This is a genomic window from Shewanella sp. NIFS-20-20 (assembly GCF_019209865.1).
Classification (GTDB): domain Bacteria; phylum Pseudomonadota; class Gammaproteobacteria; order Enterobacterales; family Shewanellaceae; genus Shewanella.
Genome location: NZ_JAHUTT010000010.1, coordinates 1 through 91197, shown reverse-complemented (window position 1 = coordinate 91197; position 91197 = coordinate 1). Strand labels below are relative to the sequence as shown.

Genomic DNA, 91197 nt, shown 5'->3' with positions numbered 1-91197 from the left:
GCTTGGTTATATTGCTTCCAGTTGCTGATTTTGTACTTTGCCTTACCCATCATCGTCACCCATCTCAAAGTTCTAATGATCTGATCGTGGTTCTGATGATTAGTTCAATGATTTAGGAAACAACGCCCTTATAAAGATGATGTATTGGCGAAAATTAAAGTGTCTGGGAAATTGGCAGCAATAGGGGCGAGTTATCAAAACGGTTTTGCTATTCGTTTGCCCAATGTTGATTTGACAGCGATAAATGGCGAGCTCACTTACTTGACTATCAATGGCCAGCGTCAAGCTCATAGCGGCCTAGAATTGGATATGACTGAAGCGAGTTTTGTTATTAGTGAAAATTTGAATGCCGATGCGGGATATAATTGCCAATACTTTAGGACCCAAGCGACTTGTCGCGAAGACATTAACCTTGAGTTTGAGCTTAATATAGGGATTGCTGCGGGGGCAGACACTCTTGGGTTGCCGCCCATGCCGTATGATCCCTTCATTTTTGCTACCCCTGGGACCTATCATGGCGATGACTTACCCAATCATCCCGGACGTAGTCTTGAAATCCATCTCGCAGATCAATCGCCTACAGAAAAATTTGACACGGTTAACATCATGGGTAAAAGCGTGGATGATTCTGATCCCGCCAGTGGTAAATACTTCAAAACGGCCAATAATTTGCCATGGGCCTTGATGCTTCCAGAAACGTGGGCTTGGCCCTTAGAGCGGGTCGATTTACTCAAAGCTTATCCAAATTTTGAAGAATATACGGTCAGTGGCGGTAATTCCCAAATTTTGTGGTTTAAAGGTGAAAATGCTGTCGCAGCCCAATGCTATTAACGAACGAGGGACATTGAGATGAATAAATTAACTTACTTAGTGTGTATCTTGCTGTTAGTTGGCTGTGGTGGCGGCAGTGAGAGTGAGACTGTGGTGATCCCGGATGCTGCGCCGGTGCCTGAAAGTACCGGCGATTTGGTGGCGCCAGTGGGCTTTGATTTCCAACCAGTGAAGGAGCAGAGTTTAGACGTCGATATCAGTAGTTATTCAACCCAGCGAGCGTTTTTATCTTCGTATAGCCAATATCATCAACTGGAAAATTGCGAGCTGTTACCCGTCTATGATAGTCGCATTATCGCCATGTCCTTAGTTAATGGCACCGCGTCCAGTGTGTTTCCCTTCGTTAATGATGAGGGCCCAGTGCTCGCAGAAATTTGGTTTTATGATGTCACCCCGCCAATAGTTCAAACGTTCGATCGCGCTGCAGATACGTGGTTTTGGTAATCGCCCAATTCACTGCAATCAAGACACAGCCCTAGGCGAGTAAATCCACTGCATAGGGCTGTTGTTTATCCTTTCACCGCCATCATCATCTTCTGTCGGTTAGCATAGGTGTCGTGTAGCTCAGGTGTCGTTAGCTCGTGGGGCTCAGTGGCCAACCTGCAAACGGTCCTTTGCATTATTAATTGAATGTGGCATGTTAACCATTGCAACATGTCATCCCTATCACGATGGCGGTAATCATTGAGGAGTCGTTGAACGCAAGGCGGATAAATATGGACTGTATTGCTTATAAAGCAGGATACAAATATCAGTTAAATCAAACTTATATTGTCAATATTTGTATTAAACCATCTGAGTGTATCACCACGGACTTCATTGTGCTGCAAGCCAATGGTGAGCTCACCATCCAGCGAGGGTATGCATGGGATGGACCTTCAGGCCCCACTATCGATACCTTAGATTTTATGCGTGGCTCTCTGGTGCATGACGCCCTATATCAATTGATGCGCCATGAGCTGATAGATGCCAATCACTATAAAGATAAAGCTGACCGTTTATTGCAGACCCTGTGCAAGCAAGATGGAATGAACGCTCTTCGGGCTTGGTGGGTGTATCAAGGGGTGCGTTATTTTGGTAAGCCAGCCACAGATAAAGCCAATAAAAAACCATTATTGATTGCCCCTCGCCAAAGCTAACAAAGCGCAGTCGCAGATCGGCGCCCTTGAGTGGCCTAGCTGTAGAACGGCATGGCAATAAGTCCTCGTTAATGTGTGAGGTGATCGACTCGCCCGCGGGCGTATGGAGTACGTGGGTTAGAATTAACCAAAAAGGAATGATAGTTATGTCGAACGTTACAGCGACATGTCTTTGTGGTGCAGTAAAGATCACGGCAGAGCAGGTAGACCCAAAGTTTACGGTTTGTCATTGTCACACTTGCCGTACTTGGGGCGGCGGGCCATTGTTTGCCATGCGCTGTGGTGTGAACATAGTGTTTGAACACGAACACAAGATTAGCCAATATGCCTCATCGTCGTGGGCCAGTCGTGGTTTCTGTTCTGAATGCGGTACCCATTTGTTTTATCGGCTTAATCAAACCGGAGAATATAATGTACCCGTGGGCTTGTTTGCCCACTTAACCGAGTTGGAATTTGAGATGGCGATACAATATTTCAGTGACGCTCGACCTAGTTATTATTGTTTCTCTAATCAAACCAAAGAGATGACGACAGAACAAATCATGGCCTACTTTGCAAGCCAGCGAGATAGGTAAAGGATACGGACGATGGATTATAGTGCGTTAAACAAAGCCGCTTGGGATAAGCGGACCCTCATTCATGTGCACTCTCGATTTTACGATGTTGATGGCTTTATCCAAGGCCGCTCATCGCTAAACCCGATAGAGTTAGGCTTAATGGGGGAGGTAATAGATAAAAATCTACTGCATTTGCAGTGTCATTTTGGTTTGGATAGTTTGTCATGGGCAAGACTAGGAGCACGAGTGACTGGGGTTGATTTCTCCACTGAGGCTATTCATCAAGCAAGGCAATTAGCACAACAATTATCACTGACAGCCGATTTTACCGAAGCCGATGTTTATCGTTTTGGCGATACAGTCAAACCCGAGTTTGATCTGGTGTTTACGTCCTATGGCGTTTTATGTTGGTTGGCTTGTTTAGATAGCTGGGCACAAACGATTGCTAAGGCGTTAGTCCCAGGGGGCCGATTAGTGCTGGTGGAGTTTCATCCCGCCCATGAGTTGTTATCTGGCTATGATTATTTTCCTAAGGCTCATGCCGACCTCGAAGAAGAGGGGACATATACTGACAATGCACTTGATGACACTATGCCCATTGCCACTTGGAGTCATAGTTTAGCCGAGGTGATTGGCGCCCTGATTAACGCTGGGTTAGTGATCGACCATGTCGGAGAACATCCTTATAGCCCTTATCCGTGCTCCGATGATTTAGAAGCCATTGAACAGGGGGGATATCAGGCGCTTTACCAAGGAAAAAATATCCCATTGTTGTATTCGATTAGTGCGACCAAGGCTCAATAAAAAAAGCCGGGTAATGCCCAGCTTAGCTCATCAAGTGTGACTTAGTGTTTACGATAACGACGCCAATAGATTAATGGCAATAGTTTGTTTTATGATACCTTGGTCATCAGATAGTCGATTTTACCGATGATTTTAGGCTGAATTGCAGGGTTATTACCTCCTTGGTGATGATGCAAATTGTCGCAAAACTCTTCCTTTGTATTGACGTCACTCGGTTGAGGTGGGGAGGCGCGTTGGGTCATTAAATGGTGATATTTTGATGCAGCCACGGTGCTAAATGGGGTGAATAATAAGCTTGTGGCAAGGGGTGCGCTGTCAAAAAGCTAATTTTGGCTGCAAACTGTTCAATTAGTTCATTATTTTAAAAAAAGGATTTACAGCCCCCACTGACCTAGGTAATATGCGCACCAACGGAGGGGTGGCAGAGTGGTTGAATGCACCGGTCTTGAAAACCGGCATAGGTTTATAGCCTATCCAGGGTTCAAATCCCTGCTCCTCCGCCAAATTCGTCGAGAAAGGCCGCTGATATCAGCGGCCTTTTTTGCATCTGGCCACCAGAGATCACCGTGATAGTTATTCTTACCATGAACGCCAGTTTGAGCCGGAACTAATTAGGCCAACGCTACTATCTTTTGCAGCAGCGAAAATATTGAACATGTCCACATGAATCATTCTGTTTGCATAGATGTCTGTAAATGGCAGACTATGTTGCTCGTTAATTGTGTGACCGACAGTTTTTGGTTGATCCTAAAAAGAAGGGCGTGACGGCCAAATTGTCTCCCTCACATGATTGACTCATTTCCTTTCTCAGCAATCCCATCCGTTGTTACCAGCTTAAATTCAGAGTATTCAATTCACGTTGTCAGCTGGTATATCTAATTTATTATGTCAACCTATCCATTTATTATTGTATGGTGATTGGCTGCCAACTTACACTGGGCATGTTGTTTAATAATTTAATTCAAAGGGATAGTCGCATTTTGCAAGGAGTTACACTATGGTTGCAACCCTAAAATTGACACATTCACGTTTTGTGCATTCGGCTTTATCCGTGACGCTGCTGAGTTGTTTATTGACTAGCTCCGTCGTGGCAGGCGGTCAGCAGTCAGATAAGATTGAGGATAACTTATTACAAACGCTCGTAGGGTTAACGGGCAACAAACAACCAGTTGATCCGGATAAAGACAGCTATGGCATGCAAGACGATGGCAGTTTTATTCATCCCTCATCGACATATCATACCTATGAGAATAAACCTTTCGAAGGCATGTTGAACGAATGGGACGATAAGCAATACATTAAAAATATGAAGGTAGAGGCTTATTATCCCATTACGGTAGAGCCATTTCATACATGGCAAAATATAGTCGATTTCGATGGGCGCCGTTACCTCTACCAATATGTGAGACGTGAACTAAAAATTTTCGATATTACCGAAGTTAATGATGTCAAAGTGATATATACCAGGGGTAAACAATGGGGACCCAATGGCCCTGAAGGCGAAGAGGTTAACCCTTATGCCGAGGATGATATGTTTGGTGCGGCATCTATTCAGTGGAGTGATGCAAAACAAAAATATGTCATGGTTCAAGCGTTTGAAATTAGACGCTTTGGATTACTCAAAGATAAATTTACTCAACCCGATAAAGTTAATAAAATACGTAATGCAAATCATTTGAAAGGATTTAAAGTTTACGAAATGAATGGTCCTTTGCCTAGTGATTGGACCTTAATTGCTGAACGTACCACTGATATCAAACGACCTGATGCTAAAATTGGCCAGCAGCAAGGTTCAGGGGTCCGCGATATTCCAGCGTGGTTTGGTGGCAATACCATGTTTGTCGCCGCAGCTCCCGATGCAAGTTATGCACTGACTGAATATGGCAATGATTTGTATTCAGCGGGATATCAATCATGGGATATGTCAGATCCCGCAAATCCTAAATTTTTAGATCAGTTGACTGTGCCAGGCCAAATCATTTCGGATAAATCCCACCAACAAGCCTATTTAGCTAATCCTAGAGCGGGTAATCGAACCTCTTGGATGGGGGCGCGAATGTCGTTATTTATACCGACACCGGTTGAGCAGGGTGGCAAATATGGTTATGCGGCGATGGGGGGATTGGGATTTTACGTGGTGGATATATCGGATCCCTTGGAGATGAAAATTGTTAGCCATTTAAATTTTGAGCCTAGTGTGGCTGGGACTGAAGGTGATTTTATCGATGTGTCTCAAGTGGAACAAACAGGCATAGTCTATTTTAGTGGGTATCCATTAAATGAGGATTGCTTCGAGCCTTATAAAGATGTTCACATGATTGATGTCAGTTCACCCACTCAGCCTAAGAAAATCGGAGTATTGCCGCGCCCAGCACCTCCTAAAGAGGCAACATTCGCAGACTTTTGTCAGCGTAAGGGTAGTTTTGGCCCTAAACGCACGGGCTATTACACGCAACCAGGGGGATCTCGACAAGGATTACTGCCGTTTAATTTCTATAATGCAGGTTTGCAAGTGTTTGACGTCAGCGATCCCTCAAAACCAGAGATTTCAGCGTATTTTGTGCCACCATTTAAAAAAGATAAGGTACCTGATTTTGCGATGGGTAATTTATCTCATGGGGTATACGTAGAATATGACCGTAATATTTTTTGGTTATTTACTAATCATGGTATGTATGCGCTTTCAAGCCCTGTGCTAGGGGAGCCGAGGTTAACGGCACCGACGCGACCTTGGCCAAAAAGACCCGCGGATAAAGTTATTTCAGCAAATGAAAACGGCAGTAATAAGCTGTAATGCTTTGTTGTCAATTAACATAAACCGTTGTGCTTAGGCCAACGGTTTTTTTTGGGCGGTAGCTTGCCTCAACTTCATATAATAAATTTGTTATAGCATTTGACATTAATGTTATTTTTAAGTTAAAACTTGACTGGTTAATATCCAATAATAATCATAAAAATAAAGATGTTACCTAACATCTTATATTGGAGTGCAGTCAATATGAATAACCTTAGCCGCCAAGATTGCCAACGACTTGATCTTGATGACCCCCTCGCAGTATTCCGTGATGAATTCCAACTCCCAATTGACAGTATTTACCTCTGCGGTAACTCGCTGGGTGCAATGCCTAAAAAAGCCCTAACGGTAGCAGCTGAGGTCGTGACTGCTCAATGGGGAATTGATCTAGTCAAAAGCTGGAATGCCCACGGTTGGTTTCAAATGGCCACCGATATTGGCGATATGCTGGCACCAACTATTGGCGCTGAACCTGGCGAAGTCGTCATGACAGATTCCACCAGTATTAATCTATTTAAAGTGGTTTCAGCGGCTTTAATGCTGCAGCCTAAGCGTTATAAAATTCTAATGGAAGGCAGTAATTTTCCGACCGATAACTATACCATTCAAGGCTTGATAAAGTTATTAGGCGAGTCGTATGAGATTATTTTCGCCGAGGGAGAGGACATTGTTTCTGCCATTGATGACACCATTGCCGTGGTGTGTTTGACCCAAGTACATTATAAAACTGGGCGGGTACTGGAAATGATGGATATTACCAGTAAAGCTCATGAAGTTGGTTCTGTGACCGTCTGGGATCTCTGCCATAGTGCGGGAGCGATGGACGTTGATTTAAATGCATGTCAGGCAGATTTTGCCATTGGTTGTACGTACAAATATTACAATGGCGGCCCAGGAAGTCCGGCGTTTATTTTTGCCGCTAAACGTCACCATGGTGCGGCATTACAACCGTTAACTGGTTGGTGGGGGCATCAAGCGCCATTTAATTTTGAGCGTGATTACCGTCCGGCTACAGGTATTCATCAAATGTTAACTGGCACCCAACCTATCATTACGATGGCGGTCTCGAAGGTGGGGATTGAAATCGCGACTCGCGCCAATATCAAACAAGTTCGACAAAAATCCTTAGCCTTAGGTAATCTTTTTATTGAACTCCTCGAACATCATTGTGGTGATTACGGCTTCGAACTGGTCTCTCCCCGAGATCATACTCGTGGTAGCCAAGTGGCACTTCGTCACGACCAAGGTTACGCCATTATGCAAGCCTTAATTGATGCGGGTGTTGTCGGTGACTTTCGTGCGCCGGATATCTTACGTTTTGGTTTAACGCCTTTGTACTTAAGGTATGTAGATGTGTGGGACGCAGTGATGAAGCTCAAATCTATTATGACAGAGCAAACATGGCAGTTAGCAAAATACCATCAACGGCAAACAGTCACTTAAGTCAGATCCTTTAAGAATCTTAACTATTTGGTGATAAAAAGGATTTTATATGTCAGTAACCAGCACATCCAGCTCTAATCAAACCTCGGTAACTAGCCATAGTGGTGGTCATGAACAATGGTCATCAAAAGCTGGTTTTATTATGGCCGCTGTCGGTTCAGCCGTTGGCTTAGCAAACATTTGGCGTTTTCCTTATGCTGCAGGTGAAAACGGTGGCGGAGCATTTGTATTTATCTATATCTTGGCGGTAGTGCTGGTAGTGCTTCCGATCTTGATGGCCGAATTATTGGTGGGGCGGCGTGGGCAGTTAAGTCCTCCAAATGCCATTTTGGCGGTCGCAACAGAAGCTAAAGCGTCACGGCACTGGCGCTGGATGGGATTATTTGGCGTGATTGCCGCGATTATTATTTTCGGATTTTATTCAGTCGTCGGTGGTTGGACTTTAGCTTATGTATTTCAATCTGGTTCTGGAAGGATGGCGGGGCTTGATCAAATGGCTATCCAACAAACATTTGATGGAATAAATGCCAGTGCATCTCAGTTATTAATGTGGGCGACTAGTTTTTTGGTGATCACAGTGATGGTCTCTGCAAAAGGGATAAAAGCGGGGGTTGAGAAAGCGGTTAAACTCTTAATGCCAGCATTATTTATGCTTTTGATTGTGATGGTAATTTATGCTGGGGTAACGGGTGAATTTAGTCAAAGTTTACGCTTTTTATTTGTGCCTGATTTCTCAAAAATTAGCAGTGATGTCGTCATTGAAGCTGTCGGCCAAGCATTTTTCTCTATCGGTGTTGGGATCACAAATTTGATGGCTTATGGCGCGTACCTTAATAAATCAACCTCTATTCCTAAAGCATCGATGGTGATCATCAGTGCTGACACCTTAGTGGCGTTATTAGCAGGGATGGCGATTTTTCCTATAGTGTTCGCAATTGGCTTACCTCCCAGTGGCGGGCCTGGACTGGTGTTTATGGCATTGCCGTATGCTTTTGGTCAGATGCCAGGAGGGGAAATTATTGGGCCAGTGTTTTTTATGTTGCTGTTTTTTGCTGCGCTGACATCTGCAATATCTATGATGGAGTGTGCGGTCGCTTGGCTAAGAGAGCGAAGTGAATTGAGTCGAGCGACCGCTGCCATGGTTGTCGGTGCGGTCAGCTGGTTATTGGGGTTGTTGTCAGTGTTATCTTTTAATGTATTCGCAAATGTGTACCCCTTGTCCTTCATTGATACTTTTAATAACAAAACATTTTTTGACCTATTCGATTATTTTATCACTACCTTAATGATGCCGTTGTGCAGTATTTTTGTGGCCATTTTTGTTGGCTGGATTTTACCTAAAGCAATTACTGCCTCCGAACTGGATGGTGCTCAATATCCATCAGCCTATCGCTTGTGGTCCGTGTTAATCCGATTTGTCGCCCCCATTGGGTTAGTCATTGTCTTCGTCTCTTTAGTGACAAGCTAAGTAAGTCGATCAATTCAGGTGATAGCCATGACACTGTTTACAGTGTCATGGCTATTTAAGTTAATTATGCATATTTGATATAGTTTTTTTCATATAACAATTGGTCAAAGAAATATTTCTAACCAGCGCGTCACTCCCTTAGGTTTAGATTAGGGGTGAGTGATTAATAGGTAGTTTTCTCATCTGGATACATAACAACAACACCCAAGGTTGGGGGAGCAAACAGATGACCCATTCGGCACAATATCAGCAAGCCAAGCAACTACACCATCGAACTTTTTCAAGGATGCCACAAGGGCTTACGCCTTTGGCCTTAGCTATTTCATTAGCTATCTCAAGTAGTGCCTTGGCAAAAGATGAGCAAACACAGGAAAAAGCCATCAAGACCAAGGGAATTGAAGTGATTGAAGTGCAAGCGCGCCATAAGGTCGAAAGCTTGCAATCAACGCCAATAGCGATAAGCGCCTTTAGTGCAGAGCAAATTAAAGAGTCTCGCGTGGAAGGTTTAAACGATATTGCTGAACGCACCCCTGGATTTCAGATGAATGCCTATAGTGCGAGTGAACCTGAATTGTTCATGCGCGGAATTGGTAGCGATATAGAGAGTGCTGGAGCCGCTGCGGCAATCGGTATGTATGTTGATGGGGTGTATATTTCTCGTGGCACTGGGGCTGCCATGGACTTATTTGATTTGCAAAGTATTGAAGTATTGCGGGGACCACAAGGCACGTTGTATGGAAAAAATGTGGTGGGCGGCGCCATTAACTTTATCACCAGACGCCCGGAGTTTGGTGATCCAACCGGTAGTGCTGAGTTGTCATTAGGCAATTATGGATTATGGGAAACCAAGGCTTTTGTTACTGGTGGCTTGTCCGATGAAGTTGCTGGGAAAATTGCCGTTAGTGCAACGTCAAGAGACGGGTATGGCCAAAATCTTTATACGGGAGTCGATGCTGATGATTTGACCCGCTATTCAGCTCGCGGTCAGTTACTGTGGGAAGCGAGTGATGACGTTGACGTGTTGTTTACTGCAGGCGCATCGACTGCGGAGGGCACCCCAAGAGTCAAGCATATAGGTTACAGTGAGGGGCGTAACGCGGCATTTATTAGCGATGATCCTCGTCGAGACTATAATAGTATTGATGGTTTTGAAGATGCTGATAGTTATAACTTTAGTGCGCAAGTTGATTGGTTTACATCATTTGGTGCTGTCACTTCGATTACTGCAATGCGCAGTAATGATTATGATTTTTATGAGAATGCTGCCGCAGGACTTGTCGATCGCGGTCAGGTATTCGATCCTTGGGGGGACCCTGCAGATAATACCGTAAGCTCGGATGCTGAGTTGGCGGCGTTACAACCGGATGATGAATGGTTATCACGTAAAAAAGAAGCCTCTAAGCAATATTCTCAAGAAATTCGTTTAGCTGGAGATGTAGAAAAGTGGGACTGGTTGGCAGGTGTATTTTGGATGCGCGAAGATATTTCCCGCTACGAAGATGTCGACTATTGGTTTCATACGCAGTGGGGAACCACCGCAGGCAATGTTGCTAATACCACAGAGTCAATATCTGACAGTTATGCGGTATTTGGGCAATTAGCCTATGAGTTTACTGATGACTTTACAGTGACCGCGGGTTTACGATGGAGCCAAGACGATAAAGACTTTAGCGGTGCAGCTTGGGGACGACGTTTTGATAACTGGGATAACCTGCATGAAGATTTAGAGGGTAATCGCGTTGAACGATATGATTTTTCTACTTCTGCATCATGGGCTGAATGGACTCCAAGCTTAAATCTAGAATATCAGCTTAATCCAGACGTGTTTCTATATTACTCATTAGCCAAAGGCTATAAGGCGGGAGGTTTTAATGGCGAAGGCATGGAAAAAGCCATCGAAGCAATTACTCCATTTAAGCCTGAAATCGCTTGGAACAATGAAGTCGGTTTCAAGACCCAAGGTTTTGAAGACAAGGTGAGAGTTAATGGCGCCATTTTCCATACGGAATACACCGATATACAAAATCAAGTTTGGGTAGAAACTGGCGAAAATACGCCGCCAAATCTACAAGTAATGAACGGTAGTGGTCGAGCACAAGGCTTGGAATTGGAAGCCATTGTATTAATTACCGATCAATTGTCTCTTAATTTAGGTTATGGCTATTTAGATGCCAAATTCACTGAAGATCTATTGGTTGATGATAAGAATCTCAATGGCAATAAGATGCGTCGTACCCCTGAGCATATGTTTAATATTAATGCGACCTATGATTGGGAGTGGCAAAACTTAGGCGACGCCAGTGTTTATATAAATTATCAATATCAAGATGAGTATTTTTTTGATAACTCGAACAATCCTTTAACCAAGGTTGATGCTGAGTTTACTTTAGATTTGGTCTTGATGTTACGAGACTTCAATGATGTTTGGAGCGTGCAAGTATGGGGTAAAAACTTAACTGACGAACTAAACATTGGCTCAACCACCTTATATACCGCATGGGATGATACTGTTTATAACGCTTATAAAGCACCTCGAACGTTTGGAGTGACTCTGACGTATAACTTTTAAAGGTTAATCACCAGTAAAAAGGCGCAAATAAGCGCCTTTTTTGGCTATTAAATAGATTAAAGTGAATCACCTAAGGATTGAGCTTCTTGGCGTAAGGCCTTGAGCAAGCTTTGACATACGGGAGGTAACTCACGGTTTTCCCTAGTGGTGATGCCAATGGCGCCGGCTTCACAGTGAAGATCAATCGGAAGTCTGTTAAGCATACCAATGGCTTCATAACTCTTAATCACTTCATTGGGTAAAATTGAGATCATATCGGTTTCTTGTAATAAAGTTCGGTTAACCAATATAGAAACTGATTCAGTGGCATTAACGGGTACATTTAATCCTTCACGATGAAATACATCTTCGATTTCTTTTCGCAACAGAGTCTCTTTTGGCGGCAAGATCCATTCATAGTCAAGTAAGGCTTTTAAAGTAAGATTCGGCTGCTGCAGAGCGGGATGACCGATGCGAGTTACCAGCGAGAATGGGTCATGGTACAAGGTTTCATTTACTAGTTGCTCTTCATCATTGATATCAGATATTCGGCCGACAACAATATCAATGTCATTGATTTTTAGCGCTGACATCAATTTATCAGGTGTGCCTTCAATAATGACCACTGATATATCAGGACAATCTCGTTTGAGTTTGGCGATGGCTTTCGGTAATAGAATGGCACTGGCTGCTAATAGGGTTCCAACGGTGACTCTTCCTGATAGGCCACCTTGCAACGAAGATAGTTCTTCGCTCGCATGTTTGACTTGCGATAAAATTAACTTGGCATGCTTAATTAGTACATCCCCGTATAGGGTCGGCACCACACCTCGCGATGAGCGGTCAAATAATTTAATTTCCAAGATGTCTTCAATATCCCGAATAATTTTGGTGGCAGCCGGCTGCGCCATATTTAGGATCTGCGCTGCGCGAAAAATGTTCTGTTCTTCACCAACGGTCACTAATAATCTGAGATATTTAAACTTTAGTCGAGAAACTAAGTGCCGTTCTAGTTGAGTGGGATCCATGGTAATTTTTCCGCTGTGCCAATGTTGTCAATACGATATAACATTTTGTGTATAGTGTGAAGTCGAACTGTTATTTTTTATATATGCCTATCATTTGTACTCTCAAACCATATCAGATTTCCTTTCGAGGTAATGAGTGCTGTCAAGATTTAGGTATTACTCAAGGTTTATGTTAACGCTCTATGTTCTTCTCTGTTTACTCATATTGAATCACTCAATGCTGATTGCAAATGATCAGGTAAACACCAAAGAAGACACATTAATGGCTTCCTCTTTGCCTTTCTCAGCCCGCAACGTCATGTATCAATCGCTAAGCGGCTATCCATGGATAAGCTGGGGAGGGGAATGGGTTGTTCAATCGGGGAGTAAACCTAATGGAAACCTCAATATAGAGGCCGACAATATTGAGTATTTAGCGAATGAGCTTACTTTAGGCATAAATATCAGGGCCACGGAGCAGTTTGGCGTATTTGTGGATTTAGAATGGCAACAGGCTTTCGTATCGACCACCTCGAAAAATAATAGTCAACTGTCGATGAAATCAGCCAATTTTATTTGGTTTGAAGATCATGACCTATTCAACTTACGCCTTGGACGACAATACTACGAAGACAATCGGGGTTTTTTATTTCACGATAGTTTAGATGGCTTGCATGGTGAGTGGACATTTCATGTCGAAGCGTGGCAGTGGCAACTTCAGTTTGCTTTGGCTAAACAAGCATGGTTACCAATTAATTTATTGGATGTTGTTTATAACACAGGAGCTGATTATCACTTTGTTCAATTAGTTACCAACCACGGTGACCACCAAGGGGCCGGATATTTACTAAATCGATATCAGCAAAATATAAACGCCGACACAATTTCAGAACAGCTGTTGCTATTGGGGTTTCGAGGTCAAGGTCACTTAGCTTCTTCAATTAGCAATCAAGGCGTTGGATATTGGTATGAGATAGCCTATGCCAGTGGACGTCATCGAGGTGTAGAAGCTTCAAGAGACATCGATGGCATTGGTTTTGATGTGGGCGTATTGCTACCTTTGGATCCCATGTTAAAACCGCTGGCTTTGAGTTGGTTAAACGGAAACGATCATCGATTTATCGTCAGTTATGCTCATGGCAGTGGTGATACCAACAGTCAACATCAAGACCAACGTTTTAGACAAACAGGATTACAACTTAATACAGGGTGGTTAGGTGAGGGCGGTGCCAAGCTCAAATATTATGGTGAAATTGTTAAGCCAGAATTATCCAATATCAATATCGCGACGCTTGGCTTGAGACTGCGGCCTTCATCGGATAGTTCCATTGAACTTCTTTGGCATGAATATCGACAAGATCAACCGGCTACAACCTTCTATGGCTATGGTATCAAGCGGGCTCCTAATGGCTTGGATACTCGTTTGGGCCAAGAAGTCGACTTAATCGTCAGTTATCGGCATATTAATAATTTGGTGCTGGAACTTGATCTTGGTTGGTTTCAGCCTGGCGCGGCGTTTAGTGGCACAAATGCCAACATGTTTATGGCTTACGCTGAAATGAGATACTTCTTTTAGTGAATACACATAGAAGTTCAGTTATATATAATTTGTTATTTCAGAGTCCTCTTTTGTTATTTTCCTATTATGACGCTCAAGCGTAAAGTCATCCTAACAATGTTAATACTTGGTGGGCATTTAGCCCCAAGTTCACTGATGTTAGGATGGATTTATGCAATCAGCAACCTTCTCGCCACTCCCTCATGCTGGGGGCATTTTAAAGAACTACATTAATGGTGAGTTTGTCGATAGTGAGCTGTATTTCGATAATATAAACCCCGTCAATGGCCAGCGAATCAACCAAGTTAGTGAAGCTAATCAAGAACTGGTTGACTCCGCGGTAGCTGCGGCGCGCACGGCGTTGAAAGGCGAATGGCAACAGATGAGTTTAGCCCAACGTTGCGCCTTACTTCACAAAGTTGCTGATGGTATTGAAGCTCGATTCGATGAGTTTGTCGCGGCCGAGATGGCTGATACAGGCAAGTCACTTAATCAAGCTAAAACCATAGATATTCCAAGAGGCGCCGCTAATTTCAGAGTATTTGCTGATCTTGTAAAAGCCCAAGCATCTGAATGTTTTCATACTGCTACCCCCGATGGTTTAGGCGCCTTAAATTATTCGGTCAATAAGCCGTTAGGCGTCGTCGCGGTGATTGCGCCTTGGAATTTACCACTGCTATTACTCACGTGGAAATTAGCTCCGGCATTAGCAACAGGTAACACAGTTGTGGTTAAGCCTTCCGAAGAAACGCCGGCAACAGCAACGTTGTTGGCGGAGGTCATGGATGCCGCGGGGATACCTCCAGGGGTATTCAATTTGCTGCATGGGTTCGGGGAGAATTCAACTGGCGCCATGTTGACTCAGCATACTGGAATTGACGCGGTGACCTTTACAGGTGAATCGAAAACGGGGAGCGCAATTATGCGCGCTGCTGCAGATGGCGTTAAGTCTTTATCCTTTGAGTTAGGCGGTAAAAACGCTGCGCTTATTTTTGCTGACTCTGATTTTGATGCCGCCGTAGAGGGAACTTGTCGCTCAGTGTTTACCAACGGAGGACAAGTATGTTTATGCACCGAACGAGTCTATGTTGAGCGCAGTATTTATCCACAATTTGTCGCGGCCATGAAAGCGAAAGCAGAAGCTTTAAAAATTGGTTGGCCAACGGATCATGACACGGACATGGGCCCACTGATTTCTCATCAACATCGCAATAAAGTGTTGGCATTTTTTCATAGTGCCAAAGCAGATGGGGCCGAAGTGGTGTGTGGTGGTGGCGTGCCTAGTTTTGGTGATGAGCGCGATCAAGGTGCCTTTGTAGAGCCAAGTATTTTTACTGGTTTAAGCGAGTCCAGCCAATTACAACGTCAGGAAGTGTTTGGTCCGATTTGTCACATCAGTCCGTTTGACACTGAACAGCAGGCCATTGAGTTAGCGAATAACTCTGAATACGGTTTAGCTGCCACGGTATGGACTCAAAATTTATCGCGAGCTCATAGAGTAGCGCAACAAATGGATGTGGGTATTACGTGGGTAAATACTTGGTATTTAAGGGATTTAAGAACGCCCTTCGGCGGAGTCAAGCTATCTGGCTTAGGTCGAGAAGGGGGAGTGCATTCTTTGAGCTTTTACTCTGAACCAATGAACATCTGCATTAAATTATAAGGAACCCTCATGACAAGAGAACAACTGCAACAGGTGGCTGCTCGTTTACGTGAGGCTGAAGCCACAGGGATTGCTTGTGATCCCATCCGCGATTTAATTAGTGTTGGTGGCATCGATGCAGCCTATCAAGTACAGCAAATTAATCGACAATTCTGGGGTGATCAAGGGCGGCGTTCGGTTGGTTGTAAAATTGGTTTAACGTCACAATCGGTACAACAGCAGTTAGGGGTCAATCAGCCTGATTTTGGCGGATTATATGCTGATATGGCCATCGCCGATGGCGATGATATTGTGATAAATAAGGTGCTTCAGCCAAAAGTCGAAGCAGAAGTTGCCTTAGTGCTTGAACATGACCTAACCATGGAACAACCGACGATGACGGATCTCATCCGTGCCACAGCATTTGTGTTACCCGCCATCGAAATCGTCGGCAGTCGCATTGCCAACTGGAATATCAATATTCTGGATACGATTGCCGATAATGCGTCATCGGGAATGTATGTTCTTGGAAATCATCCTAAAAAATTAGACCAACTTGATTTACGTTTGTGTGGGATGGTGATGACTCGTAAGGGCGAGCCAGTATCTGTCGGCGCGGGTCAAGCTTGCCTGGGCCATCCACTAAATGCGGCCTTGTGGGTATCTCGCACGTTTGCCTCACGTGGACAAGGTTTAAAAGCGGGAGATACCATCTTGACAGGCGCCTTAGGTCCCATGGTGCCTGCGGTCGCTGGAGACCGATTTGAAGCCCGTATTAACGGTTTAGGCTCAGTTAGAATTGGTTTTGGCAAGGAGGCATAATTCATGGCAAATCATCCACAAAAGGTGAAAGTAGCCATCATAGGCTCAGGTAATATCGGTACCGATCTGATGATCAAAATTCTTACCACATCGCAGCATTTGGACATGGCAGTGATGGTAGGAATAGATCCCGCCTCGGACGGACTTGCTCGCGCTGAGCGAATGGGGGTGGCCATTACCAGCGACGGGATTGATGGCTTGGTCGCTATGGAGCAATTTTCTGAAATTAAGATAGTTTTTGACGCTACCTCAGCTCAAGCGCATATCAAGCATAACCAAGTGCTTCAGCAATACGGTAAGCAAGTTATCGATCTTACACCTGCCGCGATTGGTCCTTATACGGTACCTGTGGTCAATATTGATCAACACTTAGAGGCGACTAATGTCAACATGGTGACATGTGGTGGACAAGCGACTATTCCAATTGTTGCTGCCATTAGCCGTCTATTACCAGTGCATTATGCAGAAATTATTGCGTCAGTCTCGTCTCGTTCTGCAGGTCCTGGTACACGAGCCAATATTGATGAGTTTACTCAAACTACCGCGAAAGCGATTCAGACGGTCGGTGGTGCAACTGAAGGTAAGGCCATCATAGTGCTTAATCCTGCAGAGCCGCCAATGATCATGCGCGATACCGTATTTGCTTTTGCGGCCTTACCAGAAAAGCATCAAACCAGCATTGAGGAAATCGCTGCATCTATCGCAGAAATGGTCAGTGCAGTGCAAGCCTATGTTCCTGGTTATCGGTTAAAGCAACAGGTTCAATTTGAGCGTTACGATTCCCCAGCAGGACTGCACATGCCAGATATTGGCAGGATGCCTGGGATTAAGGTGTCAGTATTCCTTGAAGTTGAAGGTGCGGCTCACTACTTACCCGCCTATGCCGGCAACCTCGATATTATGACCTCTGCTGCACTCGGAACTGCCGAGCAGATTGTTCAACGTAAATTTATTTCCCAGTAGGAGAAAAATAATGGATAGAAAACTATATATCCAAGATGTCACCTTACGGGACGGGATGCATGCCATTCGTCATCAATATTCACTTGATCAAGTACAGCAAATTGCCAAGGCGCTGGATGCTGCAGGTGTTGATGCTATCGAGGTCGCGCACGGTGACGGCTTAGGTGGGTCGAGTATGAATTATGGCTTTGGAGCTCATACTGATAAAGCGTGGATTGAGGCGGCTGCCTCTGTCATTCATACCGCTAAGTTGACCACGCTGATCTTACCGGGAATTGCTATCAAACAAGACTTGAAGTGGGCTTGGGATGCCGGTGTACGTTCTGTGCGTGTGGCAACGCATTGTACCGAAGCCGATATATCTAAACAACATATTGAATATGCAAGAGAACTTGGTATGGATACCACTGGCTTTCTGATGATGTCGCATATGAGTAGCCCTGAGAAGTTAGCGAAACAGGCTAAATTAATGGAATCTTATGGTGCACAAACTGTGTATGTAGTGGATTCGGGCGGTGCGATGAATATGGATGATATCGCGGCACGAGTCACAGCATTTAAAGCGATACTCAACCCCTGTACCGAAATTGGCATCCACGCCCACCATAATTTGTCACTGGGAGTCGCCAACTCGATTGCGGCCGTTCAACATGGTGTGACGCGCGTCGATGCCTCGCTGTCTGGGATGGGAGCGGGTGCTGGCAATGCACCATTAGAAGTGTTCATTGCGGCCATCGATCGCATGGGGTGGCAGCATGGTTGTGATTTATTTGCGTTGATGGACGCCGCGGACGACTTAGTCAGACCGCTGCAAGACAGGCCAGTTCAAGTAGATAAAGAAACCTTATCTTTAGGCTATGCCGGCGTCTATTCAAGCTTTTTACGTCATGCTGAAACCGCCGCCAATTTATATAACCTTGATACTCGCTCAATTTTAGTGGAATTAGGCCGCAGGGCTATGGTTGGTGGGCAAGAAGACATGATTGTTGATGTCGCTTTAGATTTAGTGAATAGAGCAAATAAAAAAGCTGCTACAACAAAGAATTAGAGCTAAAGGAAGGCAAATGAATACAGAATTATGTAACGAATTGGCACAAATGGTTGATACCGCGGCTTATCAAAGGCAGCCGATACAGCAATTATCAAAGCAAGGTTTTAAATTAACTTTGGCGGAAGCGTATCAAGTTCAAGCTGCCTCTGTGGCTATGCGCCTAGAGAGAGGTGAACAAGTCATTGGTATAAAAATGGGGTTTACCAGTCGCGCTAAAATGCTACAGATGGGGGTTGATGACTTGATTTGGGGGCCGTTGACCGATGCCATGATGATCCCTGAAGGCGGTGAGATTGATTTATCCCGGTTTATACATCCGCGTATTGAGCCTGAGATAGCCTTTCGATTGAAAAAATCAATATCGGGTCAGATCAGCTTGCTAGAAGCGCAAGCTGCTGTGGACGCGGTCGCGCCTGCTTTAGAAATCATTGATTCTCGCTATTGTGATTTCTCTTTTTCTCTCGAAGATGTGGTGGCCGATAATTGCTCATCATCAGGGGTGATTTTAGGTTCTTGGCACAGTAATGAACGCTCTCTGTCTAATATTGGTATGGTGATGGAAATCGATGGAAAAGCCGTACAAATTGGTTCGAGTGCCGCCATATTAGGTAATCCTTGGCGATCGCTAGTCGCTGCTGCTCGCCTTGCCGGTGAGTCCGGCCAAACCTTAGCGGCTGGCAGTATTGTATTAGCCGGGGCTGCTACTGCGGCAGAACCGTTGCACCCAGGCCAATACATTCATTTAATCACCGAATCGTTAGGGAGCGTAAGCTTGACAACATCAGCATCCGAAATGGGAGGTGACGATGAAAAATAGTGAAGTGATTGCCACTAAAGCTAAACCGCGAGGAACGTTCCCTCATTACAAACGCGCCGGTGACTTTATCTTTGTCTCAGGCACCAGTAGCCGTCGACTTGATAATAGCTTCGATGGGGTGGATGTCGACGACCTCGGTACTACGCGATTGGATATAGCTGTGCAGACTAGGGCTGTGATCCACAATATTGCCGATATTCTTGAATGTGCTGGATCCAGTCTTGATGATGTGGTTGAAATTTCAACGTTTTTGGTCAACATGGATGATTTTTGTGGCTATAACCAAGTGTATAGTGAATTTTTTGATGAACATGGACCTAGTCGTACCACTGTGGCGGTGCATCAATTACCGCATCCACACTTATTGATAGAAATAAAAGCCATTGCTTATTGTCCAGTCGTCGAGCATACGCCAGTGAACAACAACTAAAAGGAATTAGGAACATGGCCACAGAACTGATTAGTAGTGCAAGTCGATTAATGGGATTCAATTTCCAACAATGGTTAGCCGAACATGAGCATCTACTGAAACCCCCGGTCAATAATGCTTTGATCTGGGAAAATGCTGATTTGATGGTCACTGTGGTTGGAGGCCCCAATGCCCGCTTCGATTATCACGATGATCCAGTTGAAGAATTCTTTTACCAGTTTAAAGGCAACGCCTATTTACGCATCATGACCAGTAACGGTCCTGAAGAGGTACATTTGAAAGAAGGCGATATTTTTCTATTGCCACCTCATGTTCGCCACTCCCCACAGCGGCCAGAACCAGGGAGCTTGTGCCTAGTGATTGAGCCCAAGCGTGCCACTGGCGCTAAGGATGGTTTTGAATGGTATTGCCAAGAATGTCATAGCTTGATCCATCGAACAGAAGTGTTACTGGAAAATATTGCGACTGATTTACCGCCCATATTTGCCATGTTTGCCAATGACCTGTCTCTTAGAACTTGTCCTCAATGTGGGGTAGTACACCCTGCGGGTCAATAACCGTTAAGTTAGAGGATATTTGTTATGACAGTCGTGGATATGCACACACATTTTATTCCAAAGCAATGGCCAGATCTCGCGGCAAAATTTGGTAGCCCGAATTGGCCATGGATGCGACATACTGAAGCAGGTAAAGCAATGATCATGCTAGGTGATACCGAGTTCAGACCTGTGTATCAAGCCTTGTGGGATCCCGCAATTCGTCTTGAAGAAATGGATCGTGATGGGGTCGATATTCAAGTAATGAGTGCGACTCCTGTGTTATTTAGTTATGACAGGCCTGCTTACCAAGCACAAGAGTGTGCGCAGATTTTTAACGATCTCGCGCTGGAGATTTGTCAGCATAATCCGCAGCGATTAAAGGCGTTAGCGCAAGTGCCTCTGCAAGACATTGATGCCTCTTGCCGCGAAGTATCACGGGCGATGGCGAATGGCCACATTGGGGTTCAAATTGGTAATCATGTGGGTAATAAAAATTTAGATGATGAAGGCTTAGTGACTTTTTTACAGCACTGTGCCGGTGAGAATATTCCGGTGTTGGTTCATCCTTGGGATATGCTGGGCACGGAGCGGATGAAAAAATACATGATGCAATGGTTAGTCGCTATGCCGGCAGAGACACATTTATCAATCATGTCGTTGATCTTATCGGGCGCATTCGAGCGGATTTCATCTAATTTACAGATTTGTTTTGCGCATGGTGGGGGCAGTTTTGCCTATTTAATGGGGCGGGTAGATAATGCTTGGCGCCATCGAGATATCGTTCGTGAAGATTGTCCGGAATTACCATCGTCTTACCTTAACCGCTTTTTTGTTGATTCAGCAGTGTTTGATCCCGATGCGTTAGCGTTACTGATTAAAGTGATGGGTGAAGAACGGGTCTTACTTGGTTCTGATTCGCCATTTCCTTTGGGTGAACAAACCGTAGGTAAGTTAGTGCGTGAGCAAGCATTATCAGAACAAGGTCGTGCAAGAATTTTAGGCGGTAATGCAATATCCTTCTTTAACTTGTAAATATTCCATAATGGCCATTTAAACAGCTAGCTCATTAACAACAATGAGCTAGCTGTTTCATTGTGTTTGGTTGTGAACCTGTATTAGCCCATTTCTTTATCCCAGTCATCAACGATGTCATTGGTAAAAAAATTGTCATCGATGTGCTCAGAAAAATCATCCTGGTGCTGCGAATGCTCTAACAGTTCAAAGAAGGCGACCATTTCGGTCATGTCTTGGGATAAGCCCCACATGCTCTCGCTGGCGGTGGTGGCTTCTTCGACTAATTCAGCATTTTGTTGTGTCATATCATCCATTTGTGAAATGGTCAGGTTGACTTGGCCAATACCAATACTTTGCTCTTGGGCGGCATCGCTAATGCCTTCCATTTTTTCGCCGACTTCTTCGACCATGGTGACAATTTCATTGAGGGTGAGTCCGGACTCGCTCACCAAGGCTTCGCCGACGGCCACTTTTTGATTACTGGCTTGGATCAATTGCTTAATTTCTTTCGCGGCACTGGCTGAACGCTGGGCAAGGTTTCTGACTTCGCCAGCGACGACCGCAAATCCCCGCCCTTGGTCGCCTGCCCGGGCGGCTTCTACGGCGGCATTTAGCGCTAATAAATTGGTTTGAAATGCAATTTCATCAATTACTCCGATAATCTCACCTATTTCGTTACTGGCATTGCTAATATCTTTCATGGCTAAAATCGTGCGTGAGATAGCCGCACCGCCTTCCCGTGCTTTGGTGCGAGCACTGACACTTAACGTTTTGGTTGCCAACGCATTTTCGGCACTCTGTTTGACGCTACGCGTCATATCTTCCATGCTGGCCGCGGCGGCCTGTAATGCTTGAGCTTGATCTTCAGTTCGTTTGCTTAAATCCTGGTTTCCTGACACTAACTCTCGGCACGACGTCGAAATAGTTGAGGCGGTTTCACGGATTTTTGAGATAACGTCTGTCAGGGTATCGATGGTGAGATTGGCATCCACTTTAAGTTGCGCTAGTCGGCCACCATAATTTTTTTCCATCCGTTGCTGTAAGTCACCTTGAGCCATGGCGGCGAGCAATCCTTGCATGTCAGAAATGGAATTTTCAATATTGTCACATAAGTTGTTTAAGCCTTTGGCTAAGGTTAAGAAGAAATCTTGTTTGCCTTGCGCGGTAATGCGTTGGCTAAAGTCTCCCCGAGAGGCGGCCGCGATGACGTTATCGATTTCGTGTTCGATGGCCACTTCCGCTGTGCGGTCTTGCCATTCGATCACTGTGCCTATTCGATTTTTGTGCTCGTCATACATGGGCACGGCATTGATGGCCATTACGCGTTTGCCCACCATAAATTCGCTGGTATAAGGCGCGGTAAGGTGATCGATAATGTGTGTTTGGTGCTGGGGATCGCGATGAAAACAATCAATCGATTTACCGACAATATTTTTGGGATCAAAGTCATCAATTTCTTCGGCAAAGTCAGTTTGCGCGTCAAGCAACATTTGCTTGGTGGCGTTATTGATGTAGGTGATCAGATTGTCGACATTGGCAATCATGATATTGTTGGAAACGCTATCTAGGGCTTGTCTGACTTGTGAGTTTTCCGCAGCTACTCGTTTGGCTTCTTGTTCAACTTGGCGTTTTTGCTGTTCAGCAATTTCTACGTTTTCGATGGATTCATTGGTGGCTTGTTTGATTGATAATAGATCACCGCGGTAGTCCCCTTCGATCCGGACACTGAGGTCACCACTGGCTAGGCGGGCCATGACATTATTTAGTTCCCGTAGGCCATTTTGGGTTTCGTTCATTAAGGTATTAAAGGCTTCGGCCGATTGACTAATTTCGTCATGATTTTTGACCTTAAGTCTGACGGAATAGTCGCCGCGCTGAGCAATATCTTCTAGGGTATGGGTCGTTTCTAGTAATGGTCCTGAGACGGAGCGGGTAATGATAAATGCGATAAGTGCCCCTAAGATCAAGCCCACATATCCAGATATTTTTAATAAGGTGATCACTGATGAACTCAGTTGCTTAAGCTGGGATACTTCGTTTTCTAATGCCTGTTTTTGCAGGTTGATAAGTTGGCTAACTAGGGCTAATGAACTGTCTGCCAGCGGGCTGGCTTTCTGGCCCAAAATATATTGCGACATGTTCCATTTATCGGATTCGCGGATAGAAAAGATACTGTCAACCATGGGGATAAACTGTTCACGATTGGTCGCGTATGCGTTAAATAGTGACAGTTGTTCTGGCGTCATCAGATATTGTTGTTGTTGAATTTGGGTGAAATCCATGGCGTTATTTTGCCAATGTTGATTAAAAGACTCTTTAAACATGGGCTTGCCACTGACTAGGTAGGAGCGAAGATCTGACAGTGCCAGTGAGAATGAGGCGCTCGACTGCGCAAACCGACCTAAAATAGCTTTTCTGGCAGGAGTCGCAGGTAACTCGCGCTCAATATTGGTCAATTGCGACATGGCAGAGATAATTTCTTTGGCCTGTGGTAACAATTGATTCTGGAAGATTTTCATTGCCGGTTGCTCATCTAGCGTATGGGCGATGGCTTCGGCTTGATCTTGCGTGGCTCGATATTGTGATAAATTAGCGGCGATAGACACCACGATTTGATCAAATTGGTCGATATCGTTGGTGATGGATATATCTTGTAATATCGCCAGTTGTTCATCAATATTGCGCCAAACTTGTTGTCGCTGTTGAATTAACGTTTCATCACCGAGAACCAAATATCCGCGTAAAACTGCAAACGATTTTGTGATATGACCTTTCAAGGTGATGCCAGCCGTGCTGGTTGGAAATGTGTCACTGATTAAGCGTTCTTGTACTTGTTGTAATTGACTCAATTTTGTATTTGAAAAGGTGATTGCCGCAAACATCAGGATAAGGACTAATCCAAAACCTATGGCTAACTTCTTACCTATGTTTAAGTTCAATCTGCTCATATTCATCATGTAGTTACTCATCATCGGCAGACATGACAGCGAGTAAAAGGGTCAATTTACGATTGACTAACTCTACTAACGCAAACACATCGGAAGGGGTTTTAGATAAACCATCAGTGGGCAAGTTATAAAAAGAGCCAAAGGCATTCATAGGTTCAATCTTGGCAAGATTGAGCACAAAGGCGTCTAAGCATATGCCGGCTTGTAAATACACTTCTGCGGGGATGGCAACGTCTTGTTGGCGCGCTACGCGGCGCATTGGCGCTAGATCATAGCGAATTGAGAATTGATCGAGTTGATCGCTGAGTTCACTGAGGGCCAAAAACACTTGTTCGGGTTGATAACCTGCGACGCTTATCATGTCATCGGGCATAGTCGCGGCAAGTTGCGGATGATGTTGTTCAGCAAAATAACTGACTAAAGCATTTAAATCATATACAACTTCATAGACTTGAGTTGGCGTGAGTTGGCCATAGTAATCAGAATAGCCAAAATCTTCGTTGGCTGCTGCACTGGTGCCTATCATTGATATGACCAGCAAACTTGCCATTAAACAAGCATGCCAAGCATTGACATTGAAGGGACTCGAATTACATAAGACTCCAAGCATAGGCATCCTTGCGCTAACAAATACTATTTTTTGCTTATCTATGACTAAGTCTAGACAGAATTTACTCGAATACTTGTGAGAGCATGCCATTTCAGCCTTTTGTGCTGTCAACGCCATGGCACAGGCATTGATATGAAGTCAGCAAGCGTGTTATCAATGAACAAATGGTTCACTGGGGAGTGGCGATGACGACAAGCAAATCAATGGGTGTTTGGCGGTCATTTAAAGGCAAAGGCAGACACTTTCCGAAAGGGCGTGTGCTGGATGAACAGGCCTATCAGCAGGTGTTAGCCCTCATCGGTCATCTGCCTAAACGAACCGATTTACTGATTGAATATCTGCATCTGTTACAAGACCATTTTCATGGAATATTTGCACGTCATATTAAGGCGTTAGCAGAATATTTAGGTCTTGCTGAAGTCGAGGTTTTTGAAGTTGCAAGCTTTTATGCTCACTTTGATGTACTGCGCGATGATGAGATACCTGCGCCATTGACTATTCGGGTATGTCATAGTCTGAGCTGTTTAATGGCGGGAGCCGATAGCCTCGCAGAGTCATTATCGGCGCAACTCGATTCAGCCGATGCTAAGGTGGTCCGCGCGCCTTGTTTGGGTCTTTGTGATAAAGCCCCGGCCTTGGCCTTAGGTCGCCATCATATGACGGGAAATAATGTAAAGATGGTCATGGATGCCATCGAGCAGCAAGCATTTGTGCCAGTGTTACCTGCCTACCAAACCTTAAGTGAGTATCTTGCCGGTGGAGGATACCAAGTCTTCAAGCGCTTGGAGGCTGGTAGCCTCGATCCCTTAGTGCTCGAAGCTGAATTATTGGCCGCTGGCCTTCGCGGCATGGGCGGGGCGGGATTTCCGGCAAATCGTAAATGGCAAGCAGTGCGTGAGCAACCGGGACCGAGATATGTTGCGGTCAATGGTGATGAGGGCGAGCCTGGCACCTTTAAAGATAGGCACTACCTTGAGACGGCACCTCATGTGATTTTAGAAGGCATGTTGATTGCTGCGTTAGCGGTAAATGCTGAGAAAATATATATCTATATCAGGGATGAGTATCCGGTCGCGTTAGCCTTATTGTCCATTGAAATTGCCGCCTTAATCGAAGCGGGGGTGATTGCGCAAGACTGGGTAGAGATTAGGCGTGGCGCAGGCGCTTACATTTGCGGCGAAGAAAGCGCCATGATTGAATCCATTGAAGGTAAACGTGGGATACCGCGTCATCGCCCCCCTTATGTGGCGCAGCAGGGGATTTTTGGTCAACCGACCTTAGTTCATAATATTGAAACCCTGTATTGGATCACGCGTATTAGCCGCGAAGGGGCGGCCATTATGTCTGCGGTGAAGAAAAATGAACGCAGCGGCCTGCGAACCTATTCGGTCTCGGGGCGGATCCGCACTCCTGGGGTGTATTTACTGCCCGCAGGCTCCTCGATTGACGACATTATTGCCGCAGCGGGTGGCATGAGTCCCGGTCACAGCTTATACGCGTTTCAACCGGGCGGACCATCATCTGGCTTGTTGCCGGCGAGTCTTCATCACATCCCCCTTGATTTTGACACATTACAAGCGTTTGGGTCGTTAATCGGTTCGGGGGCGGTGGTGGTGTTGTCACAGCAAGATAAGGCCCGCGATGCTGCATTAACTATGCTTAAATTTTTTGACCATGAGAACTGTGGCCAATGTACGCCGTGTCGGGTCGGCTGTGAAAAAGCAGTGGCTTTAATGCAGCAAGCGACTTGGGATAAAGCGCTGTTGCTTGAACTCGCTAACGTGATGAGTGATGCCTCTATTTGTGGTTTGGGTCAGGCCGCGGCGAATCCCTTTAAATTGGTGATTAAATATTTTGATGACGAGGTGTAACCATGGCATCAACCACCACAGATCTGATTATATTTACCCTGAATGGTGTGACCACACACGCAAAGGCCGGTGAGACCCTATGGCAAATCGCCAAGCGTCAAGGTGAGCTATTACCGCATTTGTGCTTTAGTGACCGTGCCGATTATCGCGCCGATGGTAATTGCCGTGCTTGTATGGTGGAAATTGAGGGGGAAAGAGTACTGGCAGCGTCTTGTTTACGACAGCCTACTGCAGGGATGGTGGTTCACACTCATAGTCAACGCGCGCGTCATGCCCGAGCCATGGTGATGGAATTATTGCTGAGCGATCAACCGCAGCAAAGCCATGATCGTGGGTCTCATTTCGAGCAGATGGCAAAGCTAAATCAGGTCAACAGCAGCCGTTTTGCCGGCCGCGAGGCGATCAAGACGCCCATGGCCGATAATAGCCATGTGGCCATTAGCGTAAATTTGGATGCGTGTATTCAATGTAACTTATGTGTTCGAGCCTGTCGGGAAGTGCAGGTGAATGGTGTCATTGGTATGGCGAATCGTGGCCATTTCAGTCAAATCGTGTTTGATCAAGGCGATAGGTTAGCCGACTCAAGTTGTGTCGCGTGCGGTGAGTGCGTGCAAGTGTGCCCTACGGGCGCATTGATGCCATCTTCCTTGATGGATAAACAGGGAGGTGGCAGTCGTCACGAGTGTGACACTCAAGTGTCATCGGTGTGCCCATATTGCGGGGTAGGCTGTCAGGTAACACTGCATGTCAACGATAAGCAGTTGGCGTATGTCGAAGGTCAGCAGGGGCCTGCTAATCGTGGCCGTTTATGTGTTAAAGGCCGCTTTGGTGCGGATTATATTCATCATCCCCATCGGCTGCGAGTGCCATTGATCCGGCGCGATGGCGCGCCCAAAGGGCTAAATGTTGATCCGGCAAACCCCATGACTCACTTTCGCGAAGCCAGTTGGGATGAAGCCATTGCTCTGGTGGCTGAACAAATGATCGCGCTAAGGCAAACGCATGGCGGCGCTAGCGTCGCCGGTTTGGGCTCGGCAAAATGTACCAATGAAGAGGCGTATTTATTTCAAAAGTTAATTCGCCAAGGGTTTGGCCATAATAATCTCGATCATTGCACTCGTCTTTGTCATTCATCATCGGTGGCTGCCTTGTTAGAAAATCTAGGCTCCGCTGCGGTGACCGCCAGTTTTAATGAAATAGAACATGCCGACGTAGCGATATTGATTGGTTGTAACCCTAGCGAAAATCATCCAGTAGCAGCGACCTTTTTTAAACAATTTACCCAAGCGGGCGGGCAACTCATTGTAATGGATCCCCGCGGAACCGCCATGAAACGCTTTGCGAGTCAAATGCTAGCCTTTCGTGCTGGTACCGATGTGGCGCTATTAAATGCCATCATGCATGTGATAGTCGCAGAGGGCCTGCAAGATCAAGCGTATATTGATAAGCACACCGAGAATTGGCTGGATCTCAAAGACCATTTGCGTCGCTTTAGTCCAGAGAAGATGGCACCGTTATGCGGTATTGATGCAGATCAAATCCGTGCCACGGCGCGGTTATTCGCGCGGGCGAAAGCGGGGATGATTTTCTGGGGCATGGGGGTGAGTCAACATATTCATGGCACGGATAACGCCCGCTGTTTAGTGTCGTTAGCCTTGATGTGTGGCTATGTGGGGCGACCGGGCACTGGGCTACATCCCTTACGTGGTCAGAATAATGTCCAAGGCGCCTCTGATGCTGGGCTTATCCCGATGTTTTTGCCCGACTATCAGTCTGTCACCGAGGCTGCTGTGCGCCAGCGATTTGACAAATTGTGGTCCCAAGGTTGGCCACCAAACAACAGCGATGATCCGCAGGTGAGGGCCGCTCCTCCATATCCGATTAATCCAAGTCCGGGGCTTACCGTGGTTGAAATGATGGATGCCATCAGCCAAGGACAGATACAGGGTATGTATATTGTTGGTGAAAATCCGGCAATGTCAGATCCGAATGTGGAGCATGCTAGAGACGCCTTAGCGAAATTATCTTTGCTGGTGGTGCAAGATATATTTTTAACTGAAACTGCCAGTTTTGCGGATGTTATCTTGCCTGCCGCCGCCTTTGCCGAGAAAACCGGTACGGTGACCAATACCAATCGGCAGGTACAAATGGGCCGTCGGGCGCTGATGGCACCTAGGACGGCCCGAGAAGACTGGCAAATTATGATGAGTATCGCTAAGGCACTTGGCTTACAGTGGAACTACACCTCAGCCGAGGCGGTATTTGATGAAATGACACTGGTAATGGATTCTTTAGCAAATATCAGTTGGCAGCGGTTAGAGCAAGAGCATTCCGTGACGTATCCGGTGGCCAGTCTGCATGAATCGGGGCAGTCATTGGTTTTTGGTGATGGGTTTCCACGGCCCTCGGGGCGGGCACGCTTTACTCCTGCCAATATGACGGCGCCTGCTGAACTGCCTGACACTCAGTATCCGTTAATTTTAACTACAGGCCGGCAGTTAGAGCATTGGCATACCGGGGCTATGACTCGGCGAAGTGCTGTGTTAAATGAACTCGAACCTGATGCCAATTGTTCATTACATCCCGCGACGTTACACGGGCTTGGCATCAACGCCGGGGAGCGCATTCGCTTAGTGTCACGTCGTGGGCAGATTGAGTTAATGGTTCGCGCCGATGCTAATGTGCCTGAGTCGATGGTGTTTGTGCCCTTTGCTTATGTTGAGGCGGCCGCCAACATATTGACCCATGCGGCATTGGATCCGATAGCTAAAATCCCTGAATATAAATTTGCCGCAGTACGTGCCGAAAGGCTTACCGTCAAACCATGAGCAATTCATGGCGGTTTTGTGCGCGCACTGCTTAAAAAAAAGCACGGTTGGTGTGAATTTGTTCGCTTGATGTCAATGATAACAATTAATGGTTTACAGGCTCATGGGGCCTAGGTATTATGCGCATCAACGGAGGGGTGGCAGAGTGGTTGAATGCACCGGTCTTGAAAACCGGCATAGGTTTATAGCCTATCCAGGGTTCAAATCCCTGCTCCTCCGCCAAATTTAGAAAAGCCCGTAGCGAAAGCTACGGGCTTTTTGCCGTCTGGCGAAAATTACCTATCGTTTTTAATTACTGTTTTTGCTGAATTAAGCACTATAGTTAAGCTAAATTTAATAATGAACTTCGCCAAAAAGTACACCTGTAAGTCTTTTGATTGATCCTTGGGCGAATAGGATATTTTTATCTAATTCATTAAGTTAAATCTGTTGAATTTACTTTTCATCGGTTGGACTATCAGCTAAATTAGCCATTATGCGGAACAACGATATATCTTATGGTGCACTCAATTGATCTCTGTATTCTTAGTCGATGATCATGACCTTGTTCGTACGGGGATTCGACGTATCCTTGAAGACGAAAAAGGTATCAAAGTAGTTGGCGAAGCCGGCACTGGCGAAGCTGCGGTACAGTGGTGTCGACAAAATGAAGCGGATGTCATTTTGATGGACATGAATATGCCGGGCATAGGTGGTTTAGAAGCCACAAGAAAAATCCTTCGTTACCAAAGCCATGCAAAAATTATCGTGTTAACGGTTCACACCGAAGATCCTTTCCCCACTAAAGTCATGCAAGCGGGAGCCAGTGGTTACCTGACTAAAGGCGCAAAGCCGCCTGAAGTGTTACAAGCCATTCGTCAAGTTGCCTTGGGGCAACGCTACTTATCACCAGAAATTGCCCAGCAGATGGCCTTAAGTCAGTTTGACCAGACTGAAGATAATCCGTTTAAAAGTCTGTCTGAGCGTGAGTTACAGATCATGATGATGATCACTAATGGTGATAAAGTCGGTGATATCTCCGAACAATTGAGCCTCAGTCCCAAAACGGTCAACAGTTACCGTTACCGTTTATTCAGTAAACTGGGGATTAACGGCGATGTTGAGCTGACGCGATTAGCAATCCGATATAAAATGCTCGATACAGGTCAGTTCTAACCTTAAGTCGAGGCGTGATGCCCAGTTCAGTGTTTGATGCTAAGCGTTTTTTAAGTGATGTGCCAAGCCAGCCTGGTGTGTATCGAATGTACGATCACCAAGGCACCGTGATTTATGTGGGTAAAGCAAAAGATCTTAAAAAGCGTTTAAGCTCGTATTTTCGCAAGCTCGTCGGTCATGTTAAAACTCAAGCATTGGTGAGTCACATTGCTCATATTGATGTTACGTTAACTCACAGCGAAACCGACGCGCTTATTTTAGAACATGACTACATCAAGCAATACATGCCGAAATATAATGTATTGTTGCGCGATGATAAGTCGTATCCCTATATTCTCCTCAGTGCGCATCGTCATCCGCGTTTAGCATACCACCGTGGTGCCAAGCGTGATAAAGGTGAATACTTTGGTCCTTATCCGAATGGCGGAGCGGTGCGCGAAAGCCTGCATTTACTGCAAAAACTATTTCCCATCCGCCAATGCACCGATGTGTTTTATCAAACTCGTTCACGTCCTTGTTTGCAATATCAGATAGGGCGTTGTAGTGCGCCGTGTGTCGGTAAGATTTCCGATGAGGATTATCAGGCGCAGGTCCAACTTGCGACCTTATTTTTGCGCGGCAAGAACGATCAGGTTATTGCCGATCTGGTGTCTAAAATGTCGGAGGCAGCGGAGTCATTGGCTTTTGAGAAAGCGGCACGCCTCAGGGATCAAATCCAAGCTTTAAGAGCGGTGTCAGAACAGCAGGAAGTCTCATCCACTCAAGGCGATTTGGATGTCATTGGTGTCCGTTATGAGTCGGGCATTGCTTGTTTTCATTTGTTATTTATTCGCGAGGGCAAGATCCTCGGCAGTCGAAGTTTTTTCCCCAAAGTGCCGGCGCAAACTGAACTGGATGAAGTATTAAGCGGATTTATGCTGCAGTTTTATTTAAATAGCGACGCGCAGCGCAGTTTCCCCGATGAAGTGATCATTAGCCATGAGTTTGAGGAGCTGCACCCACTGGAGCAGGCCATTGCTCAGGCACTCAATAAAAAAATCCTGATTAAGACCCGCGTACGTGCCGAACGAGCTCGCTATTTAAAGTTGGCCTTAACTAATGCAACCAATGCGGTGCACACTAAACTCGCGCAAAAAAATACCATAGAGCAGCGCTTTGTGGCGTTAGAGACTGCCTTAGATATCCATGAGCCATTAACTCGACTTGAATGTTATGACATCAGCCATACGATGGGAGAGAGTACCGTTGCCTCATGTGTGGTATTTAATCGTGAGGGCCCAGATACCTCGCAGTATCGGCGCTTTAATATTAAAGGAATCACCCCAGGTGATGATTATGCCGCGATGTCACAGGCGTTATCGCGGCGGTTTGATAAGATGAGCGCAGAGGCCGCGATGCCCGAGATTGTGTTTATTGATGGCGGCATTGGCCAGTTGCGTCAGGCCCAAGCCATCATTAATGAGAAATTCGCGCATTTATCCAAGCAGCCGTTAGCCATTGGCATCGCGAAGGGAGAAAGCCGTAAGCCTGGCCTAGAAACCTTGATTTGGGGTCACAATGAACAGGCTTTTTCATTAGATGGTGATGCGATTGCATTACACCTAATTCAGCACATCCGCGATGAATCGCATCGTTTTGCCATTACTGGTCATCGAAACAAGCGGCAAAAGACGCGTAACACTTCGACCTTGGAAAATATTCCTGGTGTAGGCCCGAAACGACGTAAGGCGTTATTACAATTTTTGGGTGGTTTACAAGAAGTTAAGAATGCAAGTGTTACTCAACTCGCGAAAGTTCCTGGTATTAGCATAGAAATGGCACAAACAATCTATGATTCATTGCGAGGGTAAGTTTTTTCAGGCAAGATTGGCGCTGCCTTGGACAAATTGGTTGAATGATGCCGTTTAATGTACCTATTGCCCTGACGTGGTTTAGGGTTTTTTTACTCCCGGTTTTTGTTGTATTTTTTTACTTACCCTATTCGTGGGCGGCCTTTGCGTCTGCATTTGTATTCTGGCTGGCGGCATTAACAGACGCGCTCGATGGATATGCGGCGCGCAGGCTTAAGCAATCAACGCGGTTTGGGGCATTTCTCGATCCCGTGGCTGATAAAGTCATGGTAGCCACGGCACTGGTATTGTTGGTGCAAGATTACAACAGTATTTGGCTAACGATTCCGGCCTTATTGATGATAGTCCGTGAAATTGTGATTTCGGCATTACGAGAGTGGATGGCTCAAATCGGTAAGCGCGGTTCTGTGGCCGTGTCTTGGATTGGTAAATACAAAACGGCAGCGCAAATGTTGTCAATCATTGGGCTGTTGTGGAAGCCCAATGAGTGGATCATCTATTTAAGTTATGGTTTGCTCTACATTGCCGCAGTACTGACATTTTGGTCGATGGTCAGTTACCTTCTGGCGGCATGGAAAGATTTAATCGCAGAATCATAATATCAAGCGGCTCAAGAGCCGCTTTTTTTATAGCTGCGTTATCGAGGGATGAGGTTAGGGCAAATTAATGGGGTTTTACCGGATTAACTTGCTGATAAATGTTGTATTTTTCAGCGTTATGGCCAAAGTTTTGGCAATGCGATCATTTAGTGCGCAAACGATTCAATTATCTAATATTCATCGTTGACTCTTGCGCTGAAAAAGGTAAAATTCATTTCGTAGTCAAGGGGGACTTAGCCGAAAAGATAATTAAGTCAAAAGCTTAGTAATCTGGCAAGTTGGCCCAAGACACAAAAAGCGGCATTAGCTCAGTTGGTAGAGCGATACCTTGCCAAGGTATAGGTCATCGGTTCGAACCCGATATGCCGCTCCAATCTTACTTAGGTTGGGCAACAAATTAAGGCGCGATGGCAGAATGGCTATGCTGCGGATTGCAAATCCGTCGATCTCGGTTCGACTCCGGGTCGCGCCTCCACAATATTTGAAAGTGGATGCCTTAAGGCGTGCATTTACAAATGCCCGAGTGGTGGAATCGGTAGACACAAGGGATTTAAAATCCCTCGCTGAATAAGCGTGCCAGTTCAAGTCTGGCCTCGGGTACCATATTAGAGCGAGTAGTTCGTGAATTAAACTGAAACGTTTAATAACAATAAAGTTCATACGCACTGTTTTAACATGCGTCTGACACTTTGCCCGAGTGGTGGAATCGGTAGACACAAGGGATTTAAAATCCCTCGCTGAATAAGCGTGCCAGTTCAAGTCTGGCCTCGGGTACCATCTTTAGATGAAACAAAAGCCTCAACAGCAATGTTGGGGCTTTTGTTTATCTGTCGTTTGATACATCACAACATAGGCGTCAATGTTGTGCGCGTTTACGCTGATAAGTCTCCCCAGCCTTTGGCCTAAGCTATGTTTGCTATATACCTGCCGCGATGCTTAGACCACACCTCAAGACCTCAAGACCTCAAGACCTCAAGACCTCAAGACCTATATTTATCATTGCTTAAGTATTGCTTAAGTGTTGATCTAGCGTGTCAGCAAGGAGTTCGCAAAGGAGGAAACGTCCTTAGTTACTTAAGAGGCCGCATACCAATGAGCAAGGGAGGCGTGTTTTGAAATTAAGCAGTATGGCTGAGTGAGCGGTATGCCGCTGATGATATCGTGCGAGCATCCCTGCTCCGACACAAAAAGAGGTAACGATTAGCTGTTGACCAACATCTTCAATGCGGGTGCGGGTTTAAAGCTTGGCTGATTGGCACCGGCAATCTCGATAATCGCGCCAGTTTGGGGATGTCGACCTTGTTTAGGCAAAAAGTAGCGTAATTCAAAGGTACCAAATGACGGAATGTAGACTTTTTCGCCTTCCATCAATGCTTGCTGAATAACGGCTAAAATGCTGGCAACTTGTGTTTTGGCTTGCGCTTGTGTGCAAGATTGAGCGGTGGCCATGATCTTACTGAGTTCAGTTTTATTCATTGTGATGAGCATAAGAAAATTTGTTATGTATATACCAGTGACTTAACTGACACTCCAGTGCTTCAGCTATTTCAAGTCAGTGTTTGCGGTTGTTTTCAGCACATGTTGCTCTAAGGCTGAGCGATAGTGAAAAGCATGTAGCGACCGCTTGGCACGACGGCATTTATGTCTGCGACTGCCTTTCACTCAAACTAATATTTGCCATACTTGATTAACCTGTTGTGGACAAGAGTGGTGGGTATTGCTTGTATGCTGGTAGTTATTGGTCGGACAAATCAAAACAAACGGTGGCGATCGCTATGGCTGATCGTACTTTTATTAGCGAGTTGGCTACCACAAGCTCACAGTACTGAGCCAGAGCAGATTATAACGGCTGATACTGGCCAAATTGCGCCAGTGGATTTATTACGCACTATCTTACTCAATCATGTCACCTTATTGGCGCTAGCCAACGATCCTAATGAGTGGCGATCGGAACTCTCGACTCTTAGCTCGAATATCGATCAACGTGTACTGGATGCCGCACCTGCATTATTACAACGCTTTGTGCAATTTTGGCAGCAAGGTGAGCCTCTGCCATCATCAGCCTCTTTGTTAGCCCAAGCTATTGCGCTAGAGCCTAGGGTTGAAGATTATTTATGGGTGATTAACCGTATTCGCCATTTACTTTGGCTCGATGCACAAGGTGATTGGGCTAATATTGAGTTTCAAGGACTGATTGAACCGGATGATCTGCATCAAAGTATCCCATTGATAGCAAAAAGATTAACTCTACTTGGGGACAGTAACAGCGGAGACGTAACCAGTTTGCACTATCGCCCTGAATTAGTGGATGACATCCGCCGTTTTCAGCGCCGCCATGGGCTGAAGGATGATGGCATTATTGGCCCCAATACTCTCATGTGGCTCAATAAAACCCCTTATCGTCGTGCGCGGTTATTGGCTTCTAACTTTGTGCTCAAAACACGTTACCAGCAACAATTACAAGCCACATATTTGCTGATTAATATCCCTGCCTTTGAATTAGTGCTCATTGAAGATGGCAAACCTAGGTTACAGTCTCGAGTCATTGTTGGGCGCAGCAGTCGGCAGACCCCAGAGCTCAGTAGTCAAGTTTCAAATATTGTGCTTAATCCAACGTGGCGGGTACCAAGAGGGATCTTACGTAAAGATTTATTACCCAAGATCCGTAAAGATGGCAGTTATTTAAAACGGCATCATTTTGATGTGTTTGATGTCGATGGCAGCCAATTGATCTTTGACGAGCAAGCTTGGCAAACACTAGCGAATGGGCGTTTTCCCTACTTATTGGTACAACGTGCCGGTGAGGGCAATGCGTTAGGTAAGTATAAGTTGTACTTTAATAATGGCTTTAATGTGTATTTACACGATACCCCAGATAAACACTTGTTTGACGAATCGATGCGAGCCTTATCTTCTGGTTGCATTCGGGTCGAGAAAATTGATGAATTGGCGCAATGGATGGCGAATCAATTTGTGATTGATAAGAAACAGTGGAACAGAATGAGCAGAACCTCGGCCCAAGAGACACAATGGTTTAGTTTTAATCAAACGGTGCCCGTACATCTAGTGTATTGGACTGCTTGGATGGACGGACCTTCATTGTCACAATTTCGTGGTGATATTTATCACAAACAAAATGATGACGTAGAACAAATTGTTGGCCGGTTAAAATTCAACCTAAACCGTTGATAGTGTTGTAAATGCCACTTTTATTGAAATTTTATTCTGCGTAAAACTTGATATTAGCCCAGATAATCGATACTTTCTTCGCCAATCTTGTGTTTTGGGGAGTTAAGAATTGACTGGTTTTTGCATTAAAAGAAGAAAGTTTTTACTCGGTATGGGTGGTGCAGCGTTGGCTTGCGCCATACCCTCTAAAGTGCTTGCAAGCCGTTCTACTACCGATGTGAGAACATTAAGTTTGATGAATTTACATACTGGGGAACATGATGTTGGTCACTATTGGGCCAATGGTGATTATCAGTCAAACGTCATTCAGCGATTTAATCACTTGTTACGTGATCATCGAACCAATGATGTGATGGCCATGGATCAGCGCTTATATGATCTATTGTTCCGCTTACGAATGACGTTGGAGACCGACCAACAAATCCAAATTATTTCGGGATATCGCTCGCTGAAAACCAATAATATGTTGGCTGCCAAAAGCAGTGGTGTTGCAAAGCATAGCTATCATACCAAAGGGATGGCCATCGATTTAGCAATACCGGGAACCCCATTAAGTGATATCCGCGATGCGGCTAAAGAATTACGCCTGGGTGGGGTCGGCTATTACCCCCGCTCGGGTTTTGTGCATGTTGATTGCGGTCCAGTTCGTTCTTGGTAACTGACGCCGTTTATTGCTTGTGCTTGGACTGAGTAACGTGATAATATCCGTGCGCTTTATTTGAGTCAGTATTGGTCGAAAATACTGACACGTTATCTATTTATTTTTTAAGTGAGAAACTTATGTCTTACACTATCCAAGCACAGACCCGTACTGAAATAGGGAAAGGTTCGAGCCGCCGCCTGCGTCACGCTGGTCAAGTTCCAGGCGTTATTTACGGTCCTGGTCGTGAAGCGATCGCTATCGTTTTCGCTCACAAAGATATCATCAACGCTCAAGCTGATGAAGGCTTCTACACTGAAGAACTGACTATCGTTCTGGAAGGTAAAGAAGTTCAAGTACGTGTACAAGACATGCAACGTCACGTATTCAAGCCAATGATCGAACACGTTGACTTCAAATTCGCTTAATTGCGACCTTGATTCAATATAAAAAAAGCGCCTATTGGCGCTTTTTTTATTGGCTAACATTGTCTCTAGAAGTCAAAACTGTAATAGATATCGAGTGACTGGCCTAAGGTTCCCGACACCGTTTCAAGGTAGAGTCTACTGAGCAAGTAGTAACGAACGGTCAGTTCATAGCCGGGATTAAATACCCCAATCCCATATTTGACCATCAGCCGTTCACCGATATAACCGCTAATCGCCACTTGGCCATCATCATTGGTATCGAGCTGGACATTATTAAAGCCAAACTTTTCAATTAAACTACTGGCAGTATTGCCAATTTCAGAGATTGCACCGCCACCTAATTGATTGCCTAAGGCTAACGCTGCGCCCATCATCAAGGCATCATTACCGCTATCCGTGGCAGAAAAACCGCTGCCTTTAATGATGTAAGACAGAATTTCAGCCTGTTCTTTGGGTGGATTGGAAAAGAGCGTCACCACAGGTTTTTTTGCGGTGCCGGTGATCCTCACCCCTGCGGTGACATCCTCCGCCTTAATCACTTTAACAGCTTCAATATTGAGGTTAGGAACGTCAGGTGGGCCGGCAAATTGTAAGTCCCCCACACTTATTTGCAGCGTTTGTCCTAAAAATCGATAGGTACCATTTAGTACTTTTACTTCGCCGAATAAAAATGGCGGGCGATTAATTTGTTGTTGTAAATTGAGGTTCCCGCTGAGGTTTCCTTTTAGACCTAAACCTTGAATACGCACGGCGGGATCCACTTGAATGATTAAGTCGGTACTGAATGGAAACGGCGTAGCCTGTTGTTGCAGTGCTGAGGTTGAGTCATAAAAGACCACATCACTGGATAATGGAATACCGCCGGCTGCCAATTGCACTATGGTGATCTCCCCTGTAGGAATGATCACCTTACCTTTGAGGTAAATATTGGTGGGATTCACTTCCAATGTTAGCTGCGGCGAGACTTGTAAAATAGCTAACGGCGGGGCGATAACATCGAGTTTTTCCCCAGTAATATTCACGAGCCCTAAAGGACTGCCACTGGACCAATCGACGGTTCCATCGAGCTTGCCAGCGCCTTTACCCATTTGCCAAGTGGCGCGGGTGTTGACCATTTGCCGCTCGAAATTGGCGTTAAAGTCGAGATTGTTAATTAAGGTCGGGTTGGCATTGCTGGCGATGGCACCATCAGTAATGGTTAAGTCACCTGTGATGAGCGGCTGTGGCAGACTGCCGCCAATCTCAATACTACTGGCCACTTTTCCACTTAACACGGCTAATTGTGGAATAAAGGGCAGCCAAGTCGACAAATTGCCATGGTTAATATCGATATGTCCCGTAAGGCTACGATCCGGTGTCACGGCTATTTTGATGGCACTGTCGACGGTCATTTGTTTGCCAGCCTTGGCACTAAGGGTGGCGCTTAAAAAATGCTCATTGAGTTGGCTGTAGAGCTCGACATTTTGATAAGGGACTTCAACATTGGGCTCATTTTGGCGGCTGATTATCAATTGCCCTTCGGGTAATTGCACCACGAGTTGCGCCGTCGGTTTGGTGGTGGCTGACCATTTAGCGTCAGCCGCCATTCTGGCTAAACCTTGCCAATGCAGACCTGGCGGTAAAAGCGGGGCGATGACTTGACCCGGTGTCCCACTAAAACTTAGCTGAGCATCGCCTTGGCGGCCGACCCCCGTCTCGGTACTCAAACAAAATTGATTATCAGCTTGTTTAAGGCACAAGGGACTGAATGTGCCGAACAGTTTTGTCTGCGACCAATGAACATTGACCGGGTTATCGAGCTGCCATTTGCCCAAGGGGGTGCTGGCATTCAGTTGGGTCATTTGCCCTGTGATGTCTTGAGTGGTTTTATCAAACTGGCTGCTGATTTCAGAGTCTATTTCTGCCGGCCCTCGTAGCAAAAAGCGAGTGGCTTGCTGTTGAATGTTGCCTTGACTGTGTAGTGAAACTTGGGTGACTTTTACGTTGGCGATGTTAGCCTGCTCAGCGTCTATGAATAGTGAGTATTGCTGTAATTGCTTAAGATCGGCGCTGAGGCTTAAGCTTAATTGCTTAAGTGTATCAGACAAATACTGGCCATCTTTGAGCGTCGCCGTTGCCGCCAGTGTTGGCTCCGCATCGCTACCTGCAAGGACAACATTAATGTGCAAATTCCCTTGAGCCTCCTTGGTCCAATTGGATATATCCGGAATATCCACCACGGCATTTAGGCGCCATTGCTCGGCTAACTTACCGTCCAGGGTTAACTCAGAATCTAAGGCTTTGAGTGAAAAGTTATCCGCAGTAACAAAGTAATTACTGTTAACCGCTAGATCACCGGCAGCACTGACAACTTCTTGGTTTAATGTGCCTTCTATCTTGGTATTGTTAAGGCTTACCTGCCACATATCCGCTGTGTATTTGCCTGTCGTGTCGACAGACAAGGAGAGGTTGCCTTGGGGTAAGGGGGTGTCTAGCGGTAAGGATAGGCGAGCGGGATCTAACTCATCAATTGCGAGGCTCGCATCCCAACGCACTGCGTCTTGGTAATCTAAGCGGCCACTGACATGCACACTGGTGTTGTCTTGTAACAGACTGAGTTGATTAACCTGTAGGCGTTGATCATGATGATTGACATTGGCAGCAAACGCCAGCTTTTGGCTATAAGGACTATCAATAAATCCAGAAACACTGGCCAATTGCTGCAACAGGGTGCCACTGGCTTGGATAGCGCCATCGGTGACTCGATACAAGGGAGCATCAAATGGCCAATAGAGGTTGATTCGTTGCCCATGGGCAGTAAAAGGCAGGCTGGGCTGTTGTAAATTAATCGTCCCAGTCAGTTCGGCCGCAAGTTTGCCAGCGACAGTCACCGCGGTATTCAGTTGACTAAAGTCTCCTTCGATACTCAAATCCGCTTGTAAGCTAGGCATTTCAGGCAACAGGGAATGTGGTTCTGTCGTTAGTGTCGCCTGATAATTAAGTGGCCAACGTCCAGAAAAGTCCATGTGGCCATTAAGGCTTGTGTGTCCATAGGTGTGGTGAACATCCAGTTTATCGACGTTTAAACGGCTGCCACGAAAACTACCAATCAACTCAATTTGACTAAACACGTCTTGCCTGTCACCCAGTTGTAGCTTGGCATTGTGGATGCTCAAATCATCTACGTTAACCGCGACCGGATTAAAAATCTTGGGTAAGTTGGCTAATGGCCAAGGTGAAGTCACTGCTGCGGCTTGGCTTGGTGAGCTGCTATTGGCGTCAGTGGCTGATGGGATGATCACTTCAAGGCCATCGGCGATTAGACGATTGACATTGAGTATATTACTTGGCCATAACGCTGATAACTCGAGGCGGTGAGTCGTAAAGTGCATGTCATTAACTCGCACCTTCACCTGATTAAGTGTGCTGGCGTTAAGATTGATACTCAAGGGTAAAATAAATAGGGCATCGGCGGGTGCCGGCGTGGGCGCTTGATAAGTGCTGTTACTGGGGATGTTATCGGTATCAATATCGACAGTGATAGCGCCAGCACTAAGGTTGTTAACGCACACCTGACGACTGAGCAAACACAAAGGATCCCAGTTAAGGCTAAGCATTTGCGTAGCGACTTGTATTCCTGACATTTGCCAGTTGGCATGGGTTAAGGTGAGCTCTTGATTGAGGTGGCCACTGTGATATTCAACCTCAAGATCTGGCACTAAGCTATTGGCTAACATGACGCTTATTCGGCTACCAAATGGCGTGCCGATTAATAATGCAATCAAGATAAGCAATAGTAAAGGTAAATAAATGACGACTCTGAGCGTATGGCGCAGCCAGCGCCATCCACGCCGCTTAGGTGGCGCAGGGGTGTCAGTTGGCGGCGTGTTGGGCGTATGGGTCATAGCACAGTTCCCATCGTCAAATGGATCCGCCAGGGTCTATCTTGAGTTTCACTAGCTTTGAGGCCAAAGCCGATATCGAGCTTAATCGGGCCGACAGGGGATATCCAATGAATCCCAGGTCCAACCGCAACGATGGGAGTAAACTGATCTTTGTCGAATGCATTTCCTGCATCCACAAAGGCGGCGACTCGCCATGTTGGGGTAAAATAGTATTGGTATTCTAGGCTGCCGACGATCAGATAACGGCCACCAAACACCTCGCGATTGAGTCGGCCTTCACTGTCTGTGTATTCAAGAAATGGCCCTAATTCTTGGTATCCGTAACCACGAATGCTTTGATCGCCGCCGGCAAAATAACGCAGCGAGGGCGGTACCAAAGCGAGTTCGTCATCTTTAGCCAAGTCGATACCAAGATTTAAGCGACTAACGAATCGATGTTTGCTAAAAAAAGTATGAACCCAAATGCCATCGGCTTGTAATCGAATCAGCCGAATCGCCGACCCTAATGATGGATCTGCGTATTGGATAGAATAGGTCTGAGAATATCCATTTTTGGGGTCGAGGGTATTATCGCTGCGAACGGTTTGCTGCGCGCCAATACCAAACAACACAAAGGTGGGGTCATAATCAACACTGGCTTGATTATAGAACTCTTTAATAGCCTCTACGGAATAACCCACTAACCAATTATTGGCGAGCTTTTGCTGACGGATCACACCGAATTGGCGCTTGGTGGATTCTAATTGGCCAGTGTTAACAAAGTCCGCCTTGGCCGAATCGAAGACTTGGGTAACACCATATTTATCGCGGGTTAGGCCAAACTTAATTTGAAGCTTATCATCCACTGGGTGACTGAGTGGAATACTGTAGGTCGTTAAAAATTTTGGCCGATCAGGCGACCATTCTAATGTGGTTGTTTGCGAATGACCTAAACGGTTAATTTGCGGTGTGTTCCAAGTGGCACTGACTCTCGGCGCAAATTTGTTATTGGCAGAATTACCAATATCCACACCGAAACCTAAATTTAAGGTGTTGTTAGGTTTCGGTGTTAGTTCAACCCTGACAGGGATAATGCCATCTTTGGTATTTTCTATTTCGGGCACGACTTGAATGCCTGAAAAATAATTACTGTCGAGCAAATCCCGGTTGATAGCCCCCATTCGCGCGGTGGAATAGGGCGCATTTTCATCAAAAGGCACCATTTGCTCCAACAATTTGGGCCGCAAATCACTGCCTGAAAAGGTCACGTTGCCGATATGAAACCTGTCACCAGAATCCAGAAATAAACTGATGGTGGCGATATTAAGATCGCGATTGACCGTGATCTGCGACAGCTGATATTTTGCATCGAAATATCCGCGAGATAGGGATAGGCCTAATAACTGAGATTTTAGCGCTTCATAACTGCCTTGGTTTAGGCGTTGACCTGGGCGGATGCTGATTTGATTGAGCCATTGATTAAAAGCCGAATCATCAAGCATTTCACCTTGAACCCTAATATCAACCCACAGGATCACTGTTGGCGCCCCCGGCGACACATCGAGGGTCAAGCGCCATGGTCCGTCAGACGGTTGCTGGAGGGTTTGTTTGATTTGACCATGATAAAAGCCCATGGATTCGAGAGCCGCATGGATATTGTCTTCTAGGTTGAATAAAAAGGCGCGGCGTTGTACTGCTGAGGTAGGTAAGGCACCAATATGCGCGGTGATATTTTGTTGAAGTGGTTTATCAACACCTTGGATCTCAATAACGAGCCATGGGTTTTGTTCAGTATCTTCAGCAGAGCTGATCGCACTTAAGCAACATAAAAGAAGAAACAAAATAAGTGCTAGGGATCTCATAAAGAATCGTTGTTACCAAATGCTGAAACCTGTGTTGTATTGTCGTCATAATAGCGAATTCAAGCAAGGTTAGCAGTTGGCTAAATAGCTAAAATATGTCATAAATCTTTGTTAATACAGTTCTAAGAGAATCAATAAATGAAGTTTGGTCATACTATGTTAGCCACATTCGCACTGATCTTGCCATTATCCACTTCAGCGGTGTGGGCTCAAGGTAAACCGTATGCGATTGCCATTCATGGCGGTGCTGGCACCATTGATAAGGCCGCCATGAGCCCTGAGCAACAGCAAGCCTATCGACAAACACTGACGCAAGCGGTGAATGCGGGTCATGAAATCCTAGCCAAAGGCGGCGATAGCTTAAGTGCCATCACCGCCGCGATTGTTATCCTTGAGAATAGTCCGTTATTCAATGCCGGTAAGGGCGCGGTTTACACCTATGATGGGGGACATGAGTTAGATGCGGCTATCATGGATGGTCACACCATGGCTGCGGGGGCGGTCGCCGGGGTTAAGCATATTGCCAACCCTATTGAGCTTGCCCGAGCAGTGATGCAATCCTCTCCCCATGTGCTGCTCTCGGGTGCCGGTGCTGAAGAGTTTGCCTTAGAGCAACAATTTTCATTGGTTCCCCAAAGCTATTTCGACACCGAGGCACGCTGGCAGCAATGGCAACAAGCCAAAACTAAAATGCAGCAAGATAAAGCGCAAGCTCGCGATTATCATGCCAGTATTAACCAAATGATCCTAAAAGATAAATTTGGTACCGTGGGCGCGGTTGCACTTGATAAACACGGCAATTTGGCTGCGGGTACTTCCACAGGCGGCATGACGGCTAAGCGTTTTGGTCGCGTCGGTGACTCTCCGATTATAGGTGCTGGCACCTATGCCGAGAATGGCGTATGCGCGGTGTCAGCCACTGGACATGGTGAGTATTTTATTCGTTATCAAGTGGCCGGTGATATTTGCGCCCGAGTCAAATATCAAGGCACTTCCATCATTCAAGCCAGTGATCAAGTGATTAATCAACGCCTGATCTCCGCCGGTGGAAGCGGTGGAGTGATAGCAATTGATCATCGCGGCAATATTGCCACCCCATTCAATACCGAAGGCATGTATCGAGCCACCCGCAAGAATGACGACGCTGTGCAAGTGATGATTTGGCGAGAACAGTAGACTTTTTAAGCACTTTTGTGCCATCAATAAGGTTATTTACTAGACTTAACATCAACGATGGTAAAAGGGGTAATGACATGGATTCGATTTTCATCAGTGAGTATATGGATAGACAACCGGTGTTATTGACGGCTGATATGCCAATTAATAATGCCGTCGATAAGTTACTCAAACATAATAAATTGGGGGCGGCTGTCGTTGATGAACATAAGCATCTTATTGGCTTTTTATCCCAGCAGGATTGTTTATCTGTGATGTTGAAAAGCAGTTATCACTGTGATCTCACATCAACTGTCTCCGATTGCATGCGCACCGATGTGTTATGGGTCAGGCCCAGTGACAGTATTTTACAATTAGCTGAGCAAATGTTGGGGCTTAAGCCTAAAGTGTATCCCGTGGTCGATGATGGCAAGGTCGTTGGCACCATCAATCGCACCGATGTACTGCGTGCTATGAGTCTATATTTACAGCAATGCTATGAATCCCAAACCTAATCACTGACCAGCGATACCAATTCACTGGATTCCCTGCTAGGATCAGCGGATTTGATTCTAGCAATGGAATTTGGTTTTCATGACCGTTAACTCCCCACTGTCCAACGCCTTTCTTAGCCAGTGCTTTCAAACCGATGTGGCCCGAATACGCCGTCGCTTAAGCCGCCTTAACAAACAGCGTCAAGATCCACACTATGACGACAATGTGGCGAGGTTAGCGCAAAACGCGCAAGCATCGTTTGACAAAGTACAACAGCGGATAGCGAATCGTCCCACTATCAAGTTTCCTGATAACCTGCCGGTTTCGCTCAAACGTGATGATATTGCCAGCGCCATCAGTGAACATCAGGTGGTGATTATTGCTGGTGAAACCGGCTCAGGCAAAACCACGCAGTTACCGAAAATTTGTTTAGAACTCGGTCGTGGGACGCGTGGATTAATTGGCCATACTCAGCCACGCCGGTTAGCGGCGCGTAGTGTCGCGACGCGGGTGGCAGAGGAACTCGATAGTCCGTTGGGGCAAGTGGTGGGATTTAAGGTCCGATTTGCCGATGCGATCCAATCGGATTCTTATATCAAATTGATGACAGATGGTATTTTACTGGCTGAGTTGACCAGTGATAAATACCTTAATCAATACGATACCCTGATCATTGATGAAGCCCATGAGCGCAGCCTTAATATTGACTTTATTTTGGGCTTATTAAAGAAAATATTACCTAAGCGCCCCGATCTCAAGGTCATTATTACCTCGGCAACCATTGATGTAGAGAGGTTTTCGGCTCATTTTAATCAGGCGCCTATTATTGAGGTGTCTGGCCGCACCTACCCGGTTGAAACTCGTTACCGCCCGCTAGTTCAAGATCAAGATGCCGATCTCGATTTGCTCGATGGTATTTTTGCGGCCGTCGATGAGTTGGTCACTGCAGGGCCTGGCGATATTTTGATCTTTATGAATGGTGAGCGAGAAATTCGTGATACCGCGGCTGAATTACAAAAGCGCCAATATCGAGATACCGAAGTATTACCTTTGTACGCACGATTGTCCTATGGCGAACAATCAAAAGTGTTTCAGTCTCATCGAGGTCGGCGTATCGTGCTGGCCACTAACGTTGCTGAAACCTCATTAACTGTGCCTGGGATCCGCTATGTTATCGATCCTGGTACGGCGCGCATTAGTCGCTACAGTTATCGCACCAAGGTACAGCGTTTACCGATAGAGCCCATCTCACAAGCCAGCGCCAATCAGCGTCAAGGTCGTTGTGGACGTGTCGGGCCGGGTATTTGTATTCGCTTATATGCTGAGCAAGACTTCCTTAGTCGTCCTGAATTTACCGATCCTGAGATCCTGCGTACCAATCTTGCCTCGGTGATTTTGCAAATGTTGGCGATTGGTTTAGGCGACATCAGCGGCTTCCCGTTTATTCAACCGCCGGATCAACGCTTTATTAAAGATGGCTTATTACTGCTGCAAGAGCTGCAGGCGGTAGATAATCGCCAAGGGCAATTGAGCTTAACCCCATTAGGGCGGCAGTTAGCGCATATCCCGCTGGATCCGCGCTTAGCGCGTATGGTGATTGCGGCCAATCAATTAGGCTGTCTCCATGAAGCGTTAGTGATCACCTCAGGCTTATCTATACAAGATCCACGTGAGCGGCCAATAGATAAGAAACAGGCCAGCGATGAGGCGCATAAACGCTTTGTTGACAAAGACTCTGATTTTGTCGCTTGGGTCAACATGTGGCAACACTTAAGCAAGCATCGTCATGAGTTATCGGCCAACCAATTTAGAAAACAATGTAAGCAAGAATACTTAGCCTATTTACGGGTGCGTGAATGGCAAGATCTGTATGCGCAACTTAAACAAAGTGTCCATGAACTTAAATGGCGGTTAAATACTGAACCTGCCAATTATGACAATTTACATCAGGCGATTCTGAGTGGTTTGTTGAGTCATATTGGTTTTAAAGATGATAACAACGAGTATCTCGGGGCGAGAAATCGACGATTCTTTGTGTTTCCTGGTTCACCGTTAGCCAAAAAAGGCCCTAAGTGGATCATGGCTGCCGAATTGACAGAAACCTCTCGTTTGTTTGCTCGGTATTGTGCAAAAATTGATCCGCAATGGCTCGAGTCTTTAGCGGGACACTTGATCAAAAAGAACCATCTAGAACCCCATTTTGAAGCGAAACAAGGCAGTGTGATTGCGCTAGAAAATCAAGTGTTATACGGGTTAACCATAGTCAATCGGCGCCGAGTACAATATGGGCCGATCTCTCCGGTGGAAGCGCGTGAGATATTTCTTCGCAGTGCTTTAGCCGAAGGCCAATTACACACCAAAGAAGCCTTCTTTGTTCATAACCGCTCCTTGGTTGAAGATATTGAAGATCTTGAGCATAAGTCTCGACGCCGCGATATCTTAGTGGATGAAGAGGTGTTAGTCGGCTTTTATGATGAACGCATTCCCCACGGGATTTACAATGCCCCCAAATTGTTTAGCTGGTGGAAAAAACACAAGCAAACCCAAGCTGATTATTTAAATTTTGACCCTAATATGCTGATGCAAAAGGGCGAACATCAGGTATCCGCCTTAGATTTTCCCGATCATTGGTATCAAGGCAATTTAACCTTGCCACTGAGTTATCAATTTGAACCAAGCGCTGAGGATGACGGGGTATCGGTGCATATTCCGGTAGCGTTATTGAATCAGGTGGAAGATAGCGGTTTTGATTGGTTAGTGCCTGGGCTACGACACGAAAAATGCATGGCATTGATTAAGTCATTGCCAAAAACACTGCGACGAAATTTTGTGCCAGCGCCCGATTATGCGCGCGCGGCCGTACAAGCCATGACGGAGACCCATCAGAGTTTACTCGATGCCCTATGTAAACAGCTATTACGCATGACTGGGGTCAAAGTCGTGGCCAGTGATTTTGATCTCAGCTCACTGCCCAAACATCTCTTAATGAATTTTGTCATCGAAGATGAACGGGCTAAACCTGTGGCACAAGGGCGTGAGTTCGATAGTTTAAAAGCCAATCTGCAAGGGGTGGTCGCCAAAGCGATTCGCGCGGTGGCAGATGTTGGTATCGAGCAAACAGAGTTAACCACGTGGAGTTTTGCGGATTTACCGCAGCAATATCAACGTCGCCGCGGCCAATATGAAGTCAAGGCATTTCCCGGCTTAGTGGACCAGGGCGCTAGCGTTGCTATCAAATTATTTGATGATGAACACGAGGCAATGCGTCAACATCGTCAAGGGCAGCGTCGTCTGTTGTTATTGAATATGCCATCACCAGTGAAGCACTTACAACAAGCTCTGCCAAATAAAGCAAAGTTAGCGATGTACTTCAATCCTTTTGGACAAGTACAGTTGTTAATTAACGATATTATTGATGCTGCAGTGCAACAGTTATTAGACGAACATCAGCTAAATATCCGGACCCAAGCGGAATTTGACCAAGCTCGCGAATTAGTACGGGCCGATTTAAACCCGACGGCTGAAGCGATTGCTTTGAAAGTTGAACAAGTTTTGACGGCTTTTAATGCCATTAAAAAACGTCTGAAGGGCAAAATTAGTTTAGATATTGCCTTTGCGATGAGTGATATTCAACAGCAACTCGACAGTCTCGTGTACCGAGGGTTTGTGGCCGATACTGGCTGGCAACGAATGGCCGATATTGTGCGTTATTTACAAGCCATCGATTATCGATTACAAAAATTGCCGGTCGATCCCAATCGCGATCGCTTGCATATGTTGACCATTAATCGGGTCAGTGACGCCTACCGGGCTACCTTAGCAAAATTACCCAAATCTCAACCCATTCCTCAGGCGATCTTGGATGTGCGCTGGATGATTGAAGAATTGCGCGTGTCATGTTTTGCTCAGGTCTTAGGGACCAGCATGCCGATTTCTGAAAAGCGTATTGTTAATCAATTGGCCTGTATTTAATCTCATCAACCACTCTTTGTGATGTTAATCAAGCGATAGTTTCTAGTCAGAAATTATCGCTTTTTTTTTTAAACGTCAAAATGACCGGGCTGAATCAAATTGATACGTCTGTTTTTTATTGGTTGCATTCTCGGTTGGATTTCAGGGCTTACGTTTGTTTTTAGCAAATTTTAGAAATTTTTAGGTCTGATAGTGTGATTTATGGACGTTTTTTCAGTGTTTTGTGCTTCTCATCAACCTCCGACATCAGTAAGATACTTGTTACTTAAAAACTGGTTGCAAGTAACAATCGGTGTTTTAAACATTACTCACTCGTATTGAAATGTAATCGCCTACAGTAGATGTTTTGGGCAAGTTAATTCAGTAGGAGTAGTATGAAGGGATAGGCAGAGCCGAGTTGGACTGATTATCAATTTTTTATCAGGCTTTTAAGGTGTCAATATGACGATCACCCGCAACATCCGCAAGATGTTTGCCGCAATAACCCTGTTATTGCTGTGCTCTAGTGCCAATGCACAAGTTGAAGACGCAAAGTATGCTCATCTGCTTAATATGTGCGTGGCATGTCATGGTATCGATGGGGAAAGTAAGTTCACTTCTATTCCCAATTTAAAATGGCAAAACAGCCAATATATCGTGGCACAACTGCAAGCATTCAAGTCGGGACAACGTAACGACATCACTATGTCAAAAGTGGCCAAGCTATTATCAGAACAAGACATGCAGAAAATGGCCAATTATTTTAATCAAGGTAAGGGACATTAATCATGGCAATCGATAGACGTACATTTATTAAAGGCGCTGTAGCCACTTCAGTGGGCGCCATGTTGCCGATTAATTGGGTGTTTGCCCAGAATCGTCCTTCAGGCATGACTCCCCTTGATGTGTCATCGTTAACTTGGTCGAGCGCTGCCGATTTACCGGATTATTTTAAGATTTTAAATACCAATCCAGTGAATGCTTATCCACCGGAGTTTATGCTTGACCCTATCAATACACCGGCCGATGTCGCTTTTATTCGCTGGAATGGCCAGTTACCTGATTTTGCGAATATTAACCCTAAGACTTGGACCTTCACCGTGGATGGTGAATCATGTGAAACGCCTAAGACTTACACCATTGATGAATTGAAATCTAAGTTTAAAACCCACACCTTAAAACTGACCATTGAATGTGGTGGTAATAGCCGCTCTGAATTCTTCCCGAATGCCAAAGGCAATCAGTGGAGTAATTCGGCAGTGTTCTGTTCTGAGTGGACCGGGGTACTGGTGCGTGACGTGCTTAATGACTGTGGCGTGAAAGCCGATGCGGTTTACACCGGCCATCACGGTGCGGATTTACATTTGAGCGGTAAAGGTGAGGCCATTTCCCGTGGGGTGCCGATTGCGGCGGCCCTCAACGATGACGCCCTGATTGCTTGGTCTATGAATGGCGCTGACATTCCTTATATGCATGGTTATCCATTGCGTATCGTTTTCGGTGGCCGCCCAGGCTCTGTGTCTCATAAAGCGGCGACGGGGATTAGCATCCGAAATAAGATCCATGATGGCAGTAAAATGGAGTCTCCAGCTTACAGTGTGCCGACTTATCCCGTCGCTCCTGGCGAAAAAGTAGATAATAAAGACTTTAAAATCATTGAAGAAATGATTGTTAAGTCGATTATTACTCACCCGCAAACTGGCACAGAAGCTAAGCTTGGCAAACCCCTTGAAGTGCGGGGACATGCGTGGGCAGGCTTACAAGATGTCGCCGAAATGCACGTCAGTTTTGACTATGGTGCGACATGGAAAAAGGCCAACTTATCTAAGCCGGCTAACCGTACCGCTTGGCAGCAATGGGATATCGAGTTAGATCTACCGCAAACGGGTTATTACGAAATTTGGGCTCGAGCCACCGATGCCCAAGGGGTGACTCAGCCTGTTATCCAGCCGCAGTGGAATCCAAAGGGCTATATGTTCAATGGTTGTCACCGTATTGCAGTAAGGGTGGTCTAATGACAAGTAAAGCATGTCGCCTTGCGACTGCCGTGGCTTGTTTAGCCTTAGCGCCAATGATGGCGCAGGCCGATAGCCAATACGGCGTAGATCCGGTGTCAGGACTCATCATGGCACCCGGCTGGGAAATGGTTAATTATCAGTGTAATGCCTGTCATACCACGTTAATTATCCCGCAAAATCCTGGCAACAAAGAGACTTGGCGCAAAACCATTCAGTGGATGGTGGATAGTCAAGGATTGTGGGATTTATCGGACACTTGGGAGCCCGTGTTGGATTATTTAGCCACTCACTATGGCGAAACCGAGATGGATATGTCTAAATTCCGTCGCTTGCCGTTGCCGGCCGATCAACAACCACCAATGGTGACTAAGGAGAGCAAATGAAGATGAAGATCTTAAGCCTCACCCTGTTGATGTTACCGCTGTCTGTGGCGGCTGACGGGGTAAGCGATCATGACCGTTATAATCAAGCGTTGGCTAAACTTAATGCCCAAATTCCACCCGCGTTAGTCGAGCATCAAGCGGATGCCGAGCGAGGCGGAACCCTGGCGATGCAACGTTGTATCGCTTGTCATGGTGAAGGCATGCTCAAGATGATGAAGACTTACCCCAGCCTGAATGGTCAGAAGTCGGCATTTATGGTGAAACAATTACTGGAGTTTAAGTCTGGTCAGCGGGTTAATCCGATCATGCAGGCCCAAGCTATGTCGTTAAGTGATGCGGACATCAAAGACATTGCGCTTTGGTATAGTCAGCAGCCGTTGATGAACTTGGCCCAATAATTAAGCTATCGTTTTCCCAATGAGACAATAAAGCCACTGATGTCAGTGGCTTTTTTTATCTTGCTTGATAATCAGCTAGCCCATGGATGCGCTTGTCGCTATCAGCTAAACGCAAGTCACAGGATACATTCGGTGCCAGCCAGTGCGGGGCAGACGTTTCACCAGCCCCGTGAGTAAACGGCTAAGCTACGGCATATCAAGCGCTTAGTGCCAACGAGCGACTTATCTGGCATTAAGCCAAAAAAAAGTGGTTAATAGCTTAACCACTTTTTTGTATTGAATTTTCTTAAACCATTCTTAGCGGTAAAATGCTTCGACGCTACCTTTGATGGTCATTAACAAAGGTTGGCCGCGGCGATCGAGTGCTTTGGCGCTAGGTACTTTTACCCAACCTTCGCTGATGCAGTACTCTTCGACATCAAAACGCTCTTTACCATTCAGACGGATCCCGATATCAAATTCAAAAATGGCTTCCACAAAGTGTGGGCTACGTGGGTTAACCGATAATCTATCTGGTAAGCTTGGGCGTGCAGTTGTGTCGTTCATAGTGGATTCTTGCTGAGAAAAAATTTGCGCTATTGTAGGCAAAGCTTGTCAGATGCTCAAGTGGCTCAGTCATAATTTGCGTTAAATAGTCTAGCGTAAGCCCATGTAGCGCTATGGTTAGGTTAATGGTTAGGGCAATACTTATCGCCCTAACGTTGGCGCTTCATTGGCGTGCTGCCAATGAGATTACACTTGACTGCGGATATTGGACTCCAACATGGCAGCAAAATCATGGCCATTATTGATGAGCATCTTCGGGAACATAGAAATCGGGGTCATACCGGGGAAAGTATTGATTTCATTTAGCAATATTTCATTGTCAGCGGTTAAGAAGAAATCGATACGCGATAAATGGCGCAACTTCATGCCGCTAAAGGCCTTAATGGCATAGCGACGTATGGTATCACTTAACTCGGTGGACAAATTGGGCGCTACCACATGGGTAATGGCTTGGCTGCTGCTGTTGTATTTTTCATCAAAGCTGTAAAAGGTATTGGAGGCACAGACAATCTCGCCGGGTAAGCTGGCAACTATTTCGCCTTGATACTCGTACACAGCCACTTCTAATTCACGGGCAATAATGGTTTTCTCAACAATCACATAAGGACTGTAGCGAAACGCGTCGCTCAGAATAGCCGGGATCTGCGCCGGATCATCGACTTTATAACACCCCACCGATGAACCTTGGCTTGCGGCTTTGACAAAGATTGACCCCCATTGTTGCAGGGCATCTTCGGTGCGGCGGATAGCGTCGGGGCTTAACTCGTCCAAAAACAAAGAGGGAGTATTGGGGATGCCTAGTGCCGAGAACCACATCTTGGCGGTGACCTTGTTGAAGCAATTAATACTGGCTTCCCCTTGGCAACCAAAGTAGGGCAAGTTAATCAAATCTAACCACGACTGAATATCGCCAGTTTCACCAGGATAACCGTGAATACAAGGCACTACATAGTCAACTTTCCAAGCCGCGATGGCGGGATCTTCGCTCACCAATTGATGATCGGCATTCAGTTGCACTAGCTTGCCATCGAGGGTTTGATACTGACCGCCGGCCAGCATTTCTACTTGCATCAAATTGACGCCAGCGATGGATTCTAAATTGGACTTTAGATAAGCCGCAGACATTAACGAGATGGCGTGTTCGCTACTGCCACCGCCACAGATTAATAACAGGTTAATTGGGGTCATTACTTCTCCACTGTGCCTAAATGCACACTTAGCGCCACAGTGTAATGCTAAGTGTGCGCTAGGCAAGATGTTTAGTGTTTATCTGCTGAAAAATTCGGCCAAATTCGCTCAGCTAAGCCTGAGGCTCGGGCGGTTCTTTGCAAGCTGGCTTGCTCAAATACTCGAGACACTCCAAGGCAAGTAAATGCCGCCTTAGCACGAGTAATGGCGGTATAAATTAGCTCTTTAGTTAATAATTGTTGCTGCGCCGGACTGGGACTAGGCGGTAACACCAACGCCACATGAGCAAACTCACTGCCTTGGCTTTTATGGACCGTCATGGCAAAGCAGGTTTGATGGCTAGGTAATCGTGCGGGTAAGACGGTTAATATGGTGCCGTCAGCCTGAATAAAATGCGCCATTAATCGAGGTTGCTCTTGGCTGTTATCTGGCAAAATCAAGCCAATATCGCCGTTAAATAAGCCTAAATTGTAATCATTGCTTTGAATGATGATGGGGCGCCCCGCATAAAACTCCTGCTCAGGTCGGATCAATCCCGCTTGTTTTAATGCTTGAGTGACATGAAGGTTAATGCCATCGACGCCGTACTCTCCGGCGCGGGTCGCACATAGAATTCGAAATTGGTTATAGCGTTCAATGATGATTTCCGCGCTAAAGTCGGCGCGGTAAATAATGGCGAGATAGTCGCGATATTGCTCGCAGGCTAACTGTTTTAACTGTTCAAGTCCGGATTGATGCGGGCCATCGTCAAACCACTGTAATTCTTGATATCCTTTTTGCCATGCTTGCCTAATGGCCATGCGTGAGCATTCATTGACTGCTTTAGCCAAAATACCAATGCCCGCATCCCCGACAAAGCGATGACTATGGCGTAACATGCACAGATTATCGCCAAGGCCTGGCTCATCACACACGAATTGAGACATAATGTGACCGGTCATCTCTGTTAGGCTTGCCGCAAATTCAGGGCTATAGCGCATACGCCAACCGTCGGCATCGTGTAAACCGGCGCAGATATCTGCCAGCACGGCGCCGGCTTCGACTGAGGCCAGTTGGTCTTGATCACCCAGTAAAATTAAGCGAGCATGTGCTGGCATGGCACTGAGCAAGCGCTGCATCATCGGCAAGTCCACCATCGAGGCTTCATCGACCACTAACAAATCCAGATGGAGCGGGTTATCACTATGGTGACGAAATTGATGTGAATGCGGTAACACCCCAAGTAAACGGTGCAAGGTCGAGGCTTCTTCGGGGATCTTGGCTAAGGCTATTAGGGCATCGTGGCGCGCAGCGTCTTGTAATTCGGCGCTTAAGCGGCGCTTAGAGGCTTTAATGGACTCACTTAAACGGGCGGCGGCCTTACCTGTGGGTGCCACTAACTTAATGTTGAGCTCGTTTTGTAAACAAAGTAACAGTAATAATTTGGTGACTGTGGTGGTTTTGCCTGTGCCAGGCCCGCCGGTAATAATGGCCAATTGCTGGCAGAACGCCGTGGCCGTGGCCACTTTTTGCCAATCGAGACTGTCTTGGGCAGGAAACAAGGTATTGAGGGCACTGATGCTGGCTTGTGTATGCGGGTAACCATGCTGTGATAAACGGGTCAAGGTCGTGGCGACTTGGCATTCAAAATCGTAATAGCGTTTTAAATACAGTTTGCTGCCATCTAAAATCAAGGGTTTATCATCACCAGGCTGGCCGATAGGGGCTATTTGCGCTAATGCTTGCAAACACTCAGGTAAGCTGGCGTTGATAACGCATTGCACCTGACGTTCGCCTAAGGGATTGCTAAAGTCTAATTCATCGAGTTTCAAGCAGGGGTGCTGGGCTGAGAGTTGCCGACTCAGTAGGGCGCAAAACAGTAACAATAGATCACTGTGGCTTTGATGGATCTGATCCATTTGGTTGGCAAAGTGCCTATCAAGCGGGGTCAATAGCCGCAGTTGTTGCCAGTGTTTAAGCAACAGTGGCATGGGCATAGTAACTTGGATCATAAGGCCGGCTCCATGGGGGTGTTGGCATCACGTGGCGGGGTTTGCAATAATTGGTCTAATGCTTCAATGAGTGCCAGTGGCGGTTTGTCAAAAAATACCCCGCGCTCAGGATGTTGCGGCGACATCCCCCGTAAAAATAGATAATAACAGCCGCCAAAATGGTGGTCGTAGTGGTAGTTACTTAGGCGTAAGCTTAAGTATCTGTGCAAGGCAAGCGTGTAGATCAGATACTGTAAATCATAGCGATGACTGCGGATGGCATTGGCCATCGGTATTTGTTGATAGTCGTTAAAGTCGCTGCCTAAATGATTAGATTTATAATCGGCGATATAATAGCGGCCTTGATATTCAAAGGTTAAATCGATAAAGCCTTTAAGCATGCCTTGAAAACCGTCAAAACGTAAATCGCCGCTATAGCCATAACGGGTAAGCAGGCTCGATAAGGCTCGGTCATCTAAAGAGGTCGTGGGTAGGTAAAATTCCATCTCCACCAGTTTTTTCTCGGCAGATAATTGGGCTAAACAAAAGTCGCTGCCATGGCTAGTTAATGGGCTGGCTAAAATAGCCTGATACCAATTGAGCAGCTCGGGATACCATTGCTCATCAATTTGATATTGCGCCATGGCTTTGGGCAAACACTCCGCTAAGCTTTGCTGCGCTTGGGTAAAGTCCACCATTTCTAATACAAGGTGCATGAACGAACCGGCATTGGCTCCACGCTCGAAAGTAAATCGGCTCAATGATTGCTCTTGATTGAGTTCTGGTTCCGGCGCCATGATGACGGCATCGCTGCCGCCCTCATCATCCACCCCAGGTTGTACTTTCTCATAGGCAAGATGTTTGACTAAACCAGAATAACTGCCGACCCGCCACGGAGTGTGATTGCGGGCAATGGGTTCTTTCGCGCTGAGTTGAGCTTGCTGATGGCTGTCAGCAACAAAGGTTTGCGCCGTAGCCAGCACATCCACGCTATTTGAGCTCATCACGGCAGCGTTGCTGTTAACGACTAAATGCTTTACAGCTGCTTCGATGTCAGCCGCCGCGGTATCCTTGCCTATGATCCCAAGGAGATATCCGATGGCGGTGTCTTTAAGAAAACTGGTGATATCGCCTTTTTTGGAGATACGGCAGTGATTGGCAATATACAAATAACAGCGATACACGGGGCGAGTCAGCGCCACATACAAGAGGCGTAAATCTTCGGCTAGGCTTTCAATTTTAGTTTGCTCCCAGCCATCGTCGCTACCATCAATATCCCAAATCAATTGTTCTTGTTGATGATACAGCATTGGGGTTGGCCGCCGTGTTTGATCCCGCGCCAGACTGACAAAGGGAATAAAACACACTGGGTATTCCAAGCCTTTACTTTTGTGGATAGTCACAATTTGCACTAGGTTTTGTTCGCTTTCCAAACGTAACTGTTGCTCTTCAGCGCCTTGATTAAATTCACGTTCTTGCTCAAACCAATTCAACAGCGCGGTCTGGCCATCGAGCTCTGCCGATTTTTGCTGCAGTAATTCTGCCAAATGGCGAAAATCGGTTAATTGACGATCGGCATCGGCATCTTGTTGTAGGCGTGCTAATAAATTGAGTGAGTCAGCTAAATTGAGTAGGGCGGGCATAATGCCGCGTCGCAACCACAATTGATGGAGTCTGAAAAATTGCTCCAATATTTGGGCGCGCATCTGTTCAGACTGATTAAACTGATGGATTTGTGATGCACTAAAGCCAATTAAGCGACAGGCTAACGCGGCTCGAATGGCACGCTCGTCTTTAGGATCAACTAACGCCCGCAGAATGAGCACCATTTGCCGAGCTTCATCGGTTTCTAACACACTGTCACGACTTAAAAATACCGCGCCAATTCCCCGTTGCGTTAACGCATCACGCATCACGTTGGCTTCATTGCGATCGCGTACTAGTACGGCAATGTCTTTGGCCCGTATGGGCTGAGGTTCGCTTTTACCTGAGGCGAACAGTGCTTGGTTGTTTTTAGCTAAATTGAGTAAACGTGCGATCTCGTTGCTGGCATCCGCGGCTAAATGCTTGCGAGCATTGGTTTTATTTAGACCTTTTTGTGGATCTTCGGCCAATAGTCGTAGCTGGAGTGCGGCGCTTGAGTTGGGCTCGATAATGGTCTTTTTGCCTTGATCGGCCGCCTTGACATCATCAAAGCTAATAGCCTCACTAATAAAGGGATCTTGGCTATTAGCAAACACTTGATTGACGGCATCGACCATGTGAGTGGCCGAACGATAGTTGGTATCGAGGTGGTAATGATGCTCGGTTTGTTTACGGGCCGCAATATAGGTGAAAATATCGGCCCCGCGAAAAGCATAAATAGCCTGCTTAGGATCGCCAATCATCAGCAAGGTATTGGCGGTAGGAGCCTGATTAACCGCGGGATAAATGCCCGAAAAAATAGCAAACTGGAGTGGATCTGTATCTTGGAACTCATCAATGAGCGCCACAGGAAAGCGTTTAGCAATGCTTTGCGTTAGTTGTTTACTAATGGCTAATTGAGCGTGAGTATTGACGTCGATGTCTGCCACATCGGCGGCGCTCAGTGCTGTGCTGGTGTCATTTTGAGGGCTAACTTGGCTGTGCAAGCCGCCAATCACGGTGGCGAGAGTAACCAGTAAGTCATCTGGACTAAGAAGATTACGCTCTTGCTTTAGTTGTGCTGTGCGAGCATTGACTTGCTGGCGAGCATCAAGCAAAAACGCGGGGATCAAACCTCGGATGGTGATGTTTAGTTCTTCAATTTGTGCCAATAAGGGCGCCTGCGCGGCCGTGGGAATGACGCCGCCTTTTTTAAGCTTAAGCTGAGATAAGGATAATTGGTCGAGTAATTTAGGGGCCGGTAGACCGTGATGAAACTGACACCAATTGTCCATTTGCGCCATCATGGCCGCGAGTTTCGGAAACTTATCGGCTTGCTTACCATAGCTGGTGCCATTGAGGGGTAATTGATGTAGCAATTCTTCAAGGCTATCTCGACTTCGAGGCCATTCAAGTTTGAGTCTCGCGACCTGTTGCAACAAGCGCTCACTTAGGTGAGAAAAACTCTCCACCTGGCGATTAACCTTAGCCTGACTTGCCCCCAGTAATGGCCGAATTTGTTTCAATAAATCCGTGGGTTGATTGAAGTTGTCAAACACCGCAGCAGCTAATACCTCGGGTAATTGATAACAGGCATGGCGCCAAAAATCGCGCACACTATGCTGTAAATATTGGCTGTCGTCTAAGGTAAATTCCGATTCAAATAACAATGCTGATTCAAAAGCCATATCTGATAAAATTCGCTGACAAAAGCCATGAATGGTGTAGATGGCCGCTTCATCTAAACTTTTCAGCGCGAGATCTAAACGCCGCAGCGCCATGTTGCGCGCGGATGCTGGGGTGCTGTCATATAACCGGTTGATAAAGTCGTCAGCCACGTCTAGCCCAATAAAACGCTGATAACACGCTTTAATTCGGTTGCGGATCCGATCGCGTAGCTCTGCAGTGGCGGCATTGGTAAAGGTCACCACTAAGATTTGTTCACAACTTAGCGGCTCCCGCGCGTCATCACCTAATAGTAAGCGTAAATACAGGCCGGAAATCGTGTAGGTTTTGCCGGTACCGGCGCTGGCTTCGATTAAGCGGCGATCGAGTAAAGGTAGCGTTAATGCATCGAGTGCGGTGGCTGTCATGTGTTGGCTCCCATCACAAAATCTTGAAGCTTGCTAAGGGGGTCTTTGTGATAAATGCTGAGCATAGGTTGATATATCCTGTGAGCCACTTGGGAGAAACACCAGATGTCATCTTGGTGGTCGCTAAAATCATCAGGGAAGCTGAACAGCCGGGCATTATGAGGATCTGCGCCATCGCCAAAGCCAGAGTCATTGAGCCAGATAGCTGCTATTTCTGCCAGTTTTTGCTGATGATCTAATTCGCTATCTGCCTCTTGATACGCCAATGAGGTCTGCGCCATAAACATTAACGGGCGTTGCAGCCCTGCAGTAAAACACGTTATTAATTCAATGAGTAGGTTTAAGGCTTGATCTTGGGCCACGGGGTGTAAACAATGAAAATGACCGGCGTCTAACAGGTAGGACGGCAGGGCTTTACCGCTAGCATTCAAACATAAATGACGTAAATATAAGCGCATTAAATCTTTCGGTTTGGTCGTGCCAGGACGAACGTTTATCAGGCCCTTGGGATAGACATCATCGATGCGGCCCACCAATGTGATGCCTTGGCAGTCTAACTCAATCTCCACCGGTGTCGGCGGCGCAACTTGACCCCGTAAGAACAGGCATCGTTCGATTAATGCCGCAATGTCACGCCGGTATTGGCTAAGGGTCAGTTCATCAAATGGGGCCATGGGCAGTTGACCTGCCGCTTTTAATTCGTCAATCAGTGCCATCTCAATCTGGCCGCGATCATTGCCAAGGGCATTATCGAGCAGTTGCTGTTGCACTTGATAGCGTTGCAAAGGATTAAGCTCAAAAGGCTCATCATTGCTCTGGCGGTCAATATCGACACGTAAGTCAACTTTGAGGCTATATTGAAAGAAATATTGCGCTGGATTTCTGAAGAAACGGATTAAGGTCGCCAGTTCAATGGTCGTGGTGACATCGACCTGCGCTTGAATGATGGGCTCTGAAACAAAGGCTGGGCTCACGGGCTCAAGCAGCGGCACCGGGCACCACTGCGCCGCATAACTTTGCTGATTATTTTTTTCAAAAAGCTTGGCATCAAAGGGTTGCAGCGGTTGCTCAATTAACAGTTGCTGCAACAATGCTTGCGCGGCCTGATGGCCTTCATGAGCTAAGATCGCCACATCGTCAGTTAAGCTTGGAGTCATGGCGGCCGGACGATAACACAGCTGACAATATTCGATTAATTCCGACACCAACATGGAACTAATTCGCTCGCTGTTATCGCGTTCACTGTGGCCGATAAAACAGATGTAAAGTTGCTGCCGTGCCGATAATAAAGCTTCAAGAAACAAGTATCTATCGTCAAGCCGGCGGGATCTGTCGCCACGTCTAGGGCCAAGATGTGCCATTAAATCAAAGCCGACAGGGTGTTGTATGCGCGGGTAAACACCGTCATTCATGCCTAATAAGCACACATGTTTAAACGGAATGGAACGCATTGGCATCAAGGTGCAAAAGTTAACACTACCTGCAAGGTATCTTTGACCCACGCGCGACTCGGTTAGCTGGCTGGTAAACCATTGGCAAATCACGGCTAACGGCATAGCGCCATCAAAGCCAGATTGACTTAACTGTTCATCAAAGGTGGTTAATGCCGTCTGAATAAGGTTGAGATCTTGGTTATCGTCATCGTCAGACAAATATATGGATTGTGGCAACTGATTGAGGATTTCAATGCGAGTATTGACGCTGGCCTCTTGACTCATTTGTTGCCTAAAACCATCTAAGACTTCGATAAAATCTAAGAGTTTTCCTAAGGATTGCGCATTTTGACCTTCAATGCCTGCGACCGGTAAATCGCCCAAATAGACACCGGCATCATCACCAAGCGCATAACCTAAGATCATGCGGCGGATCCCAAAGGCCCATGAATGTTTATCAAATGCCGGTAGCCCAAGTTGAGCACGGTTGTGCGCATCGCGGCCCCAGCGGACTCCGGCGTTTTGTAACCACAGTTTAAGCTGTTCTAATTCTTCTTCGTGAATATCAAAACGGCGCATGACGGCGGGAACTTCAAGCATACTTATGATATCTGTCAGGCCAAAGCGACTGTTATCAAGCTGCAGTAAATTAAGGAAGCTATTAATCAATGGTGACTCTTGCGCGGCGCCGCGATCAGCGATGGCGTAAGGAATATAATGATTGCCTTGTTTGGCACCAAAGACCGCATCGATATAGGGGGCATACGCCGCGACGTCGGGCAGCATCACCACAATATCTCGGGGGGATAACTTGGGATGTTTATCCAATTGCGCCAACAGGTGATCGTGGAGGGTTTCAATTTCACGCAATGGACTGTGACAACTGCGTAAACAAATGGAATCATCGTCTTGAGCTAACCCCCGACGTTGCTTGATATTAAGGTATTGTTCAAGCTCAGGGCCTAATGACACCCCAAGGGTCGACATATCTAAAATATCATTTTGAATACCCGACAATAAGGTATCGTCATTGGCGCAGGCAAAGGCTTCATGCCACTGGATATGCGTAGGCGGCAACTCAAGTAGCATGTCGAGCATTTCCCGGCCCATTTTACCGTTATTGGCCAGCAAAGGATTACCGACCTCAAGAGTCTCTTGCCATAGGGCCGGCAACTGTTTTTTATCACTATAGGTGAGCGCCATGCGTGCGCGGGCTTTGGGGTCAATAATATCGCCCCAATAATGCTGACAAGGGCTGAGATTCAGCATATAGACATCGATATTACTGGCTAAGGCGTAAATCACGTCCAAGGTTTGCGGGGCCATCGACGAGATACCAAATACAAACAAGCGGCTCGGCAGTTTATGTCGGCTTTTGCCTGCGCAGAGAGCGCCGATTAACGCTTGATGTAAGTTAGCTCTGTGATAGTCACTTTGATTGAGTACATCGCGATTGTAGGCCACCAGCGCACGCCATAACAGCGGTTGCCAGCGATGCTCAGCGCCAATGCTTGGTTGAGCCTCAAGCTCATGTTGTTCCCACGCTAAAATCCAATCGGGGCGATAGACCAAATATTGGTCAAAAATATCGGCGATTCGGCCACACAACTGATACAGCTTGAGCGGGTTATCTTCGCCGAGGTAATGGCGCAAGGGGGCAAAATCATGGTGGCTTAATAACTGGGGTAATAACGCCATTAACTTCCAGGTCATGGCCGCTTTAGTAAAAGGGTTTTCCTTGGGGACATCATCGAGCAGTAAATAACACAACTGCCAAATAAAACTTGAGGGTAGCGGAAACTCTTGCGCCGCGGCGATGCCATTTTGCTCGGCAATATTGAGTCGTAACCACGTCGACATCCCGGGACTTTGCACCAAAATTTGCTCTTGGCTAAGGGCCGAGTCACCCCGGTCGAGACTGAGAAGTTGTGCCAATTTCTGAGCGAGCAATTCCATTTGATTCGACTGGATCAGGTGTAGCATAGGGGACTCAATAATAGAATAAAAACTCATTCTATTCCTTTGATTACCCCCATTCAACTGCATGGCTTAAGCTTGTTGGCTTATTGAGCAAGTATCACTTTGATGGACCCAACAGATGCAAAAATTTCAGTCGCCAATGTAATTGCCATAATAACCGTCGGCAGATTTTCTCCCACTGGGAGCTTGCCTCGTTGTTGCTCGGTTGATAGCGCGCTTCAATAAATGAGTGATAGAGCGCGAGACTGGCGGCTTGCAGTTGCGGATAGTGCTCACCAATACACTGATGAACTTGGCTAGGGGTCGCAGTGGTTGATAATCCATGCCATTGAGTGAGTTGCTGCATTAATTTGCGGTAGCGGCGAGCCAAGGGATCATGACGACGATTGCGAAATGCGATATGGGGCAGAACGAAAATTAATACTGCCATGGTGGCAAAGCCGGTAAAGATCATTAAGGCCAATTTTAGCGGGGAAATATCGCCAAGCAATTGGGTTAATAGCTGTTGTTGCTTGTCAGTGTTGTAACCTAATACCCATTGACTCCAGTAATAATCGACCCGGCGCAACTCTTCTTGCAACCGGATAAACCACGCCTGTTGCTGCAGGCGTTGGGCCAACAGATGGCTGTCGGCTAAATAGGACTGTTGCGGTGAAAATACCGCATCAAAACCATCTTCCACCCGTTGAGGGGCGATCATGGCCGTAGGATCTGCACGTACCCAGCCTTGCTTCGCTATCCAGACTTCGGCCCAAGCATGTGCCATGTATTGGTAAACACTGACAAAGGAATTATCAGCGCTGATTTCACCGCCTTGATAGCCGCTTACGATCCGTGCCGGCATGCCTGAGGCGCGCGCTAAATACACCAATGCAGAGGCATAATGGCCGCAAAATCCCCGTTTATGGGTAAAGAGGAAATCATCAATTTGCGCCGGCCCTAACCTCGGCGGCGTTAACGTATAGTAATAGGGTTCAATTTGAAAGTGTTGCATTATGGCACTTAATCGCGCTTGCGGATCAGGATATTGTTGGCGGAATTTGTTGGCCAAGGCGAGGGTTTGAGGATTACGCTGCGCAGGTAAGGCTAAGTTACTGGTTAATTGCAACGGGGTTAATTGTTCGTCCATGACATATTGACTGACGCTCCTGACACGATAGGCTAATTTCTGCACGACTTTTTTTGAGGCTAATAGTCGGTATTGAAACGTATTATAGGCCTCATCAGATCGACTAAAGCCAGTGTCTAAACTGACTAACCAAGATTGATAACTCGGCTCCATGATCACTTGGTATTGTTTACCGCCACCGGGATAGACGCGTGGATCTGGCGGCGATAACAGCGATTGTTCAGCAGATTTGACATCGGGGCGCTGAGTCCAACGTTCACCATCGAATTGTTCTAATACAATGGCGCGCCAATACAGTTCGGCTGGTGGCGGAATCGCACCATCGAAGCTCACGTTAAAAGCTAAACTGTCGGATCGGGTCAGTTGATTGATATCGGCTAAGGCCATGCTATCGGACAAGCCCGTGGTTGCACCGCCCAATTGGGGGGTGAGCCATAAAGGCGGTAATCTTGGGATAATTAAAAAGAGGACCAAGGCTAATGGCGCACTGATCAACAGCCATTTACTGATAGCAAATAGCGCAATACTGGGATGAATTTGACTGATGTACAGACTCATCAAGGTGGTGATATTGAGCGTGACAATGATCAACATCATGACGCCCGCACCAATAGATTGATTGTCGATAAAGCTTAATGCCACTAAAAAGAAGCCCACTAACACAATGGCATGAATATCCCGCTGCCGCCTTATTTCAATAAATTTGAGTCCGTACCCCAAAATTAGTAGATTCATCAAGGCATTAAGTGCACCAATTTGCTTGGCTACTAAGGCGAGTGTTGCGGCGGCAGCTAACGCTAAGCCTGACACCAATAATCGCGGCGGTTTAGCCACTTTGCCGAAATAGATACCCATTCGCCACACCCAGCAAATGGCAAAAATGCCAAGACTCCAAGTGGTCGCGTGATGGCTTAAGGGCAGCAATACCGCCAGATTGACAATCAGTAACCATAATTGTGTGCGCCGCGGGATTAATTGATCATTCATCAATGTCTCTCCGACTCATGGGGACAGACGCGAGGGCTTGCAGGCAGCGGATACGATGTGACTCGCTATTATCTGGTTCAAGGCGGAGGTCATCAATGGCTAAGCCAACACAGATTTGCTGTTGAATAAGCTCGTTAATTTTATAGGTCAGTTGACTAATCGCCAGTTCTTTAGCCTGACCTGTCAATGGCGGTAAGGTCAGCCACTGCGGGATCCCTTGTGGTTGATGAAATTGCTTAACCTGCATGCCTTTGCCTTGAGCCCATTGTTTCCATGCCACCATATTGAGTGAGTCACCCCGTACATAATGACGTAATCCCATAAATTCATCTGCGCCAATCATCGGGGCACCCTTGCCCGATAAATGGTTATCGGTTACTAACGATTGTTGACGGGTTTTTGTGGCGATTGGGGTGGCGTAAACCCAAAAAGCATTAGCAAGATTGACATGGGTCCAAGCGCGGCATAGTCCCAACGGATACACACTGGCTAGAGTCAGCCGAGGTGGTTCAATATGACCACGGCGCACCGCAATGTAGGGAATTTGCGCCTCATGACCTTCGTTATCTAGAGTGGCGACGGTAACACTGAGCTTGGGGTCATAATAGAGCTGCAAATGGTGATTTTGGTGGCGACTGGTCAACCAAACTGGCACGCCTAAGGTGTTACCTTGATAGGTTTCGGGAATGGGCAGGGCGCTCAGTTCGATACCGGCTAAATTGCGATAACACACCAAAATGCTGGTAATAAATAAGCTCAGCATAAACAGGCCGAGGCCAATGATGAGGTTGTTTTGGTAGTTGGTTCCGAATAAATACAGCACCAACACCATCACCACCCAAGCCAGACCAAAACCTGTGGGTAATATAAAAATACTGCGGTGACCTAAGGTCACTTGCCGAGCTGCCGGTAAGCGCTTATTGAGCCATTGTTGCCAAAAATGATGGCCCCTTGTTGACTTAAGCCATTGTCTCATCAGCGGATGGGATTCACTTGCGTGAGAATATGCTGACACCAAGTGTCGCCTTGACCATCACTGTGACTGCGCAGTCGATGCTGACTCACAGCGACAAATACGGCTTGGAGATCTTCGGGCAAAATATAGTCGCGATTTTCGAGCACAGCCCAGGCTTTAGCGGCTTGCAACAAGGCTTTGCTGGCGCGGGGAGATAGTCCGGTGACTTGCGAATCTTGGCGACTGGCATGCACCAGCGCCAGTAAATAACGTAATAAGGCATCTGAGGCACTCACTTGTTCAACGCGTTGTTGTAACGCCACGAGTTCGGTTGGGCTTAAGCATTGCGCCAGCGTTGAGGGCGCAATGTGGCTGTTCATCGACTTAAGCATCAACATTTCCGAGTGATTGTCTGGGTAACCCAGAGAGATCCGCATCATGAAACGATCTAACTGGGATTCTGGCAACATAAAGGTGCCAGACTGTTCACTGGGGTTTTGGGTCGCAATCACAAAAAAAGGTGAGGGCAGTCGATGGGTTTTACCATCGAGAGTGACTTGTCGTTCAGCCATGGCTTCCAGCAAGGCACTTTGGGTTTTGGGACTGGCACGATTAATTTCATCGGCAAGTACCATTTGATGAAAGATAGGTCCTGGATGAAAGACAAACTGACTGTCTTGTTTATCAAACAGGGTGACCCCTAAGATGTCCGCCGGCAGCATGTCACTGGTAAATTGAATACGCTGATAACTGAGCCCAAGACTGGCAGCGATAGCATGGGCTAAGCTGGTCTTGCCCATGCCGGGTAAATCCTCTATCAATAAATTGCCCCGGGCCAGAATGCAGGCGAGAGCGAGTTTAATGGCTTGGGGCTTACCCAGTAGCACTTGCTGTAGCTGGTTGATAAGCCCATCAAGTTGGTTATTCACAGGTTGACTCCTTGTCTCATCGCTGCGTTATTTTAGTTTAGTTCTATTTAATCAGTAGTTAAACTCAAGTTCCTGCGGATTAAACAAGGGCGTTAATGCGTCGTTGCCGTGTAAGGCTTGATAAATGATCCGATAGGACACGACGGCCTGAACATATTCTCGGGTTTCTTTAAAAGGAATACTTTCGATAAAGGCCATGGTGTCCAGTTGACCATCGGCACGCTTGAGCCACGCATTAATACGACTCGGGCCGGCATTGTAGGCGGCAATAGCCAAGACGCGGTTGCCTTGATACTTATCAAGCAGATACTTGTAATAGCCGCTACCTATGTTGGCGTTGTAGTCGGGATCATAGAGCTGCTGGCTGTGACGGAACGGCATGTTGTAGCGCTTGGCGGTTTGTTTAGCCGTTGCCGGCATCACTTGCATTAGCCCTAAGGCGCCCACGCCACTGCGCGCTCTTGGGTAGAGTGCACTTTCGCGCCGAGCAATCGCCATGATTTCAAATAAATCGACTTGATGACGCTTGGCGGCAGGTTCCATACTGGATTGGTGAGCTAAGGGGAAGCGTAAGTCGAGGTGATCCCAATATTTGCCAGAGATACTGGCTTGGACGGCATAATCGTCCCAACCAGTTTGCAGTGCCAATTGTCCATAGGCCATTTTGTCTTGGCTGTGATTGAGTAAACTTAGCCATTCCGATCGCGCATCGCTGGTTTTATCGAGTGCTTTAAGCTCAATAATGCGTAGCCAGGCCGGTGCCGAGGTCAAGTTGGCTACCTGTTCTTTGGATAACTCTGGCAGGGCTTGATGAGTTAATTGATAGTCCTGGTGGAGCTGTTGCGCAGCAAAGAAACCGTAAAAATTACGTTGTTGACTTAATTGTTGCCACAACTGGCTATCGCTATTGGTGCGGGCTTGCCAATACAGCCAACGGCTTTTTTGGCGGCTGGTGGAGCTTAGCAGGGGTAAAAATTTGGCGATAGCCGGCTTATCATTGTCACGGATGGCCCAACGTAAGCGCATTTCAATTAAATCATCACTGCCAATGGCGGCCAAGCTGTCATCAACGCGGCCAAGGTGAGCCGCTTGTTGATGGATTAATACACGCCGACTGAGATAATGAGCCACTTGCTGGGTTTGTCGCTCGGATAACAGCCCTGAAGCTTGGTAAGTTTCAAATAAATCAAAAGCCTTATTTAAATCATTGCGAGCTAACTTGCGTAAACCTGTGGCGACGATATCGCCACTCATGGGGTTGTTGTGGCTAAATTGCTTGTTATTTCGTAATTGACGGGGATCACGATAGATTTTAATCAGCAACTGAGCCTGCGCTTTATGGGCGCCCATACTTCTAGCCAGATGATTGAGTAGTCCAGTTTGCCTCGCATCAAACGCGAGCATCATCCGCTGCCAGATCAGCGCTTCAGTCAATTTTCCGGCTTTTTTCCACGCGCTAAAGAGGGGGTCGCAGGCCTTAGGCTGCGAGTAACCATGGAGCCATAATGATTGTGCGCCTTGATAAGCATCAAGCTTATCCCCTTGAGCTAACTTGGCGCGGTAATAGTAACACTGGAGTTCAGTACTTCTTGGTCTACTTGGGCTTATGGCAAGAAAGCTCTGCCAGTCTTGTTGTTTGCCGTTGAGATCTAAAAATCGATGGCGCGCGCCAGCGTAAAGAGGAGACCCCTCAAATTGATTGACCCATGCTTTAAATTGCTCTGTGCTGAGGTTGTGCAGCGTGTCTATTTGCTCATGATAATTGAGGTAAAGGGTGAGAGGGTATTGCCCCAAACGCTGCCTAAGTTGTTGATATTGTGCTGTGTCACCCTGGATTTGAGCCTGGCGGGCATCTAAATATAATTGTTGTTGTGCGCTGGGCTCAGCGTGCAGAGAATGCGCCATAAAGGTCAGCATGCCCAGAGCAATTCGTGTCAGCCATATTCCGTTCATGATAATTCAACTCCTTGAATATGAATGCTATTGCTCATTCGCTTGATTTAATGCCTGTTCCAGCAGCTGGCGATCGAGTTGTTTGCTGGTATCGACACCTAGTTGCTGCATTTGATGGGCTTGACGGATAAGATTCCCTTTGCCAGTCGCCAACTTACTCATGGCATTTTGGTAGCTCTTTTGTGCCGTATCCAAGGTTCGACCTAATTTATCCATTTCTTCGACATACCCGCATAATTTATCGTGGATCCGTCCGGCTTGCTTGGCAATTTGCTGGGCGTGTTGATTTTGGTATTCATAGCGCCAAATGTTCTGGATAGTGCGTAACGCCACTAACAAGTTGGTTGGGCTCACTAGCATTATATTATGGTCTAAGGCGAAATTAATGATACTAGGTTCTTTATCCAGAGCTAACAAAAACGCCGGTTCAACCGGGATAAACATCAGCACATAATCGAGGGTTTTGATGCCGTGCAGTAGCTGGTAGTCTTTTTGGCTTAAGCCACGAATATGCTGACGCATCGATAAGAGGTGGTCTTTTAGGGCTTGTTGTTGCTCGGCGGCATCCTCACTATTGTAGTAACGCTCATAGGCGACCAAAGACATTTTGGCGTCAATAACAATATCCTTATCTTGCGGTAGATGGACGATAACATCGGGTTTAAACCGTTGCCCGTGCTCATTTTTAAGATCTGCCTGCGTATGATACTCATGGCCTTCGCGTAAGCCGCTTTCTGATAACACCCGCTCGAGAATGACTTCACCCCAGTTACCCTGTTGCTTATTATCTCCTTTAAGCGCTCGGGTAAGGTTGATAGCGTCTTGGCTCATTTTTACATTTAAACGTGCTAACTGATTCAATTCATGCTTGAGTGCGGAGCGCTCATTTTGTTCGTGTTGATATGACGCGTTAATTTGCTGACGAAATCCTTCAAGCTGCTGTTTTAACGGGGCTAATATATGGCCAATATGGGTGGTATTTTGCTCAGTTAATTTGTCGCTGCGCTCCTCAAAAATGCGATGTGCTAGTTGTTCAAATTGACCTTTTAGTCGCAATTCCGCATTTTCTAGTAGGGCGATTTTATCATTAAGCGCTTGTTGCTCTGCGTGGTGTTGCGCCGTTAATTTTTGATTTTCTGCATACTGTTTAGATAACGAAAGACGAATTTCATCTAGCTTATGTTCCTTTTCAACCAGGGTTTTTGCTAGATGTGACACCTGTTCGGCCTTCGCGGTTTGACTACCGAGTTCTGACAATAAGCTATCGAGTTGATATCGCTGTTGCTGACATTGTTGTTGAATCGTATCGAGTTGGCTATCGGCTTGCTCTAATTCCTGCTGTAACTGGCTTAGCTGTTGTTGATGTTCCCGCTGTGTGTGTTCGGTCATCGCCAGCCATCTGGCCCGAGTTTTCTTTTGATTAAATAGGGCACCTAACATAAGACAAAGAAGCGAAATGGCGGCGATGACAATCCATTGCGAAAGACTAAAAAATACCAAGAAATCCATGAAAACGACCAGTAACGATGACATTGCCCCTAGAGTGGCATTTCATGATGCTGGCAGCAAGAGGCGCTTGAACGGTTGCGATTTTTTTAAACAGGAAATTTTTTTGAGCTTGAGACTGTCTATTGCAGTATTGAACTTTCGTCAATGTGATTGGCGTAAAGGAATACTTGCAAACAACATCAATCTCAGTGATTTATTGGCAGATACCCTTCATGCAGTTCTGCGCAGTTTGTGAGGGTTTAGGTATAGTTAAATAGATTGCCACAAAGAAGGAAGTGATGATGAGCCACAACAAATTTAGGTCAGGGATCGTAACGCGAGCAACTTGGCAAGAAAAAGAGAGCAATGTCACGCCACAATCGGTCTTTAAGCAGCGTCGTCAAATTATTCAAGCCTTAGGGCTTGGGGCTATTGCCACCAGTATCCCTGGCGCTGTACATGCTGGCATCTTTGACGTGTTTGATAGCGCACCGCCAACACAGGCTTTACAGCCGCTACAATATGTAAAAAGCCCCAATGCTGAGGATCAAATCTTAACCCCTTTCGATAAAGTTACCAGCCATAACAATTTTTATGAATTTGGCACAGCCAAAAGCGATCCTGCTGAAAATAGTCAGCAATTTAACACCAAGCCATGGCAGTTGGTCATTGACGGTGAAGTCGATAAGCCCGTTACTATCGATATTGATGACCTGATGGCACGATTTCCGTTAGAAGAACGTATCTATCGATTACGTTGTGTTGAAGCTTGGTCGATGGTGATCCCATGGATAGGTATTCCGCTAGCCTCGATTTTACGCATGGTGGCACCTAACAGTCAGGCTAAGTATGTGGCTTTTGAAACCTTATTTGATCCAGAGCAAATGCCGGGACAAAAACATCGACTGATGGGCGGCGGCATTCAATACCCCTATGTGGAAGGCTTAACTATCGCCGAGGCGATGAACCCACTTACACTGCTGTCCGTCGGCCTCTATGGTAAAACCTTACCTCCACAAAATGGGGCACCCATTCGCTTGGTGGTACCTTGGAAATATGGTTTTAAGAGCATTAAATCGATTGTACGCATTCGCTTAACGTCAACCCAACCCCCGACCACATGGAGTCAGTTAGCCGCTAATGAATATGGGTTCTTTGCTAACGTGAACCCCATGGTCGATCATCCGCGGTGGTCGCAAGCCACTGAACGTCGAATCGATGCTGGTGGCTTATTTAGTGCGAGGAGAATAGAGACCCAAATGTTTAATGGTTATGGTGAACAGGTGGCCGACTTATATTCTAATATCGATTTAAAGAGGTTTTATTGATGCCAATTGTGTTGTCACCCAAAACGCTGCTCTGGATGAAAGCAGGGTTACATCTGATATGTATTATTCCTGTATTATTGTTAATTGTTGATGTTAGCACTGGTCGCGCGGGTGGCGATCCGGTGCAGTATATTATTCACTTTACCGGTATTGGGGCGCTGAATTGTTTATTGGCAACCTTGTTGGTTAGCCCCATGGCTAAAATACTAAAGTTTGCCGGCTTAATGAAGGTAAGACGATTATTGGGCCTCTATGTGTTTTTTTATGCATGCTTACACTTAGCGGCTTTCATTAGTTTTGATTTATTATTTGATTGGTCATTGTTTTTTGATGAAGTTGTTTCACGGCCCTATATATTAATTGGGATGATCAATTGGCTATTGTTGTTGGCATTATCTATCACCTCGTTGATGTCTATCCGAGCCAAAATGGGCAAACAGTGGCAACGATTGCATAATAGTATTTATCTAATTGCTTTGTTGACCTTGTGGCACTTTTATTGGTCTATCAAGTCTGGTGGGGCAGAAGTGGCTATGTATCTTGCGGTGATTTTGTTGTTATTTTTGCTCAGAGAAAAGAGCGTCCAGAAGAAACTAATCAAGGTGATGAACTGAATGTAAATATTGATAACACGCAGATAAGCCTGCGTGTTATCGTGATCTTATTATTTTGACATTAAGGCTAACACATCTTGGTAACTCATATTCCATTCGCGTGATAAGTTAATCAATTTAGTTCTATAGGTTTGCACCAATTCACTTTGCTTTTGTTGATTAATTTGGTTATCAACGGCTTCATTGACTACTTGTTGCAAGATTTGTAAGCGTTTCAGGCTAAAATCTAGCGAATGAATATATTTTTCCATCTGCACTTTTGTGCGTGCTTGCTCAAGATCTGTTGAGTGTTTTTTATCATATCCATATTCATCGAGAGCATCTAATGCACTCTGCAAATCAAATTCGTTAGACATAAAAATCCATAATGCGGTGCTATTGAAACAATGAGGGTTAATAGGATCTATTCAACTTTATATACGACAGATATTAATAAACGAAGAAAAAGATCAACTGCATGAAGCCTACTTATTATAAGCCTTATCCGTCAGGGCTCAAGAAGTTTATTACGAATAAATGTTTATAACTTGCTGCCAAGGTTCGCTGTTTGTTACATTAGGTCGTTAAATAGACGGATTTTTGTTTACTAGGGAGTTGTTATGCAAGATATTCTTCCTGATCTTTGTGATGAATACCCGGATCAGGTCAATGTATTTTCACCCATCTTTCAACATTATGGTGGGGTGACCCATTTCTCTGGCGAGTTAGTGACCGTCAAGTGTTTTGAAGATAACTCAATGGTCAAACAATTATTAGCCACACCCGGCCATGGGCGTGTGCTTGTGGTTGATGGCGGTGGTTCGGTGCGTCGCGCTTTGCTTGGCGATATGATAGCGACCGAAGCGGTTGCTCAGGGCTGGGCTGGTATTGTCATTTATGGGGCGGTGCGTGATGTGGTTACACTGGCAACGTTACCTTTGGGGGTATGTGCATTGGCAGCATGCCCGATTAAAACGGCCAAACTTGGCCAAGGTGAAATCGGGGTGCCCATTGTGATTGACGGCATCAATGTGTTACCAGGAATGCATATTTATGCCGATCCTAATGGGGTGTTAATTGCCAAAGGCGCCCTTGATACCAAAGATTTCAACTAAACTGAATGTTATTTTCTTATCAATGTGGGAGTCGTTTATGAAGCTGCTCAAGTGGTTCGTGATAATTGTTGCCATTATTATCTTGGTACCGATTATTTATCTTAGCTTTTTCTTTAATATCAATGAATACAAAGGGCAGCTAACGGCCGAGGTTGAGAAGGCCACCGGCAGACAATTGACCATCGCGGACGACTTGCGTTGGAGCTTTTACCCTGATCTTGGTATTCGATTAGGCGGAGTCACATTTGCTAATCCTAAAGGGTTATCGACTGAACCTATGCTGTCGATGGAAGCCGCGACTGTCGAAGTGGCATTGATGCCATTATTCAGTAAAAGCATCCAAATTGCTGAAATTCGAGTTGATGGTTTGACGGCCAATTTGGTTACTGGCAAAAATGGTGAAACGAGTTTCAGCGGTTTAGGCGATAAATCGACGCCAGCCAAACCCGCGACTGACACAACAGATGAACCTGCGAGCAATAGCCTGACTTTATCTAGTCTTGAGGTTGGCGGAATAAGTATCGCCAACACTAAGATAAATCTGATTGATAAAGCGACTAATACTAGTCAGCAATTTAGTTTAGACAAGTTCACCTTGGGCCATTTTGTACCAGAGGTGGCGACCCCGATGAGCATTGAATTCAGTGCCGATACTGGCGACATGCAACTGACCATGACCGCCGCGGGTCAAATTTGGGTTAATCAAGCATTTTCACGAGTAAAAGTAACCGAATTGGATGTGCAATCTGCGATGTCTGGGGCCGGATTACCCCAAGGAAAAGTGACCACTGAAGTATTGGCAAACCTCGATGTGGATCTCACTGACAAACAGTTGGCTGTCGACTTAACCAATATTAAGGCTAACAATATCACGGGTAAGGGCACGGTGGCGGTTAACTTCGGTCAGACGGTGCCACGGATCAACACCAGTTTAGATTTTGCAGCCATTGATTTAACGCCGTGGCTGCCGACATCGAGCGATGACAAAGCCAATAATACCACCGCGAGCGCTAGTGAAGCAGCCGCGACTGAGCCGGATTTGTCTGTGCTTAAGCAAATCAACTTGCAATCAAGCATCACAATTGCTGGCTTGACCATGGATAAGTTTACTACCGGTCCCTGGAAAATAGATGCCGCTATCAAAGACGGCATTGCTCACTTAACGTCGCTAACGGCGCAATTATATGACGGCGAACTTAAGCTGAGTGCTCAACTCGACGGTCGCCAACCGGTGGCCAGTTACTCCTTCAGCCAAAGCCTAAAAGGGGTACAAGTCCGCGAAATGTTAACTCAGCTGGCAGATATTGATTTCTTATCGGGCAATACTGCATTTAATGTGACTGGCACTGGCCGCAGTTTAATTCCGGCTAAGCTCAAACAAAATTTGAATGCTAAGGGTGGATTTGAGCTGACAAATGGCTCGATTTATGGGGTAAATATCCCGCAAATGATCCGTGAAGCGCAAGCTGCGCTTAAAGGTGACTTGCAAAAGGATGAGGCGGAAAAGAAAACCGATTTCTCGAGTTTAGCGGGCACCTTTACTGTGGCTAATGGTGTGGTCAACAACCCTGACTTATTACTACAATCCCCCTTGATTAGAGTGTCAGGCCAAGGCGACGCCAATATTGTCACTGAGTCACTCGATTATCAGTTAACCACTAAAGTGGTGGGCAGCTTACAAGGGCAAGGTGGGTCTGAGCAGGTGTCAGGCGTGAGTATCCCCTTGTTAATCAGCGGCAGTTTTAGTGAACCTAAGTTTGCATTGGATACTAAGGCACTGTTGAATAATAAAGTTAAAGACGAAGTGAAAAAGGTTGAAGACAATCTCAAGAATAAATTATTAGATAAGCTTGGAGGCTTCTAATGAAGTATTGGTTATCCATATTGCTAGCCTCAAGCATGGGCGCGTGTGCTGAGCCGCCAATGTCGAGTGTCGATGACGCGACGGCAATTGTGGGCTCGCAACTGCATCCTGCCAATCGAATGAAATCAGAGGCCACCATGACACAAGGGGTATTAACAGGCAGTCTTAGCCAACGAGAGCAATTCGTGACATTAACGGTTGAAAACCCGACTGATAAAGCCGTTTATTTGGTGTTTAACTCAGGACAAAATGGCGATCTCACCTTAATGACTGACAAGGGGCAAACCCTATGGCGTTGGTCCAGCGGTTTTATGTTTACTCAAGCCATTCGCGAGACCACCTTAGCCGCAGGTGCGTCCTTAGAGGTTAAATTTACTGTGCCTGCTGAGGTGATGGCCCAGCTCAAACCCGGGATGCAATGGCAAGCCAGTTACAGTGGGCGGATGGCCGGTAGCGGTCAAGCCGCGATGACCTTGGTGAGGCAGGCTATTAACTAGCCTGTTAGGGGGGCAATGTAAAAAAACGGGGTCAAAGCCCCGTTTTTTATTGGTTAGACACTGACTTTAGTCACGTCTACATGCATTTTTAGCATTTGTCCTGGTTGGAGGTAACGTTGATTTTGCAATTTATTCCAACGAATTAACTCATTAACAGTGACCTTAAACTTGCTGGCAATTTTAGCCAATGAATCCCCGCTTCTGACCTTGTAATTTACCGTGCGCATTACTGCCGTTTGGCTTTGCTGCGCACTGACTTTATTAGACCAAATGACGAGCTTTTGACCTGGACGTAACGTGTCCTTAGGTGCCATACCATTCCAACGTGCCAGTTTATCGACACTGGTATTGTGCTTATTGGCTATCTTCCAGAATGAATCACCCGCTTGTACGATATAGTCTTGCTTGTAATCGGCGCGCTTGGTGGACTGTTTACTCATCAAACGTTGATCCGCAGATAAGGTGTACAGTTCTGGAGACTTTGCGGCGACGGGCAATAATAAATGTTTACCAGCAACAATATTGTTGCCTTGGATGTTATTGACCGAGCGGATCACATCGACATTGGTGTGATATTTCTGGGCAATCACCCCAAGGCTATCACCTGACTTAATTTTATAACGCAGCCAATGTAAACGTTCTGATGACTCAGTGTCGTTTAAAGCGACCTTAAACCCTTCAGCTTTATCGATAGGGATGACTAAGGTGTGCGGGCCTTCTGGCGCCGTCGCCCAGCGATTGTAGCCGGGATTAAGCTTATGCAAATCGCTGATCGACATATCCGCCAAATCTGCCGCAAAAGCTAAGTCGATTTGGGAGCCGACATCGATGACTTCTACCACTGGCACGTTTTCGATGGGGTTAAGGGTGATGCCATATTTATCGGCATGTTTAATCACATCGGCTAAGGCTAATAATTGCGGCACATAGCGTTCGGTTTCTCGGGGTAAGTCGAGCGAGAAAAAGTCGGTGCCCTTGCCATTTCTTTTATTGCGTTTTACCGCGTTAAGTACCCGACCTTCACCGGTGTTGTATGCGGCAATGGCGTACAACCAATTTTGATTGGTTTTACCATACAGGTATTCCAACATATCTAACGCTGCCGTGGTCGCCGCTGGCACATCGCGACGGCCGTCATACCACCAATTCATTGATAAACCGAAGTGTTTGGCCATTGGCGAGGTAAACTGCCATAAACCGGAGGCGGCGCCATGTGAATAGGCGAAGGGATCGAAAGCGCTTTCGACTATCGGTAGCAAGGCCAATTCCATCGGCAAATCGCGTTGTTCTAATTGCTCGACAATCAGATACATAAACGGTGCGGCCCGTTCAGAGATCCGTGCTAAATGTTGTGGATGCTTGATATACCAATCGCGGTATTGATTGACCAGTTTTTTATCTGGAATTGGCATCTCAAGTTGCAGGCGTATGCGTTGCCAAACATCGGTAATAACGACGGGGGCAGGGGCAGGTTCTGGCAAGATTTCAGGTATTACTGGAGGTGTTAAAGTGACCTCGGTCTTTGGCGTCGTGGCCTCAGTGCTGTCTAACGTTTGACAGCCGGTAAGTAGGGCAATTCCCCCTACTAACACTAATTTTGATAGGCGCATGTGAAGGCACTTTCCTCTAAAAAATATATCTTTCAATAAGTTATGTTATTCTTCTGTGCTATCCCTATGAACGAAGAGCGTGCATTTTATAGTAATTATTAGAAGTTGTCTTTCCATTGGCGTAAAAGTGCAAAGCGCTCGACAATGTCTTGGGAAAGCTTGGGATCTCTTTGTTGCAAACTGCTGACAACATCGACACTATCACATCGCAAAAATGGGTTGATGGCTTTTTCTTTGGCCAAGGTACTCGGGAGTGTCGGTAACTGCCGCTGACGCTGCTGCTGACACCAAGCCTGATAGTTTTGCAGTGCGTGATTTTGCGGTTCCACCGTTAAGGCAAACGTTAAGTTAGATAAGGTGTATTCATGAGCACAACAGACATAGGTTTCATCGGGTAGTGCCATTAATTGTGCTAACGAATGGTACATTTGCGCCGGGGTGCCTTCAAACAAACGACCGCAACCGCCACTGAATAAGGTATCGCCGCAAAAAACATAAGGCGCTTGATAATAGGCGAGATGATCTAAGGTATGACCTGGAATGGCGAGCACTGTGATATCACCAAAACCGGCAATAGCGTGCGTACCGGCACACAGAGGGTGACTGACTTCTGCCACACTAGCGCCAGGTCCATACACTGGGATGGGGCCATAATGCTCCAGTAATTCACTGATCCCGCTAGTATGATCCCAATGATGGTGGGTAATGAGGATAGCATCTAAGTGCTGGCCGGCTTGCGTTAACGTCGCTATCACTTCAGGCGCTGTGCTTGGATCAACCACCAGATTTTTTTGGGTGCTCGGGTGGTGCAGCCACCAAATATAATTATCAGACAGTGCAGCAATCGGGGTAACGTTGGGCATAGTGATCCATACTAAATCGTCAATAGTTTCTGCAATATGCCATAGTTTGACGGTGATTTGCTACTAGTGACCGCTAGCACTTGCTGTTACCAACAAAAAAGGATATAGCTAACATTATGATTAATAATAGGTCTGCTGGTGTCTTCAGTGAATAGTCGTCCGTTCAGTTGGCAAGACTTGAGTCATGGTGATGCGTTATTAGCGCATATTGACCGTGCTCTATTACCTTGGTGGCCGAAAGTGTTTGGTTACCATTTATTAAAGTTGGGTCATCTTGCCCGTGATTTAGATACCTCTGCGTGCCGGATCAATCATCAAGTCTCCTTAGCCCAAGAGCCGGGGTGCGGCGTGTTGGCTAGCTGCAGTGACCTCCCTTTTGCTTATGGCGCCTTCGATGCCGCTGTGCTCCCCTGTTTATTAGAGTTTGAAGCCGATCCTTACCGTATATTACGCGAAGTGGATCGAGTGCTGATCAGTGGCGGCTACTTGCTTATTGTGGGTTTCAATCCCATGAGTCCTTTATTCATTGGTAAAATGCTGCCTAAGCATCAACGTCAGTATCCTTGGTGTGGCCATTTCTATTTACCTTCTAGGGTAAAAGATTGGTTGAACTTGCTGGGTTATCAATTAGTTGCTGATGAAAGAGTCTTGTATCACTCTTTGATAGGACAATTGAAGTCTCATTCGTTATGGCAAGAGGGGTTAAAATCATGGTTGCCCAGTGCCGGCAGTCTGTATGTATTGATTGCTCGCAAAATTGATTATCCTTTGACGCCCATTCGCCAAAAACAAGTGGTTAAGCGCCGCCAATGGGGGACGGTGACCAGCGCCGGACGTCTACCCCGTAAATAAGCATTTTCCCTGTTGTAGGAGCGTGTGTGAAAATCAGTTTAAAGCAGTTGGCCGTGTTTGTGGCTGTCGCTCGCAGTGGCCAAGTCGCGAAGGCAGCACTGCAGTTATCTTTGTCGCCTCCGGCGACGTCTATGTCGTTGCAAGAACTTGAACGTCAGTTAGCTTGTCAGTTATTTATCCGTAAAGGTAATCGCTTATTACTGAATGCCAGAGGTGAGCACCTCTTACCCTTAGCCATGGATATTCTAGACAGAGTCGAGGACGTCGAGCAAAGCTTTAATCCCAATAGTGGGGTATTTGCCGGCTCAATTCGGATCAGCGCAAGTTCCACCATTGGTAATTATTTACTGGCCGGTGCGAGTGTTAAATTTCAACTTGAGCACCCACAAAGCAATTGCGAATTACTGATAGGTAATACTCAGAAAGTCATTACGTCTATTTTAGAAGGGCACAGTGAAGTGGGTTATATCGAAGGTCATTGCCCCGATAGACGCTTAAATGTCAGCTTGTGGCATCAAGATAAACTGGTGGTATTTTGTGCGCCAGAACATCGCTTTGCCAATCAAACTGTCAGTGCTCAACACTTGATGGACGTGCCTTGGGTGCTACGAGAATCAGGTTCAGGTACGCGAGAGGTATTCGTTAATACCATGCTCGAACAAGGGGTGCAGCCGCAGCTAGCGTTTAGTTTTAATACGGCTGATGCGATTAAACAAGCGGTGAAACAGGGCGGAGGTCTCGGGGTATTGTCGGGGTTAATCGTCAATGAAGAGATAGCTAAAGGCTGGTTAGCCCCGGTAGTCATTGACAATGTCAACTTGGACCGTTCATTTTATCGCATCCACCATAAGAGCCGAACATTGTCAGCCTTGGCTAGCCATTTCGATCAATTTTGCGTCGAGCGCTGGTTAACTTAAGATAAACACGCAAAAGAAAAGGAGCCATGGGCTCCTTTGCTATTTCACCTAAGTCGTGCTTAGAAACTCGCGCTACGTGGTGCCCGTGGGAATGGGATCACATCACGAATGTTTGATACGCCAGTTACGTATGAAACTAAACGCTCGAAACCTAAACCAAAGCCTGCGTGTGGCACAGTGCCATAACGACGTAAGTCACGATACCACCAGTAATCTTCTTGTGATAAGTCCATTTCGGCTAAACGCATATCTAGCACATCCAGACGTTCTTCACGCTGTGAACCACCAATGATTTCACCGATCCCTGGAGCGAGAACGTCCATCGCGGCAACGGTCTTGCCATCATCATTAAGACGCATGTAGAAGGCTTTAATATCTTTCGGATAATTCTTAACCACTACAGGGGCTTTGAAATGTTCTTCAGCCAAATAACGTTCGTGCTCAGACTGTAAATCGATACCCCATTCAACAGGATAATCAAATTGCTTATCACAGTTCTGCAAAATGGTGACAGCATCGGTATAATCTACTTGAGCGAAGTCACTGTTAACAAAAGACTCTAAGCGCTCAATCACAGTCTTATCGATGCGTTGAGCAAAGAATTCTAAATCATCACGACGTTCCTGTAATACCGCATTAAAGGCATACTTGAGCATATGTTCTGCTAAATGGGCAACATCGTCTAGCGTGGCAAATGCCACTTCCGGTTCAACCATCCAAAACTCAGCCAAATGACGACTGGTATTAGAGTTCTCAGCACGGAAAGTTGGGCCGAAAGTGTACACTTTTGACAGTGCACAGGCATAAGTTTCAGCGTTTAACTGACCAGAAACGGTCAAGAAGGCTTCTTTACCGAAGAAATCCTCTTCATAGTTAACCTTGCCGGCATCAGTGCGAGGCAGGTTTTCCATGTCTAAAGTCGATACGCGGAACATTTCACCAGCGCCTTCACAATCTGAGGCTGTCACGATTGGGGTTGAAACCCAAATGAAACCCTGCTCATGATAAAAGCGGTGAATGGCTTGAGATAGGCAGTTACGGACGCGGGCAACGGCACCAATTAAATTGGTACGTGGGCGTAAGTGGGCTAATTCTCTCAGATATTCCACTGAATGACGCTTGGCCGCCATCGGATAAGTATCAGGATCATCAACCCAGCCAGCAACGTCAACTTGGCTTACTTGCAATTCATAGGCTTGGCCAGCGCCTGGAGATTCAACCACTTCACCAGTCATTACCACAGAACAGCCAGCGGTAAGCTTTAGCACTTCGTCTTGATAATTGGCTAAGCTATTGGGCACTACACCTTGAATGGCATCGAAACAGGAACCGTCATAGACGGCCAGAAAAGAAATTCCGGCTTTGGAATCACGACGAGTACGCACCCAGCCACGAACTGTGACTTGCGAACCGACAGCAAATTCCCCTTTAAATACAGAAGCGACAGATGCAATGCTCATTGTTGCTTAGTTCTCCAACCAATAGACGTTATTAACAAATTTGGATGCTTATATTACCTTGCTGGTGGGTTTTCTCAAGGTGAAAACGCTCTGCAGCACTGAATTATCTTGATATTGGTAAAAAAATAGACGGTTATCAAAATTCGGCAGGCGGATTGCGGTGATTGACCATGGCTCTATGGGATTAACCCAGCCGTCATTCAGTGCTCGGCCCGCCACCATAGGCAGAAAAGCTGGGACAGTGCCTGATGGCCACCCAGGCCGGACACAGCATGGGTAAACTGGTATGGCGCCATGACAGATTACTCACTGCCATAATCCCTCGCTGCGTTAACGGTTAGCGTTAGCGCCCCCAACGGCTGATGAACCTGAAACACTAGATAATTGCAGAGCTAATTGATCGATGATGGCGGCCGTGGCTCCCCAAATGAATTTATCTTGATAGGGGATAAAACCCACGTTCAAAGTATGACCTTGACGGCGAAACTGGGCTTGATGCCTATGTTCAGTTTGCATTAAATGCTGCCATGGCACCGAAAACCATTCAGCCACTTCATTACTATCAATTATTGGAGTAAAGGCGCCATGGATAATGCCGACCACTGGGGTAATGGTAAAGCCACTGATTGTCTGGTGAACATCTAAGGTACCGAGTACCTCAACCTGGTCATGAATTAAGCCAATTTCTTCATAAGATTCTCTTAATGCTGTGTCGATTAAGTCGCTATCTTGAGGTTCACGTTTTCCGCCTGGAAAACTGATTTGACCGGGATGCGCAGCAAGGTGCGCAGCCCGTCGTGTCAGTAATAATCGTGTGTCTTGTCCCGCTTGAAAAAAGGGCACCAATACCGCTGCCGAAACTAGGCTTGATGCCGAGCGATTTAGTGCCATTGCCGCTGGCGATTGGGCGGCATGGAGTAGAAATCGAGTTTTCAGTTCGTTTAGGTGCATGAATTGTCCTAAATTTATGAGGCTATGTCGCGTTCAATTGACTCAGCACGGGGAGGATTTTGCTTAGTTTATCAAAGCTTTCTTGGTATTCACTGGCGGCCGTGGAGTCTGCCACTATACCGCCACCCGCCCAGCAATAGAGGCGTTGATCTTCGGCGAGTAGGGTGCGAATACAAATGTTAGTGTCCATCTGATTATCTTGGCTAATGTAGCCAATGGAACCACAATAAATCGCCCGCCGCGACGGTTCTAATTGCTCAATGATCTCCATGGCGCGGATTTTTGGCGCCCCAGTAATCGAGCCTCCCGGAAAACATGCCTTTAATAAATCGGCAGCCTGATAGCGATCATCAAGGCGGGCACAGACGGTACTAACAAGGTGATGTACTGCAGGAAAACTTTCGATATCAAACAGTTTAGGCACATTTACACTACCAGCACTCGCCACTTTGCCAATATCGTTGCGCAGTAAATCGACAATCATCAAGTTTTCAGCCCGATCTTTCTCCGACGCCGCTAAACGCATGGCATTGGCTTGATCTTGGTGTGGATCGGCGTGTCTCGGTAGCGTCCCTTTAATGGGTTTAGTTTGGATGTTGCCTTGATTTAAACTAATAAATCGCTCAGGCGATATCGACAGAATGGCTTGCTCTGGCAAGCGAATAAAGGCCGAAAATGGCGCACTATTAGCTGCTCTCAAGGCTTGATAGGCTTGCCATTCGTCTCCGTGATAACTGGCACTAAAGCGTTGAGTTAAATTGATTTGATAACAATCACCACTGTGCAGATAAGCTTGAATTTGTTCAAATTTATCGTGATAGTCCGCTTGGCTAATTTGTGACTGCCAGTCTTGGGTTAGGCCAAAGTCGGGTAAGGGCGCAGGCTCAGTTGCCATCATGGCTAAGAGTTGCTGGTAGCAATGTTCAAGCGCCTGTTGACCTTGGCAGTGTATTAATTGCCAAGTTTGGTGGTGGTAATCATACACCAAGGCAAAATCATAGACGCCCATCGCCAAGGTCGGTAGCGAAATATCAGCAGATGCCGTGGCTGGAATCGATTCCACCTCCCGGCCTAAGTCGTAACTGAGATAACCCATCAGGCCGCCGCTAAAAGGTAATGCAGAAGGCTGCGGATTTGGAAAATAACGTGCCTGCACTTGAGCTAAGGCATCAAAAGGATCCTTGTCGATAAATTCTAATTGCGATGAATTATTTTCACTCAAAAAACAACCATTGGCGCGACATTGTAATGTGGCGATGGGCGCGAAACATAGGATGTCAAAACGGGCATCTACATGAGATGCGTGTGCGCTGTCTAATAACATGGCCCATGGCTGATGACTTAGGCGTGAAAATATTTCAGTCGTCGTCCATGGCCAGTCTAACGCCAATGTTGCCAGCGACACCTGACGGTTAGCAAACATGTAACACCTTCTCTATATTGTGATCTAGTCGTGAAACGTATCTGAGGGTATTATAAGCCTAGGAATAATTATAATGACACAGTTAACCGGCAACTGGTTGACGATAGATGGAGCGCACAGATGACCCAAATTAAACAAGCGGACTTTATCGAAAGCATCGCTGATGCCTTGCAATACATTTCTTATTACCATCCCAAAGATTTTATAGATGCCATGAATGACGCTTATGAGCGTGAACAAAGCACGGCGGCGAAAGATGCCATGGCACAGATTTTAATTAACTCGCGGATGTCGGCAGAAGGCAAGCGCCCCTTGTGTCAGGACACAGGTATTGTGACTACCTTTATCAAAATCGGTATGGACGTTCGCTTTGATCACACGGATATGACCCTGCAACAAATGGTCGATGAAGGCGTGCGCCGCGCTTATAACAATGTCGATAATCCGTTGCGAGCTTCGATTGTGGCCGATCCGGCCGGTGCTCGAGTCAACACCAAAGACAATACCCCCTCGGTGGTGCATGTGGAGTCAGTGCTTGGAAATCAAATTGAAGTCATGATTGCCGCTAAAGGCGGTGGCAGCGAAAATAAAGCTAAAATGGCGATGCTGAACCCATCCGATGATATTGCCGCTTGGGTTGAACAGACCTTGCCTACCATGGGCGCTGGTTGGTGTCCGCCGGGAATGTTGGGCATAGGCATTGGTGGCACCGCTGAAAAGGCGGCGGTACTAGCCAAAGAAGCCTTGATGGAAAGTGTCGATATCCATGAATTAAAAGCTCGGGGCGCCGTCACTAGCGAAGAGAAGCTGCGTTTAGATATTTTTGAGCGTGCTAATAACTTAGGCATCGGTGCTCAAGGACTTGGCGGCTTAACCACAGTGCTGGATGTCAAAATTAAATCAGCCCCCACTCACGCGGCATCCAAGCCAGTGGTGATGATCCCTAATTGTGCCGCGACTCGCCACGTGCATTTTCATTTAGATGGCAGTGGGCCAGCGCACTTAACCCCGCCTTCATTGTCCGACTGGCCAGAAATCACCTGGGAAGTGGGCGAAAGCGTCCGTCGCGTCAATTTAGATAATCTCAGTCAAGCCGATGTTGAACAATGGCGTAGCGGTGAAACCTTATTGCTCAGCGGCAAAATGCTGACCGGCCGCGACGCGGCTCACAAACGGATCCAAAGTTTAATTGAAGCGGGCCAACCGCTGCCTGATGGTGTCGATTTCAAAGGGAAATTTATTTATTACGTCGGCCCTGTCGATCCGGTGAGAGACGAAGTCGTGGGGCCTGCTGGCCCAACTACAGCTACGCGTATGGATAAGTTCACCGATTTGATGTTAGATAAAACCGGTCTTATGGGCATGATTGGTAAGGCCGAACGTGGTGCTGCTACCGTGGCATCCATTAAGGCGCATAAGGCGGTGTACTTAATGGCCGTCGGCGGCGCTGCCTATTTAGTCTCTAAAGCCATTAAGCATGCACGCGTGGTGGCGTTTGAAGATTTAGGTATGGAAGCCATCTATGAGTTTGATGTCAAAGATATGCCAGTGACCGTGGCGGTGGATTCATTGGGTGTCAATGCCCATGAGACTGGCCCGGCGATGTGGAAAATAACCTTACCTAGCACGAATAAATAACGTGCTCCCCCATGGTGCATTGACTTCATCATGGGGGTATTCATTAATCTATCACTAAAAATAAGAAGTAAAAGATGAAAAAGTCTAAATTATTCATGGCATTGGCTTTAGTTGGTGCCTCACAAGTTGCTTATGGCGCCCAGCCGAGCCCGTTCACGGTGCAAGATCTCGTTAAGTTAAATAAACAACACTCAGCCGCCGTCTCTTCTGATGGTCAAACCTTGGTTTATGGCTTAAATGTCATGGATGACCAAGGACAGCGTGAATCAGAATTATATTTGGTTAATTTAGCTAAGCCAGAGGCGAGTCCGCAGCAGTTGACTGCGGTCAAAGGGACCGAGCATTCCGTGACGTTTGCCCCTGATAATCAATCCATATATTTTCTGGCCAACCGTAATGGCACCACTCAGCTGTTTAACCTGTCGCTAAATGGCGGTGAAGCTAGAGCCATCTCTGATTTGCCATTAAACATTGACGGCTACCGCTTAGATAATGCGGGCCAACAAGTCGCAATGCAACTGCGGGTTTTTCCTGAGTGTGACACCTTAGTCTGCTCTGAGGAAAAATTTGCTGAGCAGGCGAAAACGCCCAATGCTGGCCGTGAGTATGATCAGCTCATGGTGCGTCATTGGGACACTTGGCACGATCATGCTCGTAATCATTTGTTTGTGGCGCCAATAACTGCGAAGGGGTTAGGAAAGCCTGTCGATGTGACCGCTGGGCTCGATACTGAAACACCGCCTAAGCCTTTTTCTGGCATGGAAGAGGTGACGTTTAGCCCTGACGGTAAAACCTTAGTCTATACCGCCAAAGCCCCGTCTGCCGATCAGGCATGGACGACGAATTATGACTTATGGCAGGTGCCAGTGACGGGAGGAGAAGCCACGAACCTCACCGCGAACAACCTCGCTTGGGATGCACATGCTACCTATTCGGCTGACGGCCGTTACTTGGCATATTTAGCCATGGCGCGCCCAGGCTTTGAGGCCGATCGCTACGCCATTATGTTGCGGGATACTGTCACCGGACAAGAAAAAGAAGTTGCACCGCTGTGGGATAGAAGCCCACATTCACTGCAGTTTTCAGCCGACGGCAAAACCTTGTATGTTAGTGCGCAAGATCTCGGTCAAGTGAGTCTGTTTGAAGTTAACACGCAATTTGGTGACGTTAAGCGGCTGTATAACGATGGCAGTAACTCGGTGATCGCCGTGACACCTGACGCCTTATTTTTTAGCCGTAAGAGTTTAATCGAGCCAGGTGATATTTACCGCTTAGATCTAGCTGACAACAAGGTCACTCGTCTCACCCAAACCAATAAAGATCGCTTGGCCAACATTCAGTTTGGTGAGTTTGACCAATTTAGCTTTAAAGGCTGGAACAATGAAACCGTGTATGGCTATTGGTTAAAGCCTGCTAATTATGAGAAGGGTAAGCAATACCCCATTGCTTATTTAGTTCACGGTGGACCTCAAGGCTCATTTGGTAACAATTTTAGCCATCGCTGGAATCCTCAGTTGTGGGCTGGCGCTGGCTATGGCGTGGTGATGGTCGATTTCCATGGGTCAACCGGCTATGGCCAAGCATTTACTGACTCTATCACCCAAGATTGGGGAGGGAAGCCACTCGAGGATTTACAAAAAGGGCTAGATGCCGTGGCGACACAACAGCCTTGGTTAGACAAAAATAATGCCTGTGCCTTGGGCGGCAGTTATGGTGGCTACATGATGAACTGGTTCCAAGGGAACTGGCCAGATGGCTTTAAATGTTTAGTCAACCATGCGGGTCTATTTGATATGCGCTCTATGTATTATGTCACCGAAGAATTATGGTTCCCAGAATTTGAATTCGGTGGTCAATACCAAGACAACAAAGCCTTGTATGAACAGTTTAATCCTGTTAACTATGTTGAGCACTGGAAAACGCCCATGCTGGTGATCCATGGAGAAAAAGACTTCAGAGTGCCCTATGGCCAAGGGTTAGCCGCATTCACCTATATGCAGCGCAATAATATTCCATCTAAGTTATTGATGTATCCAACAGAGAACCACTGGATCCTAACCCCAGATAATCTCGAACAATGGTACGACAATGTGCTGGGTTGGTTAGACACCTATACAGCTAAATAATCCATGGGCCTGCATCGCAGGCCTTTTTCATGACGGAATGAGACCAACAATAGTGAACGATAAACGAGTCGTCCTGGTTGAGGCGACAATAGAGCAGCACGGCCAAGCCATTTTAGTCCTGATGAATGATGCCATTCTCAATAGTAGCGCCTTGTACGACATTGAGCCTCGGCAACCGGCATTTTTGCAGCAATGGTTTGAACAAAAACGTCAGCACGGTTGGCCGATTATTGTGGCAATGCGAGGAGATGATGTGGCCGGCTTTGGTTCCTATGGTCAGTTTCGCCCCTTCGCGGCTAACCGTTTTACCGTTGAACACAGCTTGTATGTTTGCAAACAACATCAAGGGATTGGTGTGGGTAAACACTTGTTATCCGAATTAATTACCCGCGCAACCCACGCAGGAATGCGTACTATGGTAGCCGCTATCGATAGTGATAATCAGGCCAGCATCAGTTTACATTTGTCCCAGGGATTTGTTTATAAAGGAGAATTACAGCAAGTCGCCTATAAGTTCGACCGCTGGTTAACCACGCACTGGTATCAAAAACTGCTAAATCAAGACTAACCAGCCACAGTGGTAGTCAGTTCATCATGATGTTTATGGGGCGAAAGATGCTTAACTGGGGCGATTGGCTATACTCAGTTTAACAGCACTAAGGGAATAAATGCCTGTGATAAAACTAGCCACTGAACTTACAGAGTTATGTGTCGATGAAGCCTTACTCACTTTGATAGCGGATCATGCTGGAGTGATTATTTATGTTAAGGATAAAGCGCGCCGCTATAAGTTTATTAACCATCGTGGTCGCCAATACTTAGGATTAGCGAACGATGGCCAGTTAGACTTTTGCGATGAAGATATTTTTCACCCCTCCTGTTTAAAGACCTTGTCTTCCCATGACGAGAGGGTGCTTGAAGTGGGAGAGGTCATTGAGCAACTCGAAAGCCTGCAAAGTAAAGATGATCCTACGACCCATCATTTTTTAGTCACTAAAAAACCCATCTTCAATCAGAAAAATCAAATTATCGGGCTACTAGGTTTTGCCGTTGACGTCACTGAAATGCAGAATCGGCAGCTCGATTTACAACACATGGCGATCACCGATCCCTTGACTGGGCTGGCCAATCGCCGCTTTTTCATGAGCGAAGTTGAGCGGGAATGCGCTCGGGCTAAACGGCAGAACACCTCCTTTGTGTTGTGTGTGATTGATATTGATAATTTCAAAAAAATCAATGACAACTACGGCCACACCGCCGGTGACAAGGTGTTGATAGTGATCGCCGAATTACTTAAATCTTCATTGCGCCAAGAGGATGTTGTCGCTTTGCTCGGAGGCGAAGAGTTTGGATTGTTGCTGCCAACCACGAACGTGTTATTAGCCAGCCAGTTAATCAAACGTTTGCTGGTAGAACTGAGAAAGTTCCGCATTCAGATCAGTGACAAAGTTGAGATTGGCATTACGGTCAGTGTCGGGATTAGCGAATGGGAAGAGCAAGATAAGCACTTTGAATCGATTTACCATAAGGCCGATAAGTTGATGTATGAAGCGAAACAAAATGGCAAAAATCGCTTTAAGGCCTAAGTCACTTTGGCTAACCCTTAATTTCTGTCTACGCTTTATCAGCCATGAATAATCTTAGCAAGGGATGATTATGTTAGATCGAATGCATTTAAGCGGTAGCCTAGTATTGAGTTTAACGCTTGCCAGCGCGGTAGTGCTAGCCGACACCAATCCGGCGGACAACGCCAATTATCAAAAGAAATTTCCGAAACAATACCAATCTTGGTTAGCCACCCAAGAAAGTGACACCCTGACTGATGCATTAGGTGGCGATCCTAACTTAGTGATCCTATGGGCTGGCTACGGTTTTTCCAAAGATTATAATGCCCCTCGAGGCCATATGTATGCCATCAGTGATGTGCAAAAGACCTTACGCACGGGCGCACCTATGACGGCCGATGAAGGGCCGATGCCGATGGCATGTTGGAGTTGTAAAAGTCCGGACGTGCCGCGCCTGATTGAAGGCGAGGGTGAGGCCGATTACTTTACAGGCAAGTGGGCCAAAGGCGGCCCTCAAATCGTCAATAATATTGGCTGCGCCGATTGTCATGTGCCGGGCTCGCCAAAACTTAGGGTCGCCAGACCCTTTGCTGAACGCGCATTTGTTGCGTTAAATACCCCTTTTAATGAAGCGAGTCGTAAACAAAAACAAAATATGGTGTGTGGTCAGTGTCATGTTGAATATTACTTCGAAAAAACCGCAGCACAGCCCAATTGGGTAAAATTTCCATGGGACATGGGCACCGGTGTTGAACAAATCGAGTCTTATTATGACAGCATTGCTTTTAGCGATTGGCAGCATCAATTATCCAAAGCACCGATGTTAAAAGCCCAGCACCCAGGTTATGAGACCAGTTTAGTTGGCACTCATGGTCAAAACGGAGTGACTTGCACCGACTGCCATATGCCTAAAGTCACCAATGCCGAGGGGAAACGCTTTACTAGCCATAATATCGGTAATCCATTTGATCAATTTGAGGCGACCTGTGCGCAATGCCACAGTCAAGATAAAGCCTTCTTAATGGAGCAAATTGAGCAAAAGAAACAACGCGTTAACCAGTTAAAATTAGAAGCAGAGCGCCAACTTGTTCATGCCCATTTCGAAGCAGCAGCGGCTTGGAAAGCGGGCGCGACCCAAGCGCAAATGCAAGCCGCATTGCAGGATATACGACATGGTCAATGGCGTTGGGATTTTGCCATTGCTTCGCACGGGGTGGCGGCTCATGCTCCCGAAGAGGCCTTAAGGATCTTAGGAACGGCGATCAATAAGGCTGCCGATGCGCGGATTAAACTCGCTCATATCCTCGCTCAGCAAGGGGTGATGACCGTGGTTGAATTACCCGACCTTAGCTCGAAAGCCTCAGCGCAGGCCTACTTAGGGATGAATATGGAACAAATGGAGCAACAAAAGGCTGAGTTTCTGAAAAAAATAGTGCCGCTTTGGCAACAAGAATATCAACAAACCATGGACAGCAAATAACATTAAGCGTTCACCTTAGTCGGTGGTGACTAAGGTGAACAGATGAATTTTTTATAAAGTGTGAACTCCCGCTTTTTCTGGCTATTTTGCCAATCACTCCATTGATGTAGAGTAGCCGCCTTATTAGTACTTGCCAGTTGACGATCTTCTATCGTCAAAGGATACACCCGTGGATTTCACCCTTTACGTTAAGTTTTTTCTTGGATTAGTGGCCATCATTAATCCTGTCGGTTTGTTGCCTGTGTTCGTCAGCTTGACCAGCCACCAATCAGATGCCGACCGTAAGTCAACGGCAAAAGCAGCCAACTTTGCTGTGGTGGTGATTTTGTTAGTCACCATAGTCGCCGGCCAACATATATTAAATATGTTCAGTATTAGCTTGTCAGCCTTCCGTATTGCTGGGGGGACATTGATTGCCATCATTGCCATGTCGATGTTGCAGGGCAAATTGGGCGAAGTGAAACGCAATAAAGAAGAAGATCGTGAATCATCGGCGATGGAATCGGTGGCGGTTGTGCCATTGGCGCTGCCATTAATGGCAGGCCCCGGCGCGATTAGTTCGGTGATTGTTTTCGCGGCAGAACACAATACCTTAGTGAATATGCTCGGCATGTTTGTCACTGTGATCATTTTTGGATTATTGAGCTTTTTATTATTTAGCCTAGCCTCAGTAATTTACCGTATTTTGGGTAAAACAGGGATTAACGTGATCACCCGTTTAATGGGGCTATTAATGTTATCTATTGGTATCGAAGTGATTGCCGCCGGGTTTAAAGGCATGTTCCCAAGCTTAGTGGGTTAACCAAAATCCGCTTCACGCTTTAGCTAAAAAACGCGCCAATGGGTAATGCCGTTCACTTAGTGTGAACGGCATTTTTCTTAGACTTAATGGGATACTTGTTTTTACTCATTTTTAACGCACGTGGATAGGCCCTATCCCGTTTCCCATCAAGCTTGAACTGTCTCGCATT

69 protein-coding genes and 6 tRNA genes are annotated in these 91197 nt (G+C 46.4%); 53 read left to right on the top strand and 22 right to left on the bottom strand.

Going from position 1 to position 91197, the window contains the following annotated elements:
- The first annotated feature begins 144 nt into the window (after positions 1 to 144).
- The 10 genes from KU855_RS05485 (at position 145) to KU855_RS05440 (ending at position 11605) form a co-directional block, all read left to right on the top strand.
- Positions 145 to 831, top strand: coding sequence for an LruC domain-containing protein (locus KU855_RS05485; protein WP_256260888.1), 687 nt, complete (start codon positions 145 to 147; stop codon positions 829 to 831).
- A gap of 18 nt (positions 832 to 849) precedes the next feature.
- Positions 850 to 1275: a hypothetical protein gene (locus tag KU855_RS05480; protein ID WP_218529292.1), complete on the top strand. Its 426-nt coding sequence runs from the start codon at positions 850 to 852 to the stop codon at positions 1273 to 1275.
- A gap of 272 nt (positions 1276 to 1547) precedes the next feature.
- The gene (locus KU855_RS05475; protein ID WP_218529291.1) at positions 1548 to 1970 is read left to right on the top strand and encodes a hypothetical protein; all 423 of its coding nucleotides are present in this window, start codon (positions 1548 to 1550) and stop codon (positions 1968 to 1970) included.
- A gap of 146 nt (positions 1971 to 2116) precedes the next feature.
- Positions 2117 to 2545, top strand: a complete 429-nt coding sequence (locus tag KU855_RS05470) for a GFA family protein (RefSeq protein WP_218529290.1) — start codon at positions 2117 to 2119, stop codon at positions 2543 to 2545.
- Positions 2546 to 2557: 12 nt separating this feature from the next.
- The gene (locus tag KU855_RS05465) at positions 2558 to 3331 is read left to right on the top strand and encodes a class I SAM-dependent methyltransferase (RefSeq protein WP_218529289.1); all 774 of its coding nucleotides are present in this window, start codon (positions 2558 to 2560) and stop codon (positions 3329 to 3331) included.
- Positions 3332 to 3743: 412 nt separating this feature from the next.
- Positions 3744 to 3834, top strand: a tRNA-Ser gene (locus tag KU855_RS05460).
- A 494-nt stretch (positions 3835 to 4328) separates the two neighbouring features.
- Positions 4329 to 6125, top strand: a complete 1797-nt coding sequence (locus KU855_RS05455; RefSeq protein WP_218529288.1) for a hypothetical protein — start codon at positions 4329 to 4331, stop codon at positions 6123 to 6125.
- 204 nt (positions 6126 to 6329) lie between these two features.
- Complete coding sequence (gene kynU / locus KU855_RS05450; RefSeq protein WP_218529287.1) at positions 6330 to 7568, top strand: kynureninase; 1239 nt, start codon at positions 6330 to 6332, stop codon at positions 7566 to 7568.
- A gap of 49 nt (positions 7569 to 7617) precedes the next feature.
- The gene (locus KU855_RS05445) at positions 7618 to 9036 is read left to right on the top strand and encodes a sodium-dependent transporter (RefSeq protein ID WP_218529286.1); all 1419 of its coding nucleotides are present in this window, start codon (positions 7618 to 7620) and stop codon (positions 9034 to 9036) included.
- Between the two features lie 226 nt (positions 9037 to 9262).
- On the top strand, positions 9263 to 11605 hold the full coding sequence (locus KU855_RS05440) for a TonB-dependent receptor (protein ID WP_218529285.1): 2343 nt from the start codon (positions 9263 to 9265) through the stop codon (positions 11603 to 11605).
- A 56-nt stretch (positions 11606 to 11661) separates the two neighbouring features.
- Here the strand turns inward: KU855_RS05440 and KU855_RS05435 are convergent, their stop codons facing one another.
- Positions 11662 to 12612, bottom strand: coding sequence for a LysR substrate-binding domain-containing protein (locus KU855_RS05435; protein ID WP_218529284.1), 951 nt, complete (start codon positions 12610 to 12612; stop codon positions 11662 to 11664).
- Between the two features lie 217 nt (positions 12613 to 12829).
- Here KU855_RS05435 and KU855_RS05430 point away from each other — a divergent pair, with 217 nt between their 5' ends.
- The 9 genes from KU855_RS05430 to KU855_RS05390 all read left to right on the top strand — a co-directional run bounded on the left by KU855_RS05430 (position 12830) and on the right by KU855_RS05390 (position 21445).
- Entirely contained in the window at positions 12830 to 14167 is a 1338-nt protein-coding gene (locus KU855_RS05430; RefSeq protein WP_218529283.1) for an alginate export family protein, read from the top strand.
- Between the two features lie 154 nt (positions 14168 to 14321).
- Positions 14322 to 15812: a 2-hydroxymuconic semialdehyde dehydrogenase gene (locus tag KU855_RS05425; RefSeq protein WP_218529282.1), complete on the top strand. Its 1491-nt coding sequence runs from the start codon at positions 14322 to 14324 to the stop codon at positions 15810 to 15812.
- Positions 15813 to 15821: 9 nt separating this feature from the next.
- On the top strand, positions 15822 to 16613 hold the full coding sequence (mhpD, locus tag KU855_RS05420; protein WP_218529281.1) for a 2-keto-4-pentenoate hydratase: 792 nt from the start codon (positions 15822 to 15824) through the stop codon (positions 16611 to 16613).
- 3 nt (positions 16614 to 16616) lie between these two features.
- Entirely contained in the window at positions 16617 to 17576 is a 960-nt protein-coding gene (locus KU855_RS05415) for an acetaldehyde dehydrogenase (acetylating) (RefSeq protein ID WP_218529280.1), read from the top strand.
- 10 nt (positions 17577 to 17586) lie between these two features.
- Positions 17587 to 18624, top strand: a complete 1038-nt coding sequence (gene dmpG / locus KU855_RS05410) for a 4-hydroxy-2-oxovalerate aldolase (protein ID WP_218529279.1) — start codon at positions 17587 to 17589, stop codon at positions 18622 to 18624.
- A 16-nt stretch (positions 18625 to 18640) separates the two neighbouring features.
- Positions 18641 to 19444, top strand: a complete 804-nt coding sequence (locus tag KU855_RS05405) for a 2-keto-4-pentenoate hydratase (protein WP_218529278.1) — start codon at positions 18641 to 18643, stop codon at positions 19442 to 19444.
- A complete protein-coding gene (locus KU855_RS05400) occupies positions 19434 to 19874 on the top strand; it encodes a RidA family protein (RefSeq protein ID WP_218529277.1) in 441 nt (146 codons plus the stop codon). The genes KU855_RS05405 and KU855_RS05400 overlap by 11 nt, the downstream gene beginning before the upstream one ends.
- 14 nt (positions 19875 to 19888) lie before the next feature.
- Positions 19889 to 20431 carry a 3-hydroxyanthranilate 3,4-dioxygenase gene (locus tag KU855_RS05395; protein WP_218529276.1) on the top strand — a complete coding sequence of 181 codons (543 nt, stop codon included), beginning with the start codon at positions 19889 to 19891 and terminating at the stop codon, positions 20429 to 20431.
- Between the two features lie 24 nt (positions 20432 to 20455).
- On the top strand, positions 20456 to 21445 hold the full coding sequence (locus KU855_RS05390; RefSeq protein ID WP_218529275.1) for an amidohydrolase family protein: 990 nt from the start codon (positions 20456 to 20458) through the stop codon (positions 21443 to 21445).
- Between the two features lie 83 nt (positions 21446 to 21528).
- Here KU855_RS05390 and KU855_RS05385 read toward each other — a convergent pair whose 3' ends face one another.
- Complete coding sequence (locus KU855_RS05385; protein ID WP_218529274.1) at positions 21529 to 24384, bottom strand: methyl-accepting chemotaxis protein; 2856 nt, start codon at positions 24382 to 24384, stop codon at positions 21529 to 21531.
- Positions 24385 to 24388: 4 nt separating this feature from the next.
- Complete coding sequence (locus KU855_RS05380; protein ID WP_218529273.1) at positions 24389 to 24985, bottom strand: hypothetical protein; 597 nt, start codon at positions 24983 to 24985, stop codon at positions 24389 to 24391.
- Positions 24986 to 25170: 185 nt separating this feature from the next.
- Between KU855_RS05380 and KU855_RS05375 the strand changes: the two genes are divergently transcribed.
- The 10 genes from KU855_RS05375 to KU855_RS05330 all read left to right on the top strand — a co-directional run bounded on the left by KU855_RS05375 (position 25171) and on the right by KU855_RS05330 (position 34065).
- Positions 25171 to 26856, top strand: coding sequence for an NAD(P)H-dependent oxidoreductase subunit E (locus KU855_RS05375; RefSeq protein WP_218529272.1), 1686 nt, complete (start codon positions 25171 to 25173; stop codon positions 26854 to 26856).
- A gap of 2 nt (positions 26857 to 26858) precedes the next feature.
- The gene (fdhF, locus tag KU855_RS05370) at positions 26859 to 29684 is read left to right on the top strand and encodes a formate dehydrogenase subunit alpha (protein ID WP_218529271.1); all 2826 of its coding nucleotides are present in this window, start codon (positions 26859 to 26861) and stop codon (positions 29682 to 29684) included.
- A gap of 131 nt (positions 29685 to 29815) precedes the next feature.
- A tRNA-Ser gene (locus tag KU855_RS05365) sits at positions 29816 to 29906 on the top strand.
- A gap of 288 nt (positions 29907 to 30194) precedes the next feature.
- Positions 30195 to 30839, top strand: coding sequence for a UvrY/SirA/GacA family response regulator transcription factor (gene uvrY / locus KU855_RS05360; RefSeq protein ID WP_218529270.1), 645 nt, complete (start codon positions 30195 to 30197; stop codon positions 30837 to 30839).
- 17 nt (positions 30840 to 30856) lie between these two features.
- The gene (gene uvrC, locus KU855_RS05355) at positions 30857 to 32689 is read left to right on the top strand and encodes an excinuclease ABC subunit UvrC (protein WP_218529269.1); all 1833 of its coding nucleotides are present in this window, start codon (positions 30857 to 30859) and stop codon (positions 32687 to 32689) included.
- Between the two features lie 47 nt (positions 32690 to 32736).
- Complete coding sequence (gene pgsA / locus KU855_RS05350) at positions 32737 to 33288, top strand: CDP-diacylglycerol--glycerol-3-phosphate 3-phosphatidyltransferase (RefSeq protein ID WP_218529298.1); 552 nt, start codon at positions 32737 to 32739, stop codon at positions 33286 to 33288.
- 297 nt (positions 33289 to 33585) lie between these two features.
- Positions 33586 to 33661: transfer RNA gene (locus tag KU855_RS05345), tRNA-Gly, on the top strand.
- Positions 33662 to 33689: 28 nt separating this feature from the next.
- A tRNA-Cys gene (locus tag KU855_RS05340) sits at positions 33690 to 33763 on the top strand.
- Between the two features lie 42 nt (positions 33764 to 33805).
- Positions 33806 to 33891: transfer RNA gene (locus KU855_RS05335), tRNA-Leu, on the top strand.
- A gap of 88 nt (positions 33892 to 33979) precedes the next feature.
- Positions 33980 to 34065, top strand: a tRNA-Leu gene (locus KU855_RS05330).
- A gap of 423 nt (positions 34066 to 34488) precedes the next feature.
- Here the strand turns inward: KU855_RS05330 and KU855_RS05325 are convergent.
- A complete protein-coding gene (locus KU855_RS05325) occupies positions 34489 to 34764 on the bottom strand; it encodes an HU family DNA-binding protein (protein ID WP_218529268.1) in 276 nt (91 codons plus the stop codon).
- A 249-nt stretch (positions 34765 to 35013) separates the two neighbouring features.
- On the opposite strand from KU855_RS05325, the gene KU855_RS05320 reads away from it, so the two are divergent.
- From KU855_RS05320 to rplY, 3 genes are all read left to right on the top strand, one after another.
- Positions 35014 to 36477 (top strand): murein L,D-transpeptidase, encoded by a 1464-nt coding sequence (locus KU855_RS05320; RefSeq protein ID WP_218529267.1) that lies wholly within the window; start codon positions 35014 to 35016, stop codon positions 36475 to 36477.
- 109 nt (positions 36478 to 36586) lie between these two features.
- A complete protein-coding gene (locus tag KU855_RS05315) occupies positions 36587 to 37135 on the top strand; it encodes a DUF882 domain-containing protein (protein WP_371316322.1) in 549 nt (182 codons plus the stop codon).
- Positions 37136 to 37257: 122 nt separating this feature from the next.
- Positions 37258 to 37545 carry a 50S ribosomal protein L25 gene (gene rplY, locus KU855_RS05310; RefSeq protein WP_218529266.1) on the top strand — a complete coding sequence of 96 codons (288 nt, stop codon included), beginning with the start codon at positions 37258 to 37260 and terminating at the stop codon, positions 37543 to 37545.
- Between the two features lie 65 nt (positions 37546 to 37610).
- Here rplY and KU855_RS05305 read toward each other — a convergent pair whose 3' ends face one another.
- Both KU855_RS05305 and KU855_RS05300 read right to left on the bottom strand, forming a co-directional pair.
- Positions 37611 to 41429, bottom strand: coding sequence for a translocation/assembly module TamB domain-containing protein (locus KU855_RS05305; protein ID WP_218529265.1), 3819 nt, complete (start codon positions 41427 to 41429; stop codon positions 37611 to 37613).
- The gene (locus KU855_RS05300) at positions 41426 to 43270 is read right to left on the bottom strand and encodes an autotransporter assembly complex family protein (RefSeq protein WP_218529264.1); all 1845 of its coding nucleotides are present in this window, start codon (positions 43268 to 43270) and stop codon (positions 41426 to 41428) included. Before KU855_RS05300 ends, KU855_RS05305 begins: the two co-directional genes overlap by 4 nt.
- A 138-nt stretch (positions 43271 to 43408) precedes the next feature.
- Between KU855_RS05300 and KU855_RS05295 the strand changes: the two genes are divergently transcribed.
- The 7 genes from KU855_RS05295 to KU855_RS05265 all read left to right on the top strand — a co-directional run bounded on the left by KU855_RS05295 (position 43409) and on the right by KU855_RS05265 (position 51670).
- On the top strand, positions 43409 to 44446 hold the full coding sequence (locus KU855_RS05295) for an isoaspartyl peptidase/L-asparaginase family protein (protein WP_218529263.1): 1038 nt from the start codon (positions 43409 to 43411) through the stop codon (positions 44444 to 44446).
- Between the two features lie 77 nt (positions 44447 to 44523).
- Positions 44524 to 44940, top strand: coding sequence for a CBS domain-containing protein (locus KU855_RS05290; RefSeq protein ID WP_218529262.1), 417 nt, complete (start codon positions 44524 to 44526; stop codon positions 44938 to 44940).
- Positions 44941 to 45019: 79 nt separating this feature from the next.
- The gene (hrpA, locus tag KU855_RS05285; RefSeq protein WP_218529261.1) at positions 45020 to 48892 is read left to right on the top strand and encodes an ATP-dependent RNA helicase HrpA; all 3873 of its coding nucleotides are present in this window, start codon (positions 45020 to 45022) and stop codon (positions 48890 to 48892) included.
- Positions 48893 to 49333: 441 nt separating this feature from the next.
- Positions 49334 to 49657 (top strand): cytochrome c, encoded by a 324-nt coding sequence (locus tag KU855_RS05280; protein WP_218529260.1) that lies wholly within the window; start codon positions 49334 to 49336, stop codon positions 49655 to 49657.
- Positions 49658 to 49659: 2 nt separating this feature from the next.
- Positions 49660 to 50886, top strand: coding sequence for a sulfite oxidase (locus KU855_RS05275; protein WP_218529259.1), 1227 nt, complete (start codon positions 49660 to 49662; stop codon positions 50884 to 50886).
- Positions 50887 to 50942: 56 nt separating this feature from the next.
- A complete protein-coding gene (locus tag KU855_RS05270) occupies positions 50943 to 51272 on the top strand; it encodes a cytochrome C (protein ID WP_256260892.1) in 330 nt (109 codons plus the stop codon).
- Entirely contained in the window at positions 51269 to 51670 is a 402-nt protein-coding gene (locus KU855_RS05265; RefSeq protein WP_218529257.1) for a cytochrome c, read from the top strand. Before KU855_RS05270 ends, KU855_RS05265 begins: the two co-directional genes overlap by 4 nt.
- A 297-nt stretch (positions 51671 to 51967) precedes the next feature.
- Here the strand turns inward: KU855_RS05265 and KU855_RS05260 are convergent, their stop codons facing one another.
- The 10 genes from KU855_RS05260 to rmuC all read right to left on the bottom strand — a co-directional run bounded on the left by KU855_RS05260 (position 51968) and on the right by rmuC (position 69965).
- The gene (locus tag KU855_RS05260; RefSeq protein ID WP_218529256.1) at positions 51968 to 52216 is read right to left on the bottom strand and encodes a DUF3297 family protein; all 249 of its coding nucleotides are present in this window, start codon (positions 52214 to 52216) and stop codon (positions 51968 to 51970) included.
- Between the two features lie 186 nt (positions 52217 to 52402).
- Positions 52403 to 53404: a D-alanine--D-alanine ligase gene (locus KU855_RS05255; protein ID WP_218529255.1), complete on the bottom strand. Its 1002-nt coding sequence runs from the start codon at positions 53402 to 53404 to the stop codon at positions 52403 to 52405.
- Positions 53405 to 53475: 71 nt separating this feature from the next.
- Positions 53476 to 55395, bottom strand: a complete 1920-nt coding sequence (gene recD, locus KU855_RS05250) for an exodeoxyribonuclease V subunit alpha (RefSeq protein ID WP_218529254.1) — start codon at positions 55393 to 55395, stop codon at positions 53476 to 53478.
- Positions 55392 to 59090 (bottom strand): exodeoxyribonuclease V subunit beta, encoded by a 3699-nt coding sequence (gene recB / locus KU855_RS05245; protein WP_218529253.1) that lies wholly within the window; start codon positions 59088 to 59090, stop codon positions 55392 to 55394. Before recB ends, recD begins: the two co-directional genes overlap by 4 nt.
- Positions 59087 to 62506: an exodeoxyribonuclease V subunit gamma gene (recC, locus tag KU855_RS05240; RefSeq protein ID WP_218529296.1), complete on the bottom strand. Its 3420-nt coding sequence runs from the start codon at positions 62504 to 62506 to the stop codon at positions 59087 to 59089. The genes recB and recC overlap by 4 nt, the downstream gene beginning before the upstream one ends.
- Positions 62507 to 62600: 94 nt before the next feature.
- Positions 62601 to 64619, bottom strand: coding sequence for a DUF3488 and transglutaminase-like domain-containing protein (locus tag KU855_RS05235; protein ID WP_218529252.1), 2019 nt, complete (start codon positions 64617 to 64619; stop codon positions 62601 to 62603).
- Positions 64612 to 65634 (bottom strand): DUF58 domain-containing protein, encoded by a 1023-nt coding sequence (locus KU855_RS19045; RefSeq protein WP_218529251.1) that lies wholly within the window; start codon positions 65632 to 65634, stop codon positions 64612 to 64614. The genes KU855_RS05235 and KU855_RS19045 overlap by 8 nt, the downstream gene beginning before the upstream one ends.
- Positions 65595 to 66503, bottom strand: coding sequence for a MoxR family ATPase (locus tag KU855_RS05225; protein WP_218529250.1), 909 nt, complete (start codon positions 66501 to 66503; stop codon positions 65595 to 65597). The genes KU855_RS19045 and KU855_RS05225 overlap by 40 nt, the downstream gene beginning before the upstream one ends.
- A 51-nt stretch (positions 66504 to 66554) precedes the next feature.
- The gene (locus KU855_RS05220) at positions 66555 to 68456 is read right to left on the bottom strand and encodes a transglycosylase SLT domain-containing protein (RefSeq protein WP_218529249.1); all 1902 of its coding nucleotides are present in this window, start codon (positions 68454 to 68456) and stop codon (positions 66555 to 66557) included.
- Between the two features lie 27 nt (positions 68457 to 68483).
- On the bottom strand, positions 68484 to 69965 hold the full coding sequence (gene rmuC, locus KU855_RS05215; RefSeq protein ID WP_218529295.1) for a DNA recombination protein RmuC: 1482 nt from the start codon (positions 69963 to 69965) through the stop codon (positions 68484 to 68486).
- Between rmuC and KU855_RS05210 the strand changes: the two genes are divergently transcribed.
- The 3 genes from KU855_RS05210 to msrQ are packed head-to-tail and all read left to right on the top strand — an operon-like array spanning position 69913 to position 71886.
- Complete coding sequence (locus KU855_RS05210; protein WP_218529299.1) at positions 69913 to 70200, top strand: hypothetical protein; 288 nt, start codon at positions 69913 to 69915, stop codon at positions 70198 to 70200. The two genes, rmuC and KU855_RS05210, sit on opposite strands and share 53 nt — an antisense overlap.
- A gap of 43 nt (positions 70201 to 70243) precedes the next feature.
- Positions 70244 to 71272, top strand: coding sequence for a protein-methionine-sulfoxide reductase catalytic subunit MsrP (gene msrP / locus KU855_RS05205; RefSeq protein ID WP_218529248.1), 1029 nt, complete (start codon positions 70244 to 70246; stop codon positions 71270 to 71272).
- Positions 71272 to 71886, top strand: coding sequence for a protein-methionine-sulfoxide reductase heme-binding subunit MsrQ (gene msrQ, locus KU855_RS05200; RefSeq protein ID WP_256260887.1), 615 nt, complete (start codon positions 71272 to 71274; stop codon positions 71884 to 71886). Before msrP ends, msrQ begins: the two co-directional genes overlap by 1 nt.
- A 50-nt stretch (positions 71887 to 71936) precedes the next feature.
- On the opposite strand, the gene KU855_RS05195 is transcribed toward msrQ, so the two are convergent.
- Positions 71937 to 72242: a hypothetical protein gene (locus KU855_RS05195; protein ID WP_218529247.1), complete on the bottom strand. Its 306-nt coding sequence runs from the start codon at positions 72240 to 72242 to the stop codon at positions 71937 to 71939.
- Positions 72243 to 72485: 243 nt separating this feature from the next.
- Between KU855_RS05195 and KU855_RS05190 the strand changes: the two genes are divergently transcribed.
- The 3 genes from KU855_RS05190 to KU855_RS05180 are packed head-to-tail and all read left to right on the top strand — an operon-like array spanning position 72486 to position 75341.
- Positions 72486 to 72980, top strand: coding sequence for a putative 4-hydroxy-4-methyl-2-oxoglutarate aldolase (locus tag KU855_RS05190; RefSeq protein WP_218529246.1), 495 nt, complete (start codon positions 72486 to 72488; stop codon positions 72978 to 72980).
- Between the two features lie 37 nt (positions 72981 to 73017).
- A complete protein-coding gene (locus tag KU855_RS05185) occupies positions 73018 to 74844 on the top strand; it encodes an AsmA family protein (RefSeq protein ID WP_218529245.1) in 1827 nt (608 codons plus the stop codon).
- Positions 74844 to 75341: a BsuPI-related putative proteinase inhibitor gene (locus tag KU855_RS05180; protein WP_218529244.1), complete on the top strand. Its 498-nt coding sequence runs from the start codon at positions 74844 to 74846 to the stop codon at positions 75339 to 75341. The genes KU855_RS05185 and KU855_RS05180 overlap by 1 nt, the downstream gene beginning before the upstream one ends.
- A gap of 53 nt (positions 75342 to 75394) precedes the next feature.
- Here KU855_RS05180 and KU855_RS05175 read toward each other — a convergent pair whose 3' ends face one another.
- Together KU855_RS05175 and gloB are read right to left on the bottom strand one after the other, a co-directional pair.
- The gene (locus KU855_RS05175; RefSeq protein ID WP_218529243.1) at positions 75395 to 76951 is read right to left on the bottom strand and encodes a LysM peptidoglycan-binding domain-containing protein; all 1557 of its coding nucleotides are present in this window, start codon (positions 76949 to 76951) and stop codon (positions 75395 to 75397) included.
- A 98-nt stretch (positions 76952 to 77049) separates the two neighbouring features.
- Positions 77050 to 77814: a hydroxyacylglutathione hydrolase gene (gene gloB, locus KU855_RS05170; RefSeq protein ID WP_218529242.1), complete on the bottom strand. Its 765-nt coding sequence runs from the start codon at positions 77812 to 77814 to the stop codon at positions 77050 to 77052.
- A gap of 147 nt (positions 77815 to 77961) precedes the next feature.
- Here gloB and KU855_RS05165 point away from each other — a divergent pair, with 147 nt between their 5' ends.
- A complete protein-coding gene (locus tag KU855_RS05165; protein WP_371316321.1) occupies positions 77962 to 78666 on the top strand; it encodes a class I SAM-dependent methyltransferase in 705 nt (234 codons plus the stop codon).
- A gap of 26 nt (positions 78667 to 78692) precedes the next feature.
- Positions 78693 to 79583 (top strand): LysR substrate-binding domain-containing protein, encoded by an 891-nt coding sequence (locus KU855_RS05160; protein ID WP_218529241.1) that lies wholly within the window; start codon positions 78693 to 78695, stop codon positions 79581 to 79583.
- Positions 79584 to 79642: 59 nt separating this feature from the next.
- On the opposite strand, the gene asnS is transcribed toward KU855_RS05160, so the two are convergent.
- From asnS to pabB, 3 genes are all read right to left on the bottom strand, one after another.
- A complete protein-coding gene (asnS, locus tag KU855_RS05155) occupies positions 79643 to 81043 on the bottom strand; it encodes an asparagine--tRNA ligase (RefSeq protein WP_218529240.1) in 1401 nt (466 codons plus the stop codon).
- Between the two features lie 330 nt (positions 81044 to 81373).
- Positions 81374 to 81994, bottom strand: coding sequence for a CoA pyrophosphatase (locus tag KU855_RS05150; RefSeq protein WP_218529239.1), 621 nt, complete (start codon positions 81992 to 81994; stop codon positions 81374 to 81376).
- Positions 81995 to 82016: 22 nt separating this feature from the next.
- Complete coding sequence (pabB, locus tag KU855_RS05145; protein ID WP_218529238.1) at positions 82017 to 83417, bottom strand: aminodeoxychorismate synthase component I; 1401 nt, start codon at positions 83415 to 83417, stop codon at positions 82017 to 82019.
- A gap of 120 nt (positions 83418 to 83537) precedes the next feature.
- On the opposite strand from pabB, the gene KU855_RS05140 reads away from it, so the two are divergent.
- The 6 genes from KU855_RS05140 to KU855_RS05115 all read left to right on the top strand — a co-directional run bounded on the left by KU855_RS05140 (position 83538) and on the right by KU855_RS05115 (position 91028).
- The gene (locus KU855_RS05140; protein WP_218529237.1) at positions 83538 to 85055 is read left to right on the top strand and encodes a fumarate hydratase; all 1518 of its coding nucleotides are present in this window, start codon (positions 83538 to 83540) and stop codon (positions 85053 to 85055) included.
- Positions 85056 to 85129: 74 nt separating this feature from the next.
- Entirely contained in the window at positions 85130 to 87181 is a 2052-nt protein-coding gene (locus KU855_RS05135) for a S9 family peptidase (protein WP_218529236.1), read from the top strand.
- 52 nt (positions 87182 to 87233) lie between these two features.
- Entirely contained in the window at positions 87234 to 87749 is a 516-nt protein-coding gene (locus KU855_RS05130) for a GNAT family N-acetyltransferase (protein WP_218529235.1), read from the top strand.
- 100 nt (positions 87750 to 87849) lie between these two features.
- Positions 87850 to 88767 (top strand): GGDEF domain-containing protein, encoded by a 918-nt coding sequence (locus KU855_RS05125; protein ID WP_218529234.1) that lies wholly within the window; start codon positions 87850 to 87852, stop codon positions 88765 to 88767.
- A gap of 70 nt (positions 88768 to 88837) precedes the next feature.
- The gene (gene nrfA / locus KU855_RS05120) at positions 88838 to 90226 is read left to right on the top strand and encodes an ammonia-forming cytochrome c nitrite reductase (protein WP_218529233.1); all 1389 of its coding nucleotides are present in this window, start codon (positions 88838 to 88840) and stop codon (positions 90224 to 90226) included.
- 169 nt (positions 90227 to 90395) lie between these two features.
- On the top strand, positions 90396 to 91028 hold the full coding sequence (locus tag KU855_RS05115) for a YchE family NAAT transporter (RefSeq protein WP_218529232.1): 633 nt from the start codon (positions 90396 to 90398) through the stop codon (positions 91026 to 91028).
- Positions 91029 to 91197: the final 169 nt, after the last annotated feature.

What these genes read in the sequence shown, in the direction of transcription:
- KU855_RS05480 (WP_218529292.1), top strand. Translation starts at nt 850, where the DNA reads ATGAATAAATTAACTTACTTAGTGTGTATCTTGCTGTTAGTTGGCTGT.
- KU855_RS05475 (WP_218529291.1), top strand. Translation starts at nt 1,548, where the DNA reads ATGGACTGTATTGCTTATAAAGCAGGATACAAATATCAGTTAAATCAA.
- KU855_RS05470 (WP_218529290.1), top strand. Translation starts at nt 2,117, where the DNA reads ATGTCGAACGTTACAGCGACATGTCTTTGTGGTGCAGTAAAGATCACG.
- KU855_RS05465 (WP_218529289.1), top strand. Translation starts at nt 2,558, where the DNA reads ATGGATTATAGTGCGTTAAACAAAGCCGCTTGGGATAAGCGGACCCTC.
- KU855_RS05455 (WP_218529288.1), top strand. Translation starts at nt 4,329, where the DNA reads ATGGTTGCAACCCTAAAATTGACACATTCACGTTTTGTGCATTCGGCT.
- kynU (WP_218529287.1), top strand. Translation starts at nt 6,330, where the DNA reads ATGAATAACCTTAGCCGCCAAGATTGCCAACGACTTGATCTTGATGAC.
- KU855_RS05445 (WP_218529286.1), top strand. Translation starts at nt 7,618, where the DNA reads ATGTCAGTAACCAGCACATCCAGCTCTAATCAAACCTCGGTAACTAGC.
- KU855_RS05440 (WP_218529285.1), top strand. Translation starts at nt 9,263, where the DNA reads ATGACCCATTCGGCACAATATCAGCAAGCCAAGCAACTACACCATCGA.
- KU855_RS05435 (WP_218529284.1), bottom strand. Translation starts at nt 12,612, where the DNA reads ATGGATCCCACTCAACTAGAACGGCACTTAGTTTCTCGACTAAAGTTT.
- KU855_RS05430 (WP_218529283.1), top strand. Translation starts at nt 12,830, where the DNA reads ATGCTGATTGCAAATGATCAGGTAAACACCAAAGAAGACACATTAATG.
- KU855_RS05425 (WP_218529282.1), top strand. Translation starts at nt 14,322, where the DNA reads ATGCAATCAGCAACCTTCTCGCCACTCCCTCATGCTGGGGGCATTTTA.
- mhpD (WP_218529281.1), top strand. Translation starts at nt 15,822, where the DNA reads ATGACAAGAGAACAACTGCAACAGGTGGCTGCTCGTTTACGTGAGGCT.
- KU855_RS05415 (WP_218529280.1), top strand. Translation starts at nt 16,617, where the DNA reads ATGGCAAATCATCCACAAAAGGTGAAAGTAGCCATCATAGGCTCAGGT.
- dmpG (WP_218529279.1), top strand. Translation starts at nt 17,587, where the DNA reads ATGGATAGAAAACTATATATCCAAGATGTCACCTTACGGGACGGGATG.
- KU855_RS05405 (WP_218529278.1), top strand. Translation starts at nt 18,641, where the DNA reads ATGAATACAGAATTATGTAACGAATTGGCACAAATGGTTGATACCGCG.
- KU855_RS05400 (WP_218529277.1), top strand. Translation starts at nt 19,434, where the DNA reads ATGAAAAATAGTGAAGTGATTGCCACTAAAGCTAAACCGCGAGGAACG.
- KU855_RS05395 (WP_218529276.1), top strand. Translation starts at nt 19,889, where the DNA reads ATGGCCACAGAACTGATTAGTAGTGCAAGTCGATTAATGGGATTCAAT.
- KU855_RS05390 (WP_218529275.1), top strand. Translation starts at nt 20,456, where the DNA reads ATGACAGTCGTGGATATGCACACACATTTTATTCCAAAGCAATGGCCA.
- KU855_RS05385 (WP_218529274.1), bottom strand. Translation starts at nt 24,384, where the DNA reads ATGATGAATATGAGCAGATTGAACTTAAACATAGGTAAGAAGTTAGCC.
- KU855_RS05380 (WP_218529273.1), bottom strand. Translation starts at nt 24,985, where the DNA reads ATGCTTGGAGTCTTATGTAATTCGAGTCCCTTCAATGTCAATGCTTGG.
- KU855_RS05375 (WP_218529272.1), top strand. Translation starts at nt 25,171, where the DNA reads ATGACGACAAGCAAATCAATGGGTGTTTGGCGGTCATTTAAAGGCAAA.
- fdhF (WP_218529271.1), top strand. Translation starts at nt 26,859, where the DNA reads ATGGCATCAACCACCACAGATCTGATTATATTTACCCTGAATGGTGTG.
- uvrC (WP_218529269.1), top strand. Translation starts at nt 30,857, where the DNA reads ATGCCCAGTTCAGTGTTTGATGCTAAGCGTTTTTTAAGTGATGTGCCA.
- pgsA (WP_218529298.1), top strand. Translation starts at nt 32,737, where the DNA reads ATGCCGTTTAATGTACCTATTGCCCTGACGTGGTTTAGGGTTTTTTTA.
- KU855_RS05325 (WP_218529268.1), bottom strand. Translation starts at nt 34,764, where the DNA reads ATGAATAAAACTGAACTCAGTAAGATCATGGCCACCGCTCAATCTTGC.
- KU855_RS05320 (WP_218529267.1), top strand. Translation starts at nt 35,014, where the DNA reads ATGCTGGTAGTTATTGGTCGGACAAATCAAAACAAACGGTGGCGATCG.
- rplY (WP_218529266.1), top strand. Translation starts at nt 37,258, where the DNA reads ATGTCTTACACTATCCAAGCACAGACCCGTACTGAAATAGGGAAAGGT.
- KU855_RS05305 (WP_218529265.1), bottom strand. Translation starts at nt 41,429, where the DNA reads ATGACCCATACGCCCAACACGCCGCCAACTGACACCCCTGCGCCACCT.
- KU855_RS05300 (WP_218529264.1), bottom strand. Translation starts at nt 43,270, where the DNA reads ATGAGATCCCTAGCACTTATTTTGTTTCTTCTTTTATGTTGCTTAAGT.
- KU855_RS05295 (WP_218529263.1), top strand. Translation starts at nt 43,409, where the DNA reads ATGAAGTTTGGTCATACTATGTTAGCCACATTCGCACTGATCTTGCCA.
- KU855_RS05290 (WP_218529262.1), top strand. Translation starts at nt 44,524, where the DNA reads ATGGATTCGATTTTCATCAGTGAGTATATGGATAGACAACCGGTGTTA.
- hrpA (WP_218529261.1), top strand. Translation starts at nt 45,020, where the DNA reads ATGACCGTTAACTCCCCACTGTCCAACGCCTTTCTTAGCCAGTGCTTT.
- KU855_RS05280 (WP_218529260.1), top strand. Translation starts at nt 49,334, where the DNA reads ATGACGATCACCCGCAACATCCGCAAGATGTTTGCCGCAATAACCCTG.
- KU855_RS05275 (WP_218529259.1), top strand. Translation starts at nt 49,660, where the DNA reads ATGGCAATCGATAGACGTACATTTATTAAAGGCGCTGTAGCCACTTCA.
- KU855_RS05270 (WP_256260892.1), top strand. Translation starts at nt 50,943, where the DNA reads ATGATGGCGCAGGCCGATAGCCAATACGGCGTAGATCCGGTGTCAGGA.
- KU855_RS05265 (WP_218529257.1), top strand. Translation starts at nt 51,269, where the DNA reads ATGAAGATGAAGATCTTAAGCCTCACCCTGTTGATGTTACCGCTGTCT.
- KU855_RS05260 (WP_218529256.1), bottom strand. Translation starts at nt 52,216, where the DNA reads ATGAACGACACAACTGCACGCCCAAGCTTACCAGATAGATTATCGGTT.
- KU855_RS05255 (WP_218529255.1), bottom strand. Translation starts at nt 53,404, where the DNA reads ATGACCCCAATTAACCTGTTATTAATCTGTGGCGGTGGCAGTAGCGAA.
- recD (WP_218529254.1), bottom strand. Translation starts at nt 55,395, where the DNA reads ATGATCCAAGTTACTATGCCCATGCCACTGTTGCTTAAACACTGGCAA.
- recB (WP_218529253.1), bottom strand. Translation starts at nt 59,090, where the DNA reads ATGACAGCCACCGCACTCGATGCATTAACGCTACCTTTACTCGATCGC.
- recC (WP_218529296.1), bottom strand. Translation starts at nt 62,506, where the DNA reads ATGCTACACCTGATCCAGTCGAATCAAATGGAATTGCTCGCTCAGAAA.
- KU855_RS05235 (WP_218529252.1), bottom strand. Translation starts at nt 64,619, where the DNA reads ATGAATGATCAATTAATCCCGCGGCGCACACAATTATGGTTACTGATT.
- KU855_RS05220 (WP_218529249.1), bottom strand. Translation starts at nt 68,456, where the DNA reads ATGAACGGAATATGGCTGACACGAATTGCTCTGGGCATGCTGACCTTT.
- KU855_RS05210 (WP_218529299.1), top strand. Translation starts at nt 69,913, where the DNA reads ATGGCGGCGATGACAATCCATTGCGAAAGACTAAAAAATACCAAGAAA.
- rmuC (WP_218529295.1), bottom strand. Translation starts at nt 69,965, where the DNA reads ATGGATTTCTTGGTATTTTTTAGTCTTTCGCAATGGATTGTCATCGCC.
- msrP (WP_218529248.1), top strand. Translation starts at nt 70,244, where the DNA reads ATGATGAGCCACAACAAATTTAGGTCAGGGATCGTAACGCGAGCAACT.
- msrQ (WP_256260887.1), top strand. Translation starts at nt 71,272, where the DNA reads ATGCCAATTGTGTTGTCACCCAAAACGCTGCTCTGGATGAAAGCAGGG.
- KU855_RS05195 (WP_218529247.1), bottom strand. Translation starts at nt 72,242, where the DNA reads ATGTCTAACGAATTTGATTTGCAGAGTGCATTAGATGCTCTCGATGAA.
- KU855_RS05190 (WP_218529246.1), top strand. Translation starts at nt 72,486, where the DNA reads ATGCAAGATATTCTTCCTGATCTTTGTGATGAATACCCGGATCAGGTC.
- KU855_RS05185 (WP_218529245.1), top strand. Translation starts at nt 73,018, where the DNA reads ATGAAGCTGCTCAAGTGGTTCGTGATAATTGTTGCCATTATTATCTTG.
- KU855_RS05180 (WP_218529244.1), top strand. Translation starts at nt 74,844, where the DNA reads ATGAAGTATTGGTTATCCATATTGCTAGCCTCAAGCATGGGCGCGTGT.
- KU855_RS05175 (WP_218529243.1), bottom strand. Translation starts at nt 76,951, where the DNA reads ATGCGCCTATCAAAATTAGTGTTAGTAGGGGGAATTGCCCTACTTACC.
- gloB (WP_218529242.1), bottom strand. Translation starts at nt 77,814, where the DNA reads ATGCCCAACGTTACCCCGATTGCTGCACTGTCTGATAATTATATTTGG.
- asnS (WP_218529240.1), bottom strand. Translation starts at nt 81,043, where the DNA reads ATGAGCATTGCATCTGTCGCTTCTGTATTTAAAGGGGAATTTGCTGTC.
- KU855_RS05150 (WP_218529239.1), bottom strand. Translation starts at nt 81,994, where the DNA reads ATGCACCTAAACGAACTGAAAACTCGATTTCTACTCCATGCCGCCCAA.
- pabB (WP_218529238.1), bottom strand. Translation starts at nt 83,417, where the DNA reads ATGTTTGCTAACCGTCAGGTGTCGCTGGCAACATTGGCGTTAGACTGG.
- KU855_RS05140 (WP_218529237.1), top strand. Translation starts at nt 83,538, where the DNA reads ATGACCCAAATTAAACAAGCGGACTTTATCGAAAGCATCGCTGATGCC.
- KU855_RS05135 (WP_218529236.1), top strand. Translation starts at nt 85,130, where the DNA reads ATGAAAAAGTCTAAATTATTCATGGCATTGGCTTTAGTTGGTGCCTCA.
- KU855_RS05125 (WP_218529234.1), top strand. Translation starts at nt 87,850, where the DNA reads ATGCCTGTGATAAAACTAGCCACTGAACTTACAGAGTTATGTGTCGAT.
- nrfA (WP_218529233.1), top strand. Translation starts at nt 88,838, where the DNA reads ATGTTAGATCGAATGCATTTAAGCGGTAGCCTAGTATTGAGTTTAACG.